At 56.7% G+C, this 115,343-nt stretch carries 111 protein-coding genes and 1 rRNA gene (1 of these 112 running past the window's edge); 61 read left to right on the top strand and 51 right to left on the bottom strand.

Going from position 1 to position 115,343, the window contains the following annotated elements; all coding sequences use genetic code 11:
- The 5 genes from FWJ25_RS00560 to FWJ25_RS00540 form a co-directional block, all read left to right on the top strand.
- Window positions 1-106: the end of a TRAP transporter substrate-binding protein gene (locus tag FWJ25_RS00560; RefSeq protein WP_149598305.1), read on the top strand. Its footprint begins 971 nt before the window's first position; the window shows 106 of its 1,077 coding nt (coding positions 972-1,077); the start codon falls outside the window, past its left edge; it ends in the stop codon at window positions 104-106.
- Between the two features lie 104 nt (window positions 107-210).
- Window positions 211-756, top strand: a complete 546-nt coding sequence (locus FWJ25_RS00555; protein WP_149598304.1) for a TRAP transporter small permease subunit — start codon at window positions 211-213, stop codon at window positions 754-756.
- On the top strand, window positions 753-2,048 hold the full coding sequence (locus tag FWJ25_RS00550; protein ID WP_149598303.1) for a TRAP transporter large permease: 1,296 nt from the start codon (window positions 753-755) through the stop codon (window positions 2,046-2,048). Before FWJ25_RS00555 ends, FWJ25_RS00550 begins: the two co-directional genes overlap by 4 nt.
- Window positions 2,049-2,249: 201 nt before the next feature.
- Complete coding sequence (locus FWJ25_RS00545; protein ID WP_149598302.1) at window positions 2,250-3,554, top strand: SAM-dependent methyltransferase; 1,305 nt, start codon at window positions 2,250-2,252, stop codon at window positions 3,552-3,554.
- An 8-nt stretch (window positions 3,555-3,562) separates the two neighbouring features.
- Window positions 3,563-4,687 (top strand): NAD(P)/FAD-dependent oxidoreductase, encoded by a 1,125-nt coding sequence (locus FWJ25_RS00540; protein WP_149598301.1) that lies wholly within the window; start codon window positions 3,563-3,565, stop codon window positions 4,685-4,687.
- A 54-nt stretch (window positions 4,688-4,741) separates the two neighbouring features.
- Here the strand turns inward: FWJ25_RS00540 and FWJ25_RS00535 are convergent, their stop codons facing one another.
- Both FWJ25_RS00535 and FWJ25_RS00530 read right to left on the bottom strand, forming a co-directional pair.
- The gene (locus tag FWJ25_RS00535) at window positions 4,742-6,421 is read right to left on the bottom strand and encodes a choice-of-anchor I family protein (RefSeq protein WP_149598300.1); all 1,680 of its coding nucleotides are present in this window, start codon (window positions 6,419-6,421) and stop codon (window positions 4,742-4,744) included.
- Window positions 6,422-6,591: 170 nt separating this feature from the next.
- A complete protein-coding gene (locus FWJ25_RS00530; protein WP_149598299.1) occupies window positions 6,592-7,065 on the bottom strand; it encodes a Dps family protein in 474 nt (157 codons plus the stop codon).
- A 228-nt stretch (window positions 7,066-7,293) separates the two neighbouring features.
- Here FWJ25_RS00530 and FWJ25_RS00525 point away from each other — a divergent pair, with 228 nt between their 5' ends.
- Both FWJ25_RS00525 and FWJ25_RS00520 read left to right on the top strand, forming a co-directional pair.
- On the top strand, window positions 7,294-7,554 hold the full coding sequence (locus FWJ25_RS00525) for a DUF2061 domain-containing protein (RefSeq protein ID WP_149598298.1): 261 nt from the start codon (window positions 7,294-7,296) through the stop codon (window positions 7,552-7,554).
- 95 nt (window positions 7,555-7,649) lie between these two features.
- Window positions 7,650-8,321, top strand: coding sequence for a LysE family translocator (locus tag FWJ25_RS00520; RefSeq protein ID WP_149598297.1), 672 nt, complete (start codon window positions 7,650-7,652; stop codon window positions 8,319-8,321).
- Here the strand turns inward: FWJ25_RS00520 and FWJ25_RS00515 are convergent.
- Window positions 8,266-9,315, bottom strand: coding sequence for a 3-deoxy-7-phosphoheptulonate synthase (locus FWJ25_RS00515; protein ID WP_149598296.1), 1,050 nt, complete (start codon window positions 9,313-9,315; stop codon window positions 8,266-8,268). The genes FWJ25_RS00520 and FWJ25_RS00515 overlap by 56 nt on opposite strands.
- A 348-nt stretch (window positions 9,316-9,663) precedes the next feature.
- On the opposite strand from FWJ25_RS00515, the gene FWJ25_RS00510 reads away from it, so the two are divergent.
- Entirely contained in the window at window positions 9,664-10,470 is an 807-nt protein-coding gene (locus FWJ25_RS00510) for a secretin N-terminal domain-containing protein (protein WP_438616547.1), read from the top strand.
- A gap of 3 nt (window positions 10,471-10,473) precedes the next feature.
- Here FWJ25_RS00510 and FWJ25_RS00505 read toward each other — a convergent pair whose 3' ends face one another.
- Window positions 10,474-10,980, bottom strand: coding sequence for a J domain-containing protein (locus FWJ25_RS00505; RefSeq protein ID WP_149598295.1), 507 nt, complete (start codon window positions 10,978-10,980; stop codon window positions 10,474-10,476).
- 322 nt (window positions 10,981-11,302) lie between these two features.
- Between FWJ25_RS00505 and FWJ25_RS00500 the strand changes: the two genes are divergently transcribed.
- Both FWJ25_RS00500 and FWJ25_RS00495 read left to right on the top strand, forming a co-directional pair.
- On the top strand, window positions 11,303-12,406 hold the full coding sequence (locus FWJ25_RS00500; protein ID WP_149598294.1) for an efflux RND transporter periplasmic adaptor subunit: 1,104 nt from the start codon (window positions 11,303-11,305) through the stop codon (window positions 12,404-12,406).
- On the top strand, window positions 12,406-15,444 hold the full coding sequence (locus tag FWJ25_RS00495; RefSeq protein WP_149598293.1) for an efflux RND transporter permease subunit: 3,039 nt from the start codon (window positions 12,406-12,408) through the stop codon (window positions 15,442-15,444). The genes FWJ25_RS00500 and FWJ25_RS00495 overlap by 1 nt, the downstream gene beginning before the upstream one ends.
- 54 nt (window positions 15,445-15,498) lie before the next feature.
- On the opposite strand, the gene FWJ25_RS00490 is transcribed toward FWJ25_RS00495, so the two are convergent.
- A complete protein-coding gene (locus FWJ25_RS00490) occupies window positions 15,499-16,467 on the bottom strand; it encodes a helix-turn-helix domain-containing protein (RefSeq protein ID WP_149598292.1) in 969 nt (322 codons plus the stop codon).
- 283 nt (window positions 16,468-16,750) lie between these two features.
- Here FWJ25_RS00490 and FWJ25_RS00485 point away from each other — a divergent pair, with 283 nt between their 5' ends.
- The 4 genes from FWJ25_RS00485 (at window position 16,751) to FWJ25_RS00470 (ending at window position 20,849) form a co-directional block, all read left to right on the top strand.
- A complete protein-coding gene (locus tag FWJ25_RS00485; RefSeq protein ID WP_149598291.1) occupies window positions 16,751-17,062 on the top strand; it encodes a DUF3301 domain-containing protein in 312 nt (103 codons plus the stop codon).
- A 102-nt stretch (window positions 17,063-17,164) separates the two neighbouring features.
- On the top strand, window positions 17,165-18,514 hold the full coding sequence (locus FWJ25_RS00480) for a substrate-binding domain-containing protein (RefSeq protein ID WP_149598290.1): 1,350 nt from the start codon (window positions 17,165-17,167) through the stop codon (window positions 18,512-18,514).
- Between the two features lie 160 nt (window positions 18,515-18,674).
- Window positions 18,675-19,970, top strand: a complete 1,296-nt coding sequence (locus FWJ25_RS00475; RefSeq protein ID WP_149598289.1) for a pyridoxal phosphate-dependent aminotransferase — start codon at window positions 18,675-18,677, stop codon at window positions 19,968-19,970.
- A gap of 54 nt (window positions 19,971-20,024) precedes the next feature.
- A complete protein-coding gene (locus FWJ25_RS00470) occupies window positions 20,025-20,849 on the top strand; it encodes an inositol monophosphatase family protein (protein ID WP_149598288.1) in 825 nt (274 codons plus the stop codon).
- Window positions 20,850-21,141: 292 nt separating this feature from the next.
- On the opposite strand, the gene slmA is transcribed toward FWJ25_RS00470, so the two are convergent.
- The 9 genes from slmA to FWJ25_RS00425 all read right to left on the bottom strand — a co-directional run bounded on the left by slmA (window position 21,142) and on the right by FWJ25_RS00425 (window position 29,684).
- Complete coding sequence (gene slmA / locus FWJ25_RS00465; RefSeq protein WP_149598287.1) at window positions 21,142-21,729, bottom strand: nucleoid occlusion factor SlmA; 588 nt, start codon at window positions 21,727-21,729, stop codon at window positions 21,142-21,144.
- 88 nt (window positions 21,730-21,817) lie between these two features.
- Window positions 21,818-22,627 (bottom strand): thiazole synthase, encoded by an 810-nt coding sequence (locus FWJ25_RS00460; RefSeq protein WP_149598286.1) that lies wholly within the window; start codon window positions 22,625-22,627, stop codon window positions 21,818-21,820.
- An 82-nt stretch (window positions 22,628-22,709) separates the two neighbouring features.
- Entirely contained in the window at window positions 22,710-22,910 is a 201-nt protein-coding gene (thiS, locus tag FWJ25_RS00455) for a sulfur carrier protein ThiS (RefSeq protein WP_149598285.1), read from the bottom strand.
- 52 nt (window positions 22,911-22,962) lie between these two features.
- Complete coding sequence (locus tag FWJ25_RS00450; protein ID WP_149598284.1) at window positions 22,963-23,331, bottom strand: DUF423 domain-containing protein; 369 nt, start codon at window positions 23,329-23,331, stop codon at window positions 22,963-22,965.
- 7 nt (window positions 23,332-23,338) lie between these two features.
- On the bottom strand, window positions 23,339-24,139 hold the full coding sequence (locus tag FWJ25_RS00445) for a symmetrical bis(5'-nucleosyl)-tetraphosphatase (RefSeq protein ID WP_149598283.1): 801 nt from the start codon (window positions 24,137-24,139) through the stop codon (window positions 23,339-23,341).
- Window positions 24,132-24,965 (bottom strand): 16S rRNA (adenine(1518)-N(6)/adenine(1519)-N(6))-dimethyltransferase RsmA, encoded by an 834-nt coding sequence (gene rsmA, locus FWJ25_RS00440; protein ID WP_149598282.1) that lies wholly within the window; start codon window positions 24,963-24,965, stop codon window positions 24,132-24,134. The genes FWJ25_RS00445 and rsmA overlap by 8 nt, the downstream gene beginning before the upstream one ends.
- Window positions 24,962-25,972 (bottom strand): 4-hydroxythreonine-4-phosphate dehydrogenase PdxA, encoded by a 1,011-nt coding sequence (gene pdxA / locus FWJ25_RS00435; protein WP_149598281.1) that lies wholly within the window; start codon window positions 25,970-25,972, stop codon window positions 24,962-24,964. The genes rsmA and pdxA overlap by 4 nt, the downstream gene beginning before the upstream one ends.
- Window positions 25,969-27,306 (bottom strand): peptidylprolyl isomerase, encoded by a 1,338-nt coding sequence (locus tag FWJ25_RS00430; RefSeq protein WP_149598280.1) that lies wholly within the window; start codon window positions 27,304-27,306, stop codon window positions 25,969-25,971. The genes pdxA and FWJ25_RS00430 overlap by 4 nt, the downstream gene beginning before the upstream one ends.
- Window positions 27,307-27,362: 56 nt before the next feature.
- A complete protein-coding gene (locus tag FWJ25_RS00425) occupies window positions 27,363-29,684 on the bottom strand; it encodes an LPS-assembly protein LptD (protein WP_438616549.1) in 2,322 nt (773 codons plus the stop codon).
- Window positions 29,685-29,896: 212 nt separating this feature from the next.
- Here FWJ25_RS00425 and FWJ25_RS00420 point away from each other — a divergent pair, with 212 nt between their 5' ends.
- The 3 genes from FWJ25_RS00420 to FWJ25_RS00410 are packed head-to-tail and all read left to right on the top strand — an operon-like array spanning window position 29,897 to window position 32,393.
- Window positions 29,897-30,937, top strand: a complete 1,041-nt coding sequence (locus FWJ25_RS00420) for an aminoglycoside phosphotransferase family protein (protein WP_149598278.1) — start codon at window positions 29,897-29,899, stop codon at window positions 30,935-30,937.
- Window positions 30,934-31,635 (top strand): N-acetylmuramate alpha-1-phosphate uridylyltransferase MurU, encoded by a 702-nt coding sequence (gene murU / locus FWJ25_RS00415; RefSeq protein ID WP_149598277.1) that lies wholly within the window; start codon window positions 30,934-30,936, stop codon window positions 31,633-31,635. The genes FWJ25_RS00420 and murU overlap by 4 nt, the downstream gene beginning before the upstream one ends.
- Window positions 31,632-32,393, top strand: coding sequence for a DnaJ domain-containing protein (locus tag FWJ25_RS00410; RefSeq protein WP_246166616.1), 762 nt, complete (start codon window positions 31,632-31,634; stop codon window positions 32,391-32,393). The genes murU and FWJ25_RS00410 overlap by 4 nt, the downstream gene beginning before the upstream one ends.
- Here FWJ25_RS00410 and FWJ25_RS00405 read toward each other — a convergent pair.
- Complete coding sequence (locus FWJ25_RS00405) at window positions 32,390-33,274, bottom strand: DUF3530 family protein (protein ID WP_188093536.1); 885 nt, start codon at window positions 33,272-33,274, stop codon at window positions 32,390-32,392. The genes FWJ25_RS00410 and FWJ25_RS00405 overlap by 4 nt on opposite strands.
- Window positions 33,275-33,509: 235 nt before the next feature.
- On the opposite strand from FWJ25_RS00405, the gene rpe reads away from it, so the two are divergent.
- The 6 genes from rpe (at window position 33,510) to trpC (ending at window position 39,231) form a co-directional block, all read left to right on the top strand.
- Complete coding sequence (rpe, locus tag FWJ25_RS00400; RefSeq protein ID WP_149598275.1) at window positions 33,510-34,196, top strand: ribulose-phosphate 3-epimerase; 687 nt, start codon at window positions 33,510-33,512, stop codon at window positions 34,194-34,196.
- Window positions 34,193-34,882: a phosphoglycolate phosphatase gene (locus tag FWJ25_RS00395; protein ID WP_149598274.1), complete on the top strand. Its 690-nt coding sequence runs from the start codon at window positions 34,193-34,195 to the stop codon at window positions 34,880-34,882. The genes rpe and FWJ25_RS00395 overlap by 4 nt, the downstream gene beginning before the upstream one ends.
- A gap of 240 nt (window positions 34,883-35,122) precedes the next feature.
- Entirely contained in the window at window positions 35,123-36,610 is a 1,488-nt protein-coding gene (gene trpE, locus FWJ25_RS00390) for an anthranilate synthase component I (RefSeq protein WP_149598273.1), read from the top strand.
- Between the two features lie 16 nt (window positions 36,611-36,626).
- Window positions 36,627-37,205 (top strand): aminodeoxychorismate/anthranilate synthase component II, encoded by a 579-nt coding sequence (locus FWJ25_RS00385; protein ID WP_149598272.1) that lies wholly within the window; start codon window positions 36,627-36,629, stop codon window positions 37,203-37,205.
- A 14-nt stretch (window positions 37,206-37,219) separates the two neighbouring features.
- Window positions 37,220-38,248, top strand: a complete 1,029-nt coding sequence (gene trpD, locus FWJ25_RS00380; protein WP_149598271.1) for an anthranilate phosphoribosyltransferase — start codon at window positions 37,220-37,222, stop codon at window positions 38,246-38,248.
- 161 nt (window positions 38,249-38,409) lie between these two features.
- Window positions 38,410-39,231 carry an indole-3-glycerol phosphate synthase TrpC gene (gene trpC, locus FWJ25_RS00375; RefSeq protein ID WP_149598270.1) on the top strand — a complete coding sequence of 274 codons (822 nt, stop codon included), beginning with the start codon at window positions 38,410-38,412 and terminating at the stop codon, window positions 39,229-39,231.
- Here the strand turns inward: trpC and FWJ25_RS00370 are convergent, their stop codons facing one another.
- From FWJ25_RS00370 to FWJ25_RS00350, 5 genes are all read right to left on the bottom strand, one after another.
- Entirely contained in the window at window positions 39,232-39,846 is a 615-nt protein-coding gene (locus tag FWJ25_RS00370; RefSeq protein ID WP_149598269.1) for a DUF4202 domain-containing protein, read from the bottom strand.
- A 52-nt stretch (window positions 39,847-39,898) separates the two neighbouring features.
- On the bottom strand, window positions 39,899-40,564 hold the full coding sequence (locus tag FWJ25_RS00365; protein WP_149598268.1) for a glutathione S-transferase family protein: 666 nt from the start codon (window positions 40,562-40,564) through the stop codon (window positions 39,899-39,901).
- Window positions 40,565-40,603: 39 nt separating this feature from the next.
- The gene (locus FWJ25_RS00360) at window positions 40,604-41,221 is read right to left on the bottom strand and encodes a glutathione S-transferase family protein (RefSeq protein ID WP_149598267.1); all 618 of its coding nucleotides are present in this window, start codon (window positions 41,219-41,221) and stop codon (window positions 40,604-40,606) included.
- Between the two features lie 92 nt (window positions 41,222-41,313).
- On the bottom strand, window positions 41,314-42,051 hold the full coding sequence (locus FWJ25_RS00355; protein WP_149598266.1) for an alpha/beta fold hydrolase: 738 nt from the start codon (window positions 42,049-42,051) through the stop codon (window positions 41,314-41,316).
- A 1-nt stretch (window position 42,052) separates the two neighbouring features.
- Window positions 42,053-43,153 (bottom strand): M14 family zinc carboxypeptidase, encoded by a 1,101-nt coding sequence (locus tag FWJ25_RS00350; protein WP_149598265.1) that lies wholly within the window; start codon window positions 43,151-43,153, stop codon window positions 42,053-42,055.
- 139 nt (window positions 43,154-43,292) lie between these two features.
- On the opposite strand from FWJ25_RS00350, the gene FWJ25_RS00345 reads away from it, so the two are divergent.
- The 7 genes from FWJ25_RS00345 (at window position 43,293) to modC (ending at window position 49,515) form a co-directional block, all read left to right on the top strand.
- Entirely contained in the window at window positions 43,293-44,162 is an 870-nt protein-coding gene (locus FWJ25_RS00345; RefSeq protein WP_149598264.1) for a substrate-binding periplasmic protein, read from the top strand.
- A gap of 36 nt (window positions 44,163-44,198) precedes the next feature.
- The gene (locus FWJ25_RS00340) at window positions 44,199-44,951 is read left to right on the top strand and encodes a glutathione S-transferase family protein (protein WP_149598263.1); all 753 of its coding nucleotides are present in this window, start codon (window positions 44,199-44,201) and stop codon (window positions 44,949-44,951) included.
- 111 nt (window positions 44,952-45,062) lie between these two features.
- Window positions 45,063-46,037: a sterol desaturase family protein gene (locus FWJ25_RS00335; protein ID WP_149598262.1), complete on the top strand. Its 975-nt coding sequence runs from the start codon at window positions 45,063-45,065 to the stop codon at window positions 46,035-46,037.
- On the top strand, window positions 46,003-46,905 hold the full coding sequence (locus FWJ25_RS00330) for an alpha/beta fold hydrolase (protein WP_149598261.1): 903 nt from the start codon (window positions 46,003-46,005) through the stop codon (window positions 46,903-46,905). The genes FWJ25_RS00335 and FWJ25_RS00330 overlap by 35 nt, the downstream gene beginning before the upstream one ends.
- Before the next feature lie 26 nt (window positions 46,906-46,931).
- Complete coding sequence (gene modA, locus FWJ25_RS00325) at window positions 46,932-47,735, top strand: molybdate ABC transporter substrate-binding protein (protein WP_149598260.1); 804 nt, start codon at window positions 46,932-46,934, stop codon at window positions 47,733-47,735.
- A gap of 23 nt (window positions 47,736-47,758) precedes the next feature.
- Entirely contained in the window at window positions 47,759-48,436 is a 678-nt protein-coding gene (gene modB, locus FWJ25_RS00320; protein WP_149598259.1) for a molybdate ABC transporter permease subunit, read from the top strand.
- Entirely contained in the window at window positions 48,433-49,515 is a 1,083-nt protein-coding gene (gene modC, locus FWJ25_RS00315) for a molybdenum ABC transporter ATP-binding protein (RefSeq protein ID WP_149598258.1), read from the top strand. Before modB ends, modC begins: the two co-directional genes overlap by 4 nt.
- Window positions 49,516-49,566: 51 nt before the next feature.
- Here modC and crp read toward each other — a convergent pair whose 3' ends face one another.
- A complete protein-coding gene (crp, locus tag FWJ25_RS00310; RefSeq protein WP_036132755.1) occupies window positions 49,567-50,208 on the bottom strand; it encodes a cAMP-activated global transcriptional regulator CRP in 642 nt (213 codons plus the stop codon).
- Window positions 50,209-50,481: 273 nt separating this feature from the next.
- On the opposite strand from crp, the gene FWJ25_RS00305 reads away from it, so the two are divergent.
- The 4 genes from FWJ25_RS00305 (at window position 50,482) to FWJ25_RS00290 (ending at window position 53,575) form a co-directional block, all read left to right on the top strand.
- On the top strand, window positions 50,482-50,904 hold the full coding sequence (locus FWJ25_RS00305) for an OsmC family protein (RefSeq protein WP_149598257.1): 423 nt from the start codon (window positions 50,482-50,484) through the stop codon (window positions 50,902-50,904).
- A gap of 250 nt (window positions 50,905-51,154) precedes the next feature.
- Window positions 51,155-51,946 (top strand): adenosylmethionine decarboxylase, encoded by a 792-nt coding sequence (gene speD / locus FWJ25_RS00300; RefSeq protein ID WP_149598256.1) that lies wholly within the window; start codon window positions 51,155-51,157, stop codon window positions 51,944-51,946.
- A 143-nt stretch (window positions 51,947-52,089) separates the two neighbouring features.
- The gene (locus FWJ25_RS00295; protein WP_149598255.1) at window positions 52,090-52,692 is read left to right on the top strand and encodes an FMN-dependent NADH-azoreductase; all 603 of its coding nucleotides are present in this window, start codon (window positions 52,090-52,092) and stop codon (window positions 52,690-52,692) included.
- Between the two features lie 37 nt (window positions 52,693-52,729).
- Window positions 52,730-53,575 (top strand): pirin family protein, encoded by an 846-nt coding sequence (locus tag FWJ25_RS00290; RefSeq protein ID WP_149598254.1) that lies wholly within the window; start codon window positions 52,730-52,732, stop codon window positions 53,573-53,575.
- A 10-nt stretch (window positions 53,576-53,585) separates the two neighbouring features.
- On the opposite strand, the gene FWJ25_RS00285 is transcribed toward FWJ25_RS00290, so the two are convergent.
- A complete protein-coding gene (locus FWJ25_RS00285; protein WP_149598253.1) occupies window positions 53,586-54,452 on the bottom strand; it encodes a phosphoribulokinase in 867 nt (288 codons plus the stop codon).
- Between the two features lie 20 nt (window positions 54,453-54,472).
- Complete coding sequence (locus tag FWJ25_RS00280; RefSeq protein WP_149598252.1) at window positions 54,473-58,219, bottom strand: DUF1631 family protein; 3,747 nt, start codon at window positions 58,217-58,219, stop codon at window positions 54,473-54,475.
- Window positions 58,220-58,414: 195 nt separating this feature from the next.
- On the opposite strand from FWJ25_RS00280, the gene FWJ25_RS00275 reads away from it, so the two are divergent.
- The gene (locus FWJ25_RS00275) at window positions 58,415-59,455 is read left to right on the top strand and encodes an aminopeptidase (protein WP_306462850.1); all 1,041 of its coding nucleotides are present in this window, start codon (window positions 58,415-58,417) and stop codon (window positions 59,453-59,455) included.
- Here the strand turns inward: FWJ25_RS00275 and argA are convergent.
- The 7 genes from argA to coaBC all read right to left on the bottom strand — a co-directional run bounded on the left by argA (window position 59,429) and on the right by coaBC (window position 68,546).
- A complete protein-coding gene (argA, locus tag FWJ25_RS00270) occupies window positions 59,429-60,736 on the bottom strand; it encodes an amino-acid N-acetyltransferase (protein ID WP_149598250.1) in 1,308 nt (435 codons plus the stop codon). The two genes, FWJ25_RS00275 and argA, sit on opposite strands and share 27 nt — an antisense overlap.
- Window positions 60,737-60,749: 13 nt before the next feature.
- Entirely contained in the window at window positions 60,750-61,937 is a 1,188-nt protein-coding gene (gene argE / locus FWJ25_RS00265) for an acetylornithine deacetylase (RefSeq protein WP_149598249.1), read from the bottom strand.
- Between the two features lie 25 nt (window positions 61,938-61,962).
- A complete protein-coding gene (locus tag FWJ25_RS00260; protein ID WP_149598248.1) occupies window positions 61,963-63,213 on the bottom strand; it encodes an LSm family protein in 1,251 nt (416 codons plus the stop codon).
- A 23-nt stretch (window positions 63,214-63,236) separates the two neighbouring features.
- Window positions 63,237-64,133, bottom strand: a complete 897-nt coding sequence (gene argB, locus FWJ25_RS00255; RefSeq protein WP_149598247.1) for an acetylglutamate kinase — start codon at window positions 64,131-64,133, stop codon at window positions 63,237-63,239.
- A 46-nt stretch (window positions 64,134-64,179) separates the two neighbouring features.
- Window positions 64,180-66,792: a phosphomannomutase/phosphoglucomutase gene (locus FWJ25_RS19975; protein WP_149598246.1), complete on the bottom strand. Its 2,613-nt coding sequence runs from the start codon at window positions 66,790-66,792 to the stop codon at window positions 64,180-64,182.
- Between the two features lie 95 nt (window positions 66,793-66,887).
- Entirely contained in the window at window positions 66,888-67,349 is a 462-nt protein-coding gene (dut, locus tag FWJ25_RS00245; RefSeq protein WP_149598245.1) for a dUTP diphosphatase, read from the bottom strand.
- A 9-nt stretch (window positions 67,350-67,358) separates the two neighbouring features.
- Window positions 67,359-68,546 carry a bifunctional phosphopantothenoylcysteine decarboxylase/phosphopantothenate--cysteine ligase CoaBC gene (coaBC, locus tag FWJ25_RS00240; RefSeq protein WP_149598244.1) on the bottom strand — a complete coding sequence of 396 codons (1,188 nt, stop codon included), beginning with the start codon at window positions 68,544-68,546 and terminating at the stop codon, window positions 67,359-67,361.
- A 180-nt stretch (window positions 68,547-68,726) separates the two neighbouring features.
- Here coaBC and radC point away from each other — a divergent pair, with 180 nt between their 5' ends.
- The 3 genes from radC to rpmG all read left to right on the top strand — a co-directional run bounded on the left by radC (window position 68,727) and on the right by rpmG (window position 70,046).
- Complete coding sequence (gene radC, locus FWJ25_RS00235; RefSeq protein ID WP_149598243.1) at window positions 68,727-69,401, top strand: RadC family protein; 675 nt, start codon at window positions 68,727-68,729, stop codon at window positions 69,399-69,401.
- Between the two features lie 241 nt (window positions 69,402-69,642).
- Entirely contained in the window at window positions 69,643-69,879 is a 237-nt protein-coding gene (rpmB, locus tag FWJ25_RS00230; RefSeq protein WP_011786975.1) for a 50S ribosomal protein L28, read from the top strand.
- Window positions 69,880-69,890: 11 nt separating this feature from the next.
- Window positions 69,891-70,046: a 50S ribosomal protein L33 gene (gene rpmG, locus FWJ25_RS00225; protein WP_096783935.1), complete on the top strand. Its 156-nt coding sequence runs from the start codon at window positions 69,891-69,893 to the stop codon at window positions 70,044-70,046.
- Window positions 70,047-70,123: 77 nt separating this feature from the next.
- On the opposite strand, the gene FWJ25_RS00220 is transcribed toward rpmG, so the two are convergent.
- The 3 genes from FWJ25_RS00220 to FWJ25_RS00210 all read right to left on the bottom strand — a co-directional run bounded on the left by FWJ25_RS00220 (window position 70,124) and on the right by FWJ25_RS00210 (window position 72,452).
- The gene (locus tag FWJ25_RS00220) at window positions 70,124-70,984 is read right to left on the bottom strand and encodes an endonuclease/exonuclease/phosphatase family protein (RefSeq protein ID WP_149598242.1); all 861 of its coding nucleotides are present in this window, start codon (window positions 70,982-70,984) and stop codon (window positions 70,124-70,126) included.
- Between the two features lie 62 nt (window positions 70,985-71,046).
- Entirely contained in the window at window positions 71,047-71,679 is a 633-nt protein-coding gene (locus FWJ25_RS00215; RefSeq protein ID WP_149598241.1) for a thiol:disulfide interchange protein DsbA/DsbL, read from the bottom strand.
- 164 nt (window positions 71,680-71,843) lie between these two features.
- Window positions 71,844-72,452, bottom strand: coding sequence for a c-type cytochrome (locus FWJ25_RS00210; RefSeq protein ID WP_149598240.1), 609 nt, complete (start codon window positions 72,450-72,452; stop codon window positions 71,844-71,846).
- Window positions 72,453-72,649: 197 nt separating this feature from the next.
- Here FWJ25_RS00210 and yihA point away from each other — a divergent pair, with 197 nt between their 5' ends.
- The gene (gene yihA / locus FWJ25_RS00205; RefSeq protein WP_149598239.1) at window positions 72,650-73,291 is read left to right on the top strand and encodes a ribosome biogenesis GTP-binding protein YihA/YsxC; all 642 of its coding nucleotides are present in this window, start codon (window positions 72,650-72,652) and stop codon (window positions 73,289-73,291) included.
- A gap of 167 nt (window positions 73,292-73,458) precedes the next feature.
- Here the strand turns inward: yihA and FWJ25_RS00200 are convergent, their stop codons facing one another.
- Window positions 73,459-74,142 carry a TetR/AcrR family transcriptional regulator gene (locus tag FWJ25_RS00200; protein WP_149598238.1) on the bottom strand — a complete coding sequence of 228 codons (684 nt, stop codon included), beginning with the start codon at window positions 74,140-74,142 and terminating at the stop codon, window positions 73,459-73,461.
- A gap of 204 nt (window positions 74,143-74,346) precedes the next feature.
- Here FWJ25_RS00200 and FWJ25_RS00195 point away from each other — a divergent pair, with 204 nt between their 5' ends.
- From FWJ25_RS00195 to FWJ25_RS00175, 5 genes are all read left to right on the top strand, one after another.
- Window positions 74,347-75,792 carry a coniferyl aldehyde dehydrogenase gene (locus tag FWJ25_RS00195; protein WP_149598237.1) on the top strand — a complete coding sequence of 482 codons (1,446 nt, stop codon included), beginning with the start codon at window positions 74,347-74,349 and terminating at the stop codon, window positions 75,790-75,792.
- 108 nt (window positions 75,793-75,900) lie between these two features.
- A complete protein-coding gene (locus FWJ25_RS00190; RefSeq protein ID WP_149598236.1) occupies window positions 75,901-76,545 on the top strand; it encodes a hypothetical protein in 645 nt (214 codons plus the stop codon).
- A gap of 25 nt (window positions 76,546-76,570) precedes the next feature.
- Entirely contained in the window at window positions 76,571-78,163 is a 1,593-nt protein-coding gene (locus tag FWJ25_RS00185) for a GMC family oxidoreductase N-terminal domain-containing protein (RefSeq protein ID WP_149598235.1), read from the top strand.
- A 147-nt stretch (window positions 78,164-78,310) separates the two neighbouring features.
- The gene (gene coaD, locus FWJ25_RS00180; RefSeq protein WP_149598234.1) at window positions 78,311-78,787 is read left to right on the top strand and encodes a pantetheine-phosphate adenylyltransferase; all 477 of its coding nucleotides are present in this window, start codon (window positions 78,311-78,313) and stop codon (window positions 78,785-78,787) included.
- Window positions 78,788-78,804: 17 nt separating this feature from the next.
- Window positions 78,805-79,053: a YfhL family 4Fe-4S dicluster ferredoxin gene (locus tag FWJ25_RS00175; protein WP_149598233.1), complete on the top strand. Its 249-nt coding sequence runs from the start codon at window positions 78,805-78,807 to the stop codon at window positions 79,051-79,053.
- A gap of 44 nt (window positions 79,054-79,097) precedes the next feature.
- Here FWJ25_RS00175 and FWJ25_RS00170 read toward each other — a convergent pair whose 3' ends face one another.
- From FWJ25_RS00170 to FWJ25_RS00150, 5 genes are all read right to left on the bottom strand, one after another.
- The gene (locus FWJ25_RS00170; protein ID WP_149598232.1) at window positions 79,098-80,390 is read right to left on the bottom strand and encodes a DUF945 family protein; all 1,293 of its coding nucleotides are present in this window, start codon (window positions 80,388-80,390) and stop codon (window positions 79,098-79,100) included.
- 14 nt (window positions 80,391-80,404) lie between these two features.
- The gene (gene ppk1, locus FWJ25_RS00165; protein WP_149598231.1) at window positions 80,405-82,543 is read right to left on the bottom strand and encodes a polyphosphate kinase 1; all 2,139 of its coding nucleotides are present in this window, start codon (window positions 82,541-82,543) and stop codon (window positions 80,405-80,407) included.
- A gap of 47 nt (window positions 82,544-82,590) precedes the next feature.
- Complete coding sequence (gene hemB / locus FWJ25_RS00160) at window positions 82,591-83,613, bottom strand: porphobilinogen synthase (RefSeq protein ID WP_223163207.1); 1,023 nt, start codon at window positions 83,611-83,613, stop codon at window positions 82,591-82,593.
- Window positions 83,614-83,759: 146 nt separating this feature from the next.
- Window positions 83,760-84,665, bottom strand: a complete 906-nt coding sequence (locus FWJ25_RS00155; RefSeq protein WP_246166615.1) for a lipase secretion chaperone — start codon at window positions 84,663-84,665, stop codon at window positions 83,760-83,762.
- A gap of 303 nt (window positions 84,666-84,968) precedes the next feature.
- The gene (locus tag FWJ25_RS00150) at window positions 84,969-85,184 is read right to left on the bottom strand and encodes a hypothetical protein (RefSeq protein ID WP_149598229.1); all 216 of its coding nucleotides are present in this window, start codon (window positions 85,182-85,184) and stop codon (window positions 84,969-84,971) included.
- 272 nt (window positions 85,185-85,456) lie between these two features.
- Between FWJ25_RS00150 and FWJ25_RS00145 the strand changes: the two genes are divergently transcribed.
- The 4 genes from FWJ25_RS00145 to panP all read left to right on the top strand — a co-directional run bounded on the left by FWJ25_RS00145 (window position 85,457) and on the right by panP (window position 90,218).
- Window positions 85,457-86,077, top strand: a complete 621-nt coding sequence (locus FWJ25_RS00145) for a TetR/AcrR family transcriptional regulator (protein ID WP_149598228.1) — start codon at window positions 85,457-85,459, stop codon at window positions 86,075-86,077.
- 2 nt (window positions 86,078-86,079) lie between these two features.
- Window positions 86,080-87,780: an isovaleryl-CoA dehydrogenase gene (locus FWJ25_RS00140; RefSeq protein WP_149598227.1), complete on the top strand. Its 1,701-nt coding sequence runs from the start codon at window positions 86,080-86,082 to the stop codon at window positions 87,778-87,780.
- A gap of 204 nt (window positions 87,781-87,984) precedes the next feature.
- Window positions 87,985-88,329: a DUF503 domain-containing protein gene (locus tag FWJ25_RS00135; protein ID WP_149598226.1), complete on the top strand. Its 345-nt coding sequence runs from the start codon at window positions 87,985-87,987 to the stop codon at window positions 88,327-88,329.
- A gap of 212 nt (window positions 88,330-88,541) precedes the next feature.
- On the top strand, window positions 88,542-90,218 hold the full coding sequence (gene panP, locus FWJ25_RS00130) for a pyridoxal-dependent aspartate 1-decarboxylase PanP (RefSeq protein WP_149598225.1): 1,677 nt from the start codon (window positions 88,542-88,544) through the stop codon (window positions 90,216-90,218).
- 73 nt (window positions 90,219-90,291) lie between these two features.
- Here the strand turns inward: panP and FWJ25_RS00125 are convergent, their stop codons facing one another.
- Window positions 90,292-90,558: a hypothetical protein gene (locus tag FWJ25_RS00125; RefSeq protein ID WP_149598224.1), complete on the bottom strand. Its 267-nt coding sequence runs from the start codon at window positions 90,556-90,558 to the stop codon at window positions 90,292-90,294.
- 99 nt (window positions 90,559-90,657) lie between these two features.
- Complete coding sequence (locus FWJ25_RS00120; RefSeq protein ID WP_149598223.1) at window positions 90,658-92,217, bottom strand: inorganic phosphate transporter; 1,560 nt, start codon at window positions 92,215-92,217, stop codon at window positions 90,658-90,660.
- A gap of 198 nt (window positions 92,218-92,415) precedes the next feature.
- Here FWJ25_RS00120 and FWJ25_RS00115 point away from each other — a divergent pair, with 198 nt between their 5' ends.
- From FWJ25_RS00115 to FWJ25_RS00105, 3 genes are all read left to right on the top strand, one after another.
- Window positions 92,416-93,516: a GGDEF domain-containing protein gene (locus tag FWJ25_RS00115; protein WP_149598222.1), complete on the top strand. Its 1,101-nt coding sequence runs from the start codon at window positions 92,416-92,418 to the stop codon at window positions 93,514-93,516.
- Between the two features lie 71 nt (window positions 93,517-93,587).
- Entirely contained in the window at window positions 93,588-94,034 is a 447-nt protein-coding gene (locus FWJ25_RS00110; RefSeq protein WP_149598221.1) for a flavodoxin, read from the top strand.
- A 114-nt stretch (window positions 94,035-94,148) separates the two neighbouring features.
- Window positions 94,149-96,701, top strand: coding sequence for an EAL domain-containing protein (locus FWJ25_RS00105; protein ID WP_149598220.1), 2,553 nt, complete (start codon window positions 94,149-94,151; stop codon window positions 96,699-96,701).
- Here FWJ25_RS00105 and tesB read toward each other — a convergent pair whose 3' ends face one another.
- From tesB to FWJ25_RS00090, 3 genes are all read right to left on the bottom strand, one after another.
- Entirely contained in the window at window positions 96,702-97,559 is an 858-nt protein-coding gene (gene tesB / locus FWJ25_RS00100; protein ID WP_149598219.1) for an acyl-CoA thioesterase II, read from the bottom strand. It lies immediately after the preceding gene.
- A 134-nt stretch (window positions 97,560-97,693) separates the two neighbouring features.
- Window positions 97,694-98,848 carry an NAD(P)/FAD-dependent oxidoreductase gene (locus tag FWJ25_RS00095; protein ID WP_149598218.1) on the bottom strand — a complete coding sequence of 385 codons (1,155 nt, stop codon included), beginning with the start codon at window positions 98,846-98,848 and terminating at the stop codon, window positions 97,694-97,696.
- 23 nt (window positions 98,849-98,871) lie between these two features.
- A complete protein-coding gene (locus tag FWJ25_RS00090; protein ID WP_106764696.1) occupies window positions 98,872-99,039 on the bottom strand; it encodes a rubredoxin in 168 nt (55 codons plus the stop codon).
- Between the two features lie 198 nt (window positions 99,040-99,237).
- On the opposite strand from FWJ25_RS00090, the gene FWJ25_RS00085 reads away from it, so the two are divergent.
- The 5 genes from FWJ25_RS00085 (at window position 99,238) to phoR (ending at window position 103,463) form a co-directional block, all read left to right on the top strand.
- The gene (locus tag FWJ25_RS00085) at window positions 99,238-99,795 is read left to right on the top strand and encodes a hypoxanthine-guanine phosphoribosyltransferase (RefSeq protein WP_149598217.1); all 558 of its coding nucleotides are present in this window, start codon (window positions 99,238-99,240) and stop codon (window positions 99,793-99,795) included.
- Window positions 99,776-100,357, top strand: coding sequence for a chorismate--pyruvate lyase family protein (locus FWJ25_RS00080; RefSeq protein WP_149598216.1), 582 nt, complete (start codon window positions 99,776-99,778; stop codon window positions 100,355-100,357). The genes FWJ25_RS00085 and FWJ25_RS00080 overlap by 20 nt, the downstream gene beginning before the upstream one ends.
- 80 nt (window positions 100,358-100,437) lie before the next feature.
- Window positions 100,438-101,325, top strand: a complete 888-nt coding sequence (gene ubiA / locus FWJ25_RS00075; RefSeq protein WP_149598215.1) for a 4-hydroxybenzoate octaprenyltransferase — start codon at window positions 100,438-100,440, stop codon at window positions 101,323-101,325.
- A 76-nt stretch (window positions 101,326-101,401) separates the two neighbouring features.
- The gene (gene phoB, locus FWJ25_RS00070; RefSeq protein WP_149598214.1) at window positions 101,402-102,094 is read left to right on the top strand and encodes a phosphate regulon transcriptional regulator PhoB; all 693 of its coding nucleotides are present in this window, start codon (window positions 101,402-101,404) and stop codon (window positions 102,092-102,094) included.
- A gap of 52 nt (window positions 102,095-102,146) precedes the next feature.
- Entirely contained in the window at window positions 102,147-103,463 is a 1,317-nt protein-coding gene (gene phoR, locus FWJ25_RS00065) for a phosphate regulon sensor histidine kinase PhoR (protein WP_149598213.1), read from the top strand.
- Between the two features lie 9 nt (window positions 103,464-103,472).
- Here the strand turns inward: phoR and FWJ25_RS00060 are convergent, their stop codons facing one another.
- The gene (locus tag FWJ25_RS00060; protein WP_149598212.1) at window positions 103,473-104,357 is read right to left on the bottom strand and encodes a response regulator; all 885 of its coding nucleotides are present in this window, start codon (window positions 104,355-104,357) and stop codon (window positions 103,473-103,475) included.
- Between the two features lie 273 nt (window positions 104,358-104,630).
- Between FWJ25_RS00060 and FWJ25_RS00055 the strand changes: the two genes are divergently transcribed.
- Genes FWJ25_RS00055 through rsuA form a run of 3 tightly spaced genes read left to right on the top strand, consistent with a single transcriptional unit; the run spans window position 104,631 to window position 107,617 of the window.
- Complete coding sequence (locus tag FWJ25_RS00055) at window positions 104,631-105,887, top strand: lytic murein transglycosylase (RefSeq protein ID WP_149599021.1); 1,257 nt, start codon at window positions 104,631-104,633, stop codon at window positions 105,885-105,887.
- A gap of 6 nt (window positions 105,888-105,893) precedes the next feature.
- Window positions 105,894-106,922 (top strand): metal-dependent hydrolase, encoded by a 1,029-nt coding sequence (locus FWJ25_RS00050; protein ID WP_149598211.1) that lies wholly within the window; start codon window positions 105,894-105,896, stop codon window positions 106,920-106,922.
- A gap of 2 nt (window positions 106,923-106,924) precedes the next feature.
- Entirely contained in the window at window positions 106,925-107,617 is a 693-nt protein-coding gene (gene rsuA / locus FWJ25_RS00045) for a 16S rRNA pseudouridine(516) synthase RsuA (protein ID WP_149599020.1), read from the top strand.
- A gap of 3 nt (window positions 107,618-107,620) precedes the next feature.
- Here rsuA and FWJ25_RS00040 read toward each other — a convergent pair whose 3' ends face one another.
- Both FWJ25_RS00040 and pbpG read right to left on the bottom strand, forming a co-directional pair.
- Complete coding sequence (locus FWJ25_RS00040) at window positions 107,621-108,100, bottom strand: asparaginase domain-containing protein (RefSeq protein ID WP_149598210.1); 480 nt, start codon at window positions 108,098-108,100, stop codon at window positions 107,621-107,623.
- 33 nt (window positions 108,101-108,133) lie between these two features.
- A complete protein-coding gene (gene pbpG, locus FWJ25_RS00035) occupies window positions 108,134-109,039 on the bottom strand; it encodes a D-alanyl-D-alanine endopeptidase (protein ID WP_149598209.1) in 906 nt (301 codons plus the stop codon).
- A gap of 209 nt (window positions 109,040-109,248) precedes the next feature.
- On the opposite strand from pbpG, the gene FWJ25_RS00030 reads away from it, so the two are divergent.
- A complete protein-coding gene (locus FWJ25_RS00030; protein WP_149598208.1) occupies window positions 109,249-111,663 on the top strand; it encodes a phosphoketolase family protein in 2,415 nt (804 codons plus the stop codon).
- A gap of 83 nt (window positions 111,664-111,746) precedes the next feature.
- Here FWJ25_RS00030 and FWJ25_RS00025 read toward each other — a convergent pair whose 3' ends face one another.
- The 3 genes from FWJ25_RS00025 to ald form a co-directional block, all read right to left on the bottom strand.
- Complete coding sequence (locus FWJ25_RS00025) at window positions 111,747-112,358, bottom strand: Yip1 family protein (protein WP_149598207.1); 612 nt, start codon at window positions 112,356-112,358, stop codon at window positions 111,747-111,749.
- A gap of 182 nt (window positions 112,359-112,540) precedes the next feature.
- Entirely contained in the window at window positions 112,541-113,113 is a 573-nt protein-coding gene (locus FWJ25_RS00020) for a glutathione S-transferase family protein (protein ID WP_149598206.1), read from the bottom strand.
- The gene (gene ald / locus FWJ25_RS00015) at window positions 113,110-114,231 is read right to left on the bottom strand and encodes an alanine dehydrogenase (protein ID WP_149598205.1); all 1,122 of its coding nucleotides are present in this window, start codon (window positions 114,229-114,231) and stop codon (window positions 113,110-113,112) included. Before ald ends, FWJ25_RS00020 begins: the two co-directional genes overlap by 4 nt.
- A 142-nt stretch (window positions 114,232-114,373) precedes the next feature.
- Here ald and FWJ25_RS00010 point away from each other — a divergent pair, with 142 nt between their 5' ends.
- Window positions 114,374-115,171: a dienelactone hydrolase family protein gene (locus FWJ25_RS00010; RefSeq protein WP_149598204.1), complete on the top strand. Its 798-nt coding sequence runs from the start codon at window positions 114,374-114,376 to the stop codon at window positions 115,169-115,171.
- A gap of 74 nt (window positions 115,172-115,245) precedes the next feature.
- Here FWJ25_RS00010 and rrf read toward each other — a convergent pair.
- Window positions 115,246-115,343: ribosomal RNA gene (rrf, locus tag FWJ25_RS00005) — 5S ribosomal RNA — on the bottom strand; the annotation flags it as partial.

Here is a 115,343-nt window from a genome sequence, read left to right as displayed (position 1 = left end):
GGCCAAGCGTATCGTAGAGTCTCAGGAGTCTTATCTCGAGAAGACCCGGGCCTACACCGACATTTCGGAACGGGCCTATCTAAACACCATGGCCGAAGTCGAGTAACATATCGACTGAGACGGAGCCGGGATCGCTCGTTGAGTGATCCCGGCTTTGTCGTTTATAGCAGCTAAAAAATTCCAACCCGCTTAGCGGAGGTAACAGCACTAATGCGGTGGATTATCAAACTCGACGAGGGCCTTGCCCGACTCTCCACGTTCTGTGGCTGGATCGCCTGTGTCGCAATGATACTGATGACAGCCAACGTTTTTTATGATGTTGTGGCCCGGTACGCTTTCAACTCCGTATCCATTGGCATGCAGGAAATGGAGTGGCATCTGTACTCCGTGGTTTTCCTTCTCGGTATTCCCTACGCCCTGCGTAACGACGCCCATGTCCGTGTTGATGTGTTCTACACCAACTGGAGCAACACAAAGAAAGCCTRGATCAACCTGATCGGCGCTCTCATCTTTGTCATTCCGTTTGCTTACCTGATTGGCATCTACGGTTACAGCTTCGCTCTGGATTCCTACGGCATGGGCGAAGGTAGCGGAGATCCCGGAGGCCTTCCGAACCGGTGGATCATCAAGGCTGTCATTCCTTTCTCCGCTTTCTTTATCGCCACCGCTGGCCTCAATATGGCCACCTTTGCACTCCGCGTGATGTCCGGCGAAAAGACCTATGAAGTGGAGCACAGCGGAGGTGACCTGGCATGATCGGTATCATTATGTTCGGCGTGGCCCTCGTCATGCTGATGCTGGGGTTCCCGGTTGCCTTTACCTTTGGCGGTGTTGCCCTGTTCTTCGGCATATTTGCCGAGGGCATGGACCTGTTTGCCTTCATGCCATTCCGGATCATGAGCGTGATGCAGAACACGGTTATGATGGCCGTGCCACTGTTCATTTTCATGGGCGTGGTTCTGCAGCGAACAAAGCTGGCTGAGCAGTTGCTGACCTCCATGGGGCGGCTCTTTGGCGGCCTGCCTGGCGGCCTTGCAATTTCCACCATCCTGGTAGGCGCGCTGCTCGCGGCCTCCACCGGCGTGGTTGGTGCCAGCGTGGTTGCGATGGGCCTGATTTCACTGCCCGTCATGCTTGCCCATAAATACGACAAGCGACTGAGCACCGGCACCATCTGTGCGTCCGGTACGCTGGGGCAGATCGTTCCTCCGTCCATTATCCTGATCATCCTCGGCGATGTTCTAGGCTTGCCGGTAGGCGACCTTTTCAAGGCGGCTGTCTGGCCAGGCGTCGTACTGATCGGTCTGTATATTGTCTATATCCTGATCCTCACCCGGCTGAAGCCGGAAACAGCACCGGCCATGCCAGAAGATCCGAGCCGCTCTCGCAAGCAAGAGATTGTATCGGCGCTGCTCGCGATCATCCCGCCGCTGGCACTGATTGTTGTGGTTCTGGGCTCAATTTTCTCCGGCATAGCCACGCCCACCGAGTCCTCGGCTCTGGGTGGCGTTGGTGCGATCGTCCTTGCCATTATCTACCGGCAGTTCTCCTTCCGCATGGTATGGGAAGCCGCACGGGATACCGTCAAGGTAACCGCCATGGTATTTGCCATCCTCATTGGTGCCACCGCCTTCTCCATGGTGTTCAGCTACACCGGTGGTGATTACTTGCTGGAAGAGTGGTTGCATATGCTGCCGGGGGATCACTGGGGCTTTATCATTCTCGCCATGGCGGTCATTCTGGTTTTGGGTTTCTTCATCGATTTCGTCGAGATTTCCTTTATCATCGTGCCGATTCTGGCTCCAGTCGCAGAAGCCATGGGCATCAACATGCTGTGGTTCGCTATCCTGATTGCCATGAACCTGCAAACCAGCTTCCTGACCCCACCCTTCGGGTTCGCCCTGTTCTATCTCAAAGGGGTTGCCCCACCAGAAGTGAAAACCGTCGATATCTACAAGGGTATTATTCCGTTCATTGCCATTCAGATACTGGTACTGGCTCTGATCGTGATCTTCCCCGAGTGGTTTGGCATGACGGCTATGTACTGACTGTCCTGATACAAGTAAGCCGGGCCCTGTGCCCGGCTTTTTCATTCTGGCGCCCCCCCGCTCTGAACACCTGTTGCCCCTCCATCGCCGCTACTACACTGCCCCAACCCGATAACCTGACAAAACCTTACGATTCTCTATACTGAACAAAAAACAGCCAATTCATAACTCGGCCATTGGGCAGAAAGGAGTGACGAATCCATGGCTCAAAGTACCGTCCGCAAAAACGATCAGAAGGAGCAGGAACGGCACCCCCACGTGCTGACGTTGCCACTCGACTCTAGCCAGACCGACAGGGAACCCCACAGTTACGAACGCTGGTTGGTGGCAAAACTGATGAGGATGGCAGGGTCACCACCGGTGTGCTTTCAGCTCTGGAATGGCGAGCTCATTGAGCCTGAATCTGACGACGCGCGGTTTACTCTCCACCTGACCGACCCAAAGGCACTCTATTCCCTCGTTGCCAATCCCAATCTCGCATTCGGCGATCTCTACAGTGCCGGGCGACTGGAAGTTGATGGCGACCTGCCGGAACTGCTCGAAGCCCTGTACAGAGCTATCCACAACGCGCGCCGGCAGTGGCCCAGGTGGCTGGATGCGCTGTGGCGCAACCACAACCCCAGGTCGACGGGCATCTCGGAAGCCAAAGAAAACATCCATCACCACTACGATCTCGGCAACCCGTTTTACCAGCTCTGGCTGGATAAGGCGGCCATGCAGTACACCTGCGCCTATTACGAGCGAGCAGACCTGACACTCGAACAGGCTCAGTTGGCAAAACTGGAACACGTTTGCCGAAAACTTCGACTGAAACCAGGGATGAGCGTCGTCGAGGCCGGTTGTGGCTGGGGTGGACTCGCCCGCTACATGGCGCGCCACTATGGCGTTACCGTGCAGTCCTACAACATCTCCCGGGAACAGTTGGCCTACGCCCGTAAAAAAGCCAGCGAAGAGCGGTTGGATCATCTGGTGACCTACATAGAAGATGATTACCGCAATATCGAAGGGCAGTTCGACGCATTCGTTTCTGTCGGCATGCTTGAGCATGTTGGAAAGGAAAACTACCGGGCGTTGTCCGAGCTCATCAAACACTGCCTGAAACCCAACGGTATAGCCCTCATTCACAGCATTGGCCGCAACCACCCCACACTGATGAATGCGTGGATCGAGAAACGGATTTTCCCCGGTGCCTACCCACCCAGTATCGGCGAGCTCATGGAGATCTGTGAACACGGGGAGTTTTCGGTACTGGATGTTGAAAACCTTCGCCTTCACTACGCCCAGACCCTGACACACTGGATGCAGAGGTTTACCGAAAATGAAGAAGAAGTGACAGAGATGTATGACGATCACTTTACCCGAGCCTGGCGTATGTATCTGGCGGGCTCCATTGCTGCCTTCCGGGCCGGCTCCCTCCAACTATTCCAGGTGGTGTTCACCCACGGCGACAATAACCAACTGCCCCAGAGCAGAGCTGATCTTTACTCCTTTCCTGCTGCCCAATAGGAGGACTGATGGACTACTACGATCTGATCATCATTGGCGCGGGCCCCGCAGGTTCCACCCTGGCCCGTGCTCTTCAGGACAGCGGAAAACGTATTCTGATCATTGATAAACAGGCCTTTCCCCGGGACAAGACCTGCGCGGGTTGGGTTACCCCGGCGGTGATGGACGAACTGAAGATCGACCTGGACGATTACAATACAGGGAGAACCCTGCAGCCTATTCGCCGCTTCCGTATCGGCATGATGGGACAGGATGCCGTCGAGAATGATCATGGTGCTATTGTCAGTTTTGGCATTCGTCGCTGTGAGTTTGATGCTTACCTTCTGGATCGCGTGAGCTCACCCAAGGCTCTGGGAACACCGGTCAAAAGCATCGTTCGCAAGGGCGCAAACTGGGTAATCAACGAGACCTGGGAAGCGCCGTTGATCGTTGGTGCAGGAGGCCATTTCTGCCCTGTGGCCCGCCTCCTTGGCGACGGCCCTGGCAGGCACGAGACTGTGGTTGCCGCCAAGGAAGCAGAGTTCGAGATGACAGCCGAACAGGCATCCGTCTGCGAAGCGCGCGGGGACACCCCCGAACTCTGGTTCTGCCGCGATCTTAAAGGCTATGCCTGGGTATTCCGCAAGGGAAACTACCTGAATGTCGGCCTGGGCCGGGAAGACAATCACAAGCTGACCGATCATCTGGAAGCCTTTGTGAAAGAGATGAAAGCCTACGGCCGGATTCCGGACACCGTCCCCGGGCGTTTCAAGGGCCACGCCTACCTTCTCTATGCCCATGCCGAGCGACCGCTGGTGGATGACGGCATTCTGTTGATCGGGGATTCTGCAGGGCTGGCCTACACCCAAAGTGGTGAGGGTATACGCCCGGCGATTGAGTCGGCCTTGATGGCCGCGGATGTTATCCGCAAAGCAGAGGACTGCTCCGCGTCATCCCTGCAGGTATACGGCGATGCCATAGCCGCGCGCTTTGGCAACCGGGCAGCCGAGGATGAGGATGGCTGGCAGGTTCCGGAATGGATGAAACTGGCACTGGCCAGCCCCCTCATGCGCTCCCACTGGTTCACCCGGAAAGTGGTTACCGAGAAGTGGTTTTTACATCAGGGTGTGCCTTTACTGGCCTCTGCGGTCTGACCCCATAAAAAAAAGGTGCCTGAGAAGGCACCTTTCTTGTTCTGCCGGCCGGAATCAGTTGCCGGAAAGCTCAATAACGTCGATGCCGTAGAGCGTCGTCGTTCCGCTGATTTCATTTCCTACCGCCAGCATCGGCTGACCATTCGGGCTGTTATCAGCTGAAATGAAGGCAACACCTTCAGGACCAAGATCACCCGCCATACCCGCTTCAAGATCCGCCTGAGACACAGAGAAATCCCGGTTATTCAGATATTGAACAAACTCCGGGCTCTGGGGATTCGTCACGTCGTAGACCATGATACCGCCCACACGCTCAAGCCCGATAAACGCAAATGTCTGCCCGTTGATTTTACCAACCGTGACCGCCTCAGGCTCCGGCCCCTTGTCGTCAGAGCGGTTGTCGAAGTTGTTCTCATCGTTGGTGGCATTGAAGTTATCGGGCAACAATCTCGCGGTGATGCGTTCGAACTCGCTTCCGCTGTCAAAGACCTGCTGGCCATCCTCAGACCAGATCGAGAAGGAGCGACCACCGTAGGTGTAGATTTCATCATACACGCAGGCAACCTCGACGTCGGTCAGCGGATCGCTGGGATCACAACCATTGCTTACACCCATCGTTGAGGTGACATTGATCCGGCCGAGGTTTTCATCCAACTGCAGAGTGGCCGCATCCGGGAACGCGGTCGCGTCAAGCGTCAGGTCCTTCAGACGGAACTCCTCAGAGAAGCCGTCATAATCCCGGGAGTCACCTTCGTTGGCGGTAATGTAGTAGGTCTTTCCGTTGTAGCTGTAGCTGGAAATGGCATCCGGCATGTACATGCCTTTCACCGGCCAATTACGGATATTGATGCGGTCATCGCGGTTGCTCGCATCCAGTTCATTGCCAATCAGGTTATGGTCTTTGAAGCCCAGAGGAAGGATGTCGGTGATTTCACCGGCTTCAATATCCAGTACGGCGAAGGCATTCGCTTCCTGCAGGGCAATCCACGCCGTCGTGTTGTCCTCAGAAACCGCGATGTACTCAGGCTCAAGGTCCTGAGCGACACTGGCTCCAGGGCCAAACACCCGAACACCGCTGGCTTGCAGGTCTGCCACATTGGCATTAAAGCTTTCAAAGCCCGCAGTAGTCACAGTTGCGCCCGCCACACCAGCGGAAAGATCAACAATGCTGATCGAGCCTACCGGATCAATGCTGTAATCGGCACTCGGCTCACCTTCATTAGCAACCAGAACCTTCTGGCCATCCCGTGTGAAGGTTACCATGTCCGGCAGGGCACCCACTGTGGCTTCACCGACTTTACCCAGGTCTGTCGCGTTATAGAAAACAACCTTGCCCGGGTCCTGTTTCACGTCGGCTTCAATAGCAACTGCCACCAGATCCCCGTAGACAGCAACACTGTTGGCAGAAGCGCCCTCGGCCGTTGCATCAATGGTCTGTAGTAATACCGGCTGGGATGGATCCTGGATATCCAGTACGTCAACGGTAGACGCACCCGCGTTAACAACGAACAGACGCTGATTTGTTGCATCATGGGCAACGATCTCGGCGGCACCGGCGTCAAATACGTCTCCCGGAGCCTGGTAGCTGCCAAGCACACTCAGCTCGATCAGCGTCTTGCTGCTGCCATTAATACCGTCAATGCCATCAACGCCGTTATCACCATCGTCTGTGCAGGCGCTCAGCCCGACTACGGATGAAAGCACGGCAGCGGAAATCAAAGTCTTTCTGAACATCGTTGTTGCCTCGGGAAACGTCAAATGTAGAAATTCCCGACACACGCTAGGCAAGTTTTATGACAAACGGGCTTCAGTTCCGGGTCACCCCAGTGAAAGTTTGATGACCAGAAACAAAGACGGCGACCCTCGGGCCGCCGTCTTCACTACCACCAAATGACAGGCCGGAATTACTGACCCAGGTAGCTACGGTACATCCAGACTGTCTTTTCCTGCTGAGAGATATAGTCGCTCATCAGGGAAACCGTGCCCTCATCTTCCGCATCTCCTGCGAGGCTCAGCAGTTCACGCTGCTTGCCGATGAGCTTGGCAAAACTTTCCACGATGTTAGTCATCGCTTCCTTGCCGTCGGACACGTCTTTGCACTCCTTGACTTCAGAACGCTCAATGTATGAGCTGTAGGAGTGAGTCGGACGATGGCCCAGGGTCAGGACCCGCTCGGCAATTTCATCAACTTTCAGCAGCAGGTCGTTGTAGAGTTCCTCGAACTTCAAATGCAGCTCGAAGAAATCACTACCCTTGATGTTCCAGTGGAACCCGCGAACGTTCATGTAGAAGATCTGGTAGTTCGACAACAGATCATTCAGGGAATCCGCCAACGTTTCCGCTTTCACTGCGTCCAGACCGATGAAGTTCTTGCTCATCAGAAGCCTCCTTGACCGTTAATTAAGTAAATACTGCGTCTAATGTAACCCAGCGCGTCTGCGCCGGAAAGTTTAGATCATTAATACCAGCTATAGCTCAGACCAATATCGAATCCCACCGACTCATAGCTGACAACTATCAAAACCAAGAAATCATTCTATTTAACAACGATTCCTATTTAGCCTTTAATAACAACCATAGACGAACGACGACGGCGGGAGCTGACAATGAGTGCCTTGAAACTGTTTGTGCATAACCACGGAACCCATGGTGACCAGTCGCTGGTAAAAACCATTACTTTCGCTATGACGCACTTTACGGTCGCCTTTACTGTGGCTTACCTGCTGACTGGCGACATCATTGTAGGAAGCCTGATTGCTATGGTGGAGCCCGCCATCAACACCGTGGCCTACTTCTTCCATGAAAGGATCTGGAGTCGACGCCAGCAAAATGCAAGGGCACAACACTCGACGGCTCAGACAATCTGATGGGCACTCAGGTCACCCTCCGTGATCCTCCGTGGGCAACAACGGGGAAATTGTTTTAAACTCTCGGGTCACCGACACTGACCCTGGGGTATCGCATGCAGAACTATTGGCCCGAATTTCTGACCGTGGCACTGGTACATCTTCTCGCCGTCGCCAGCCCCGGTCCGGATTTCGCCGTCATGCTGAAGCAGTCCCTCACCCAGAGCCGCGCCAACGCCCTGCTGACCGCTTGCGGTGTCGGCCTTGCCATTCTTGTACACGTTGGTTACTCCCTCCTTGGTATCGGATTCATCATTCAGCAATCGGTCTGGCTGTTCAGCGTCCTCAAGATCGTGGGTGCGATTTATCTCACCTGGATCGCTTTCCACTGCCTGCGCTCCCGCAGAACGGACATCCATGTAGATGTCACAGCTGACAAAACACAATCTCACTGGGCCGCGTTGCGCCTCGGTTTCCTGACCAATGCCCTGAACCCGAAGGCCACGCTGTTTTTCGTCTCGCTGTTTTCAGTGGTGATCAGCCCTGGCACCCCGATAGCGGTGCAGGCGGGCTACGGTGTTTACATGGCCGTGGCTACCGGGCTGTGGTTCTGCATGGTCGCAACCTTCTTCACTCTGCCCCAGGTCCGCCAGGCCTTTAATCGTTTCGGCCACTGGCTGGACCGCGTCATGGGCGGCATCCTGATTCTCCTGGCCGGACAACTGCTTTTTTCTACAGTGAGCGGATCAGAGACTCCGTCTGTTCCCACCCCAGACACGGATCGGTAATCGAGCAGCCGTAGAGAAGTTCTTCGCCGTCATCCTGCCGACCCGGCTCCAGGAAGCTTTCCAGCATCAGTCCCCGAATGTGGCTGTTGCCGGCCTGACGTTCAGCGACGACTTCCCGCGCGATATCCACCTGCCGATCAGCCACCTTCCGGGCATTGTCGTGGCTGCAATCCACCATGATCGATGGTGACAACCCCGCAGCTGAAAGGCTTTCGGCCGCAGCATTTATGCTGTCAGCGTCGTAGTTTGTGATGCCCCGGCCACCACGAAGTACCAGGTGAGTATCAGGGTTTCCGTTGGTGGTAATCATTACCGGAGCGCCGGAGGCTGACAATCCCATATGGTGATGAGAGTGAGCCGCAGACTTCATGGCATTGATGGCAACGCCGATGCCACCGTCGGTACCGTTTTTGAAACCGGTTGGCATGGGCAGGCCGCTGACCATTTCCCGGTGCACCTGTGACTCAGTAGTGCGGGCGCCAATGGCCGTCCAGCTCACCAGATCACCCAGGTAATCCATCGCCAGCGGACTCAGAGCCTCTGTCGCCAGCGGTAAACCGATACGAGCCAGATTCAGCAGCAACCGTCGTGACCGGACCAGGCCTTCACCCAGGTTTCCAGCACCCGTACGCTCGGGATCGTACAACAGGCCTTTCCAGCCCACAGTGGTCCTGGGCTTTTCCAGGTAGGCACGCATCACTATCAGGAAACGGTCACTGACACTGTCAGCCAGAGCTTTGAGTTTTTCACCGTACTCCAGAGCCGCCACTTCATCATGGACCGAACAGGGGCCTACCACGATAAGCAGTCTGTCATCCTGACCATTAAGAATCCGGCGGATATCCTGTCGCTGCTCCCGGATCTGAAAGCACAAGGCATCATCGATCGGTAGCGTCTGGTGAAGTTCCAGCACCGTAGGCAGAGCAGTCTCCCCACGTTGCGGGCGCTCAGACTCCGGTTGGAGACGTGTTTCTGCTGGTAGAGGCATGTTCATGTCGGTTTTCCATTTTCCCTGTATCAGAATCAAAAAAGCCCCGGCTGGGCTACCAGTCGGGGCTTTTTGAGTCCGGTGGCAGCCTGGGTGTTTCCGGGCTGCCTTCCTCGTATGTTCGGTCGATGAAGATCTATGGGCGGCCCGGGTTCTGGCTAAAATAAAAGCCATAACCAAACCACCAGAAAAACACAGCAGCGACCGCAGCTATCGATTTCTCACCGAAAGCTTGCAGAACATTCAATTGACAGGTCGTGTGTGTCGTCTTCATGCTTTTCAATATATACCTCCGGTTTTCCACTTGGCAACCCGTGATCCGGATTTTTTCCAGGCGCCGTCCCAGGAGTTCACATGTCCCCGCTCTTCCAACGCCCGTTCGCAGCCACCAGATTTCCTCTGTTCATGGGGTTTCTGCTATTCGCAGCCATGCTGATGGTAAGCGCTCAGGCTCTGGCTGAAGCCCGGGTTTATGAGCTCGGCAACCGGTCGGCTGAAGATGTCGCCGACCAGATTCGGCCCCTGTATCAGAGCACCCCCATCACCATCTCTGCACGCGGCCAGCAACTTATTGTCCGGGGCGAGCCCCAGCTGCTGGATGAAATCGGTACATTGGTCGAAACCATGGACGTAGCCCCGGCACAGCTGAGAATTACGGTGCGCTCATCAGAGGATATCGGGGGAAAACGGTCCGGAGCAGGTGTGAGCGGAACGGAGAACCAGATCGGTGTGACCGTAGAACGAAAGGTCATAAGTACCGGTAACCAAAGGCAACGCTCGCTGATCGTGCAGGATGGTCAGTCTGCCCATATTACTTCAGGGAAGATCCGGACATTGCCCCTAGCTGTTCGGGGCGGGCGAAATCCTGCGGCCATTCTTCAACAGGTCGAAACCCGAAGCGGTTTCCTGGTAAGTCCGCAGGTGATATCCAGCCAGACCATAGAACTCAACATCATGTCGTTTGAAGAAGATCCCGCAGCCATGCAGGGATACGAAACCGAGGCGGTCATGACTATTCGCCGGGTGGAGCCAGGGCAGTGGGTGTCCCTGGGCAGTATTTCCAGCCAGTCGAGCCGTCAGCAGTCCGGCATCACCTACAGTATCAACAGCAACCAGCAGAGCAATCGGAGCTTTGACGTTAAGGTGGATATCCTGCCCTGACCTTCAGGACCGGTATTTTCTCAGCAGGATCGCCTTGGCATCATTGATTTTGGCCGCCAGGTAATCGTTACCGCCACGATCCGGGTGCAGTTTCTGGATCAGGCGTCGATGGGCGCTGATGATGTCTGATTCTGAGCATCCCAGCTGCAACCCGAGTATCTCGCAGGCCTCCGCTTCTGACATGGCACCGGAAGGGTTGGCCCCGGCCTGTCGATGATTGTCTCGACCATCTTCGGTTGATCCGCTGTCTGCGCTTCCGAGAAACCGTTTAAAAGCCGGCAGGTGTTCAAGCAGCGATGGCAGCTTTCGTAACAAAGGCAATAATGCAGCAACAGCAGCGGTCAATACGTGCACCCTTCCGGTTAAAACCATAAACAGCAGAAGTGCCCCCCCCACCACCAGCACGGACTTCCAGATCGCCGACTTTTGTTTTTCCGGAGACAGGGCTCCCCACTGTTTCAGGATGAAAAAGACGGCCGCTGCGAGCGCGATACCGAGAATCCACTGCATGAACTGATCCTTGAATCATTACCGGTCGTTATTCTGTCACTGACCCCGGGGACAATACCAGCATCAGCTGAATAGTCCTTATGGAAGAGATTAAAGCCGCACCAATCCAGAGTTGGCCAGGAAATTTAACCGGAAATGCTGACAAACCGGTGACAAGCATCCTGCTAGTTTTATAGGATGCTAGGTTTTATGACAGTCAATTAATCCAAAGTGGACTCAATATCAAAGAAGTCCATGACCGATCGGCCAGGGAAAGGCGATCCTCATCGCCCCGCCCAGCCGCTCAGCACCAGACACAATACCGATTTCCAGGACCTGAATTATGCGTACTGCTTCCCGCTTCGTAATCGTCATCATACTGCTTGGCGTAGTGCTCGGTGGAATCTTTGGCTACAAGATCTACCAGTTCGGTCAATTCCAGCAAATGATGGGCAAACCCCAGCCTCCCCTGGAAATTTCCGCAACCCAGGCCACCGTTGAGAAGTGGACACCCGCCATTAAAGCGGTTGGCAGCGTTGAGGCAGTCAATGGCATTGAAGTGGCGAACGAAGTGGCCGGTGTCATTGAGAAGATCAATTTCGAATCCGGCGATCAGGTTAAACAGGGAGATGTCCTGATCCGGATCGACTCTGCCATTGATGACGCAGCGCTGCGCACCCGTCGCGCGGAGGCCCAGCTCGCCGAGCAGGAGTTCAAGCGGGTTTCGGATCTTCTACCCAAGCGCGCGGTATCCCAGTCCCAATACGACGAAGCCAAGGCAAATTATGATGCAGCCCGCGCTCGGGTAAACGAGGCCGAGGCGGAGCTCAGCAAGAAGATTATCCGTGCCCCGTTCGACGGGACGCTGGGTATTCGTATGGTTGACCAGGGCGAATACATCGCAACCGGCACACCGATCGTCGAGATCAACATGCTTGACCCAATCTACGTCGACTACACGTTGTCAGAGAAGAACCTGCCAAACGTCGCGACCGGTTACCCGGTTGCCGTGTCCGTTGCAGCCATACCCAACGAAAAGTTTGAGGGCAAAGTCAGCGCCATCAACACATCAGTCAATCCGGAAACGCGGACTGTCCGCATTCGCGCCACCCTGGACAACCCGGGCGGCCTTCTGCGACCGGGTATGTTTGCCACCGTTCAGACTCAGCAACCGAATGACAATGAGGTGATCACGGTGCCTCGTACAGCCATTTCCTTTAATACCTACGGAGATTTCGTGTTCGTTGTCGCCGAGAACGATGACGGACAACTGGTGGTTAACCGGCGCACCATCCAGTCCGGCGAGACCCGGGATGGCCGTGCATCCGTTGTTAGTGGGCTTGAGGCCGGAGAAACGGTCGTCGCCAAGGGGCTCCTTCGTCTGAGAGCAGGCCAGAGCGTGGTCATCCAGGACGAGGCCGAGCAGCCAGAGGGAGCAGCTGAATAATGCGTTTCACCGACATTTTCATCCACCGTCCGGTACTCGCGACGGTGGTCAGCCTCCTTATCCTGCTGCTCGGTGCCCGGGCCGCCATGGAAATGGAGATTCGCCAGTATCCGGAACTGGAAAGCACGACCGTAACGGTCACCACAGCTTATCCAGGTGCCAGTTCAGACCTGATCAAGGGATTTATTACCACACCGCTGCAGCAGGCCATTGCGGAAGCCAGTGGTATCGATTACCTGACCTCCACCAGCTCCCAGGGCCAGTCCACCATTGAAGCCAAGATGGTGCTGAACTATGACGCCAACGCGGCATTGGCAGAAATCCAGGCCAAGGTCGCAAGTCAGCGCAACGTGCTGCCGTCCGAAGCTCAGGATCCCGTCATCAGTTCGACGACCGGTGACTCTACTGCGCTGATGTACATTGCCTTTTACAGCAACGAATTGGCCGTACCGCAGATTACCGACTACCTGACCCGAGTGGTTCAGCCCAAGCTGCAGGCGCTGTCAGGCGTTGGTAAAGCCGAACTGTTGGGCCGCAAATTCGCGCTCAGGGTATGGCTTGATCCGGAGCGTCTCGCCGCCGTCGACATGACACCCACAGAAGTGGTCGCCAAGCTAAGGGCCAACAACTACCAGGCCGCAGTTGGTAACACCAAGGGCCGGTATACCGAAATCAGCATGACCAGCGATACCGACGTGGCCGACCCGGACGAATTCCGGAACCTCGTTGTAAAGCAGGCCAACGGAACCCAGATCCGGCTACAGGACATCGCCCGCGTGGAGCTGGGCTCGGAGAGCTATGACCAGTTGGCGCTCTACAAGGGCCAACCGGCGACCTATGTGGCCATTGAGCTGGCCCCGGGGGCCAACCCGTTGACCGTAGCGGATCTGGTCAAAGACGAACTTCCGGACATTCAGTCCCAGCTACCATCAGGTCTGGATGTCCGACTCGCCTACGACGCCTCGGACTTTATCGAGGACTCCATCAACGAAGTGATCAGCACGCTTATCGAAGCGTTGATCATCGTACTGGTGGTGGTTTTCCTGTGCCTTGGCTCTATTCGGGCATCTGTGGTTCCCTCCGTTGCCGTGCCCTTGTCACTGATTGGTGGCGCATTCATCATGCTGATGTTCGGTTTTTCCCTGAACCTGCTGACCCTGCTCTCCATGGTGCTCGCTATCGGCCTGGTGGTGGATGACGCCATCATCATGGTGGAGAACGTCCACCGACACATCGAACAGGGCGAATCCCGCTTCGATGCCGCCATCAACGGCGCCCGGGAAATGGCAGTCCCAATCATCGCGATGACCACCACACTGGTTGCGGTCTACGCTCCGATCGGTTTCATGGGTGGCCTTGTCGGCTCCCTGTTTACCGAGTTTGCCTTCACTCTTGCAGGCACCGTGGTGATTTCGGGGATTGTGGCGCTGACGCTGTCGCCCATGCTTTCCGGCAAGATCCTCAAGCCTCATGGTGATCCGGGCAAATTCGAGCAACTGGTGGAGAAGACCTTCAGTGGTCTCGCCAACGGATACAAGTCGGCACTGAGTTCACTGATGGAAACCAAGTCCGTCGTGGTCTTTTTTGCCCTCGTGGTACTGGCTTCCATCTACTTCATGCTGATGATGAGCCAGAACGAACTGGCGCCTACAGAAGATCAGGGCATCCTGTTCTATCAGGGGCTCGGCCCCCAGACATCCACCCTGGACTATCTGCGGGAACACGGTGACGAGGTACAGCAGCGAATGTCGACGGTTCCAGGCTATAACGAGGATTTCATGATTCTCGGCATTACCAGCCCGAACGCCGTCTTCGGCGGCTTCAAGCTGGCGCCCTGGAGCCAGCGGGACATCAGCCAGTTCGAGGTACAGCCATTACTCGACGCCGAGCTTAAAAAGGTTACCGGGCTGCAAACCGCCGTATTCCCTCGCCCCTCATTACCTGGCTCAGGTGGTGGTCTGCCATTCCAGTTCGTCATCACCACCGGTAGCGGCTATGAGCAACTGGATCAGGTCGCGGATGAATTGCTTGGCCGGGCCATGGCCAGCGGCAACTTCATGTTCTTGCAGAAGTCCATCAACTTCGACAGGCCGGTTACCCGCATCAACGTGGATCGGGACCGGGTCGCTGATCTCGGGCTTTCAATGCAGGACGTTGGTCAGTCTCTCTCCAGTATGCTGGGCGGCGGTTATATCAACCGGTTCAGCATGGAAGGCCGTTCCTACCAGGTGATCCCCCAGGTTGATCAGAATTTCCGCCTGGACGAACAGGCGCTGAATGATTACTACATTCGCGCAGATACCGGTGACCTGATCCCGCTCAGCAGCGTGGTGAGCTTCAGCCACGATATCGAGCCCTCCAACAGAACCCAGTTCAACCAGCAGAACTCTCTGACACTCCAGGGCGTTGTCATGCCGGGTGTTGCAGCGGGCACTGCCATGGACTTTATGGAGCAGACCGCCGCGGAGGTATTCCCCCAGGGATTCTCCTACGATTACACCGGCCAGAGCAGGCAACTGGCCACGCAGGGCAGTGCGCTGGTGGTTACATTCTTCCTGTCACTGCTGGTTATTTATCTGGTGCTGGCCGCTCAGTTTGAAAGCTGGCGGGACCCGCTCATCATCCTGGTCTCGGTGCCCATGTCAGTCGCCGGTGCGATGGCCTTCATTGTGCTCGGATTCACAACCGTCAACATCTATACCCAGGTTGGTCTGATCACGCTGATTGGGGTTGTGTCAAAGAACGGCATCCTGATTGTGGAGTTTGCCAACCAGTTACAGGTCGAGAAAGGCATGAACAAGGTCAAGGCCGTCATCGAGGCAGCGGCGATCCGGCTGCGACCGATCATCATGACGTCACTGGCGCTGATCTTTGCCATGGTTCCCCTGCTCATAGCTATCGGAGCGGGCGCAGAAAGCCGCTTTGCCATCGGCCTGACCATCAGTGCCGGCCTGGGCATCGGCACGCTGTTCACGCTGTTTGTGCTACCGGCGTTCTATATCCTGCTGGCACGGGATCACAACAGAACAACCCACTAGAGCTGCAGTAACACAAGCCCGGCCGCGACAAAGCGACCGGGCTTTTTTTTTTGTTCAGGCAAGGTGCCGGAGATGGGCAGCAGGCGCGTCAGATCTCACCAGCTTGCGCCGCCACTGAACGGTTTCGCGGGGCAATTCACCAAAGTGTTCACGGTACAGAGCCGCGAACCGCCCAAGGTGAGTAAAGCCTTCGTCGGCGGCATACCAAGAGATATGGGGCACATCACACTGACAATCCACGAGACGTCGTCTTACCCGGGTTAGTCTGCTGCGCTGGAAATACCGATAGGGCGTCATACCCGTCTGGCGTTTCATCAGATAGTAGAGATTGCGTTCGCTGACACCGGAGTGGAGAGCCAGCTCCTTGAGGTCAAATTCCCAATCAGCCTGCTGGTCAATTTTTTCGATTACCCGAAGAACTCGCCGGTCGTCCACCAGAGGGAGGGGAACAACCTTCGGGGCTGCGCCGCTCATCACATCCACCAGTGCGTTCAGGACAATGCCAGTCTGGACTTCCGCGTGCTGATGATCCCGGAAAAAGCGGACCTGCTGAAGGTATTGTGCAAGCAGTCGCGAAAGTTCGTTTAAACCTTCCTCACTCGGATTGACCGGGCTGCCAGCAAGTAGCTCTGGCTCAGGCTTCACGATAAGTAACTGGCTACCGGCGCTCATCCGGACACGTGCCCGTGCCGTTGGCGGCAGAATCGCCAGCCCGTCGAGCGCTTGCCACTCTCCCCCTGGCACTGAAAATCCAATGGCGCCGCTGACGGGAACCACCACCTTCAGGCACCGGTTCCGGTTCACGGAAAAATCGAACCCGCTCGCGCCATGCAGAACCACCACGCTACCGTTTTCGACCTCAAGCGCAGCAATAGCACCAATCATGGACTGGTTACCAGAACACCTGCACTGAAGCTCTTCACCGGCAAACAGCGCGCGCGCAGCAGCCAGCCACTCCTCCGGTGATGCGCGATTCAGCTTCAGGTAAGACGCCAGTTCAAGGGTGGGACATTCATTCGGCATATCAGTACAGCAAATCCAAAATTTCCTAATACTCGTCCACTATACGGGTTACACCTAGCCATATATTGCAAAGCCTGAACCTACCTGCACCTTTTCCTCCCGGCTTTGATCCTGGTCAATCAACAGCACTGCCTGCTCACCAGCCATTTTCTCCAGATGCTGTGTGACAAACCGATTTCCATCGCCGGAAGCAGCGGGGATGGCAAGCAGCAATTCCCCGAACCGGCACAATAGGGTAGTCTGGCGGTCTATTCTGGCTTTGACGCAAAAGACAACCAACACCGTGACACTTGGAACTTTATTCTGGCTGTTTCTGGCCGCGACCGTCGTCTGGTACTGGTGGCGGGCCAAGGCTATCAAGGACTTCGTCCTCCAGGCCGCAAGGCAGTACTGTAAAAGCATGGACGTGATGTTGCTGGACGACGCCGTGTATCTGCGCGGCGTTTGGTTCAAGCGGGACCAGGACGGAAAAATTCGGGTATGGCGACGCTTTCTGTTTGATTTCACCTCAACCGGTGAAGAGCGTTATACCGGCCGCGTCATCATGCTGGGCCAGCGTATTCTGCATATGGAGCTGGCCCCTCATCGTTTCTGAACCCCCGCCCCGAAACAATCAGTTACAGGGCTGAAACCTGTTTGTCACAATTCTGTAGCATTCTGACCTCCTTCCAGATTCACCCGGAAATAAGGACTCCGAATGCTGACCCTCCTGTCTCACCTGCGCCTCTCCGCAAGACGCCTGGCATTGCCGCTACTGAGCCCGTTGATACTGGCTTTACCGCTGAGCGCCCAGGCAAATGACCTAGAAATTCACGGTTCCAACACCATTGGTGCCAGACTGGCCCCCATGCTGATGACGGCTTACCTTCAGCAATCCGCGACGGGCAAAGTCACCGAACGCCCGAATGGCAAAGAAAACGAAAAGCTCCTGCTGGCGAACGCCAACGGCAAGCCGGTACGGGTCCTGGTAGCCGCACACGGCTCAAGTACCGGGTACAAGGCATTGGCCGCAAACCGCGCCGACATCTGGGCATCATCCCGACCTGCCAAAGACTCCGAGATCGGAGCCTTGAAATCTCGGGCGGATCTTACCGCGCCGGACAGCGAACACGTTATTGCTATTGACGGCCTTGCCGTACTGGTTCATCCCGCCAACCCGGTGAACGAACTGAGCATTGATACCCTGGGCAAGATCTTTGCCGGCGAGATTCGCAACTGGTCGGAGATAGGCGGTTCCGACAGTCCGATTCACCTCTACGCCCGTGATGATCGCTCCGGCACCTGGGACACCTTCAAGAGCCTTGTGCTGGGCAAAACCTACAAGCTGGATGCATCAGCAAAGCGTTTTGAATCCAATGACCAACTGTCTGACAGCGTCAGCCAGGACGCTTCCGCCATCGGTTTTGCCGGCCTGGCCTCGGTCCGCGACAGCAAGGTGCTGGCTATCTCCGACGGAAATGCACCGGCCCTCAAACCCACACAGTTGACCGTTGCCAGTGAAGACTACCCACTGGCCCGGCGTTTGTTCATGTACAGCCCCGGCCAGAAAACCCAAAAGATGGCCGCCGACTTCCTGGAATTTGCGCAAAGCGAAGAGGGGCAGGCCATTGTCTCCCGGTCCGGCTTCATTTCTCAGAATCCAATGGCCGTCAAACCCAACTTCGACGATTCCGTCCCCGCGTCCTTCCAGCGACTTACCGCAAACTACAGCCGCCTGACGGTCAATTTCCGCTTCTCGAAAGGGCGAACCAAGCTCGACAACAAGGCCCAACGGGACTTGAAGCGGGTGGCGGACTACCTCTCAAGGGAGCACCTGACCGCCGGTGAGCTGCTATTGATCGGCTTTGCCGACCAGCAGAGCAACGAACTCCGTGCCCAGATGATTTCCGAGCTTCGGGCACTGTCTGTCAGCAAAGCCCTTAAAGATCACGGCATTCCCGAAGCGGCCTATACCGGCTACGGCCAGTACATGCCCGTAGGAACCGCCGGCGGAAACTCCGGGCAACAACGTAACGGCCGGGTCGAGGTGTGGGTACGTAACCACTGACTCCGTTGCGCCAGGCCACCGCGCGGAAAATGCCATGGCCTGGCGCCCTTCCACTAAAGTCGACCGGAAATATTCGGCAATCCCCTATCCCCCACCCCGTCACAGATATGTTTGGGTTCCCTATACTGATGGAGTCACATCCAACCAACAGACAGGGACAATGGACATACATTCCGATCATCGATACGCGATCAACCTGAACGTGCGGGGCATCCTGCCCTCTTCCACACTGCGCATCAACGAGTTGAGCAACCAGCTCAAATCTGAAGGCAAAGACATCATCAAACTCGGCCTCGGGCAGTCGCCATTCCCGGTGCCCGACCGTGTTGTCGAAGCGCTGAAGAGTCATGCCCATGAAAAAGACTACCTGCCGGTAAAAGGCCTGAAAGGGCTCCGCGAGTCTATTGCAGGCTACATCAACCGCAGTCAGCGTATCCGCTGCACCTGGGAGGATGTACTGATCGGCCCCGGTTCCAAGGAGCTTCTGTTTATCCTCCAGCTCGCCTACTACGGCGACCTGCTGATCCCCCGACCGAGCTGGGTTTCCTACGCACCACAAGCCAGGATCATCGGCCGTTCCGTGCACTGGTTGCCCACCCACGCTGCGAACAACTGGCAACTCACAGCGGAAGAGCTGGACATTATCTGCCGGGACGACCCAACCCGCCCGCGCATCCTGATTCTGAACTACCCGTCCAACCCGACCGGTTGCACCTACACCGACGATCAGCTGCTGGCCATTGCCAACGTGGCCCGCAAGTACAAACTGATCCTGCTGTCGGATGAGATTTATGGCGAAGTACACTTTGAGGGCCAGCATAAATCCATCGCCCGCTATTACCCGGAAGGCACAATCATCAGCACCGGCCTCAGCAAATGGGCCGGCGCCGGAGGCTGGCGTCTGGGTTCGTTCATTTTCCCACCGGAACTGCGGCCACTGCTGGATGCGATGGCAATCATCGCCAGTGAGACCTTCACGTCCACCAGCGCCCCGATCCAGTATGCGGCGATTTCAGCGTTCAACGGCGGCGAGGATATTGACGATTACCTGATTCATTCACGGCGGGTACTCAAGGTCATTGGTGAATATATCCATCGCCGTCTTGGCGAGATGGGCGCGGTTGTCCAGAAGCCCCAGGGCGCGTTCTACCTGTTCCCGGATTTCTCGGCATTTCGTGACCGCCTGGACCGTAAAGACATCAAGACCAGCCAGGCGTTCTGTCAGGCTCTGCTTGAAAACACCGGCGTTGCCATCCTGCCGGCCAGCGATTTCGGCTTCGTACCGGATCACCTTGCCGCACGTCTGGCATTTGTGGACTTCGACGGCACCGAAGCGCTGAAACTGTCCGCCGGTGAATATGCAGCGCAGGATCTGGGCGATGAATTCGTGATCCAGGCCTGTCCGCGACTGGTGAAAGCCATGGACAAGATGGAGCACTGGCTGAACAGCCTCTGACACCATCGTGCTAGACTGGCGTCCTCACTCATTTCTCGAGACTTTGGGGGCGCCATGTCTGATTCTGTTTCTCTCGCCGACATTACCGACTTTGCCGAATCCCTGGCCCATGAAGCCGGCGAGTTGATTCGCCTGGAGCGCGAACAGAACACTCTTCGCACCGATTACAAGAAACAGACTGAGTTGGTCACCCACGCAGACGTGATGGCTGACGAATTCATCACTGGAGCTATCCGCCAGCGCTTCCCCGGGCACCGCATCCTGTCAGAGGAAACCATGCCGGATCTCAGCCAGGCCGAGAATCTGGATACGCCTCTGTGGATTGTTGATCCCATTGATGGCACCGTTAACTATGCCTACGGACACCCTGCGGTCGCGGTTTCCATTGCCTATGCCGAGAAAGGCCGCGTGCAGGCCGGGGTGGTTCACGCCCCCTTCCCCGGCGAAACGTTCCGGGCAACCCGCGGCGAAGGCGCAACCCTCAATGGCGAAGTGATCAAACACAGTGGCGCAACCGTGCCCCGCGAGTCCCTGTTCGCCACCGGCTTTCCCTATACAAAGGACAATCTGGAGCCGCTGGTCAGCCGCCTGGATGCAATGATTCACCAGTGCCGGGATCTGAGGCGCATCGGCTCTGCCGCACTGGATATATGCTGGGTTGCCTGCGGTCGCCTGGATATCTACTACGAAAATGTCAGCCCCTGGGACTTCGCAGCCGCCAGGTTGATTGCCCTGGAGGCCGGCGCCACAGCAGGGCATTTCGGCGAAGTGCCCGAAGGCTATCCGGCCGATCTATGGGGACGGGACATCTTGATTTCAGCACCGGCTATCTGGGAGCCCATCCGCTCAATTCTGCGGTCCGCGTCCGGGTATAAGTAAATCTCCGAGTTGCCGGTTAGGTTCCTGTCCCAAGCCCTTAAGTTGTGGGGGCTGCAACAGGCCGCTGAATTGAACCATCCGAATCGGGAAGTTTGTTTGGAATTCTTTTTTGCTAGCGAATATCGAGAAGCTGGAAAGGCTGTGTCGGGAAGGGCTTTTCCGGAATGTCGGAGGCCAGGGATGGCCGGAGCCAAGCGCACATGGACGTGCTTGTAGCGGTTCCGGAAAAGTCCTTTCCGACACAGCCAAACTCCGGCAGTGTCAGGCTAGAATCCGAGGTAAACTACCTGATTCAACCCCAAACAGCCTCAGCAACCAGCCCCCAGCTTTCGTCAAACTCCGAAGACGGCAAACGGGAGAACGACGAACGGACAAATCGCTGAATACGCCCCTCGACGAACACCATTACGAAGTCAGAACCCCGCGCGGCACTGGTTCGGGGACGTAAGCCCTGGCGTATTTCGCCTTCTTTCAAAGTTTGGCGGATCTGGGTTTCCAGGCGCTCGAAGAACTGGGACGCCCGCTTTCGCAGGGCTTCGTTCTCACCCATCAACGCGTCGCCGGTCAACACACAACACAAACCGGGATTACGCTCGGAGAACACCAATACCAGATTGACGAGTTGCTGCAGGCGGGTACGAACGTCTTCCTGCTCCTGCAGGATGACCTGGCAGCGGGTGAACACCGCATCTTCCGCAAATTCGATAAGAGCTTCGAACATTTTCCGCTTACTGGGAAAATGCCGATACAGGGCAGCTTCGGTAACGCCAACGGATCTGGCCAGGCCAGCCGTAGTGATTCGGGCACCGGGGTCCTGCTCCAGCAGGGCCACCAAAGCATGGAGAATCGCCTCACGGCGACTGGGTTTCTGGTCGGTCATGGTGGAAGTACAGCGCTGATTAGTCGTTATCGGGGCCAGTCATTTGGTGCCGGCCCTCGCTTATTGCTTCCCGGGATTGTGCCCGAGATCAGAAAAAGGTGCCATCAATGGGAGAAGAGGCGCTGGCGTAGAGTTTCTTCGGCATACGGCCCGCAAGATAGGACTCACGGCCTGCTTCGATACCCAGACGCATGGCGTTGGCCATCCGGATGGGATCTTTAGCCTGGGCAATAGCTGTGTTCATCAACACGCCGTCACACCCCAGTTCCATCGCAATGGTGGCGTCGGAGGCGGTACCCACTCCGGCATCAACCAGAACCGGTACGTTAGCATTCTCCACGATCAGGCGAATGTTATAACGGTTCTGGATACCAAGACCGGAACCAATTGGCGCGCCCAGCGGCATGATCGCAACACATCCCATTTCTTCCAGGCGTTTAGCGAGCAGAGGATCATCCGAGCAGTACACCATGATCTTGAAGCCGTCCTTGATCAACTCTTCCGCAGCCGCAAGGGTTTCCGTCATGTTCGGATACAGGGTCTTCTCTTCTCCGAGAACTTCCAGTTTCACCAGGTCGTGACCGTCCAGCAGTTCCCGGGCCAGCCTGCAGGTGCGCACGGCATCTTTCGCGGTGTAGCAGCCGGCGGTATTGGGCAGGATGGTGTATGTTTCAGGAGAGATCACGTCCAGCAGGTTCGGCTCGTCCGGATTCTGCCCCAGGTTCGTTCTGCGCACCGCAACCGTCACGATTTCCGCGCCACTGGCCTCAATGGCATGACCGGTCTCCATCATGTCACGGTACTTTCCGGTGCCGACCAATAGCCGCGACTGATAAACGCGGCCAGCAATTTCGAGGGGTTTGTCTACGGGAAGCTGGATCTCGGAAGTCTCGCTCATGTCTTTCCTGAAGTTAAGTTGAATCGATGTGTTGAAAAGTTGCGATGGATGTATGGGTGCCGGGGTTTATTGCCGGATGGGATCAACCGCCACCAATGGCATGTACGACTTCCACCCGATCGCCCTCATTCAGCGCGAATCCCGGATGTTGGCTGCGCGGAACAATATCTTCGTTTACTTCGACTGCCAGTCGTTTGCCCGCCAGGGCCATCTGGTCGATCAGTGTGGTCACGGTCGCTCCGGAAGGTAGCTCCATGGCCTCACCATTTACCTGAACCTGCATTTACGTTTACACCTCTTGATATCGAATTGCCGTGACCCGCTCTTGCCACAGATCAACGGCGCAGGGCGGCCACCGCTACAAGTACCCACCCAACCATAAAGCACAATCCACCCAGAGGGGTTACCGGACCAACCCACCGGATGTCGGTAAGTACGAGCAGGTAGAGACTACCTGAAAACAGGACAATTCCTGCCAGGAAAAATCCCGCTGCCATACTCAGTATCCGACGGCGCAACCCGACTGCCGAGAGAATCCCGAGCAGAATCAAGCCGATGGCGTGATACATCTGATAAGTGACGGCGGTCTGAAACACCTCCAGCCCACGGCTATCCACGACCTGCCGTAAACCATGGGCCCCGAATGCACCTGCCATCACCGCCAGCAAACCCAGAACGGCGCCGGCAACGATTGGCCAGCGCATAGAACCTTCAGCAGTCACAGTGAATCTTTTCCCCGGTATCCAGGTTCATGATGGTCAATGCACCACCCCAGACGCAGCCGGTATCGAGGCCGATGAACTGATCGTCCCCGGTCTGGCCTTCCAGCGCCGCCCAATGGCCGAAGATAACCCGGGTATCGTCGCGTCTCGGGAACTCGAACCAGGGCGCAAAACCGCCCGGAGCGTGCGCAGCCGCCTCCTTGGTCGCCAGCTCAAGAGTGCCGTTCTCTGCAATGAACCGCATACGGGTGAAATAGTTGGTGATGATCCGCCACCGATCCATTCCCGATAGACTATCATCCCAGCAGGGTGGCTCGTTACCGTACATTTGGGTGAAGTACTCTTCCGCATGCTCACCACGGATGACCGCCTCAACCTCTCGCGCACAGGCAACCGCCTGCTCGATACCCCAGATATGAGGCACACCCGCATGGGCCATCACCAGATTGCGATCACTATCGTGAACACACAGATTTTGCTGGCGAAGCCAGTCGATCAACTGATTATGGTCCGGCGCGTCGAGTATTTCCGAAAGGGTATCTTTCTTGCGCGGCTGGTGACCGCCCAGCGCTACTGCCAGCAGGTGCAGATCGTGATTCCCAAGAACGACCACCGCAGAACTGCCAAGCCCTGAAAGGTAACGCAGGGTCTCCAGCGACGATGGCCCACGGTTAATCAGATCACCAGCCACCCAGAGCCGGTCCCGGGACGGTGAAAAAGCGACCCGGTGCAGAACCTCCCGCAAACGATCGTAACAACCCTGAATATCGCCAATGGCGTAGTCAGTCATCACTTACCTCTTGCCCACTCTGCTCTGCAGGCTTACTGTCAAAAACGAGATCTGCGATCTGCACAAACTCCGCCAGGCTGAGATTTTCCGGGCGCAGACCATCATTGATCCCCAGGGACTGCAGCTGTTCTACGCTGACCATGCCGGCCAAAGCCTTGCGCAGGGTTTTTCTCCGGGCATTGAAGGCTGTTCTCACCACGGCCTGCAACGTGCCCAGATCCTTGGCAGGATACGGCAGCGTTTCATGGGGTACCAGGCGAACAATCGCTGAGTCCACTTTGGGGGCAGGCCTGAAAGCACCGGGACCGACTTCGAACAACGGTTGAACCTTGCAGAAGTACTGGGCCATGATACCAAGGCGGCCATAATGGTTATCGCCGGCAACCGCCGCCAGCCTCTGTACCACTTCTTTTTGCAGCATGAAATGCATGTCTTTCACCACCCCGGCCTGTTCGAGCAGGTGAAAGATCAGCGGTGTCGAGATGTTGTAAGGCAGGTTACCGATGATTCTCAGCGGCTTGCCGTTCTGAACCAGACTGGCGAAATCGAACTTGAGAGCGTCAGCCTCGTGAATCTCGAACTCCGGATAGTTGAAGAACTTGGTTCGCAACACCGGGATTAGGTCCCGGTCCAGTTCGACCACCTGCAATCGGGGGTTAACCGCCAGAATTTCTTCCGTCAGAGCGCCAAGCCCCGGACCGATCTCAACGATGGTCTCGTCCGGCTTAGGGTTAATAGATCGAACGATTTTTTCGATAACACCCGGATCGTGCAGGAAGTTCTGGCCGAAACGCTTTCTGGCCTGATGTCCGTGTTTGTTACTCACAGCTGATTCTCTTTAATAGCGGCTTTCCCGCACCGGGCCATGCTGGCACCAACGCGGATCGCAGTATGCAGGCTGCCGGCATCGGCCTTGCCGGTTCCGGCCAGATCCAGTGCGGTCCCGTGATCCACGGATGTGCGCACGATCGGCAGGCCAAGGGTAATGTTGACTGCGCGGCCAAAGCCCTGAAATTTCAATACTGGCAGCCCCTGGTCATGGTACATCGCCAGTGCAGCATCGGCCTGATCCAGCCAGTGTGGCGTAAACAGGGTATCCGCCGGTAGCGGGCCGATAAGGCTTAGCCCTTCGCTCCGGAGTTTCTCGAGGGCAGGCTCAATCACCTCAATCTCTTCCCGGCCCAGATGTCCACCTTCGCCGGCATGGGGATTCAGACCAGCCACCAGTATCCGGGGCTGTTCAATGCCAAAGAAGGTTTTCAGATCGGCATCCAGAATACGACTGACCTGCGAGAGCCGTTCTGACGTAATCGCCGCAGACACGTCTTTCAACGGTAAGTGAGTAGTCACCAGGGCAACCCGGAGTTCTTCCGTGGCCAGCATCATCACAACCCGCTCCACACCACACAATTCCTGCAGGAACTCCGTGTGCCCACTGAAAGCAATGCCGGCGTCATTGATGATGCCCTTGTGGACAGGCGCGGTAACCATGCCATCAAAATCCCCGGCCAGGCAGCCCCGGGCTGCCACGGTCAGGGTATCCAGCACATAGGCGCTGTTCTGGGCATCCAGAACACCCGCATGGTAGCTGGCGCAGCCGTCCACATGAAGAACACTGAGCTGCCTCTTCCCGGTTGCCACCGGTTGCCCCGGCGCCCAGTCACTCAGAGCCACATCCAGCTTCAACTGATCGGCACGAGCCTGCAGAAGGGCCTTGCTGGCTACCACGACAACGCCCACGCCCCGGTCTTCCTGCGCTAACTGCAGGCACAGTTCCGGCCCGATACCGGCAGGCTCACCGGCCGTCAGCGCGAGAATGACCGACTCATTCATGAACTTTGGTCCTCGACCTCCGGATCAGGCACGTAGTCTCCCTTGAATTCCACGAAGGCTTCGTCACGGATTTCCTGCAGCCAGTTCTGAAGCTCGACCTCAAACTTGCGTCGATAGATACTCTGACGCGCTTCGGCTTCTTTCACTTCGCCACTGATATCTCTCTGGCGACGCTCCTCTACCTGAAGAATATGCCAGCCAAACTGGGAGCGGAAAGGACCTTTGAGTTCACCGATATCAGCATCCAACATCGCCTGTTCGAATGCCGGCACCATCTGCCCCTTGCTAACCCAGTCCAGGTTACCGCCGTCAGACCCGGAAACAGGATCGTCCGAGTACTCGCGGGCCACTTCGGCAAAATCGGCTCCGTTTTGCAGTTGTCGATAGATATCGCGGATTTTCGCCTCAGCCTGAGCTTCAGTCACTGCCTCGGATGGGCGAATCAGGATATGGCGAACCTTGTGCTGCTGGATGACCTGCTTCTGCTCACCACCGCGCTTGTCCATAACCATCACCATATGGAAACCACTGGTGTTTTCCAACACCTGAGATGGTTTACCCACTTCCAGGTCCGGGACAATCGGCGCCACCAGCGATGGCAACTGACTCTCGCTGCGCCAGCCCATATCGCCACCCTCAAGCGCATTCGCGGCATCAGACTCGGCCACCGCCACTTCGCGGAAATCGCGACCGCTCAGAATCTGCTCACGAAGCGTGCGAGCCTTGTCGCGAGCTTCCGCAACAGCGGCTTCGTTGCTGGCATCATCCACCGCTACATAGATGTAGGCCAACCGGTACTCAGCGGTGTTACCGCCCCGGTCCTCAAGAGCCTGCAGGTAGTTTTCTACTTCCCGGTCGGTGACCCGGACCCGGTTCCCCACCCGACGTTGCTGGACCCGGCTGGTCAGCATCTCATGGCGTATCTGCTCCCGGGCCTGACGATAAGTCACCCCCTCTGCCGCGAGCTGCTGTTCAAATTCCGCCATGGTCATGCCATTACGATCGGCAATGTTGATCATGGTTTCGTTCAGCTCGTTATCGCTGACCCGCATACCCAGTTTTTCGGCCCGTTGGAGTTGGATCGATTCGTTGATCAGCTGTTCAAGCACCCGTTGCTCTAGCAGGGCCCGGGGCGGCAATGCGGTGCCCTGGGCACCCAAGCGACTGGAAATGGTGCTGATTCTGGCATCCAGCTCGGTTTGCAGGATTACATCGTCATCAACAATGGCAACGACCTGGTCCAGCAGTTTGCGCTCGGCCTGGACCGTTGTTGCGATGGAGACTGCCATCAACATCAGCAGTACCTTTACACCCTGGCGAAGAGTCGCCTTCATATACACCTCTTGATCAAAGTAAGCTGGCACAATTGCGCGGTTAGTCATCGACTCCGTCACGGAGTTCCGAACCGACGTTCCTCGCGCTCTTCAAAGCCGTAGATGGCATCGGAGATCCGGGACGAGCCCCCACTCCCTCCAAGACCTTTGAGTTGAATCTGGAACAGCACACGACTGTCCAGCTCCTCGTCGTCAGTCAGGTAGTTCTGATGCACCACCTGAACGCTCCAGCAGCAGTTGTTATATTCCAGACCGGCCAACGACCCTACCGTCCGGTCCAGAATGGAATCATGTACCCAACGGCCGATCAGGCTGATGCTGTCGGTGACAGGAAAGACCGCTGCCACATCTGACTGCTCCAGTTCGCCACGACTGTAGGTATGGCCTAGACTGGCCAGGTATTGATAATCCTCGGAATGGAACACCAGCTGGCTCCGGCCTTCCTCGGTGTCACCGGTTTCCGGATCCCAGAGACCGGATGAACGGATTTCCAGGGTATCCAGTGGATGAAGCACAACCTCGCCCGCCAACGGCGACCGGCTGCGTGTACCCGCCCCTTCTCCGAACAGTGTGACCTCGCGGTCGTCGAAATACTGAACCTGACCGATGCTGAAGCGAGCCCGTTCTGCGCCGGTCACCAGATCATTGAAACGACTGGTCAGGGCAACGGTCAACTGATTGGCATCACCCACCCGGTCTCCGCCGGAAAAGCGGTCCCGCTGGAAAAGCTGATCAAACTGGAAGGTTTTAAGGCCGGAATCAAAGTCGGGAATATAATTCTGATCCGCTTCGGCGTCAGCCCATGCGTAATAGAGTCTCGGTTCAAGCGTCTGGTTGTAGGGGATATCAAACAGGGACGACTGTCGATCAAAATAAAGCCCATTGTCCCACTCGAAAACCGGCACCGTCCGATCGAAGCTGCCATCCCCGAGGCTGTAATCATCCAGCTCGTACCGGGTATAGTCGACACTCACCGATGGGCGACTGAATCCCCAGAGCGACCGCAGCGGCAATGCCAATTCCGGGATGGCTCGCAAACGCTGGCCCTTAGCCTTGTCCAGGCCGGTGAGCGTTTCATTATCCCGGTCAAACCAGGTGTACTGGCTTTCCAGGCTGGCCTCAAACCAGCCCGCATTCGCCTGACCACCGTAAATCACTTCCGGAAGCTGAGCGTAGGGTTTATTCACTTCGGTAATCCGGTCAACGATGGTCTGGTAGTCGTTGAGATACATATCGAAGTACTGGGCATCACTGCGGTACCTGAAGCCACCCTTGCGCTGAAGATGGGTGGCAGTATTGATGTCGAGCGTACGGTTCAGATCGCCCAGATAATCTTCATCGCTGACCACAGAGAAGTCACCGTAGCCTGTCCAGCCATAGCCGAAGCTGGCCCGGGTGGTTGCGTCCAGCGCCCAACGCTCGCCATCCTCTCCCGGGTTCTCATCTTTGTACGCCGAGTCATTGCCGATATAGCCCAGTTGCAGAGTGGTTTCGCCGAAACTGCTCAGGTACCGCCCTTCAAGTTCGGTGAACAATCCGCGGCCGTGGTGGTATTGCGGCGTCAGCGTTGCATCGTAATGAGGCGCCAGGTTCAGGTAGTACGGAACCGCCAGGAAAGCGCCACTGTCAGCACTGGACGATCCGAATTCCGGATACAGGAACCCGGTCTTGCGACGGTCGTCAATCGGGAAGCTGGCCCAGGGCCAGTAGAAAACAGGGACATCCAGCACTTCAAGGCGAACATGTTTCGCGGTACCAAACCCTTCTTCCCGATTCAGTTCAATCTCCGAGGCAACCACGGCCCAGTCATTCTGCTGCGGGCCACACGTCGTCAGCAGGCCATCGCGAATTTCCACCCGGTCACTGGCGAGGCGAGTCAGGCTGGCAGCACTGCCCCGTATCTCCGGGCCATGCAACAGGTAGGTTGCAGTGTTGATGTCAAAGCGACCGGTATCGACCTGATAGTCGGCACTGTCTCCGGTCAGCAGAAATCCTTCACCGCGACTGACCAGCGGGCCGGCAATGGAAACCGTTCCCTGTTCCTGACTGTAGCGTGCCGATGAGCCGTTGACCTGAAACGCCCCCTGACGCAGCCGGACATCGCCATCAAGGTACAGGGAACGATCGATTTCATATCGGGCATTCAGGCCACTGGCATGAAGCGGCGCATTGCCACCAACAGCATTACCGAAGGCCACGCCATCTTCCGAAGTCGAGGGCAGGTAGCCGCCGTCACAGAATGCAGGCAACTGATCCCGGACGGATGCTGGGAGCTCATCTTTCGCCCGCCAATCGATTTCAGCCGCACTCTTCGGAGGCTCCGCCAGCGCCTGCGTGCCTGCAAGGCCTGCCGTCAACAGCCCGACAATCCGGCACAGCGGCTTCAGCTTGAGGCGTTCGGAGGTTGGCACAGTTGCGGATTCCTGTTGCGGATGAGTATGGGCTCAGACATTTTAACAGCCGCCTAGTTTACACGTGCCCCTGTGGCTTGTTAACGGAAACTCCGCTGCAAAACCGTTTTACCCACTTTATACTCCTCTGCTAACTTTCGCAGACAGAACCAACCACTTTCAGGAAGCCCGATCAGACCATGGACACACGCCTGCAGGAGCTGACCGAGTGGGTCAGACAGTTCCCCGGTTTTGAACAGAGCACCGCTGAGCCGGTCTCCGGCGACGCCAGTTTCCGTCGTTATTTTCGGGTGTGGCAGTCCGGTCCGTCCGCCAGGCCCGCGATCGTGATGGACGCGCCACCGGAGCACGAGGATTGCGTGCCCTTTGTCGCCATCGCCAGACACTGGCATAAACAGGGCATCGCGGTGCCCGAGATTCTGCAGGCTGACCTCACACTGGGTTTTCTTCTATTGCAGGATCTTGGCGACAATCTGATGCTTGGCCAATTGAACAGTGACTCCGCGGATACACTTTATCGCGGAGCGCTTGATGAGCTGATCACCATCCAGAAAACCGCTCCCCCTTCCGAGCATCCGCTGCCACCTTATGATGCCGCCCTGCTTGACCGTGAAATGGCCCTGTTCCCGGACTGGCTGCTGGAAAAAATACTGGAGATGGAGCTGAGCAACGGCGAACGCTGCCTGCTCGAGACCGCCTTCGCCTTTCTCCGGGAAAGTGCACTGGCACAACCTGAAGTCACGGTACACCGCGACTACCATTCCAGGAATCTGCTGATTCAGCCTGACACCAGCCGCCCCGGAGTCATTGACTTCCAGGACGCGGTCACCGGCCCGGTTACGTATGACGCCGTTTCGCTGCTGAAGGACTGCTATGTCCAGTGGCCAGAAGAGAAAGTGACCGAGTGGCTGGAGTACTATCGCCAGGGCAGCCTGGATGCCGGTTTGCACCGGGCAGACACTGAAACCTTCCGTCAGTGGTTCGAGTTGATGGGCATGCAGCGCCATCTCAAGGCAGCCGGCATTTTCGCGCGACTGTCAATCCGCGACGGGAAGGACGGTTATCTGGGAGACATTCCCCGCACCGTTGGCTACCTGATTACCGCAAGTAGCCGACAGCCGGCTCTCCGGCATTTCCACGAATGGCTCATTGAAGGCGTGATGCCGGTCATTGAACAAAAGCTCAGACCTGACGCCAGTGCGGAGACCGATAGCCAGTGAAAGCCATGATTCTGGCCGCCGGAAAAGGCGAGCGCATGAGGCCGCTCACGCTCAGCACTCCCAAACCCCTGCTGGAGGCCGGAGGCAAACCTCTGATTGTTCACCAGCTGGAGAACCTGAAGCAGGCGGGGTTCGGGCAGATTGTCATCAATCACGCCTGGCTCGGCGAGCAGATCGAGTCTGCTCTCGGCACCGGAGATCGGTTTGGCGTCAGCATTCAGTATTCGCGGGAAGGAGAGCCTCTGGAAACCGCAGGCGGCATCGTCAGGGCATTGCACACCCTGACCGAGAACGGTTCCGACTGGTTCCTGGTGATCAACGGCGATATCTGGAGTGACTTTGACCTCTCGCAACTGACCCCGCCCCAGGACCACGATGCCCTGCTGGTGCTGACAGATAACCCCGCCCACCACCCTGAAGGCGATTTCTGCCTGACTCCCGACGGCTCGTTGGCAGAACAGGGAAGCGAAAGCCTGACCTTCACCGGCATCAGCCTGCTGAATCGGAGACTGTTTGAGGGGCTGGACGATCAGGCTGGAAAGCTCGGACCAGTATTACGCCGGGCCATCTCGCGGGGGCGCGTGGCTGGCATTCACCACACCGGCAAGTGGGTGGATGTGGGGACGCCGGAGCGCTTGCGGCAGCTTGATCACGCACTCACCACAGGAGAGCATGCTTCACGGAGTGACGGACAGTGAGCGCTCAGCCACGGCAACCAACGCTTCCCGCACGGCTGGAAGCCGAATTTTCAAGTCTGCTCAAGGAACTGTCGGCATGCGGCCATCAGGCGTCGGCACTGATTGAGCGTACCCGACTGCCACGCTGGTGCCGGCACCCCCTGTTTTTCTTTCTCGGTTACATTGCCAAGGCCGAGGGGCGGGTTACCGAGGCGGATATTCGCAATGCTGAAGGGCTGATGAAGGCGCTCAAGTTGTCCCAGCGGCAGCGCCGGCGCGCTATTCAGTGGTTCCAGCAGGGTAAATCCGCCAGCGAATTGCCCTGGTTCCGTGGATTGAGCATTCGCATGACTCGCCCTGTCTGGCCTGCACCCGCACTACAGGTTGCCATCTGCCTCTGCCATGCATCGCAACTCAAAGGGCGCCCGGCCAAACCGCAACAATACCGTTGCGAGGACGCCATTGACCAGATAGGCCTCCCGATCGCAGTCAGTGACGATATCTATGAAAGTTATGCCAGCAAGATCTGGCGGCAACAGGTAGAAAAATCTTCAGAACCGAGTACTTACGAGCAGGCCTGCCAGCTTCTGGGTGTCACCCGGCGGGAGACCCTCGCGGACATCAAAAAAGCCTATCGCCGAAAGGTATCCGAGTGCCATCCGGACAAACTGGCCCAGCAGCAGGTAGACAGCTTTGAGCAGAAGGCCGCCAAGGAACGGCTGCTCCGCTATCAACAGGCCTGGGAGCTGATAAAGCGGCGCCACCGGGTAACAGGCTAGTCAGCATCAGAAACAGGGTTCAGCCACGCACTGATGCGGCTTGCGATTGTTTCACCATCCAGCCCCTGAGGTGGATGTGAGGCAGCAACTCGCTGCCGCTCATACCCGGAGAACCCCGCCTGCGCCAGGTCTGCCTGGCGGCCCGGCCCCGCTGAGGCAGCGTCACTTGTCAAAATCTCGAGTTCCAGAACCCGCACACCTTCCGCAGCCATCAGGCGGTCAACTAAAGCGTCTGACTCGGCGGGGTAAAAAGCCGGATCAATCCAGACTACCGCAACGGATTCGCTACCATTTCGATCCAGTTCAAGCAGGTAGTTGCAGGCCGTGCCAACCCCAACCACGGCAACCCGCTCGTACCCCATCCCCTTCAGTTCCCCGACGCCAGCACCCAGCACGTCGCGCAGATGGGATTTGTAGCGACTGACGGGGTCATCTTCGTCACTCTCGGTTGCCGCCACATCGATCATGACTGACGTATCATTCGGGGCGCTGTCACCCTCATCCTCGGTTGAGGATGCCGACGAAGGTCGCTCAAGTAATCGCTGAAGACCCGGGCCGGGGCGCTCCAGACCAAGTGTCAGGACGGCCCAGCCCCGCCTGGCGAGGCTTGCCGCCAACGTACCGTTAACCCCTGAAACGGCTGTCTCTCCGGCGTCATTCAGCAACAAAACCGCCCCTTTGGCCGGCTCCTTCAGTGTCGGGAAGAATACCCCCAGCACCCGCCGATCATCATTCAGCGTCAACCACCTGACCGCATCTGGATAAGCCTTCGCCAGGGCCTGTTGGCCTGTGCCGGTATAAACGGTTGCACGAGCCGGCTCATTTTCATCGGCAAGCGCAAACAGCCCTGCCCCCGGCAGCACGGGCGCCAGCAACGCCAAAACACACAAGACTCTGGTGAAAAGCCGGAGATTGAATCCAGCTCCGGTTTCTGTTCCCGAACAAACCACAGGCGATGACCTTTTGACTGCGAAAAAATCGTCCAAACTGTTAGACTAGCACTCGTTTTATTGTGAGGCAGGAAACCGCTTCCCTGCCATTGAGATCCACTCGCACGCAACATAATGGTGTGGTGTCGTTGCCCGCAGACACCGCATAAACATTGAGAGAGCTGCCATGAATCCCTATCTGATTGCCCCTTCCATTCTTTCTGCCGATTTTGCCCGTCTCGGAGAGGAAGTCGACAATGTTCTGGCCGCCGGTGCAGACGTAGTGCATTTCGACGTGATGGACAATCACTACGTGCCCAACCTCACCATTGGCCCAATGGTGTGTGAGGCACTGCGTAAACACGGTGTGACCGCCCCCATCGACGTCCACCTGATGGTATCCCCGGTGGATGACCTGATCCGCATGTTTATCGATGCAGGCGCCAGCTACATCACCTTTCACCCGGAAGCCAGCAGCCACATCGACCGTTCGCTGCAACTGATCCGCGACGGCGGCTGCAAAGCGGGCCTGGTATTCAATCCGGCGACGCCTCTGAGCTACATGGACTATGTCATGGACAAACTCGACATGGTACTGCTGATGTCCGTGAACCCGGGGTTCGGCGGGCAGAAGTTCATCCCCGGCACACTCGACAAACTGCGGGAGGCCCGCAAGCGCATCGATGCCAGCAACTACAACATTCGCCTGGAAATCGACGGTGGTGTGAAGACCGATAATATCCGGGAAATTGCAGAAGCAGGCGCTGACACCTTCGTTGCCGGTTCAGCCATTTTCAACACCGACAACTACAAGAGCACCATCGACGCCATGCGCGCAGAACTCGAACAGGCCCGAAAGGCCATTGGTCAATGAGCCTTGCCGGGCTGTTCAATAACCGCTGGCCGGGCGTCGCCCTGTTCGATCTCGACGGCACTCTGGTCGACAGCGCACCGGACCTGGCCGCGGCCGTGGATCAGATGCTGGAGCACCTGGGCAGGACACCCGCAGGCTTAGACAAAGTACGCAACTGGGTGGGCAATGGCTCAGCCGTGCTGGTGCGCAGGGCTCTGGCGGGCAGGATCGACTGGGAACCGGCGGAGGCAAAGGACGATGCCCTGTTCAACGACGCCATGGCCATTTTCTATCACTGCTACGGCCAGCATAACGGTCGTCACGCCCGGGTTTTTGACGGCGTAGAAGAATGCCTGGAGCATCTGAAAGGGTTGGGATGCCGACTGGCCATTGTCACCAATAAACCGGATCAGTTCGTTGCTCCGTTGCTGGAACAGACCGGCCTGGACAAGTGGTTCGAGCTGGCGGTCGGTGGCGACACCCTGCCGGTAAAAAAACCTGACCCCGCGCCGTTGCTCCATGCCATGGAAAAACTGGGGGGAACACCAGGCACCACCGTCATGGTGGGTGATTCAGCCGCCGACGTGAATGCCGCTCTTGCCGCCAGCATTCCCTGTGTTGCGGTAAGGTACGGATACAACTTTGGTGGTTCCGTGGACAGCCTCGGTGCGGACGCAGTTGTTGATTCGCTGGCCGAGCTTTTGTAATCTCACAGGACGTTTTCATTGAATACTTCAATTCTTCGGGAGATTCCTGCCGTGCAGGGACTGAATCTAACTGCAGCGCGAGGCATTCTCACAACCCGCGCAACACGATGGTGGCGATGGCGCACCGGCTGAGCAAGCCCGGCGGCTGACTGGCGCACGCCTGTCGAGACCGCACCACCAGCGGAAAGCGAACTACAGCAGCTCTCCGCCAACGCAGATCAGATTTCAGGAAACCGAGACATGACACCCGAGCAATTCTCCGAGCTCGCACAAGCCGGCTATAACCGTATTCCCGTATTCCGCGACGTCCTCGCTGACCTCGACACACCACTGAGCACGTACCTGAAACTGGCCAGCGGCCCTTATTCCTACCTGTTCGAATCCGTACAGGGTGGCGAAAAGTGGGGCCGCTATTCAATCATCGGCCTGCCGAGCCGGGAAGTTCTCAAGGTTTTCGATCACCACATAGAAGTCAGCCGGAACGGCAAGGTAGTTGAGCAAGCCGAGGTGGATGATCCTCTGGCCTTTGTTGAAGAGTACCAACAGCGCTTCCATGCCCCGGATCTGCCGGAACTGCCTCGCTTCAACGGAGGCCTGGTAGGGTATTTTGGTTATGACACTGTGCGCTATATCGAAAAACGTCTGCGTCAGAGCTGCCCACCAGACAAGATCGGAACCCCCGACATTCTGCTGATGGTGTCAGATGAAATCATCGTATTCGACAATTTGCGCGGAAAGTTCCACCTGATCGTCCATGTAGACCCGACAACTGAGGGAGCCTTCGAGCACGCACAGGCCCGGATCGATGAACTCGAAGCCCGCCTGCACAGGCAAACCTCCGATGCCCCACGAACACCGGAGCACCTGCGTGGCAAGGTCGTCGACGAAAGCGATTTCGTCTCCGGCTTTACTCAGGAGAAATTCGAGGCTGCGGTCGACAAAATCAAGGAATACGTGCTTGACGGGGACGTCATGCAGACGGTGATATCCCAGCGTATGTCCATTCCGTTTGAGGCGCCACCGCTGAACCTCTATCGATCGCTGCGGGTGCTCAATCCATCGCCCTACATGTACTTCCTTGATCTTGAAGATTTCCACATTGTTGGCTCATCTCCGGAAATCCTCGCCCGCGTCGAGGATGAGGAAGTCACCGTCCGCCCCATCGCTGGTACCCGCAAACGCGGTGCTACCGATGCGGAAGACAAGGCCCTGGAAAACGAACTGCTGGCCGACCCCAAGGAAATTGCCGAGCACCTGATGCTGATCGACCTGGGCCGCAACGACGCCGGCCGGGTCTCGGAAACCGGGACCGTAAAGCTGACCGACAAGATGATTGTGGAACGCTATTCCCACGTCATGCACATCGTCTCCAACGTCACCGGTCGCCTGAAAGAGAACACCAGTTGCCTGGATGTACTGAGAGCCACCCTGCCCGCCGGTACCCTGAGCGGAGCACCAAAGATCCGCGCCATGGAAATTATCGATGAGCTGGAGCCGGTCAAGCGCGGCGTCTACGGTGGTGCCGTGGGATATCTCTCTTTCAACGGCAATATGGATACCGCCATTGCCATCCGCACCGCTGTGATCAAGGACAAGACCCTTCACATCCAGGCCGGTGCAGGCGTAGTCGCAGATTCCATTCCCCGTCTCGAGTGGAAAGAAACCATGAACAAGGGCCGTGCCATTTTCAGGGCCGTGGCCATGACCTACAACGACTACGACCACTGAGGCGGAGGAACGAATTATGTTACTGATGATCGACAACTACGATTCCTTTACCTACAACGTGGTCCAGTACCTGGCCGAGCTGGGCGCCGATGTGCAGGTGTACCGGAATGACGAGATTACTGTTGAGCAGATCGAAGCCCTGAAACCGGAACGACTGGTGGTGTCGCCTGGGCCCTGCACTCCGAACGAAGCGGGCATCTCGATGGAGGCCATCCGTCACTTCGCTGGCAAACTACCCATTCTCGGTATCTGCCTCGGGCACCAATCCATTGGACAAGTCTTCGGAGGAGACATCATCCGCGCAGGCCAGGTCATGCATGGCAAGGTTTCTCCGGTGTATCACAACGATCTCGGTGTTTTCCGGGGCCTGAACAACCCCCTTCAGGCCACTCGCTACCACAGCCTGGTAATCGACAAGAACACCCTGCCCGATTGCCTGGAAGTCACCGCCTGGACCCGCAACGACGATGGCTCTGTAGAAGAAATCATGGGTGTTCGTCATAAGACCCTGCCCATTGAAGGCGTTCAGTTCCACCCGGAATCCATCATGACCGAACAGGGCCATGAACTGCTGCGCAACTTCCTGAGAACATAACAAGAGGCCGACACATGGACATGAAAGACGCTCTCAACCGCATTGCCTCCAACCTGGATCTGTCCCGGGAGGAAATGAAAGACGTGATGCGCATCGTCATGAATGGCGAAGCCACCGACGCACAGATCGGTGCATTTCTCATGGGACTGCGCCTGAAAAGTGAAACCATCGACGAGATCACCGGCGCCACGGAAGTCATGCGCGAACTGGCCACTGGCGTCACCGTTCAGGCGTCACCACTGGTCGACATAGTCGGTACCGGTGGCGACGGCGCCAACCTGTTTAACGTATCCTCGGCGGCATCATTTGTGGTCGCGGCGGCCGGCGGCTTCGTGGCCAAACATGGCAACCGTGGCGTGTCATCCAAGAGCGGCAGTGCCGACCTGATCGAAAAGGCCGGCATCAATCTGAACATGACACCGGAGCAAGTCGCCCGCTGCGTGGAACAGATCGGCGTCGGTTTCATGTTCGCTCCAGCCCATCACGGTGCCATGAAACACGCTATTGGCCCGCGTCGGGAACTCGGCTGCCGCACCATTTTTAACATTCTCGGGCCCATGACCAATCCTGCCGGAGTGAAACGGCAACTGATCGGCGTGTTTACCAGGGAACTATGCCGTCCCATGGCAGAGGTTTTATCCCGACTGGGCGCCGAACACATCATGGTGGTTTGTTCAAAAGACGGACTGGACGAAATCAGCCTGGCCACCAGCACTCATGTGGCAGAGCTCAAAGACGGCAAGATCACCGAATACGACCTGACTCCGGAAGAACTGGGCATCAGGAGCCAGTCACTGGTCGGGCTTTCTGTGGATTCTTCTGACGAATCCCTGAAACTGATCAAGGCTGCATTTGGCCGTAATCACGACGAAATCACCGAGAAAGCACGGGATATGATCGCCCTGAACGCCGGTGCAGCCATCTATGTCGCTGGTCTGGCGGACAATGCCAAAGCAGGCGTAGATATGGCGCTGGATGCCATGGGTTCTGGCCTGGCAGCGGGCAAAATGTCCGAGCTGGCTGATTTCTCTCAATGTTTTTGATCTTTGCCTGCTGAATTGCAGGCAGGCGAGCCAGTGGGGCAAGCCTTCCGAAACCCGCCCGTGAATACGTCCCTGTAGGGCTTGACTGCAGCCATCCATGGCTGCAGACAGTTTCGGAAGGCTTGCCCCACTGGCTCTCGCAAACTATTTACGGGCCTGATATGACAACTCGACACCTGGATAAAACACCTACCATCCTGCGGAAAATCGTTGACCGCAAGTGGGAGGAAATCGATGAGCGGAAACGGACGACTTCTGTTGATGATCTGAAAGCGATGGCGGGTGATCAACCAGAAGCTCGTGGCTTTGCTAACGCGCTCCGATCGCATATTGCACAGCAAACCCCCGCCGTTATTGCTGAGATCAAGAAAGCATCGCCAAGCAAAGGCATTCTTCGAGATCCATTTGAGCCAGCCCTCATTGCCGAAAGCTACGAAAAAGGTGGAGCCGCTTGCCTGTCAGTGCTGACTGACAAAGACTTTTTCCAGGGCCATGAGGACTATCTGAAAGCTGCCCGCGCGGCCTGCAGCCTGCCGGTGATCCGAAAGGACTTCATGGTAGCTCCGTACCAGGTATACGAGAGTCGGGCCATCGGCGCGGATTGCATTCTGCTGATCGCGGCCTGCCTGACCAAAGATCAGATGCAGGAACTGGAAGGTATTGCCCACGAAATCGGCATGGACGTACTGGTGGAAGTACACGACGGCGAGGAAATGGACGACGCCCTCACCCTCAGCACGCCGCTGGTAGGCATAAATAACCGCAACCTGCATACCTTCGATGTATCACTGGACACCACCTTCAGCCTGCACGAACGAATCAGCGCCGATCGACTGACCGTTACCGAAAGCGGGATTATGACCCGGGAGGATGTGGAAGCCATGACCAGCCGGGGCATCTACGGCTTTCTGGTGGGCGAATCCTTCATGCGTGCCCCGGAGCCCGGTCAAAAACTGCAGGAACTGTTTTTCCCGGAAGGCTGATCAGCCTTCCGGTTCTGCCAGCGCCTCCTGCAACAATGCCAGCAGATGCGCTGGCATACCCTCCGCCAACTTCAGTGCCGCCTCGTGCCCCCGGGGTGTCATCTTGCCCCAGGTGCGGCGCACTATACGTAACCACTTTTCCCGGTCATAGTCTGGGTTATCTTCAAAGAACCCGGCAAAGTACCGCTCCAGAAACACCATGCAGGCCACATCTTCAAGTAGCTGGGTGTCTTCATCCTCACGCAATTTGCGCTTGGTCAGAATGGTCTCCACCCGTTCACATTCATCCTGTGGATAACCGCAGTCGGCCATGACTTCAGAGGCTCGCTGACCGTGCATCCGGCCACAGGCCTGACGCCACTCGTAATAACCCTTGCGGCCTTCAGGATAGTCCCCCCGAGCCAGAGTCCAGCGCTCAATATGCTGAGCCCGGCAGGCAATCTGCATCCGTTCGGACGGCGCAGATTCCAGCGCGTGCAGCCAACGGGTCATATGCAGACTGTAGGCATACTCCCTGGGCAGTGATTCGCCTTCGACGGTCTCTCTGTTCGGGTCGTTCCGGTTGGCCTGGTCAATCTTGTCCAGGGCGCACTGCAAGGCATCCGATGTGCTCATGGTTGGTCCTGTCATTGTGAGAAATCACCGTTCCGGGAGCCGGTGCGGGCTCCTAGCGGGTTACCATAGTCTGGGCATTTCTGACTAACTGTTCTGCATCACGGGGGCGTTCCGGCTTGTGAATGCCAGCCTGGCAACCGGGACGAGCATACAGTTCGTTCACCCAGCGTTCCAGATGTTCCAGGCCATCCATTGCGACACCAGACCAGTTGTAGGTCCTCACCCAACACCAGTTGGCAAAGTCCGCGATGGTGATTTCCTCTCCGGCCAGATAAGGAGATTCTGCCAGTCTTGCATTGAGAACCTCGAACAGGCGGCGGCATTCGTGCTGGTATCGATCAATGGCAGGTTGAATTTTTTCGGGGAAATAGCGATAGAACACATTGGCCTGCCCCATCATCGGGCCAACCCCGCCCATCTGAAACATCAGCCACTGCTGGGCCCTTGACCGGACTTTCGGGTCAGCAGGGTAAAACTGACCGTATTTCTCGGCCAGGTAGATCATGATCGCTCCGGACTCGAACACCACGAAATTGTCGTTATCGCGATCAACAATGACCGGAATGCGGCCATTGGGATTCATGGCCAGAAACGCCGGCATTTTCTGTTCATTTTTTGACAGATCTACGGGTATCAGGTTGTACTCGACACCCATTTCTTCGAGCAGCACAGATACCTTGTGCCCGTTCGGGGTCGGAGAGGTATACAGGTCTATCACATCGGCCTCCAGGCAAATTGCGAGCAATAAAACCCAGGATTACACCTGGGCAGAAGGCCGAGCCTTCATCCGATCGTACCAGGCCTGAAGGTTACTCTGTTCCGGCTTGATGCGGATATTCACGACCCGTGCAAAGGCAGCCGTGGTAAACGCGTTGATATCCACAGCCGTCAATCGGTCACAACAGATGTATTCTTTGCCTTCCAGGTGCTTGTCGAGGAAATGCATGAACTTCTCGACATTCTTTCCGCAGTCCTCACCCCACTCTTTGATCGGGTTCATTCGATCCTTGAAGTATCCACTGGTGTGCTGAAAGCACATTCCGGTCGGCAGGAAAAAGAATAGCTCTACCCAGCGCATCCACTGCTCAATCTGAGCCTTTTCCAATGGCGTATCTCCCATCAGGCGGGGTGTGTCAGGGTAGCTTTCTTCAAAGTAGCGGCAAATTGCCATGGTTTCGGCAATGCAGGTGCCATCATCCAGCTCCATGACAGGCACTTTCTTCATCGGGTTACGGGCGACAAATTCAGGGGTAAGGTTCTCCCCTTTCTGAAGATCAATCTCGACGAACTCGGCCTTGTCCAGCAGCCCTTTTTCCGCCATAAACATGCGTACTCGACGGGGGTTAGGGGCAGTTTTGGTTTCGAAGATTTTCATTATTGTTGGCTCCTCTCCGGGATAGGTTGTTTTTGGACGGTGGACAATTCACCCCAGAGCCTGACCGGAAAAAAGAGTTGCGTCAAGCAACCTTACCAACGGGACAACCACTCCGACATCTGCCGAATAATCCAGTCCGGATCATCCAGCGGCAGGTCATGCCCGGCATCCGGATGAAGCTTTAACGACCATAACCAACGCTGCTCAAGCTGTGCACTGCAACGCCAGTTCACCAGCCGATCACCCTGACTGGCCAAGAGAAGCGCTTCGGGCATCGGCCGTTTTTCGCCGGGCGTGTAACGGGCCGCCGCCGATAGCTGGCGAAATGCATTGCGCGGGCTAACCGGCCTCTGACGCTGAATCCGATACCACTGTTTGACCAGTTCGAGGTCCGGTTCGCGGCTTGATGTCAGTCGGAGGATATCCCTCTCCCGGTCAAACAACTCCCGGCGCCCCATCAACCTGATCACTCTCGGCCACACTCCGGGACGCATCCGCTGCCACGGCGGGCTGAATCCTGAGCTGGTATTAATCAGAATCAGATTCTGAATCTCTCCCCGCGGTGCCTGCTGAGCCCAGTCCAGGGCAACCATACCCCCCATGGACAGGGCCAGAATGCTGAATGGCCTGGGTATATGGCTCACCTGATGGCAAACCGCCTCCCGGATAGCAGGGATATTATCCGGGCTGGGATCATGGAAATGAACTCCGGTCCCGGGCAGGTCCACAGTATGAAAGCGATGGTCGGGAAAAGCCTGTCTCAACCGTTCGGGAAATGGCCCCCAGTGAGCCTGCTCCCGTGTCAAACCACGCAGGAGAATCCAGTGCATATTATTGTTGATCCCGGTACCAGTGCATGATGGCTGCCTCCCTCAGCATGGACTCCTCTTCCCGGGCCGGCAACCAGTTTTCGTGGCTGGCAGCCGCATGAAGGAGGAAATCGATCCATGTCAGGTGGGTTCTCAGCACACGTTTATGCCGATGAGGTACCAGTGGGTTAAAAAAGCCCTGCAGGCGGAGCAATTGTCTTGGGCGCTTGCGGATCCAGCGCCAGGAACCCATTTCCAGGGTCAGGGGCAGGAAAACACCAGCATTGTCGCGGTTGATCTGCTTATAAAAGTAATCCCAGAGATCGCCGTGGGTCAGGTAATGACGGGACTGGGGCTCAAACTGGTAATCGTGATTGGGATACGCCTGCTCCCAAATCAGTTTGAGCGCCATCACTGACGCAATTCGACGCATCGGGCGGCGACGGTATGCATAGGGAAACCAGATCTGATCCTGCCAACCAAAGCCGGAATGACAATCCAGGGCAAGACTGAACGGGCGTCCGGGGAGCAAGCCCCGGATCACTGATTCCAGCGCCTGGTTCTCCAGCTCCATACCCTGCTCCGGATCTCCGGTATACCAGGGCAGTCGTGGAGATAAACGCTGCCCCCCCAAAAGGAATGCACTGCGGTCCTGTGCGGTAATCGGCGCGTTGCGCATCAGGTCCACACCGTTGGGGTTGCTGCGCTGATTCAGGTACATTCCGCCCGGGTTCAGGATCGGTAGCACTGTTATTCTGACTTTCTCCAACAACTGTCGGAAACCGTCATCCCAGCGCAGCCGGGCCAGAGCCGACCCAAGCCATGCCATCACCACCTGACTGCCTATCCGTTCCAGCCCATGCACACCACCCACCAGCAGGATCACCGGGGCATCCGGCCGTTCACTCCCCAGATCTGCACGATAGATCGGCAGGGTCAGATCCCTGAGGGAAATACGGTCGACAACAGAGGTGGTCACCAGCTCGGGCGCTTCTGCAAGGATTCGCTCAAGTTGCACCAGTTCCGGCAGAAACGACCGGAGTATACGACGCTGTCGGCTATCACGGGTTGCTTGTTCCACCGGAATGGCCGCATGGGGTGTGATTGCTCGCAATTCAGTCATGCAGAACTCCTCCCTAAACGGTCGGAGTTTAATAGGTGAATACTACAAACCGTTGACGGCCTTAAGGGTTACAAATCCATGACCAGTGTCTATCATTACTGGAACATTCGCTCCGCGGTAAACTATTGAATTGGTTACCATGCCCAAACTACTCGTTATTCTTTCCCTGCTGTTCCTGATGGCCTGTTCTCCTTCGGACGACAATCAGACAACGGGTAGCAAAGCCCCTCCGGCTCCTGCGAATGGCGAAGAGCATTCGGCAAGTAACGGCGACATCGCGACTTCCTCCCCAATGCCAGGAACATCCCGGTCCATCGTTCTGGCCGCAGACCCCTGGTGCCCGCACAACTGCGAAGCAGGAAGTTCACAGGAAGGCTACATGATTGAGGTCGCCCGGGCGGCGTTTGCCATGGCCGGTATTGAAGTGATCTACCAGAATGTGAGTTGGGCACGGGCGCTGAAGCAGGTTCACGAGGGCCACATTGACGGGGTAGTTGGCGCGCTGGCCGGTGAAGGCGGAGACCTGATCTTTCCGGAGGAGCCGATCGGCTACTCCCGAACGGTCCTGTTCACTCATCCAGACAGCACCTGGGTATGGAATGGCCTTGCCTCATTAGCGAACCAGAGTCTGCTGGCCATCAACGGATACTCCTATTCCCCCGAACTGGATGACTACATCCGGGAGAATCAGGATAAGCCGGAACAGGTCTGGATCATCTCAGGGCCATCACCACTGCTCAGAGCCATAGAACTACTGGAGCAACGCCGATTCGACGTATTCCCCGAAGACCTCGCCGTTATGGAATGGACTCTGCACAACAAAACGACCGGAATCCACCCCCGAAATGCCGGGCAGATTTACCAATCGCCCGCCTATATCGCATTCTCGCCCGCGAAGGCCAATGCGCCAGAACTGGCAGATACACTGTCAGACGGTATAAGGGCACTCCGGAGCTCTGGCCAACTGGCAAAAATTCTGGACCGCTACGGTGTACACAAAGCAGACTAGGTAACGCTCAGCTAACCATCAGGAGATCCGCTCATCATGGCCATCAAGCTCTACCAGTTCGCCATTTCCCACTATTGCGAAAAGGTTCGCTGGGCGCTGGATTACAAGAAGATAAATTACGAGGCCGTGACCCTTCTGCCCGGCCAACACGTAAACGTGATCCGGCAACTGACCGGTTCAGACACCTCTGTACCGGTGCTGGATCACGATGGCCATATCGTTCAGGGATCGGCGCAGATCCTGGATTATCTGGACGAAACTTTTCCGGAAAACCCGCTCACCCCCAGTGATCCGGAAATCCGGGAACAGGCACTGTCCTGGGAAAAACGCCTGGACGACGAAGCCGGCCCCGCCGTGCGCTGTTATTCCTACCATCACTTTCTCAAGCGTCCCAAGGCAGTCGTTCCTCTGCTCACCGCAGGCACACCATTTTATAACCGGTTCCTTGTCAGCCTGGCCTTCAGCCGGGTTGATGAAGTTATGCGCAAATGGATGAACATCAACGACAAAACAGCGGACAAGTCCCGTAAGGTCATGGAGGATATGCTGACGGAACTGGCCGATGCCTACGGGAAGCAGCCATTCCTTGCCGGCGACCGGTTCTCCCGGGCCGATCTGACTGCAGCGGCGCTGTTTGCACCAATGTTCCAGCCAGAGGCCTACCCCGTGCCCTGGCCGAAGGAAAGACAAATCCCGAAAGAGATCCGGGCATGGCTGGAACAGTGGAACGACCACATCGGCATACTGGCAGATAAGTACGAACAACACCGATCTGGCACAACTCAATAACCCGGAGGTGGCGGAAAAGGCCACTCCTGGTGACGGAAAGGGACAAAGCCTGCAAACCCCACTCATGCCACAATGAGACAAATACAATAACGATACCTGCAGGTGGCATTCATGGTTCTGACCGACATGATCCTGGCCGTCGTCGAAGACAGCGGCCTTAAAACACTCTGGGAAACCGCTGCGCCCTGGCTGGCACTGGATGAGCGCCAGCTGATTTTCGTGATTGCCACACCAGTGTTCGTGGCGGTCACGGTCTGGGAATATCTGAAAATCCGCCATGACCCGAAGCTCATGGACCTTCGGGAAGCCTTTCGGAATTTCGCCCTTGGCGCCGGTTACCAGATCACCGAACTGCTGTTTGCCGGCCTCATCGCCTTCCCGGTTTACGCATTCTGTTACCACCACCGCTTGTTCGATCTGGAGCTCAACTGGCTGACAGGCACCCTGACGTTTATCGGTGTCGATCTCTGTTTCTACTGGATGCACCGGGCCAGCCACCGGATGCGCTGGTTCTGGGCGGCACACGTTGTACACCACTCATCCGAGCGGATGAATTTTTCAACGGCCATGCGCCAGAACGCCACCAACATATTCAACGGCAACTGGGTGTTCTATCTGCCGCTGGCACTCATCGGCTTTAACCCGGTATGGATTGGTATCGCCTATGCGTTGTCCCTGGTGTATCAGTTCTTCATCCATACCACCCTGGTCAGGCAGCTTCCGGCCTGGATCGAGTTCGTGTTCAACACCCCCAGCCATCACCGGGTTCACCACGGCCGCAACCCCCGCTACATTGACCGGAACTACGCCGGCATACTGATCATATGGGATCGAATCTTCGGCACCTTCGAACCGGAAGATGCCCAAACCCCCCCGGAATACGGCATTACCCGCCCGGTACCATCCAACAACCTGCTGGTACTCTGGACTCACGAATACGTGGATCTGTTCCGCGACATGGCACGCCCCGGCAGATTATTGTCTCGTCTCAAACATCTATGGAAGCCGCCAGCGTGGGAACGCCCGGCATCAATAACCCCGGAAAAGCAACATGCAGGAATCTCTGCTCACACTAAGCAGCCGTGACGAGCACCGGATAACCGGAACCCTCTATAGCCCTGACACCCCCTCTGCCGTGCTGGTGATCGCCCACGGCATGGCAGAGCACGCGGGCCGTTATGCGGGCTTTGCCCGCTGGCTGTCCGGTCATCACATCGCCGTCATCACCTTTAATCACCGGGGGCACGGTCCGGACTCCACCGGAGAGCAGGTCGGCCATTACCACGACCAAAGTGGCTGGCTGAGCGTCACCGACGATCTGTACCGGGTATTATTGGAGTCCAGAACCCAGTTTCCCGGCCTCCCGGTCTACCTGCTGGGACACAGCATGGGGTCATTTATTGCCCAGAGCTGCGTTCAACAACACCCGGATGCCGCGGACAGCCTGATTCTGAGCGCGACCAATCGAATAAACCGGCCGGAGCTTCTGGCGTCCCGACTGCTGATCGGGCTCATTCGGGCCTTCTATGGCAAACGCCACCGAAGCCGGCTGATTGCCGGCCTGACCTTTGGCAAGTTCAACAGGCAGTTCCGCCCAAACAGGACAACCTGCGACTGGCTGAGCCGGGACGCCCATCAGGTCGATCTCTACATCAATGACCCGCTGTGCGGTTTCGAGTGCACCACCGGGCTATGGTATGACTTTATCGGAGGAATGCTGAGTATCGACCCCAGTCAATGGCCCAGGGGGTTACCTGTACACCTGCTTGCTGGCAGCGAAGATCCGGTCGGGGAAAGGGGTAATGGCGTCAAACGTCACTTCCAGGCCATAAGGAACGCCGGAGTCGATCAGGTTACGCTAAGGCTCTTTGATGGCGGCCGGCACGAGATGCTCAACGAAACCAATGCCGACGAAGTATGGAGCTATGTTCTGTCCCTGTTAGAATCAGGCTAACTATCCACCCAACCGGAAATTTCCTGATGCCCGCTTTGTCGAAAACATGTCGACACTTCCTGCTGTGTTCAGGTGTCGCTCGCAGCCCAGCCATTATCCTGTCAATCGCTCTGGCCAGTTTCGCCAACCTGGCCTACGGAGCTGAAGTCCGGATTGCTGTTGCAGCCAACTTCACGGACACCACCCGCGAGCTTATCAGTGCCTTTGAGGAAACCAGCCGTCACCGGGTTACCGCCAGCTACGGCTCGACTGGAAAGCTCTATGCTCAGATCGAACACGGGGCCCCCTTTGATGTGTTTCTGGCTGCGGATAGCCGACGCCCCAGACTGCTGGAGGAAAATGGCCAGGGCGTTGCTGGAACTCGTTTTACCTACGCGAAGGGGAAACTGGCGCTGTGGAGTCCGGTAACGGAGCTTTTCGATGACGCTCCCACCTGGCTTTCCTCTGGCGACTTCAGAAAACTGGCAATCGCCAATCCCAAAACAGCACCCTATGGCGCCGCTGCAGAACAAGTACTGAACAGTCTGGGCCTGTGGACAAGCCTGCAGCCTAAACTGGTACGCGGTGACTCCATAGCCCAGACCTTCCAGTTTGTGGCCACCGATAACGCCGAGGCGGGATTCGTGGCGCTGTCACAGGTCAGAGCCTGGGAGAATCAGGACGGAACACTCTGGCCGGTTCCACAGGATTACTACGCCCCCATCGAGCAACAGGCCATCCTGCTCACCACGGGAGCCGGGAACCCCGCGGCCAAAGACTGGCTGACGTTTCTCCACAGCGAGGCGGCCAGGGCGATCATTGAAGGGTTCGGCTACGATACCCAATCCTGAACCACGGACCGCAGACTGACCCTATGGACCCATACTGGCAACCAATCTGGCTGACCATCAAACTGGCCGGATCCACTACGCTGCTACTGCTGATCATAGGCACCCCGATTGCCTGGTGGCTGGCAAGAAGCCGTCATTGGCTACGCCAGCCCATTGCCGCTGTCGTGGCGTTGCCACTGGTTCTGCCACCGACGGTTCTTGGTTTTTACCTGCTGATCCTGCTAGGCCCAAACGGCCCGATTGGCGGTGCCACAGAATCTCTGGGACTGGGCTTGCTGCCCTTTACCTTTGAAGGCCTGGTGGTGGCCTCCATCCTTTATTCACTGCCGTTCACAGTCCAGCCTCTGCAAAATGCCTTTCAGGCGATCGAGGGCCGTTATCTGGAAGCGGCCGCCACCCTGAGTGCGTCACCGATTGACCGATTCTTTTCGATAGTGATCCCCATGGCCCGCCCCGGCTTCCTCAGCGCTGCCGTTCTCACCTTCGCCCATACCGTCGGCGAGTTTGGTGTGGTGCTGATGATCGGCGGCAACATCCCTGGCGAAACCAAGGTCCTGTCTGTAGCCATCTACGATCACGTGGAATCCCTGGAATACGCCCAGGCCCACTGGCTCTCGGCGGGGATGGTGGTGTTTTCCTTCGTGGTGCTCGTCACCCTGTACTCCCTGAATGGACGCCCTGGCTCGGGATTGGTCAAATGAACGATAAGCGCGGCATCACAGCCTGTTTCCGTTGCAGCTACCCGGGCTTCGAACTGGATGTAAACCTGCAGCTTCCCGGCCAGGGTGTGACAGCCCTGTTCGGCCACTCTGGCTGCGGCAAAACCACGCTGCTGCGTTGCATGGCAGGGCTGCAATCAGCCGACGGGGTGATGTCAGTCAACGGGGACATTTGGCAGGACGAAAAAACCTGCGTACCGGTTCATCGACGCCCGCTGGCTTATGTATTCCAGGACGCCAGCTTATTCCCCCACCTGTCCGTGCGAAAAAACCTGCTCTATGGCTATCGCCGAACACCCGGGCAGCAACGAAAAATCCATCCGGAACAGGTGGAACAGTGGCTTGGGCTATCCCACCTCATGAATCGTATGCCGGACAGACTATCCGGTGGAGAGCGCCAACGGGTTGCTATCGCAAGAGCCTTGCTGACAAGTCCGGGAGTTTTGCTGATGGACGAACCCTTGTCGGCGCTGGACCAGAACAGCAAACAGGACATCATGCCCTATCTGGAAACACTCCGTGACAGTCTCTCCATGCCCATTCTCTATGTCTCCCACTCAGCGGCGGAAGTCGCTCGACTGGCTGACTACATCGTGATGATGGACAACGGCCGGGTGACCGCCGAAGGCCCGTTGCAGGAGACTCTGGCCCGCACCGATCAACCCTTCGGACTGGAAGATGACGCCGGTGTGATCATCAACACAACCATCGGAGTCATTGAGGAACAGTGGCACCTTGCTCGGGGGGATTTCGATAGCGGGCACCTCTGGATACGTAGCAACGGAAATCTCACCAAGGGGCAATCCGTCCGGGTCCAGGTGCTGGCCCGCGACATCAGCATTGCCCTTAATCCTCACCCGGACCAGAGCATACAGAACCTGATTCCAGCACGAATTGATCAGATTGCCGATGACATCAGCCCGGGTATCGCCCTGACCAGACTCGTAGCGGGCACAACGCCCTTCGTGGCAAGGCTGACAACGCGATCTGTAGAAACCCTGGCGCTCAAAGAAGGCCAACAGGTATGGATGCAGGTGAAATCAGTCGCCATTGTGGACTGAAATACCGGGACCGGCAGCAACCGATCCCGCAAGGATGAGGAACGAACCTGGTTAACGGGTACCGTAAACCACCATGGTCTTGCCTTTGACCCGGACCAGCCCCTGGTCCTCCAGAGTCTTCAGTACCCGACCCACCATTTCCCGGGAGCAGCCAACAATCCGGCCAATCTCCTGACGAGTGATTTTGATTTGCATCCCGTCCGGATGGGTCATGGCATCCGGCTCCTTACACAGATCCAGCAGAGTGCGGGCAACGCGACCGGTTACATCAAGGAACGCCAGGTCCCCCACCTTGCGCGTCGTCTGACGCAGACGGGACGCCATCTGCTCTCCGATGAAGTAAAGAACGCGAGGATCCTGCTGGGCAATTTCCCGGAATTTGGTGTATGAGATCTCTGCCACTTCGCACTCGGACTTCGCCTTAACCCAGGCGCTACGGGAGTCCATGTTGTCGAACAGCCCCATTTCACCAAAAAAGTCGCCGGCGTTGAGGTACGCCATGATCATCTCACGACCATCGTCGTCCTCAATGATGACCGTTACCGAGCCTTTGACGATGTAGAACAGCGAATCACTCTTGTCGCCTGCGTAGATAATCGTGCTCTTGGCGGGATAGCGCCGACGATGGCACTGGGATAGGAAATAGTCGAGATGTTTGGTCTTCTGCTCAACTGGCTTGACGATTGTGGCCATAATGCGAGTCGTGCCTCCTCAATACGGGCGGGTCCCAATGGTTGTTATGCACCCGGCTTTCCCTGCGGGTTCGTTCATTTTTAATTAAAATCAGCGCAACTTATAACAAGAAGGCCTGATTTGGGCAACCGGAATCAGGATACACAATGTATCCATATAACGTCTGTGAAGCTGCCCGTAATTGAGGACTGTGCTAGCATCCGGCAACCAACACTGACACCCGGCGCGGGCATCGTCCGGCGCCCGATTTGAATCAAATGGAGATCAGGCTCTATGAAAGCAACCGTCGACTGGACCGGCAACGCCAGCTTCAAAGCCACCAGTGGCAGCGGCCACAGCGTTCAGCTGGACGGCCCCCCGGATCATGGTGGTGAAAACCTGGGGCCACGCCCGATGGAAATGCTGTTGATGGGACTCGGCGGATGCTCTTCTTTTGATGTCATGAGCATTCTGAAAAAGAGCCGTCAGGATGTCACGGCCTGCCACGCAGAACTGGAAGCCGAACGGGCCGATGCGGTTCCTTCGGTGTTCACCAAAATCCACCTGCATTTTGTGGTGACCGGCAACAACCTGAAAGAGAATCAGGTAAAGCGGGCCGTCAGCCTGTCTGCAGAGAAATACTGTTCAGCGTCCATCATGCTGGAAAAAGCCGGTGTGGAAATCAGCCACAGCTACGAAATCAGAGACGCGGAGTAATACGGCTCGAGCCCTTGCAGACAAGGCCAGAACGCGGGTTTCAACAGGCGTCGGAGAGTTGTGCTGATTACGGATGCTAAAATGTGATTTCACGTACTATCCAAGGTCACATCCGGTGTGCATAATACGCACCCTCTCCGCCGGTCTGCGCAAAAGGTGAACAACCTGGTCAGTAGTCGGTGGCGGCCTCGGCAGGGCGGTCATTAACCGTCCTGCAGTCATTCATCTCCATCATCCGGAGGGGCTGAGCATGGAAACCAAACTCCAGCTACACGGTTTCAACAACCTGACCAAATCCCTGAGTTTCAACATCTACGATATCTGTTACGCGCAGACCGAAGAGCAACGCGAAGCGTACATCGATTATATTGATGAAATGTACAACGCCGAGCGCCTGACCCAGATCCTGACCGATGTCGTCAAGATCATCGGCGCCAACGTGCTCAACATTGCCCGTCAGGACTACGAACCACACGGCGCTTCAGTCACCATGCTCATCGCCGAGCATGAACTGAACGATGGCGAGGCCAACAATGAAGAATCTCCGGGCCCTCTGCCGGATACCATTGTGGCTCACCTGGACAAGAGCCACGTGACTGTACACACCTACCCGGAAAGCCACCCTCACGATGGTGTGAGCACCTTCAGGGCGGATATCGATGTATCCACCTGTGGCCTGATCTCACCGCTGAAGGTTCTGAACTACCTTATCCACAGCTTCGACTCCGATGTGGTCACCGTGGACTATCGGGTACGCGGCTTTACCCGCGACGTGGATGGCACCAAGCACTACATCGACCACGACATCAACTCGATCCAGAACTATCTGACCGAAGATACCCAGAACGCCTATCAGATGATTGACGTGAATGTGTATCAGGAGAACCTGTTCCACACCAAGATGATGCTCAAGGAATTCAACCTGAACAATTACGTGTTCGGTGTGAATGCCAGCGATCTGGACCCTGCAGATGCACAGTCCATTGAAGACCGCCTGCGTCGTGAAATGCTGGAAATTTTCTATTCCCGCAACGTGGAATAATGGCTCTGTGGCGCGCCCTCTGCGGCGCGCCAGACTTCCATCAGTTTTTCTGAACAAAGCCTCCAAGATTCTCCGATTTCATCTTTTCCCGTCCCGCAGTTCAATAGCCTCATCACATTCCAGTCCCATTGGAGGCTATGAACATGAAGAACATCCTCGTTATCACTGCAAGCATCTTCGGCAAAGACGGTCAATCATCCCAGTTGGTCAACATGACACTGGAGCAATTGAAAGAGACCCACGGAGAAATCCATACCACCTGGCGTGACCTGGCTGCCGAGCCGGTTCCCCACCTGGACGCAACCCGTTTTGGCGCTTTCCTGACTGCTCAGGATGATCGCGACAACAGCCAGCAACAGGTCGTTGATTATTCAGATGCCCTGATCCAGGAAATCCAGAATGCTGACATCGTGGTACTGGGTGTACCGATGTACAACTTCGGCATCCCTTCCGCCCTGAAAGCTTACTTCGACCATATTGCCCGTGCCGGTGTGACCTTCCGCTACACTGAAAACGGCCCTGTCGGTCTTCTGGAAGATCGTCCGGTTTACATTCTGGCCGCTCGTGGCGGTATCTATGCGGGCACTCCCAACGACTCCCAGACACCTTACATCCGTTCATTCCTGGGATTCATCGGGCTGAAAGATCTTCACTTCGTCTATGCGGAAGGTCTGAACATGGGTGACGAGCAAAAGCAGAACGCCCTCGACGAAGCCGGTCGCAATATCGAAACCCTGACGGCGTAAGCCGTCAGTCGCCAGGCCTTGAGCCAGGAGGTCAACCATGACTGAGCGTACACTCAAACAGATCATTCCAGGCGCCGAAACGTCCGATGGTGCCGGCGTTCGCATCAAGCGTTCCCTGGGCCAGAGCCAGTCCATTCGGCTGGATCCGTTTCTGATGTTGGACGAGTTCGGGTCGGAAGACGCCGCCGATTACATTGCCGGCTTCCCGTCCCATCCCCATCGCGGCTTCGAGACCGTGACCTACATGATCGACGGCCACATGCTGCATGAAGACCATTTGGGAAACAGAGGGGATCTGCGCACGGGTGGCGTCCAGTGGATGACGGCCGGACGAGGCATTATCCATTCGGAGATGCCGCAGCAGACCGAGGGGCTGATGCGGGGGTTCCAGCTCTGGCTCAATCTGCCGGCCGCTGAAAAAATGACCGAAGCCGGTTATCAGGACATTCAGCCGGAAGACATTCCCAGGTTTTCGTTTTCAGGCGGCGAGCTGAGTCTGATCGCCGGAAGCCTGGAACTGGCAGGAAAAACCTGCAAAGGCGTCATCACCGATCGCAGCACTCAGCCAATTTATGCCGACATCCGGCTGGCCCCGGAGGGGCTGCTTAGCGTCTCACTGCCGGAAAGTCACAATGCCATGCTGTACCTGTATGAGGGCGAAGCCAGTCTGGGTGATACGCCCCTGCGGCTGAGCGCTGCCAGCGTCCTGAGCGAAGGCGACAGCGTTACCGTACGCGGCGGCTCTGACGGCGCCCGATTGCTGCTTATCGCAGGCAAACCCATTGGTGAGCCGGTGGTCCAGTACGGGCCATTCGTGATGAATACCCGGGAAGAAATCGAACAGACATTGCAGGACTACCGGGACGGACGCCTTACCGCCTGAGCCAGCAACTTCAGGCGAAGGGCTTCCGGGCAATCAGTTTCTGGACCATGGGCCTCACCAGCAGGTCCATGGCCAGGGCCATTTTGGTTCCGGGAATCACCAAGGTGTCACGTCGTGAGAGGCTGCTGCCAGCAATCACCTGCAGCAGGTAGGGAAAATCCACTTCGGCCGGATCCCGGAACCGAATCACCAGCATGCTCTCATCTTCTGTGGGCACATCCCTCACCACAAACGGGTTGGACGTATCAACCAGCGGTATCCGCTGAAAGTTGATGTCGGTGTGGGAAAACTGCGGCACGATGTCATGCACGTAGTCGTCCATCCGGTTAATGATGGTTTCAACCACTGCTTCCTGGCTGTATCCCCGTTTATGAGTATCACGATGGATTTTCTGGATCCATTCCAGGTTTACAATCGGCACCACACCGATCAGCAGATCGACATACTGAGCGATGTTGTAGGCCTCGCTGACCACGCCACCGTGCAGTCCTTCATAGAACAGTAAGTCTGTATCAGCGGGCAATGACTTCCAGGGTGTAAAGGTCCCGGGCTTGTGGCCGGCCGCGATCAGGAGCCGATCCTCGTCATGGACATACTGCCGGTATCGTCCGTTACCGGTATGGCTGTAGTCGTAAAACAATGCTTCCAGCTTGTCGATATGATTCGCCGCCAGAGCGAAATGGTTACGCTCACCAAACTGTCCCTTGGCTGCCAGCCGAGCCATCTGCTCACGGGTATAGCGATGAAAGCTGTCACCACTGACCATGGCAGCATTCAGCCCCTTACTGGCGAACATTCGGCTGAAAATCTGCCCCGTGGTCGTCGTGCCGGCTCCGGAAGAGCCAGTCACAGCAATAATGGGATGACGTTTCGACATAACCGGAAAAGTCCTGGAATTCAGGTGAGCGTATCGAGCAACCTCGGTTTCTCGACAACAAAGCCCTGAGCATAATCCACGCCCAGCTGTCTCAGCATATCCAGAATATCCCGGGATTCAACCTGTGAGGCGATGACCTCCCTCTTCATATAGTGAGCCATGTCCACAATGGACCTCACCATCGCCCGGTCCGCTTCACTGGTCGTGAGCTGTCCAATGAAGGCACTATCGATCTTGATCAGGTCCACCGGAAGCGAGCGCATGAACTGAAATGAGCTGGGACCACTGCCAAAGTTACCCAGACAGAAACGACAACCCAGCTCTTTCATTTCCTCGATGAATTCGGCGATGGCCGCCACATCGTTGATGGCAGAAGCCTCAGTCAACTCGAACCAAAGTCGCTCGATGGGCGCGTCCTTCTCGCTCAGTTTTTCGTAGATAAACTCCAGCAGCGACTGGTCGTTCAGCGAATAGCCGGACAAATTGATACAGATACCGCCCAGATGCCGGGGGTCTGGTGCTTTGTCCCGTAGCCAGTCGAGCATGTGCCCAACCACCCACCGGTCCACGGCCTGCATACGATCGTAGCGCTCAGCCATACGTACGAAATCGTGGCCCGTTATGAGATTACCGGCATTGTCGTACATGCTGATCAACACTTCGTACTGAGCAGCCATGGACGCCTTGGCATGGAGCGGAATAATCTTCTGGCAGCGCAACAGCATTCGTTCTTCGTTCAGATCGCTCAGGCTCGCCACCTTGGCGGCGATCTGCTCCTGCCGGGCCTGCTCGGAGGCGTCCGCCAGATATTCAGCCACCTTCCCGTGCCCCAGCTGTTTGGCCGAGGCCAGCGCCTGCTCAGAGGCCCGTAGCCAGCGCTCGGCACTAACCAGCGTTTCCAGCTGAGGGACGATACCGGCACTGGCCGATAGCTGATAACTCCGTCCGTCAAAGCTGAACTCAGCACTTTCCACAGAGGCCACCAGGGCCTGCGCCGACTCCATGGCGGTCTCCGCCGGCACCAGCAATGCAAACTCATTGCCCGCCAGACGAGCCAGTGGCATGCCATCTGCCACCTGACGACCAAGCAGGTCTGCAACTTTTTTCAAAGTTTCATCGCCCGCCTGATAGCCTGCAGTGTCGTTTAATAACCGGAACCGCCGGAGGTCGATGCGAACCAGAGCCCTTTCATCTTCGCGACGGGCCAATTGCTGATCCAGCATCCGTTCAAACTCGCGGCGCCCGAGCAAGCCGGTCAACTCATCGTGGGTGCTGGCCCGGGAAAGCTGGTCATAGACATTGCGAACCATGCGATCAATGCTTTCATCCACCAGCGGACGTTCGTACTGGTTATCCGGAACAATGATCCCCTTGCGCATCTGTCGGGCGAGAGCTTCCAGTTCGAGCTCGACCACACGCATACCCTGATGATTCACAAACACAAACCGACTGAACCCGCGGGCAATCCAGACCAGACGGATATACTGCGGCTCTTCCGGCTTATCCTGATCCCGAAGCCAGTCACCGGTACGTAACTGCTGGGCGCGACTAATCCAGCGCTGAAGGCTCCGCTGCTCCCGCTCTGACAGCACCTCCCGGCCTTTTTCCGGATTATGCACCGCCGGCACTTCAACCATATCCGGGGCCTTGTCGGGGCTACGGACCAGAAACTGCTTGAGTTCATCCCGGATCTGGGAGGATGGCATGTGGTTGCTGGAAATGGACGCCAGACCATCCTGAATCACCCGCAACAGTTCCGGCAGATTGACCGCATTTTCGGCGTCATTGGCGAACGCCAGCAGTGAATCAACGACAGAGAGATAATCCTGCCAGAGCTGGCTGTCCGGCCCCTGACGAATCCAGGTCAACGACAACAAATCCCGCCAGCCTCCATCCAGCAGGCTGAGCAGTGCTTTTGGAACCTTGCGTCCCGCCAGTTTCTGGTTCAACACATCGGAAACTGCGGTTTTGGAATCGGCGACTTTCTGAGCCCCTTCCGCGGCAGCTGTCACCCGTTCCACATTGCGCCGGTATACCAGGTTCTGCCGATCAATCAGAGTGTCCAGCTCCTGGACCGTTTGCTCGAATACCCCGGTATCCTGCTCGAAATCGGTGGTAATGCGATGCACCAACTCGTCCATCCGTCGCTGCACCACAGGGTTAATCCGTCCGCCTTTCACCCCAAGCTGCGCAAGGCGGTTGAGGACACCGCGCACCGGGCTGTCCTGATCATCAAAGAAATCGGGGTCTCTCATAACCACTTTGAGAACCGGCACTTCCAGCTTACGCATACGAGCCTGGGCATGATCGCTGAGCTTGGGACTGTCCACCACAGACCTGAAGAACCGGTCCACAACATCAACGGTTGACTGCTGATCGTCATTCAACCGGTTATCGCCACTTTCCCGGACTTTCTGAACCACGCGTTCCCTGAGAGGCACCTGTTCTGCCTGCAGATCCTGGGCCTCGACCTGCAACTGTTGCAGCTCCCGTTGCAACTCGCCGGAGGACAGCGGTCGGGCATTGGGAGGAAATGGCAATGGCTCGGAATCGCCCCGGGCGGCCCGACTTGCGTTCAGGGTACTGAGCAGATTTCTGACCGTAGCAAAGGCCGTCTGCGCTGCCTGCGCGTAACCACGAAACTCGCCACTAATACGGCTTCCGGATTGCTCAGCCGCTACCGGCGAAGCCTTCGGCGCCGATGCGGCGGACATCGTCTCCGGTATTTTTTCCGGCTCCGGCTTGAGCTCGGCGGCCGTATCCCGAGGCTTCGTCGTCTTGTCGCTGAGGTATTTGGTCAGATCCAGATCCGGGAGGACCCCGTGGCGGATAAGGATATTATTGAGTTCTTTGTACAACGGCCCGAGATGTTGCAGAACCGACTGTTCAAAGACTTTCAGACAAACCTTTTCCACCTCTCTTGAAGCCTTGAGGTGGCTCAGACCGGCATGAAAGGCTTCACACACCAGTGACGGCCCAAGCGGGTTGTGGTGGCCGGTGGCATTGGCAATGCCCAGCTTGTCTAGGCGAAGTTTAAGCTGGAGCAGATCTCCCCGATAGAGGGTATCGGCTTTGGTGACCATTACCCGTATCGTCAGCCAGTCTTCAAACTCCCCCTTATCGACCACGGACAATTCAGACCCCGGAAACCCTTTGAGGGAGGGTTTCAGAGGAGATTCGAGACTCCTGGCCATCTGGTGCCAGATCACACGTTGCCGGGCCTGTATCAGGCCTGATGAGTCCATGTACTCGTTAGCCATCTGGTCGCTGGCTGCCTTGTGCGCAGCGGCCTTGAGGCCTGCCACCATTTGCACAAAACAGGCATCCATTAACGGTTCGATATACTGAACCACCGCCTTGGCTGACTGATGAAGGACAAACTGGACCCGGTCACTTGGTGCCCTGAGGGAGGAGCGTTGCTGGTCGCTCGACCCGCCACACTGCTGCAGCATGGCGGCAACCGCGTCGGGATTGGGGCGGGTGAAACAGACACCCATGGCCCGATCAATACGGCGCACAACATTGACGTGAAGTTCGTACCGGCTGCGCCCATCAGCACCCCTGAAACGTACAACCACTTCGGAAGGGGTCCCACTGGCCAGTGCCTGATCCAGCTTGCGAGATGTATCACCGGAATAGCGGACAAACAGCCCCTCTGCACAAAAGTCCGCAATCTGACAGGGCCAGGCCTCCCCCCCTCCCAGATCAATCTGGGCCGCTAGCTTGATGGGTTGCCTGGGACTGCTACGACGCTCTCTCGGATCCATGAACTACCTGATATTTCGACGAGACACACCTACAGGATAGTTTGCCCGGTGCAACTCGCGTCCCTGAAAACGATGGCTGATGCCACCTGCTACTTTGGGAATCTTGTCTGTAATATAGATGTCTGACTCCATCAGACAACTGTCCCAATTATAACATCCTGATCAATGAAACAGCTTAGCCAGATATATCTTCTTTTGCTACTGGTAACAGGCCTCACGGGCTGTACGACCATTGGCTACTACACCCAGGCCGTAAGTGGACATCTGTCACTGATGGTATCCGGCGAGCCGGTGGATTCGCTGTTGGCGAGCGGAGAGATCTCGCCCGAACTTGCAAACCGCCTGGCCGTATCCCAACAAGCCCGCCAGTTTGCAGAAAACAGATTGAGCCTGCCGGTTGGGGATGCGTTCACCGATTATGTCGAACTGAGCCGTCCCTGGGTGGTGGTCAATCTGGTGGCAGTCCCGGAATTTTCCCTTGAACCCCATCGCTGGTGTTATCCAGTGCTGGGCTGCCAGGCATACCGGGGATACTTTGACCTTGGCGACGCACGAGAGGAGCAAGCCCACTTCGATGCTGAAGGTTACGACACGCTGATTGGCGGGGTAACAGCCTATTCGACACTCGGCTGGTTTGATGACCCCCTGCACTCCGGTTTTACCCGACTGAGTGAAGATCGCATGGTGGCGTTGATGTTTCATGAACTGGCGCATCGGGTGGTTTACGTGGACGAGGACACATCATTCAATGAAAGCTTCGCCACCGCTGTGGAGCTTGAGGGCCTGAAAGCATGGCTGACCGAAACGGGCAAGCCGGACGTTTTCCAGCAGGCTCTGGAGCGTCTGTCCCAGCGCAACCAAACGCTTGATCTGGTCTCCGCCAGTACCGCCAGACTGGACGCGCTATACCAGCAAAAAGGGCAACTGGGGGAAAGTGAGCTACGTCAGCGCAAGGCCAGTATTATCGCGGAGTTGCTGGCATCCTATAACCAGCTTGAGCGCACCTGGTCACAGCCCGGACCTTTCGGCGCCCGGCCGGAAAAACTGAACAACGCCAATCTGGCGCTGTTCCGCCAGTACAACGAATACGTACCTGGCTTCCGCCAGCTACTCAGAGAACTGAACTACGATTTTCAGGTTTTCTATGATGAGGTAATGCAATTGTCGGAGCAGCCGAACGATGAGCGTTCGGCTGCCCTCGCCCGACTATCAGAGCGATTTGCAGAAGACCTTTGAATTACGCTGCGTGTTGTAGGACGCCAGCTTGGGCCCCGGCAACGACTGCACAGTGGTGGGCTGGAACCCGCGCTCCCGGAACCAGTGTTCTGTCTGGGTTGTGAGCACGAAGAGCTTGCCCAGCCCCTGACCACGGGCCAACTTCTCGACCATCGCCAGTATTTCATCGCCACGCCCCGAGCGGCGGTAGGATGGGTCCACGGCAAAACAGGATAGCTCGCCGGCACTTTCATCCGGATAGGGATACAGCGCGGCACAACCGACAATGGTGCCATCCCGCTCAGCCACGACAAAGCGATCGACTTCTGTTTCAAGCATTTCCCGGGAACGCCTGACCAGAACCCCTTGTTCTTCCAGAGGCTGGATCAGTTCCAGGATTCCGCCGATATCTTCGACCCGGGCCTGACGCATTTGCTCGTAATGATCGCCACTGACCAGGGTACCCGAACCGTCCCGGGTAAACATTTCTTCCAACAATGCACCATCGTTGATGTAGCTGATGATGTGGGCCCGGCGAACACCTTTGACGCAGGCATCGCAAGCAGCTTTCAGCAGGTCCGCATCGTGGCCGGTGACCGATCCCGCAGCGAGCTTTTCCGAGGCCTGCCGGGCAGAGAGCTCACGAATCAGGCTGCCGTCTTCGTCGAGCAGACCCGCATCGTCGATAAACACCAGCAGTTTTTCCGCTTGCAGAGCGGCCGCGACCTGACTTCCGACATCTTCGTAGGAGAGGTTGAATGCATCACCCGTGGGCGAATAACCCAACGGCGGCAACAGCACGATATGCCCGAGCTCCAGCAGTTTTTCGATGCCAGCCACGTCCACCCGCCGAACCCGTCCCGTGTAACCAAAATCAACCCCATCAAGCACACCGACAGGCTTGGCAGTCACATAGTTGCCGCTGCTTACCCTGATCCGGGCATTGTGCATGGGCGAATTCACCAGCCCCATGGATAACTGGCTTTCCAGATAGGCTCTTAATCCACCAATGGCTTCCATCACCAGCGGCAGGTGGCTATCGGGAGTAACCCGGAGATTGCGGGCGAGGAAGGACTCAAGGCCGGCGCTGTCGAGCCGTGCCTGGATCTGCGGGCGGGCGCCAAACGCCACCACCAGCCTGACACCGAGACTACTGAGCAGTGCGATGTCGTGAATGATGTTGATAAAGTTCTGGTGCGCAATTGCATCCCCCGGAATCGTCAGTACCACCGTACGTCCACGATGGGCGTTGATGTAAGGGGAGGAATGCCGGAACCCATGCAGCCAGTCGTTCGAATTCAATCCAGTCTCCATATCACCCAACTGTACTGGCCTGGAGGCAGAATTGCCGGATCAGGCCTTTGAGAATATTCACCGTCGGCTCCAGCTCTGACAATGCCAGATACTCGTCCGGCTGATGGGCCTGGTCAATGGAGCCAGGGCCCATCACCAGAGTTTCCAGACCCAGTTTCTGTAACCAGGGCGCTTCCGTGGCAAAAGCCACTGCGTGAGCCGTATGCCCGGTCAATGCCTCACAGGCTTTGACCAGCCGGGCATCAGCAGCTGTTTCAAACGGCGGCACACCGTCGAACAACGGTTCAAAAATGAGCCCCAACTCGCGACGTTCTGCCACCGGCTGAACCCGGCTGACGATGGCCTGGCGCAACGTCTCCATATCCATACCTGGCAGAGGCCGAAGATCGAAATGCAGTTCGCAACGGGCACAGATGCGGTTCGGGTTGTCGCCCCCGTGGATACAGCCCAGATTCAGGGTTGGTACCTGTACTTCAAACGCCGGGTTCTGATAGCGGGCCTGCCATTGCTGGCGCAGCGCCAACAATTCACCCATGGCCTCGTGCATACCCTCCATCGCATTGCGACCCAGCGCCGGGTTGGATGAGTGCCCTGATTGCCCTTCAAAGGCCAGCCGCTCCATCATGATACCCTTATGCATCCGTACCGGTCGCAACCCGGTAGGCTCGCCAATAACGGCATACCGGGCCTTGGGCTTGCCGGCTTCGGCCAGGGCCCGGGCGCCATTCATGGAGCTTTCCTCATCCGCCGTAGCGAGGATAATCAGCGGCTCTTTCAAAGGTTGCTCAGCAAACTCCCTCGCCGCCTCAATGGCCAGCGCGAAGAACCCTTTCATATCGCAGGTGCCCAGGCCATACCACTTGCCATCCCGCTCGGTCAGGGTAAACGGATCGCTCTGCCAGCGCTTGTCATCGAACGGCACCGTATCCGTATGGCCGGAAAGCACCAGCCCACCGGGTCCCGTTCCCAACGTGGCAATCAGATTGAACTTTCCGGGCATACCCGGCACATCGAGAATCTCGACTGAAAACCCGAGGGGTTTGAGCCATTCCGCCAGAGTATTGATGACAGCTTCGTTGCTGTGATCCCACTCCGAAGAGGCACTACTGATGGACGGCAGCGAAATGAGGCGGGCCAGCATCTCCTTGATGGCCGGCACCGCAGCGGTGTTGACTGGGGACTGTGACATAGATTCCTCTCAAGCCCCGCCCGGGTTACTCTCCACGGCCAAGGCGCCAGACTTCAAAGCCAACAATGGCACGAACCTGCATGGGATAGGCGACCTCTCCACCGGCGACGACCCGGGCGACTTCAAGCTCACGATCCGTCACACCCACCAACCGGCCCTCCACCACATTATCATTATTCAGGGTTACCCGGACCTGCCGACCCACCCAATTTCCGGCATTCTCAACCAAGTCCCGGTGCCAGCCCGGCTCACCGGGCTGAAGCTCTTCACCCTCGTCGCCAGGCCCGGCAGGCACCTCGACAACGGGCGGGGCAGGCTGTTCCTGAAGATAGACATCAGGCACCTCAGCTCCGTTATAGAACACGGACCAACCTGTCAGCTTGCCACTATCCGCCTCACCGTGCACAGGAATACCCAGGAAGGGCTGGGCCGGATCCAGTTTCACAGTCAGTTCGCCACCTTCCATCAGCCACTGCCTGTATAGCGCAACCAACTGATCACTGGCCACCAGACCGCGGGCCTGGAAACCCCGCTGCAATGCCTGCGCTGCCTGACCGGCCCACTGCGGCGGTTGCAGTCCGTTTTCACGGGCACAGTAAGCCGCAACCTTGCGCATCAGCCCGCCATCGCGAATGGTAACATTCATTGGCCCCGGCGAATTGGCTAACAGTCTATCGGGCGCCGTCAGGTCCAGCCGCGCTCCCGGCCAATCCACATCAATACTACCCGTACCCGCAGTGCTCAACTCGCCATGCAATCCGTCTGGCGTCTGCTTCAACAATGCTTCGCCGCTGATTCCCGTAATGCCCATCCGCATCAGGTCTCCGCTCCCCAACTGCTGACGGGAGTCCGGTGCACAGGACAAGACAAACAATGCCAGCTCACCCTCCCCGGTTTGGCCCTCCGCGGTCACCCAGTTTCGAAACATGGTGGCTTCGAGCATCAGGCCAAGCCTTTCTGCCTGCAAGGTCCAGCGGGCAGGCATTGAGTCGGGATCAACCAGAGCGGTGATCAGGTTCAGCGGGGAACCTGCATCGAATTCCAGCTTTCCGACTTCCAGCGGGCGGGTAAGGCGGAAATCCTGCCAACTGCTGTCCGACAGGAATAATCGCCCGTCAAGGCCGGAACCAATCGTGCCCCGATCAAGCACTCCCCAGGCTTCCAGCCCGGTGCGGGCTTCGGCCATACGCTCGTTGGCAAACCACCATACGGCGGCTTTGAAGCCGGCAACAATGACCAGGGCAATGACGATCAGAAATGTGAGCAGGCGCTTCATCCGGGAGCTCCTTATTCAGACCGTCAGTTACGGGAGATCAGGGTGCCGACACCTTCGTCGGTGAAGATTTCCAGCAGGCAGGCATGGGCCACCCGACCATCAATAATGTGGGACGTACGAACCCCGTTTTCCACAGCATTAAGGGCGCAGCGGATTTTCGGAAGCATGCCCCCATAGATGGTTCCGTCATCAATCAGATCGTTGACCTGCTGTGCGGTGAGACCCGTCAGCACCTTGTCATCCTTGCTCTTGAGACCAGACACGTTGGTCAGCAGAATCAGCTTTTCTGCTTTCATCGCTTCGGCAACCTTGCCCGCCACAAGATCTGCATTGATGTTGTAGGACGCACCATCCGGACCAACACCAATGGGAGCGATAACCGGGATCACGTTACTCCGGGTCAGCATGTCGATGACGTCGACATTAACGCTTGCCACCTCACCCACGTGGCCGATATCAATAATTTCCGGTTTTTCCAGCTCTTCAGAACGATTCACCACTTCCAGCTTGCGCGCACGGATCAGGTTGGCATCCTTACCCGTCAGCCCTACCGCGGTACCGCCGTGGGAATTGATCAGGGAAACGATTTCTTTATTAACTTGCCCACCGAGGACCATTTCCACCACGTCCATGGTTTCTGCGTCTGTTACCCGCATCCCGTTGACGAACCGGGACTGGATGTTCAGCCGTTCGAGCAGTTCGCCGATTTGCGGGCCACCGCCGTGAACAACGATCGGGTTCAGACCAACGAGCTTCATCAACACCACGTCGCGGGCGAAACTGCTCTTAAGATCTTCATTCTCCATGGCGTTACCGCCGTACTTGATAACGACGGTTTTTCCGGTAAACCGTTGAATGTAAGGCAGCCCCTTACTCAGGACGGAAGCTACCTGCATTGCTGTTTCACGATCCAACGCCATGATTTCGCCTTAATAATCTGAATCTGTTTCTTTAAATGTTCAGAGCCTAGAACTCTGCAATGACATCCGGAGCCGCCTTTTTCAACTGCTCCCGGAACACCCCTTTAATCCGTTCCAGCGCCTCTTCATTCTCCGCTTCGAAGCGCAGTACCAGTACCGGCGTGGTATTTGATGCCCGGCACAGGCCCCAGCCGTCGCTGTAGTCGACACGAATACCGTCAATGGTACTTATGCTGCCATCGCCAAAGTCACCGACGTCACCCAGGCGATCAATGATCGCGAATTTGTTCTCTTCGGTCACCTCGACATTCAGCTCAGGAGTACTGAGGTCCTCGGGAAAATCCTCGAATACGTCTTCGCTGTGACGATCTTCAATACCAAGAATCTCCAGCAAACGGGCCGCTGAATAGAGACCGTCATCAAAACCAAACCAACGCTCACCGAAGAAAATATGGCCGCTCATTTCACCCGCCAGCAGCGCCCCGGTCTCCTTCATCTTGGCCTTCATGAGCGAATGACCGGTTTTCCACATGATGGGCCGACCACCAGCCTCGGAGATCACCCCGGCCAGCCGGCGACTGCATTTCACATCGTAAAGTACGTCGGACCCCGGGTTTCGGGAAACCACATCCCGGGCAAACAGCATCAACAAGCGATCCGGCCAGATAATCTTGCCAGTATTGGTGACCACGCCCAAACGATCACCGTCACCATCGAAAGCCAGACCGATATCGGCGCCTTCCCCCTTCACCCGGGCAATCAGGTCGGCAAGGTTTGCCGGCTTGCCAGGATCGGGATGATGATTCGGGAAGTCTCCGTCAACATCGCAATACAACGGAACCACCTCACAACCGAGTTCCTCCACCAGTATCGGTGCCAGCTCGCCCGCTATGCCATTACCTGCGTCGACAACCACTTTCAGCGGGGCAGCAACCGCAATGTCGCCAATAATGCGATCCAGATAAGCCCTACGGATATCCTGTGGATTCTGGCTACCCTGGCCCTGGGCGAAGTCTCCGGTGACCGTGCGCTGATACAGCTTCTGAATAGCGTCACCAGACAAGGTTTCACCACCAAGCATGATTTTCAGGCCGTTATAGTTGGCCGGATTATGACTGCCGGTTACCATCACACCGGAACCGGTACCCAGCTCATGGGTAGCAAAATACAGAACCGGCGTCGGCACGGCACCGACCGGAATAACATTACATCCTGTCGCCATAATGCCGTTCGCCAGCGCATCGGCAAGCTCAGGGCTGGAGTGGCGCCCGTCATAGCCAATACAGATCGCTTCAACACCACGCTGGATCGCTTCCGAACCAATGGCCTGCCCGATCACTCTCACAACGTCCGCCGACAGCGTATCGCCAACTATTCCGCGAATATCATAGGCCCGGAATATTTCCGGAGACAGTTCGACCTGCGACTGTTCTGCCTGCTGAACAGCGGGAATGTCATCACTGCCAAAACCGAGCAGATCCTCGTCGCCGTCCAGCATATCGATGTCGAGTACGTCAGATTCCTGGAACAGAGGTTCCTCATCGGATGGTGTTCCGGCCTGCCCCCCCGACTTTGGCTTTTCCGTCTCGGTTGCTTTGGCAACACGCTTCTCCACACTCTGGGCCAATCGGAAAAACACTTCTCCAGCGGACGCTACCATGTCCCAGCGATAATCCGGCATTTTCGACCTCTCCCCGCCAAATGCCTTATGGGACCACTGCACCAGGGCCGCCAGATCCTGACGCAAGCCCTTTTGGGCTCCTGACAGCAAAACCCAGCAGACAATCGCGGCAATCAGGGCCGGCAACGCCGTCAACAAACCGATCATGACGATATCGACCGGGGCGGAAGCGGCCTTCGCGGGCCGATACACAACGGACCAGTCCGGGTTGACCAGTGGCCGGGCTACCTCTGCCTGCGAGCCATTGCCACTGCTGACCACCACACGGGAACCACCGGATACAGTCTGCATCAAAGCCAACTGGCCGCCGAGGCCGCCATTCACTACCTGCAACAACGGTTTCAGCGGTGCTGTATCGAAGATGACCAGTACGCTTCCCAGCACGGCATTGCTGGCCGGGTTGCGCACGGGCGACGCCATCTGGAAGTACCACTTGTTGTCTTTCGGGAAAGCATCCGGAAGCATCGGACGCGCAAGCTCGGCTTTGCGGGCAAGCTCGAGGCCGGTGAATCCCAGCAAACCATCGCCATTCGCCGCACCCGGCACATCCCGGTACGGGAAAATATGAACTTCCCGGACACCCGGCAAGGCGGCGCCCAACCGCGCCTCGACATCCGCGATACCGGACGTTCCGGTGACGGCATTGATCACATCTACCCTGGAAGCCAGGCCATTGACGCTGCTCTGGAGCAAGGCGAGGTACTGATTGAGTCGCAAAGCAGCAGACTCTACCTCAGCAGTCGCCTCCAACTGCTGGCGTTTCTCTGCTGAAGGCTGCACCACGAGAAATTGGATCAGTACAGCGGCGAGGATACCTGCAAGAACCACCACCGCAGCCTGACTGAAAGCTACCGGGCCCAGTTTCCGGTGTTTCGGTCCTTGAGTGGCCTTTTTCTTTTCAGCCTTTGCGGCTTTTTTGGCGTGTTTATCTTCAACCGGAGCGTCGGAATCGGAACTCTTCTTCTTACCCAGCTTCATAATTCATCCTGCAGTTTTATTATTCCATCCTGGCCAAGCATATATCCGCACAAGTATAGACCCCGGCAACCGTTTATGCGTTACCGGACAGCACGTTACCGGGTGCCGGTGGACCCGAATCCACCTTCGCCCCGGGTACTGGCATCAAATTCACTGACCACTTCAAAGTCAGCCTGCACAACAGGAACCAGCACCAGCTGCGCAATACGCTCACCGACATCGATGGTGAACGTGGTCTGTCCGCGGTTCCAGCAAGACACCATCAACTCACCCTGGTAATCGGAATCGATCAGACCCACCAGATTACCCAGCACAATACCGTGTTTGTGGCCAAGACCACTGCGCGGCAGGATCATCGCTGCCAGGGACGGATCGGCGATATGCAGAGAAAGTCCGGTCGGAATCAGTTGAGTCTGTCCGGGTTCCAGCGTCAGCGGCTCGGGCAGGCATGCCCTGAGATCAAGCCCCGCAGACCCTTCAGTGGCATATTCCGGAAACGGGATCTGATGGCCAATGCGTTTATCCAGCACCCGTACCTGAAAAGTTTGTCTGGTCATGGAAAGTCCTTAAATATGCGTGGAGATCAGGTCGATCAGTTCGTCGGCAATCTGCTGCTTACTGTCGGGGCCGATAGACACCTGGCCATCCGGCCAGAACACAGTAACCGCGTTATTTTCACTGTTGAAACCCAGGCCGGGAACAGACACATCATTGGCCACGATCATCCTGAGCTTCTTTCGTTGCATTTTGTCGGTGGCGTATTTAGCGACATCCGTTGTTTCAGCAGCAAACCCAACGGTAAAGGGGGCGTCTACACGGCCCGCTATGGTTGCCAGAGTGTCCGGATTGCGCACCAGCGACAGCAGCATTTCTTCACTGGATTTCTTGATCTTGTCCTCCGCGCAGATCTGGGGCCGGTAATCCGCAACAGCTGCACTTGCTATAAACAGGTCACAACCTTCGTCGACGGCAACCGAAGCGACCCGAAGCATGTCCTCTGCCGTTATCACGTTGCGAACTTCAACGCCGGGCGGTGGCGCTATGGAGACAGGTCCGCTGATCAGAGTAACCTGAGCACCTGCGTCACGAGCCGCGGCTGCCAGGGCATAGCCCATTTTCCCGGAACTGTGATTGGTAATATACCGCACCGGATCAATAGGCTCGCGGGTAGGCCCGGCCGTGATCACCACCCTTTTGTCCGCCAGGGCACCAGCAGAACGGCTGCCTTCAATTTTTTCAAACAATGCCTGAGGCTCCAGCATCCGCCCCGGCCCGGTATCGCCACAGGCCTGCTGGCCCTGATCGGGGCCCCATAGTCGAATCTGGGCATCATCCTCCAGCAGACGGACATTGCGCTGGGTCCGGTGATTCCGCCACATCGCCTGATTCATGGCGGGCGCCAGTGCGATGGGTGCCTCGGTTGCCGAGCATACGGTAGCAAGCAGGTCGTCAGCCATGCCCTGCGCCAGACGAGCCATGAAATCCGCAGAGGCCGGTGCGACCACGACCAGTTCGGCCCATTTCGCCAGCTCGATATGCCCCATGCCGGATTCCGCTTCAGGGTCCAGCAGCGAGGTCCGCACCGGTTCACCACTCAGCGCCTGAAAGGTCAGAGGCGTTACAAATGCTTCGGCACCCCGGGTCATCACCACCCGCACACTGTGCCCGGCTTTCTTCAGCAGGCGCACAAGCTCAGCACTTTTATAGGCAGCAATACCGCCGGTGACACCCAGCAGGATTCTTTTGGCAGCCATAGGGCTCCGTATCCTCATAAAAATAAAGGTTTATAAGATAGCACGGTCTGTCGGCACAGACAGCCCGCCCGCTCACGGGAACACTTATCAATTCTTGTGTTTTGACGTAGTCTTCGGTATTTCCTGAGAACATATTCCGGTGCAGGAAGCGCCAGAACCCCATAATCCAAGGAACAGGATATGTCCGATACTCCCTGGCCCACCGATGAGCGGCCCCGCGAGCGGCTGCTGCGTCACGGCGCCGACACCCTTTCTGATGCTGAGCTGCTGGCCATTTTTCTGCGCACGGGCACCGCAGGCGTTCCGGTGATGACCATGGCGCGACGGCTCATCGACAATTTTGGTGGCCTTCGGGGCCTCATGACCGCCTCTCAACGCCAGTTCTGTGAGGTTCGCGGTCTGGGCAACGCAAAATATGCCCAAGTTCAGGCCGCCATGGAGATGGCCAGACGGGTCATGGATGAACCCTTGCGCCAGGGCGATCCGTTACGATCCCCCGAAGACACCCGACGTTTTCTGACCAGCCGGCTTGGCACCTACCCCCATGAAGTCTTTGCAGGGCTGTTTCTGGACAACCGTCACAGGGTCATCCAGTACCGGGAACTTTTTCGCGGCACCATTGACGGCGCCGCGGTGTACCCGCGAGAAGTTGTGCGCCAGGCACTGGAGGATAACGCTGCGGCGGTAATATTTGCCCACAATCACCCATCAGGCGTGGCCGAACCCAGCCAGGCGGACATTTCCCTCACCAAACGATTGAAAGAAGCCCTTTCTCTGGTCGACATCAGGGTTCTTGACCATATGGTTGTCGGGCACGGTGAGGTAATATCACTTGCTGAACGGGGTTTGATGTAACCCGAACGACGCCAGGAACGAAAAACTGGCCAAATTCCCAACAATTTTTTGCGTTGGGGGGCTGGTTCTGGTATAAAAGCGTCCCTTTCTGGCGGCGTCTGGCAGGCAGCGTTCCGTTTTAGCAGTCATCAGGCTAAAACTAATAGGCGCAAACTGGGAGCAAGCGGGCTCCCCGGCAACCAGAGACGCATTAAAAACGAATTTGTATTGATTTAGACCACTGCTCAGGTCGGAGGCATGTATGTCCAGAGTTTGTCAGGTTACCGGTAAGCGTCCGGTTACCGGTAACAATGTATCCCACGCGATGAACCACACTCGTCGTCGTTTTCTGCCGAATCTGCAGAACCACCGTTTCTGGGTTGAGTCCGAGAAGCGTTTTGTAAAGCTGCGCGTATCCACCAAGGGCATGCGCATCATCGACAAAAAAGGCATTGACGCTGTGCTGGCCGATCTTCGTGCCCGCGGCGAGAAAGTTTAAGGAGCCGCATCATGCGCGAGAAAATCAAGCTGGTATCATCAGCAGGCACTGGTCACTTCTACACGACCATCAAGAACAAGCGTAACACCCCGGAAAAAATCGAGATCAAAAAGTACGATCCGGTTGTCCGTAAGCACGTTGCGTACAAGGAAGCCAAGATCAAGTAATCTTGATCTTGCATCCACAAAAAACCCGGCTCTCGCCGGGTTTTTTGTTTTCGGAATCCACGGCCTCAACCCAGCCCCTAGAACGTCTCCAGGTATCCCTTGGGCAGCGCCACATCCATTGCAATCGGCAAATGATCCGACACCGGATAGCTCACCACTTCGGACCGACGAATTTCCAGCGACGGACTCACCAGAATATGATCCAGCGCCTTTTCCGGCCTCCAACTGGGAAAGCTGTGAGCAGAAGCCGGCAAAGGTACCAGATCCGTCTCTTTCAATGGCGTTTGCGTAAGCAACTCTTCCGCATGATTGTTCATGTCTCCCATCAGCACCACATGCTTATAGTCCGCAATCTGCTCCCGGATATACCCAAGCTGTCGCTGCTGACCAGCCTTACTCAGAGAAAGATGCATCAAGACGAGAACCAGTGGATCTTCCTCTGAACCGTAACGCGCGATGATGGCGCCCCGCCCGGGAATCAGCCCCGGCAACTTGTGCTCAGTCACATCCAGGGGGCGGTAGCGACTCAGCAACCCGTTACTGTGCTGTGCAATCTGACCAAGATTCCGATTCAACTGCTGATACCAGTAGGGAATTCCGGCCGCTTCCGCCAGATACTGCACCTGATTTATGTAACCACTGCGCAGACTGCCTCCATCGCATTCCTGCAACGCAACCACATCGTACTGACTGATCAGACGGGCAATATGGTCCAGGTTTTCAATTCTGCGGCGATGGGGCAACAGATGTTGCCAGCTGCGGGTCACATAATGGTGGTAGGAGGAGGTATTAATACCAACCTGAATATTAAAGGTCAGCAGACGGAGATGGCGATGAGGCTCAAACTCCGGTACATGCTCCATACCAGAGCAGTTGCCTCGCGGCACGCGCTCTGGCTTCAGGATAGTATCGATCTGTTTTCGCAGTCGCTTATACATAGGTCGGCGATCTCACCCTGCCCCCAGCCCCGGCACGGGCCCTGAGGGCGGCGTGCCGATTATTATTCAGCGGCGTGTTCCTTTTCCACCAGATAATCCACGACTCTCAATACGGCTTCGTGACCACCCGCCATGGAAGCTGTCACAATATACTTCCCATTCACCAGCATAGTCGGTGTGCCGGTAACACGCGCTCCCCTGACTTTAGCCTGGGCCTGCTGCATCCGGGCATTCACTCCGAAGCTGTTATAGTTCTTCAGGAAAACCTCCGGATCAACACCATAACCCGCAACGAAGTCAGCCAGCGCAGGACCATCATTCAGCGGACGGTGTTCCCCTGCGAGCGCATCAAACAGCGCATCGTGAACAACGTCGAGCTTGCCCATGGCCTCCAGCGCATAAAACGCCTTTGCATGGGGCTCCCAGGAACGCCCAAGCGCTGCCGGAATGCGCACGTAATTTACATAGTCTGGCGCCTTTGCTTCCCATGCCTCAGACAACGGCTTGAAGTTGTAGCAGTGCGGACAGCCATACCAGAAAATCTCCGCGACCTCGACACCCTTATCACTTTCGGTATGCACCGGGGTGTCCAGTTTCCGGTAGTGAGTACCTTCTTCCCAGGTTTCTGCGCTGGCGATGCCACTAAAGATTGCAGCTACTGCAAACAAAGCTGCCACGGCAAATGTTCTGATCATTCGATGTCTCCGATTTCCCGAATTCAGTTTTGGGGGATAGTGTTTGGAGGATTATGACCCAGGCATTGTAAAAAGTTCCATAAAGCCCGGGATATCAGCCATTACAGGATGGTAAGCCGGCAACAAAAAACCCCGCCGTAGCGGGGTTTTTTGAGGAATACCGATCAGTGCAGGCCAGACACGTAGTTGGCAACTGCTTCGATCTCAGCATCCGTCAGCTTGGCAGCCACATCCATCATGATGGCAGAGTTGCTGTCGGTTGCCCGGGTACCGTCACGGTAGGCATTCAACTGCTTGATCACATAGTCAGCATTCTGACCACCCAGCATCGGATAACCACCCGGCTCGTTGCCCTGACCCTGCGGGTTATGGCAGCCTGCACAGGCAGGAACACCGGAAGCCATGTTACCACCACGGTACAGGGCTGCACCCTGCGCGATGGTGTCCGGCTTGGCCTGGTTAACAATCATGTCGTTGCTATCGAAGTAAGCTGCCAGGTCCTGCAGGTCCTGGTCAGACTTGCCGGTCAGCAGGCCGGTCATCTCCGGTACTGCGCGCTTGCCGGACTGGATAGCGACCAACTGTTTGTGAAGATAGGTTTCACCCAGACCTGACAATTTCGGGTAGTTGCCCATAATGGGCTTCTGACCACCCTGGCCGTGACAACCGGCACATACCGCTGCGTTCTGTTCACCCGCTTGAGGATCTCCAGCCCCGTGAGCCATCGCTGTGAGGCTAACGCCGAGAACAACTCCTGCGATCAGTTTTTTCATGCTCGCTCCGCTTCTCTCATCTTTAAAGGTATTCTTCGTTATGCAGCCGGCAGCGCACTGCCCAGGCCGGCGCAAGGCCTTACCAGACAGGCTCAAAACCGGGGCTGACAGCGGTGGTGCAAAGCGCACCGCCCGGAATTGGTGTAGCATTATACATTAATCCCCGATAACTGAAATCCGAAGGAAACCCAACCGCCGTGGACTCTGATCTGACTCAAAAAAGCATCTCTTTTAACAGCGCACGTTTCCTGATCAGCGCTTCACGGCTGGACGAATGCCCTCCCGACATCGGAGCCGAAGTGGCGTTTGCCGGTCGCTCCAATGCTGGCAAGTCAAGCGCCCTTAACACGATCACCGTCAATGGCAAACTGGCCCGCACCAGTAAAACTCCGGGGCGCACCCGCCTGATCAACTTTTTCTCACTGAACCGCGAAGGCTGTCGCCTGGTGGATCTCCCTGGCTATGGGTACGCCAAGGTGTCCCGGGACATGAAGGATGACTGGCAGCAACACCTCGGCCACTACCTGAACGAGCGACGCTGCCTGAAGGGACTGGTATTGGTGATGGACATCCGCCACCCGCTGACTGAGTTTGACCAGATGATGGTTGACTGGTGCGAACACAATCATCTGCCCCTGATGATACTGGCCACCAAGGCTGACAAGCTGAAATTCGGCCAGGCTAAAACAGCCATGCTAGGAATTGCCAAAAAGCTCAAGCCTTTCAAATGCGTAGAACACCTGATCATGTTCTCCGCCACGTCAAAACGCGGGCTTGAGGAATGCCAGGCGGCACTCACGGACTGGCTGGAAGCTGCAGAAACAGCAGAAAACGACTGACCTTGAAAAGAAAAAACCGGCCTGCCAACAGCAGACCGGTAAAACGTCAGGGTTTGCGACGTGCTAAAACCTGAGAACTCGCTCAGGAGACGCAAGGAATGTCCGAATTCCCAACGTCATGACCTATGACAAGCCTGTTCGACTAAAGTTTCATCACTGCCTGTTTTTTAACCAACCTTTTCACGTCCCACCAGTTCGCATGACTGCGGCAGGGACGGCCGGTACCTTTCTCTCAGGGCAACCACCTGCTCCCGGTATTCCGGGGTCAGGTACGGCAACTGAATAGTGAGCACCTGATAAATACCCTGCTTGAGCTCGGTTAACGTCAGACTCGCAGGCTCATCTCCTGCATGGGCTGTCTTCAGGAACGCCATCCAGTTGGTCACCACCAGCCATACGTTGAGTGAAACCGCCGATCGCAGATCCTCTGACGTCAACTCGATTATGCCCGCCTCGGTCAGCTTCCAGAAAATCTCCTGAATCGCTGCCAGACATCGGTTGGTGAACTCCCGGTAGTCCTTCCTCAGGCGAGGATCCGTATCGAGCAGGTACTCAAGATCGCGGTGAAAGAAGCGATAGCTCCAGAGACCGTCAAACACCGATTCAAGATAGAACGTCAGATCATCCAGAGTCAGAGCCCTGTCCTGGGGAATCGTCAGGTAGTAATCCACCAGCTTTTCATATTCCAGAAATATCTCGTAAATGATGTCTGACTTGTTCCGGAAGTGGTAATACAGATTACCCGGCGAGATCGCCAGGTGTGCGGCGATATGGTTGGTAGTGACGTTACGTTCACCGCGCTCGTTAAATAACTCCAGACTGGATAACAGGATCTTGTCTCTGGTTTTCATAGACTCGTCAGCAATTGTTGTTATCTGGCTCCAACCAAACGCCATGCTGATGGCCCAATCGGCCACAGGCGCTTGCTTGACTCACTAGAGTATATACTCTAATAATACCCATCAGTGCAAACTGAACCGAGATTCAATACCCAAGAACAACAGGCTTCCATGGGTCTCACACCAAGACAAGGGAGCCACAGAGGGGAGAACACCATGGGAGCCACTGTCGTCCAGCTGACCGAGAGCAAAAAGCAGATCCAGCACACGCATCGGGTATTCAGCGATCAGAAAAACGCCTTCCGCCATAACCCAATGCCGTCCTTGACCGAGCGTCAGGAAAATCTGAAACGTCTGAAACGCGCACTGCTGGCAAACCAGGATCGGATACTGGACGCCATTGACCGGGATTTCAGCTGTCGTTCCCGGGATGAATCCCTCATCGCCGAAGTCATGCCTTCCATTCAGGGCATCAACTACACCCTGAAGAATCTGGGCGAATGGATCAAACCCTCCAAACGCCATGTTTCCGTTCTGTTCCAGCCTGCCAGTAACAAGGTGCATTACCAGCCGAAAGGTGTTGTTGGGGTGATCGTTCCATGGAACTACCCGCTCTACCTGGCGGTTGGTCCCCTGGTCGCTTCGTTGGCTGCGGGTAACCGCACCATGATCAAAATGTCCGAATTCACGCCCCATACCTCCGCATTGTTCAAGGAACTCATCGAAGCAGCCTTCCCGGAAGATCTGGTATGTGTGATCACCGGCGAGGCTGATGTGGCCGCCGACTTCTCCTCCCGCCCCTTCGATCACCTGCTATTCACCGGCTCAACGTCGGTGGGCAAGATTGTCATGCGCGCCGCGGCAGAAAATCTGACCCCGGTAACACTGGAACTCGGCGGCAAGTCACCGGCCATCATCTCCCCCGATGTACCCATGGCGGATGCGGCCCAGCGCCTCGCGTTCGGCAAAGCTTTCAACGCCGGCCAGACCTGCGTCGCTCCGGACTACGTTCTCTGCCCGGCCGACCGGGTGCAGGCCTTTGTGGATGAATTCCGCACGCAGTTTGCTGAAATGTATCCGAGTCTGCGAGACAACGATGACTACACCGCCATCATCAACGAGCGCCAGTACGATCGGCTTCAGGGATACATCGAAGATGCCCGGGCAAAGGGCGCAGAAATCATCGAGATCAATCCGTCCCGGGAAAACCTTCACGACGGAACCCGGAAGATTCCACTGACCTTACTACTAAACACCACTCCGGATATGAAGGTCATGCAGGATGAGATTTTCGGTCCTCTTTTGCCCATCGTCAGCTACCACGGACTGGACGAGGCCATTCACTACATCAATGATCGACCTCGCCCGCTGGCCCTGTATTTCTTTGGCTACGACCGGGACCAGCAGCAACATGTGGTTCATAACACCCATTCCGGCGGGATGTGCATCAACGATTCGCTCATGCATGTCGCTCAGGATGACCTGCCCTTTGGCGGTGTGGGTGATTCAGGCATGGGACACTACCATGGCAAGGAAGGCTTCCTGACCTTCTCCCACCACCGTGCCATTTTCACCAAGCAGAAGTTCAACAGCGGCAAGTTTGTATACGCCCCCCACGGCACCGCGGCCCACAGAATGGTTTACAAGCTGTTTATCCGCTAACGGGCAACACGCGTTTCAGTCAGGTTCCGGAACCCGGAGCCTGATTCTTACGTTTGCCTGACTGAAGCGACAGGAAACAGCCGAACACAACAATAAAGAGACCTGATAATGACCAGTCGAACTGACGAAACCCTGCATCAGAGTGATGCCAACGGGTTAGACCGTCGAAGTTTCCTTAAAGCCGGCCTCGGAGGCACGCTGCTTCTCGGAACGGTGAGCATGACTGTCGGTCTGACGGGTTGCGCCACCCAGCCCGCCGGCATGGTTGGCGACACCAGCAGCCCGGCATCAAACTACCAGTTCCGGTTTCTGACTGCCGACGATATAGCCCTGTTCGAATCGCTTGTTCCCGCGATCGCAGGCCCGGGCCTGCCAGAACAGCCTGAAGCCCGACGTGCCGCCATTGCAGGCACTATTGAGCGCATCGACAGCGGCATCCACAAATTCGGCCCAGCCAACCAGAAGGAACTACGCAGACTCTTCGACCTGCTTAACTTTGGCCTCACCCGGGTCACCATCGCCCGGGTCTGGTCCAGCTGGCCTAACGTTACAACCGACGAAGCCCACGCCTTCCTGGAACGCTGGCGCACCAGCAGTATTGGCCTGTTCAACAACGGTTACATCGCCCTGACCAAGATCAGCAACGTGGCATTTTATGGCTACGAGGAAAACTGGCATCTGTCTGGCTACCCGGGACCACCCCAGTATGCCGTGGACGCATTGCCCCAGTTCAAGCAAACCCGAAGTGCCTGACACCAGCTGATCGACGGAGTTACCCATGCAGTTAAAAGACCGTATTGCCCAGGGCTATGAATCCGGCTGGAACGTCACAGACGGAGCCACGCTGACAGAAAACCAGATCTACGAAGCCGATGTCGTAATTATCGGCACTGGTGCTGGTGGGGGCACAACCGCTGAAATCCTGGCCCAGAGCGGCTTGTCCGTGATCCTCGTTGAAGAGGGCCGGCTGTATTACCAGAAAGATTTCAAGATGGACGAACTGGCGTCCTATGCCAACCTCTACCAGGAAGGCATGAGCCGCGTCACCAAAGACGGAGCCATCGCCATCCTCCAGGGCCGCTGTGTCGGGGGCTCAACCACAGTCAACTGGACCAGTAGCTTCCGGACCCCTGAAGAAACACTGAACCACTGGGCGGACCGGTTCGGCCTGGACAGCCTGACGCCGGACGCAATGGCCCCGTGGTTCGATGGCAGGGAACAACGGCTCAACATCGAACCCTGGACGGTAGACCCCAACCCTAACAACGACGTATTGCGTCAGGGCTGTGAGAAACTCGGCTACAGCTGGAAAGTCATCCCCCGTAACGTCAAAGGCTGCTGGAACCTGGGCTATTGCGGCGTAGGTTGCCCTACCAATGCCAAACAGGGTTCCCTGATCACCACCGTACCCGGCGCACTGGAGAACAACGCACACCTCTTCCACGGCCTGAGAGCTGAAAAGCTGATTTTCAACCAGGACCGTATTGAGCACCTGGAGGCTTCCGCCATGTCAGCGGACGGCGTCACTCCCTCCGGAGTCACCGTCACCCTGAAAGCCCGCCACTTTGTTGCCGCCGCCAGCGCCATCGGAAGCCCAGGACTGCTGCTCCGCTCAGACATTCCCGACCCGTACGACCGAATCGGCAAACGTTCCTTTATACACCCGGTGAACGTCACAGTGGCTGAAATGCCAGAGAAAGTGGACCCGTTCTACGGCGCACCGCAATCCATCTACTCCGACCACTTCAATTTTAGCGGCGGAGTGGATGGTCCCGCAGGTTACAAACTTGAAGTCCCCCCCATGCACCCAGCCATGGCCGCCGGCGTGATACCCAATCATGGCAAGGCCCAGGCAGAAAGCCTTGCCGGGTTACCGTGGACCAATGCTGTACTGGCACTGATCCGTGACGGTTTCCATCCGGAGAGTCAGGGCGGCACCATAGGCCTGAGAGATGACGGCAGCCCCTACCTGGACTACCCGGTAACAGACTACCTTTGGGAAGGCCTGCGCCGGGCCTTCCATACCATGGCCGAAGTCCAGTTCGCCGCCGGCGCCAAGCGGGTACGCCTGATGCACCTGGATTCTGACTGGTACACCAGCCTGGCCGACTGCAAAGCTGCCATCGACAAAGTCCCCATGGAGCTTCATCGAGTCCGGCTGTTCACCGCACACCAGATGGGCGGCTGCGGAATGGGCGCCAAACCCGAAGAGTCCGTGGTCAACGCCTTCGGCGAACACCATCACATCAGTAACCTGAGCGTCCACGATGCATCGATCTTCCCGACCAGCATCGGCGCAAACCCCCAGCTGTCGGTTTACGCCCTGGCCGCAAGGAACAGTGCAAGATTGGCCAATAAGCTGAAGGGATAAATTCAACCCGGCATGATGCCCTATGGTCTGCAGGGCGAGCCGTTGCGGAAATGTAGGAAGCCATGGATGGCGAAGCCCAAGCGCATATCTACAGAACCCCAGAAATTATTGCTATGATGGCGCCCAGCACAAAAAGGAGCTGTTCGCATGCCGAAAGTCATCTACCCGGGCACCTTTGACCCCATCACCAACGGCCACACCGATCTGATTGAACGCGCAGGTCGCATGTTCGATGAAATTGTTGTTGCGGTCGCCTACAACCCGAAAAAGCAGCCGCTACTGAACCTGGAAGAGCGCTGCGAACTGGTCCGGAAGGCAACAGCCCACATTCCTAACGTCACGGTCACTGGCTTCAGCAACCTCCTTGCTGAATTCGTGAAGGAGCAGAACGCCACCGTTATTCTCCGCGGCTTACGCGCTGTATCCGACTTCGAATACGAATTCCAGCTGGCAGACATGAACCGACGGCTGGCTCCGGACGTTGAAAGTGTATTTCTGACCCCAGCGAACCACCTGTCCTACATTTCCTCCACCCTGATCAGGGAAATAGCCTCCCTGGGCGGCGATGTATCAGAGTTTGTCGACCCGGCAGTCGAAGCCGCCATGAAAAAGAAGTTTAACTAAGCCAGAGGTAGACGCAGATGGCCCTGATGATTACTGACGAATGCATCAACTGCGACGTCTGTGAACCGGAATGCCCGAACGAAGCCATCGCACCGGGCGATGAAATTTATGTCATCGATCCGAACAAATGCACGGAATGTGTCGGCCACTACGACGAGCCACAGTGCCAGCAGGTATGCCCCGTAGACTGCATCCCGCTGGACCCGCGCCACAAGGAAAGCGAAGAGCAACTGATGGAAAAATACCATCAGCTAACCGGAAACTGAAAAAAGCCCCGTTCGGGGCTTTTTTTATGGAACGGACTCTCACATCAGAACAAAGGCGGAAGCGGAAACTCCTGGCCGTTTACATTGACCATCAGGTCCTTCATCGTCGCCTTGACCGCCAGCCGATCGCCCTCCTGCACTAATACTCCCTGCTTGATCAGCGGCGCCACCTGCATACGAATATCCGGATAGTCCTCAGCCAGCGCCATCGGCATACTCAGGTTCAGCTCGCCGGTCAGCTGATGCATCACCATGAGCATATTCGCCTTTTCCTGCTCTGACAGTTCAGGGTGCCGAATCTCCATGTGCCCGCTGATTTCACCCTCAGGTGTAGCAACTTCAAGGGTCGAAATCCCGATAGAGAAACCCGACGCCGCCAGATTCCGCATAGCGGTGCTGATTTGCTGCATCACCATCATCTGTTGTTCAAACTGTGCCTGGGGTGATGCGTACTGATCACCTGCAAGGTTTTGAAGCCCGGACATGGTTTTACCGAAGGCATTCCAGCTATCCGCTTCCAGATTATCAAGAGACACCACCAGCTTATGGGGACCATAGGACTCTCCCAGAACACCAACAGAGTCGATACCCAGATCCAGTCTTGAGTTGATTCTGGAGCCATCATCATTCGCGGTGGTGGCCGCTTCCATATTGAGCTCCTTCACCGCCAACTCGCCACCACTCGGGAGCGTCAGCGAGAGCGCCTCCATTCCCATATCACCGCTCCCGGTCCAGATATCACCGACCAGGTGGTCCATACGTTGTTCCAGGTGGATACCTGATACCTTTAATACTCCTTTCGGACCTGTTGCCACCAAAGAGGGCCAGTCTACCTGCGCTTCGGCATGGTTCCCTGCATCCGAGAGTTCAACGGTGACGTGGCCGCCACTGGTTTTGAGGGTTTCTTCAGTATCCGGGCTGGCTACATCCATTTCCGGCACTTCCAGGCGTATGGTTGCGGTCCCCCACAAGCGGGTTTCCACCGTCAGGCTTGGATGGCGGGCATCCGAAAACCAGGCAGCACCTTCCGGCTGCCAGCCATCGGCCGGCTCCAGATCCACCAGACTCCCGGTCACCCCATGGGTAACATTCCCACGATAACCAACAACCTCGGATTCACCGGTGTCCGGGTTGGTGATGGTGATCAGACCGTGAAACCGGGAATTGAGATAACCCCGCTGATACTCATCGGTTGCCAGTTGAAACAGAGGCTGCCTCTGATTCACTTCCTGTGTTACCAGTTGCCACTGTTGCTCGGTCGCATAGCCCACAACCCAGGGCATGGCACCTGCCGCAACCAGCACGACGGCGCCGGCAATCATCCATTTTTTCTGCAAGAACTTTCTCCGTCTCAGGGTTTTCCGGTCAACCGGTCCAGCAAGACCAGTTGCGATGCCAACCGTTCTTCATCCTCCGCTGGCTGGCTCTGGACATAGCTACCGTCCGACTGAAGCAGCCACGACTGGCAATTGTCTGCAAGATAAGTGTCCAGATCCTCGCGTACGCGAGCCGCCAGTGAAGCATCGTCAAGCGGGAATGCCGTTTCCACCCGGTTCATCAGATTTCGCTCCATACCATCTGCACTGGAGCAGTAAACATCCGGACGGCCATTATTTCCGAAATAGTATACCCGGGTATGCTCCAGGAAACGGCCAATGATGGATCGGACCTGAATATTCTCAGAGAGCCCGGGCACGCCCGGCCGCAGGCAACAGATGCCACGGATAATCAGATCGATCTTCACGCCGGCCTGGGACGCACTGTAAAGCGCCTTGATCAGCTTGGGTTCCGTCAGAGCGTTGAACTTGAAGATGATTCGCCCCTCCTCACCTAACGCCGCTTCCCGCTCAATAAGACTGAGAATTCGGCTGTGCAAAGTAAACGGCGCATGGAACAATTTCTTGATCTTCAGAGCCTTTCCCATTCCCGTCAGCTGCTGGAACAGCTTGTTGACGTCATCACCTATGGACTCATCGCAGGTCATGAAACTGTAATCGGTATACAGACGGGCGTTGCCAGCGTGATAGTTACCGGTACCCAGATGCACGTAACGACGCAGTTTGCCCTCTTCCCTGCGTACAATCAGGATCATCTTGGCGTGGGTTTTGTAACCCACCACGCCGTATACCACGATCACCCCCGCTTCCTGCAGGCGGCTTGCCAGCTCCAGGTTTTCGGCTTCGCTGAACCGCGCCCGCAGCTCAATGACTGCCGTCACTTCCTTACCGCGACGCGCTGCGTCGGCCAGAGCTTCCACAATTTCTGAATCAACCCCGGTACGGTAAAGTGTCTGGCGAATCGCCAGCACCTGCGGATCTTTCGCTGCCTGGCGTAGCAGATCCACCACCGGGCTGAAGTTTTCATAAGGGTGCAGTAACAGAATCGGCTGTTTGCGGATAGCGTCAAACATCGAGTCTTTACTGCGAATCTGTTTCGGAATCGACGGTGAAAAACCGGAATAGGTCAGGTCTGGCCGGTCCACCAGGCCGCTAACGGCCATCAGGCGCGTCAGGTTTACCGGGCCATGCACCTGATAGAGATCCCTTTCAGTCAGCCCGAACTCCGCCAGCAGGAACTGCACCAGCTCCTCCGGGCAGTTATCCGCCACTTCCAGCCGCACACCATCACCAAAGCGCCGGCTCAACAGCTCGCCACGCAGGGCTGATGCCAGATCTTCCAGATCGTCCTCCAGCTCCAGGTCAGCGTTACGGGTCAGGCGGAACTGGTAACAACCTTTGACCTCCATGCCTGGGAACAGCTCATCGGCATGGGCGTGAATCATTGACGACAGGAAGACCAGATTATCGCCGCCATCGCAGACCTCATCCGGCAGCCGCACCAGGCGCGGTAACGACCGTGGTGCTGGCACAATAGCCATGCCGGTTTCCCGGCCGAACGCATCTTTACCATCAAGCTCAACGATGAAGTTGAGGCTTTTATTCACCAGCCGCGGGAACGGGTGTGACGGATCCAGACCGATGGGGCTGACAACCGGCAGAATTTCATCCTCGAAATAGTTACGAACCCACTCAGCCTGCGCGGGGGTCCACTCCCGACGACGAACAAAGTGAATGTTCTCCCTCTCCATCTCCGGGATAAGGACATTGTTCAGGATGTCGTATTGTTCACGGATGTAGTCATGTGCCACCCGGCTGATTTCCGCCAGCACCTCATCCGGCATCATGCCGTCAACACCGACCGCTTCCCTGCCATACTTCATCTGCTGGCGCAGACCCGCCACCCGGATCTCAAAGAACTCATCCATGTTGCTGCTGAAAATACAGCAGAAAATCAGACGGTTGATGAGTGGATGCGTGGTATCCAGCGCCTGCTTCAGCACCCGGTAGTTGAACTGAAGCTGGCTCAACTCCCGGTTGAAGTAGTTTTCGCTGGCATCCAGATTAATCTCCTCCCCTGCAGGCAGATCTACCGGGGCAGGAACAGTCTGGCTATCCTCTGCATTCAGATTCTTCACCGATTCCGTCGTCATGATTCCTCAGTCCAGTCTAGCGGGCGTCAGATGCCGCCCAGGGGTTGTCAGGTTGAAACCTGATGCTCCCGCATCAGGCGGGCGGCTCGCACCGCAAAGTAGGTCAGGATTCCATCAGCACCGGCACGGCGCATAGCCATCAGGCTTTCCATCATCACCGCATCGCCGTCCAGCCAGCCGTTCTGCGCCGCAGCCATGTGCATGGCGTACTCGCCGCTGACCTGGTACACGAAAGTCGGGACCTGAAGTTCGTTTTTAACCCGATAGACAATATCCAGATAAGGCATGCCGGGCTTGACCATCACCATGTCAGCACCTTCGGACAAATCCATCGCGACTTCATGCAGGGCTTCATTGCTGTTGGCCGGATCCATCTGGTACGTCGCCTTGTTACCCTTGCCGAGGTTGCCGGCAGAGCCGACCGCGTCCCGGAAAGGCCCGTAGTAGCTGGAGGCATACTTCGCAGAATAGGCCATGATGCGAGTGTTCACATACCCGGCCTCTTCGAGAGCCTCACGGATCGCAGCAATCCGGCCGTCCATCATGTCAGACGGAGCCACCACGTCAGCACCGGCATCAGCATGAGAAAGAGCCTGATTCACCAAAGCTTCCACGGTTACGTCATTCAGCACGTATCCATCATTGTCGATGATGCCGTCCTGGCCATGAGTGGTGAACGGGTCCAGGGCCACATCGGTGATAACACCCAGCTCAGGGTGAGCTTTTTTCAAGGCTCGTACCGCTCGCTGGGCCAGGCCGTCCGAGTCCCAGGCACCGGAACCTGAGAGGTTTTTCTTCTCAACAGGAACAACCGGGAACAGGGCAATGGCCGGGATTCCCAACGCCACAAGTTCAGCAGCCTGCTCTACCAGCAAATCAATGCTGAGACGGTCAACACCTGGCATCGACGGTACCGACTCGCGCTGCCCCTCACCTTCCAGGACAAACACCGGGTAAATCAGGTTATCCGGCGTCAACTGATGTTCACGCACCAGACGGCGTGAAAAATCATTGGCGCGGTTACGACGCAGACGAGTAGCAGGGAAAGAACGGGGAGTCGGACGCGACACGGCAAACCTCCTGAGTGGCATGGCAGGGAATTCTGCGGATGCAGACAACGCCTTAACAGCGCTGGCTTTCTGCCCACATCATACACGGCCCGGGCCGACGGGTGCAGACTCCTGCACAAGGCTAAGGATGATTTGTGACAATCAGGTTACCGAATGGAATCGAGAGCTTCTGCACGAACAAGTTCAGACTCACTGAAGTAATCACTCCGGAGGCGCTCCACAGCCCGTTCAAGTTCCGGGGCCGCCAGTCCGGATGAGTCCAGCAACGCTTCCCGGGCCTCTGAGTAGGTCTGCCAGCGCCGGTCCCAGTCTTTCTGAGACTGCTCAAGCTCTGCCAACCGTGCCGCAGCCTCCGTACCAAAGGTTTCGGTACGCCACGCCGACAATGCCTCGGGGTCGTTCGCGAGGGACTGTTGAACCTGCTCATATTGCTCGAACCGCCGACTTTCCCTGCGCGCTGTCCTGATGGGATCAGGCAATGCCTGCTCCGCCCTGGCCAGAGCCTCTGCTCGCTGGCTATCCGTCAAGGAGTTATCCCGGGCGATCTGTTGCTGGGCGACCTGAAACCGGTCAACGGCCTCATCGTTGAAGAAAAAAGCTTCGACGGTTGCGCCATCCATCCAGGTCCGACGAAGTGCGTGTACCTCCTGCATGAGCTGCATCGAGGTAGCAGAATCAGATGGAGCAAGATCACCGTAGCTGGCCTCCAGTTCGGCTACCGCCAGCTTATAATCCAGATAGGCTCCCAGAGTATCCAGAGCCTCCGAACGGGCAGGCTCCTGCAAACGGGCAAGGGCCTGCTGAATCCTGGCAACCAGCTGGGGCATCGACTCCTCACCCAGGGCCGAAAGATAATACTCGAACAATTGACGCAAAGCGGGGGTGGGGATCAACGATCCGGACGCATCCACACGCGCCCAACCAGAGGGTACAGACGTACCGGATAAAGAGGCAGGCGGTTCGTCTGGCAGACTGCTTACCAGCGGCTGGCCAACCAGAAGGGACGGCATGGCTGGCGGCTGACCCTGTACTTCGCGATCTACTATCGCCACGTTGCCGCCCCGATCATCTCCTGAAATATCAGGCGCGGCTGAGCGCTCCGGAGTAAAGCCCGAATACGCCCCGGAGATTACAATAGTTGCTATAACAATAGATGCTATGATCGCTGACAGAGTCGCCAACAATCTGAACCGAATAATTCTGCTCACGAGCCACCCGGAAATTGGTGTATCTGACGCCGGATCACACATCGGATCCCTGGCCTGTCGCAGCAGAATAGTCCACAGTAGCGGGCACTACCGAGAACGAGATCAAAAACAGACCAGGACATCCCGACCCTGGCCTGATGACAACATTCAGAGGGAGCGGTTATTGAAACCCACGTCCACCTTGCGAGGTGCATCAGCGCGGAACGCCGTATCCACTTCTTCAATTTTCCCGCCCCGGTTAAGAAAGGCATCAATGTCGGCCTGCAATTGCGCCCGAACACGAGCCCGACCCGCTACGGAATGGTTATCGTCGCCGTCCCAGTTTCCGGACGGCTCCACGTTGCTTTCGTCGAACTCACTCATGGTTTTATCTCCATCAACGAAAACAGAAATACGAGTGCGCTCCAATAACAGGCAACCACACCCTGTCTCGACGAAGATCCACCTGCGGCATCGTCTTGGCGTCTTTATAATCCGGTTTTTAAAGTGACGCCATTTCCCCGCAACGACTTTTTTGTAAGTTTTTGTAACGCAAAATAGGCGTATGATTTTTAAGAAAAATATAGAAGCTCTCACCAATAGCCTCGAATTGACACAAAAAGTGAATGATGATTCACTGTTTATAAGGGACAAGCATGGCCTATCGCGAAACAGAGAAAATGCGCAAACGGAAAGCCGAAGCGCGCCAACGGATTATTGATTGCACCTACGAGTGCGTCACCGAAGGCGGCTTCCGCAGCGCACGGATTACCCGCATTGCGGGACTGGCCGAAGTTGCCACAGGCACCATCTACCGGCACTTCGAATCCAGAGAAGACCTGTTTGCTGAAGTCTTCCGGCTAGCCACCGAAAAAGAGATCACCAAGGTCACCGAAGCCCTGAACACGCCAGGTAACGCTGCAGAGCGCCTGGAAGCCGCTCTTCGCCAGTTCTCAGAACGAGCCCTGCGAGGACCGGTCATGGCGTGGTCGCTGCTCGCCGAGCCGGTGGACCCGAAAGTGGAAGAAGAAAGGCTGGCGTACCGAAAGGCCTACGCTGACCTGTTTGAAAAGACGATTCGCCATGGCATCGAGGAAGGATGCATTCCGGAGCAAAACGCACGCCAGAGCAGCACCTGCCTGGTTGGCGCGATAGCTGAAAGCCTGGTGGGACCTCTGTCACCGACACATACCAACCAGACAACCAACAAAAATGACCCGCTGGTCGACGCCATCATCCGATTCTGCATGCAGGGGTTGACCGGCACCAGGAGATAGCCATGAACGCACGGCAGCACCACCCTGAGACTCCGGTTCAATCCGCCGATGATCGCTACCTGTCGAACACCCACGAAGTGATCAACCAGCCACCGGCACTGGAAGACTACAACCTGTTTGAACAGGACGTTGCCTTGCGTGAAGCGGCACAGAGAGAGGGCGCCGGAACGGCCGCAGCCGAGCTACACCACTTCGGGGCCCTGGCAGGCGCGGCCGAAACCATCGAACTGGGCTTCCGTGCCAATGCGAACAAACCAGTGTTCAACACCCATGACCGTTTCGGCCATCGCATTGACGAAGTGGACTTCCACCCGGCCTACCACGATCTGATGCGCATCGCCCTGGAAAATGGCCTGCACAGCAGCCCCTGGAGTAACCCCGGAAAGGGCGCCCATGTCACCCGGGCCGCCAAGTATTACATGCACTCACAGGTTGAGGCTGCACATTGTTGCCCGGTCACCATGACCTTCGCTGCCATTCCCTCCATTCGCAAGCAGCCAGAGCTGGCTAAAGACTGGGAACAGCGAATTCTGGCCAACAGCTACGACCCCCGCAACCTTCCTGACGGCCAGAAAAACTCCGTCACCATCGGCATGGCGATGACCGAAAAACAGGGGGGCAGCGATGTCAGGGCGAACAGCACCCGAGCCTATGCGATTGGCGCCGAAGGCCCAGGCCAGGCTTACGAACTGGTCGGCCACAAATGGTTCGTCTCCGCGCCAATGTGCGATGCCTTCCTGGTACTGGCCCAGGCCAAAGGTGGTCTGTCCTGCTTCCTGATGCCGCGCTGGCGCCCGGACGGAACCAAAAACCCGTGGCAGATCCAGCGCCTGAAAAACAAGATGGGTAATGTTGCCAACGCCTCCAGCGAAGCTGAACTGCGCGGCGCTATGGCCTGGATGATCGGCGAAGAAGGCCGCGGCGTGCCCACCATCATTGAAATGGTCTCAATGACACGGTTCGACTGCATGATCGGCAGCTCCGCCGGCATGCGACAGGCGATTGCCCAGGCCAGCCACCACTGCCGCCATCGCAGCGCCTTCGGCAACCGACTGATCGACCAGCCCCTGATGCAGAACGTACTTGCCGACCTTGCACTGGAAAGCGAAGCCGCCCTCGCCTATACCATGCGAATTGCCCGGGCTCAGGACAACCAGGATCAGGAACACGAACGCCTGCTGGCCCGCCTGGCCACGCCGGTCGGCAAATACTGGATCTGCAAGCGCACCCCCAACCACGCCTATGAAGCCATGGAATGCATCGGCGGAAGCGGTGTTATGGAAGACTGCATCATGCCACGACTGTTCCGCGAATCCCCGGTGAACGCCATCTGGGAAGGCAGCGGCAACGTCCAGTGCCTCGACACCCTGCGTGCACTACAAAAAGAACCGGACACCCTCGACGCTTTCTTCAAAGAAGTCGCTGAAGCGAAAGGAACCGACAACCGCTTCGATCAGTTCCTGGGCAAACTCCAGAACGACTTCAGCAACGTCAGCGATTTCCAGTACCAGGCCCGCAACCTGGTGGACCGCATGGCATTGGCCCTGCAAGGCTCACTGTTGCTACGCCACTCAGACAAAGCCGTCGCAGACGCCTTCTGTGCATCCCGCCTGGAATCCAACGGCGGCATGAACTACGGAAACCTCCCGACAGGCACCAACGCAGCAGCCATTATCAAACGGGCGACGCCTGTAGTAGGCTGAGATTCGCGCAACCAGAACCGGCTTTGGCAAACACAAGGCCGGTACATGCGCGTGGGAAGCCACTGAGAATTTAAAGAGCCGGTGGGATTCTGTCTTCCAAAAATGTGCGGAGCCATGGATGGCGCAGCCCAAGCGCCCCACGGATGGGCCGAAGGAGCGTTTTTTGGAAGACGGAATCCCACCGGCTCCAGCACGGAACCAGCCATGTCTGAAGCACTGAGAAAACTCCTCAAGGAAGGCAATGCCAACCAACCCACCGTCATCACCCCCCACGTAGGCCTGCTCACCCTGCACTTCCAGCTCTACGGTTGTGACGATCTCAAAGCCAAACGCAAAGTCTTCACCACCCTCCGCGCCGTGTGGGGCAAAGAACCAGATCTGGCCGTATCGGAAACAGCCGATCACGATGCCCTGGACTGCGCTACCTGGACAATCGCCGCCCTTGGTACCTCATCCCAGCTGATCACTCAGCGCCTGGACCAGATTGAGAAAGCTATCGAAGAACGCGTGGATGCTGCCATACTGGACATACACCGGGAAATTCTCTGAGCATACAGAATGCCAGAACGGGGGCTTAAGGAGGCCAGAATGGGGCCTTCTGGCGTAACGTCTCACCACGCCTTATACTACGGCCCCTCAGGGACACCAGTAGCCTGCTAACAGCAGGTGGCCACTAACCGCTGCCGGGTGACAATACCGGCTCTATCTGTTGGGCTTCCGGACACTGCCCAGCCGATAACCGCTCAATGCGTGTGGTATCTATGACCGGAAAGAAAAAAGCCGCCCAGGCCTCCGTCGAGGCAATGTATCGCGTATTCACCGTGCCCGAGGCACCGGAGTCTACGCTGAGCCGCATCGACCAGGACATTTCCCGCAACATGGCCGGGTTCCTGCAGGAACACATCGTTGCGATCGAAAAAGATCTCGCAGATCTCGTAAAAGACTTTTCCGATTACAGCATCCCGGAAAAGCCTGTATTCGTATCCGAACAGGCCCAGTTCCTGTTGGACAAGCTGGTGGCCAACTCCGTTCACACTGCGTCGCCGGCCTTCATTGGCCACATGACATCGGCCCTGCCTTACTTCATGCTGCCGCTGTCAAAAATCATGATTGCCCTGAACCAGAACCTGGTTAAGACCGAAACTTCCAAGGCTTTCACGCCCATGGAACGTCAGGTCCTCGGGATGATTCACCGGTTGGTCTACGAGGAAGACGGGGCGTTTTACCGGAAATGGATGCACGATCCCCGCTATGCCCTCGGCGCCATGTGCTCCGGAGGCACAGTTGCCAACCTCACAGCCCTCTGGGTTGCCAGAAACCGTGCGTTCCCGGCCGAAGGCAGCTTCCGGGGACTCCACGAGGAAGGTCTGTTCAGAGCCCTGAGATACTATGGCTACGAAGGTGCCGCCATCGTTGTATCCCGTCGAGGCCATTACTCGTTGCGCAAAGCCGCTGATGTTCTCGGCCTGGGAAGGGAAGCGCTGGTTCCGGTCGATACCGACGATGACAATCGTATCCAGGTAGATGCCCTGCGGGACAAATGCCTGGAATTACAACGGCAGAAAATCAAGGTTATGGCCATTTGCGGCGTGGCCGGCACCACAGAAACCGGCAACGTGGATCCTCTGGATGCAATGGCCGACATCGCCCAGGAGTTCGGGGCCCATTTCCACGTGGATGCGGCCTGGGGTGGTCCCACTCTGTTCTCGCGAACCTATAAACAGTTGCTGCGCGGCATCGAGAAAGCCGATTCGGTAACCTTCGATGCTCACAAACAGCTTTACGTACCGATGGGCGTTGGGCTGGTCGTGTTCAAGGACCCGAGTCTGGCCAGTGCAGTTGAGCACCATGCCCAGTACATTATCCGTAAGGGTTCACGAGATCTCGGCACCACCACTCTGGAAGGCTCCCGGCCCGGCATGTCGATGCTGATTCATTCTGGTCTGAAAATCCTTGCCCGGGAAGGCTATGAGATTCTGATTGATCAGGGTATCGAAAAGGCCCGAACCTTCGCCGATATGATTGACGCCGCCGCGGATTTCGAGCTGGTTACCAAACCCGAGCTGAACATCCTGACCTACCGGTATTGCCCTGAGGTGGTGCAACAAGCCCTGGCTATGGCGAATCCTCTACAGGCCGAAAAACTCAACACCTGCCTGAACCGGATCACCAAGTTCATTCAGAAGACCCAGCGTGAACGCGGCAAGGCTTTTGTGTCCCGAACCCGACTGGAACCGGCTCATTACTTCCGCTTCCCGTGTATTGTGTTCCGGGTAGTGCTGGCAAACCCGCTGACAACGCCGGAGATTCTTGCGGATATTCTTGAGGAGCAGCGGGAGCTGTCCGGTGACGAGGGTATTCAGGATGAGATGACTATCCTGAACCAGATGGCAGAGGCGGTTCTCAAGCAGGCCAACCCTCAGGCGAGGCTTGGGTAAGCGCCTTCAGGACGGCGATAAAGGGAAGCTTCTCTTCCCTTTATCGCTACGATCCTGATCTCAAAAGTCCGTCTTAATAGAGCGCCTCTTCATCCTCAAGAACATCATGGATGATCTCCAGAAACATCTTGTCCGCCTCACTCCAGTTCTCCGGGATACGGATCGTGGTGTTTGCGCTGATTTCCCGGGCAATAAGTTCGTTTGCGTTGGGTTCTGACCGGTACTGGCGGGCAATTTCCATGGATTTCACCGCGATGGTGGGATCACTCAGCACCTTCTTGATGAACACACGCAACTCATCAATCATCTTGGCCTGACGGCTTTCAATCGGTGTACTCATACTTCACTCCCCGGACAATTGGATGCTCGGGGGTGGTCACACCCCCTCGTTCATCATCATAGTATGGTCAAACGGGCCGGTTGCAACCAGCCCCGGATATCAGATCAGTAACCCACGAAGGGTGAAGAACAGAATGGCAGCCATGATGGCAGAGGCGGGAACGGTAATGATCCAGGCGGCCGCGATTTTGGTCAGATGGGAACGCTTTACCATTTCTTCCTTGTAAATCTTCTTCAGACGTTTGCGCTCGGATTTGGACAGAGGCACCTGCTTCTTTTTCTTCGCCTGCTGCAGCAACCTTTCCATTTCCTCTACGGACGCATTCCGGAAGTCATTCAGGAATGGACGCAAACGTTCCTGCTCTGCCGCATCATGGTGTTCCATAATGGTGTGCAACTGAGAGGCATAATTGGACTTGAGGTATTCCCGCAGGAAACCAACGCCGAAGACACCACCAATAGCAATGTGGGTCGAACTCACAGGCAGCCCGAGCTGGGATGCAAGGATAACCGTCAGCGCTGCCGAGAGAGCCACACAGAAGGCACGGGTCTTGTCCAGTTCGGTGATTTCACTGCCAACAGTTTTGATCAGACGCGGCCCGAAGAGCATCAAGCCAACGGCAAGCCCGAAGGCACCCACCATCATTACCCAGAGAGGGATACTGGCTGATGTCACCACGCCGCCGGAGGACAGTGCATCGTTGATCGCCGCCAGCGGGCCGATGGCGTTTGCAACGTCATTGGCACCGTGGGCAAAGCTCAGCAGTGCGGCGGCGAAAATCAGCGGCCAGGTAAACAGGCCACTGACACCTCGAGGGCTGTTCTCCATGGTCGACGCCATGCGCTTGACCATCGTGCGAACCGCAAAGAACACAATAACGGCAGCCAGAAGGCCAATCAGGGCCGCATCAACAAAATCGACTTTTACGATTTTCTTGACGCCTTTAATCATCAGATAGGTACCAAAAGCCCAGGCCATAATAGCCACCAGCCAGGGCACAAAGGTGCGGGCTGCAGGCACCACATCCTTCCGGTACAGCACGGCTTTTTTGATCAGATAGAGGAACAGGGCCGCCAGAGCGCCACCCAGCACAGGAGAGATTACCCAGCTGGCCGCAATCTTGCCCATAACGGCCCAGTCCGCGATCCCCCAGCCGCCAGCGGCAATGCCGGCACCAAGAACACCACCAACGATGGAATGGGTAGTCGAGACGGGGGCACCCATCCACGTCGCCAGGTTCAGCCACAGGGCGCCCGCCAGCAGAGCAGCGGTCATCAGCCACACGAATGCCCGTTCGTCAGACAAAGTGGAAGGATCGATAATCCCACCCTTGATGGTGGAAACCACGTCACCGCCAGCGATGAGAGCACCACCCGCCTCAAAAACCGCGGCAATGAGAACGGCAGCGCCCAGCGACAGGGCGCCAGAACCTACGGCAGGGCCAACGTTATTGGCTACATCATTAGCCCCTATGTTGATGGCCATGTAGCCACCAATGACTGCTGCTGCCATCAGCAGCATACTGTTTGGCATATCCTTGCTCAGTGCGCCAACGCCCAGCCAGATGATCAGCAGGAATAGAAGGCTTATACCGACCCTGTATCGTTCCGTGGTTGGGCTGGTGAGGAGGGAATCCAGGAATCCGCTTGAACGGGCCATATCAGGGGTAATCTCACTTGGTCTGAATGGGAATCTGTATCGTGCGCCGCAACTATAGTTTTTTTGCCATCATATTGAAACAAAGCGGTCATAATCCGATCAAGTCACATCTGCCAACTCCTGGGCTCCCAAGTTGCGCAAATTTGACTCATAATTCCGAAAAAAAGCGTCAAAAATAAAAACATAACCGGAACAGTCATGAGCAGAGCCAGGAAACACAACACCACGCCCGATGGTGAAAGCGAGGAAACACAGGTTTCCCGATTGCTTATCTGGCTGTCTGCGATGGCCATCGCCTTCCTGCTTGCGATCGGCACCAAGGCCTGGTACGCAGGCCACAGCACTCACGGCTACACACTGTGGACATTTTCTGTGCTCGTGGCATTGAACATGCTGCTGTTTGCCTTCACCGGAAACCGGGTTGTCCAGAAACGCGCCTTGCTGGTGATCGTTGGCCTGCTGTTTACCTACCTGATCGCGTCCGGCGGCGAGAGCAATACCGGACCGCTGTGGTTCTATGTGTTCCCTCCATTGCTTTTTTATCTGACTGATCTAAAAGCAGGTACGGCGATGCTACTGTTCTGCTTTCTGCTTGCGGCAGTGGTTTTCCAGTTTCCACAACTCCCGATGGTTACCGCTGAGTATGACACTGATTTCAAGATCCGCTTCTTCGCCACCCTGACCTTCGAGTCGATTTTCTGCTTTGTTCTGGAAGCCAGCCGCCTCCGGGCCCGCAATCGCCTGATCGACCTGGCCCGAAGCCACGAACACGCGGCCCGGACTGATGAACTCACCGGTCTCTCGAATCGCCGAGACATGCAAAACAAACTCAGTGCGGAATTTTCCCGTTATCAGCGTTCAGGGCGCTACTTTTCCATAGCACTGATTGACCTGGATCTGTTCAAAAACATCAATGACCGGTTTGGCCATGATGCAGGCGATGCCGTGCTCCGCACCTTCTCAGCACTGATGGAAACTATCATTCGCCAGACAGATATCGCGGCACGCTGGGGCGGAGAGGAGTTTCTCGTGCTACTACCAGACACCTCACTGCTCCAGGCCCTGACCCTCGCAGAACGCCTACGGGCCGGCGTTGCCGCAACCCGATTCGAATTTGATGGTAAGCAACTCCCGGTTACCATCAGCGCCGGTGTCTGCTCCATTGCGAACGCCTCCACACTGGATAATCTGCTCAAACAGGCTGACATCCATCTTTATAACGCGAAGGAAGCCGGCCGAAACCAGATCGCACCGCGAGTCCGCAGCCAGGACGACATGGAAGCACAGCGATCGACTTGAGCCGGCCCTGAACGGTCAGTATTATCTGGCGCTCAATGCTTTTCCGGGTAACCCCGACATCAGGAACAACTATGACAGCCATCCGCATTCTGGTGGGTACGGTATACGGCGGCGCTCTCCTTACCGCCCGCGAGATCAAGACACAGCTGGAGGCCGACGGCCATCAGGTGACGGTACTTGAAAACCCCACCGTGGCAGATATCACCAGCAACGATGATGCTTTGCTGGTCTGCACCTCAACGACCGGTCAGGGCGAAGTGCCCGACAACCTGCTCCCATTCTATGCTGAGCTGCGGGATACGTTGCCGCAGCAGCCCGGTCGCCCCTTCGGCATCATCGTTCTGGGTGACAGCTCCTATGGTGACACCTTCTGTGGCGCCGGAGGACTGATGGAAGAAGCACTATACGAAACCGCAGCGCGAAAAGTCGGTGACACTCTCTGTATAGACGCTCTGGAAACCACCGAGCCGGAAAGTGAGGCCTTGCCATGGGTCAAGGCCTGGGCTCAGCAAATTTAATTATGATTAACTGAACCGGTTCATACATAGGGAAATACAAGCACCTCCAACCCTTGAGCCGCCGGTAGCGACACGCCATACTCTGGCCAATAATGACAACAATACGGTAACACCGTGGCACAACACCCTTGGTTGCGATTACTGGCGGCAATAGCCCTGCTGTCTCTCCTGACTGCTCCAGCTGCTGGGGTAGCAGGCTCCTATATACCTGAGGTTGACTATCTGAAGGTGCCTCCGGGCCAGTCGTTGACAGCGGAACAGGCGCTGTACAGCAACCAATGGCAGCGCCTTGACGATAGTAGCCCCAACTTCGGCTATATCCGGGATACCGTCTGGCTCAAAATCTCAGCCGGAGCCCCCGAGACCGTTGATCTACTCGAAGTCCAGTACCCGCAACTGGATCACCTGGAGTTCTTTCTTTTCCGGAATGGCCAGCAACTCAGACACCAGGTAACAGGTGATCGGGTGCCGTTCAGCCAACGGCCTGTGCGTGACCGGCATTTCCTGTTCCCCATCGAACAGACATCCGATGCGGACTACGACATCCTGCTCAAGGTGGAAACCCAGGGTGCCATGCAAGTACCCCTGGAGCTCTGGAATTCCCGGGAGTTTTACGAAACCTCGTCCGTAGAAGCCCAGATTCATGCGGTTTACTACGGTATTCTGATTACCGTTATCTTCTTCAACCTGTTTATCTTCTCGGTGCTCAGAGAGCCCGTCTATCTGGTCTACGTGCTGTCGACCCTATGCTACCTGCTGCTGATCGCAAGCCTGAACGGCACAACCTTCCAGATGCTATGGCCGGCCTATCCCTCCATCCAGAACCAGGCGATGCTGCTGGTTGTGCCACTGGCGGTGGTATGCACACTGCAGTTTTCAAGACTGTTCCTGAAGCTGAAGCAGACGGCCCCGGCCTGGGACCGGCTTGTCCGGTTTGCGATCTGGGTAAACCTGCTGGTCGCTGCCTATACCTTCATGACGGATTACAGCATAGGCAGCCGGCTTACCGTTGCACTTGCCATACCCAGCTGCCTGCTGCTGACCATCCTGGGCCCTTATCAATGGTACAGAGGTAACCCTCAGGCAGTGTTCTACACCATCGCCTGGGGTGCATTAACCCTTGGCAGTGCAGCAACGGGCGCCAACAAATACGGCCTGCTTCCCAACAACTTTCTCACCGCCTACAGCATGCAGATCGGATCAGCGCTTGAGGCGATCCTGCTGACTCTGGCCCTCGCTGCACGCCTCTACCAGGAAAGGCAGGACAAAGTCGTCGCCCGGGAAGCCGAACTCAAAGCCATGGCTGCCCGACGGGCTGCCGAACTCAGGCTGATGGACCACGCCCTCCATAATCCGGTCACCGGCTTCCCCAATCGAAGCAGCTTCGAGATGACACTGAACGATCTGATGACCCGGGCTGCCGAACACCGGTACGGGGTTGTCGTCATTCGTCTCAACAACCTGGATTCTGTCACCAAGACCTTGGGCCACCGCAACAGCGACCGTATCCTGGAGCTGGCATCAAAACACTACAATGCGGCCATCAAGGATCTTCCAGGCGTCCTGCCCGTTGAGCAGACCGACGCCCACACCTATTTCCTGGCCGCGCTCGACCCTCAGACATTCGCCTTTGTGGTGAACGCAGATCAGGCTGAGGCAGCCCCAAGAGCCGTCATTTCCATGCTTGAGGTACTGCGTTTCCCGATAGACTACCTCGGCATGCAGATACCCATGGAGGTGAGACTCGGTGTGGCCATATTCCCCGAACACGGGAAGGACGCCAACACTCTGATCCGCAGGGCAATCATCGCTGAAGGTTCAGAAAGAGCAGCAGAACGCGGCCTGGCCTACTATAAGCCCTCACGGGACTCCTTCAGCGCAGACAGGCTGACGATGGTGTCCGAACTGCGCCAGGCGCTGATCACCAACCAGCTGTCACTATATCTGCAACCCAAGATGTCCCTTGCGACGGACAACATAGTCGGCATGGAAGCTCTGATCCGCTGGCCGGAGAAGCAGGACTCTGTCCGCCCCGACGAGATCATCGAGCTGGCGGAACAGACCGGTCTGATTAAACCACTGACGCGCTGGGTGCTCGAACAGGCACTGATCATGCGGTCTCAACTGCTTGAGCAGGGCCGGGACCTCGGTATATCGATCAACATCTCTCCCAACAACCTTCGCGAACCTGATTTTCCGATGTTCGTCCAGAAGCTGATGAGCAGTTATAAGGGTGTTCAGGGCGGCATCACTTTTGAAGTGACCGAAACATCCATGATGCAGGACCCCGCAAACTCGCTGCGAACCCTGCAATCACTGAATGCCACCGGCATTCCGGTATCCATCGACGACTTTGGTTCCGGATACTCGTCGCTTTCCTACATCAAGCAGTTGCCCGCAAGCGAGGTGAAGATAGACCGCTCCCTGGTCACAGACCTGGCAACCCAGTCCGAGGACAGGGTGATCGTTCAGACCACCATCGACATGTGCCACAGTCTGGGTTACCAGGTGGTCGCCGAAGGCGTGGAAGACGAGGTCACAGCCACAATACTCAGAAGCATGGGCTGCGATATGATCCAGGGCTTCATGCTGACACCGCCACTGCCTTTCGGCGACGCCCTGGCCTGGCTTGGTGCTATCGACACCCAACGGCGGGTGACGGGGTAATTAGCCGCGTTGGCGAATCAGTGCTTCCTGGGTTGTCGAGGCGACCAGCACGCCATCCTGATTGAAAAAATTACCGCGATTGAAGCCCCGGCCTGCCGATGCGCTCGGGCTGTCCTTGTCATAAAGCAACCACTCATCCATGCGGAAATCCCGGTGGAACCAGATGGCGTGATCCAGACTCGCCACCTGCATGTTCTTGCTCATGAAGGTTACGCCGTGGGGGTTCAGTGATGTTCCCAGGAATTGGAAATCGGAAGCGTAGGTCAGCAGGCAACGGTGCAGTACCGGATCGTCCGGCAATTGCCCCTGAGCCTTGAACCAGCTCTGTTTGTAAGGTGGCTGCTTCTCGGGCTTGAACGGATTGACAGGGTCCACTGGGCGAATTTCGATGGGCCGGTCCCGGGTCAGTGAATCCCGCATTTTCTCGGGAACGTGGGGCGCAATCAGCTTACCCCATTCATGCTCCGACTTCAGGGTCTCAGGATCAGGTGCCTCGGGCATATCCAGCTGATGTTCGAACCCCTCTTCCGCTACCTGAAACGACATCGAGCCGGTCAGAATCTCCTTGCCGCCCTGCCGTGCGATAACCCTGCGCACGGAAAAGCTGCCGCCGTCCCGAACCCTTTGCACTTCGTAATCGATCGGCATGCTGTGATTGCCTGGGCGGAGGAAATAGGCGTGCAATGAATGGCAAAGGCGGTCTTCAACGGTGCGACTGGCCGCCATCAATGCCTGCCCGAGTACCTGCCCGCCGAACACGTTCGGGAAACCCAGATCTTCGCTATCGCCCTGAAAATGGTCATCCCCAATCGGAGAAAGATCCAGCAGTTCCACCAGTTTTTTTGTTACTTCAAGCATGCCTGCTCCTGTCAACTCGTTAGCACACGAAGGAGTTTTCTACCCCAAGCCCTTTATTTTGGCAACGAAAAGCGGAGCAGTACAGAGGATGTTTCGGTCCAGGCACAGCCCGGACCGAAGAGCGAAACAGCGTATCAGCCGTGAATAGGGGGAACTTCTTTTGACAATGCCTGCTTTTCAACCGCATAACTGCCGGTCAGGGCAAACCCCAGAGTTTGCCCATCAGAGCTCTTGTAAAGTGCCCTGACGCTGGAGCCCTCCTGTTCCACCTGCCATTCTCCGCCAGCATCGGCAGGAGGTGGGCAGACAGCCGTCGGACAGCAGGGCGTTTTAATCATTACCGGCATGGTTCCGTAGCTAACCTCGGTGCGTTCCCCGGTCAGTGTCTTTGCCAACGCCCTGGCGCTCGCCATCAGAGGCAACACATACAACAGAACATGGCCGTCGACTTCAGCACAGTCACCCAGGGCATAAATGTCAGCGACCGAGGTTTCAAGCGCCCGATTCACCACAATGCCACGCCCGGTTTTCAGCCCGGTCGATTCTGCAATACTCACCCGGGGACGCAGCCCAACGGCGGAAACAACCAGGTCTGCATCAATCTGCTCACCATTGGCCAGCGCCACTCGGACGCCGCCACCCTGATGGTCGATGCGATCGACGACAGTCTCCAGGTGAAAACGGACGCCTATCGCTTCCAGTTCCTGCTGCACAGCACCAGCCGCCTCAGCAGGCAAAAGGCCCGGCATTACCGCATCCGAGGGAGCAATCACGTCGACCTCATAGTCACCGTTACGCAGATCATTGGCGAACTCACAACCGATCAGTCCTGCACCCATGATGGCCACCCGCTTACCGCCCTCAAGCGCCAGCCGGAAAGCACGGTAGTCCATCAGATCATTGATGGAGAACACACGGTCCTGACCATCACCGGCAATACTCAGGCGAATCACATCCGCCCCCCAGGCCAATACGAGCTTGCTGTAGGTCAACCGCTGGTCGCCCAGAACCAGCTCATGGGCATCGGCATCAATCCCGGTGACGGTGGAAAACGTCCGTAGCTCGATATTCAGTTGCTCGGCCATCGCATCCACGGAAGCCTGGGCAAGCCCGTCTGCGTCTTTCCCCTTGGTGAAACCCGTGGACAACATGGGCTTGGAGTAGCTCACGCCGTCATCAGCTGTCACCATGACTATCGGGGTTTCTTTGTCCAGCTTGCGGATTTCCCGCGCCAGTGAATAGCCGGACAAACCTGTGCCGACAATAACTATAGGGGCCTGCTCAGTCATAACCTTGCTCCGTGGATCTGTAATCAGCCGATCTCGATCATTTCAAAATCTTCTTTGCCAACGCCGCAATCCGGGCACTCCCAGTCTTCCGGCACATCTTCCCACTTTGTTCCCGGCTCAATACCGTCTTCCGGCCAACCTTCCGCTTCGTCATAGATCAGGCCACATACTACGCACTGCCATTTCTTCATTGGTTCTCTCCCAGTTACCCCAATCAGGTCAGGCCATGATACCCATCAGCCGGCCATTGACCAATGCCGCTGACGACGCAGCATCCGGTGGATTCCTGCCAATAGCCACAAATACGAACTCGTTCGCTCCCGGCTGCCCCTCCCTTCCTGCCGTCCTCTCCGGTATAATCGCCCGTTTTACGACAGGATCCGACCGTTATGACCGATACCGTCGCCGAAATGAACAAGGTAATGGATGAAGCTGATTGCCTGGTTAATGAACAACAGGTACAGGCCGCCATCAGCAACCTGGCTGACGACATCACGAGCCGTCTCCGGGACAGTAACCCCCTGCTGTTCTGCGTCATGAATGGAGGTCTTATTCTTACCGGCCAACTGCTGACTCAGCTGAAGTTCCCGGTACAGGCCGAATACCTGCATGCTACCCGCTACCGCCAGGAAACTACCGGTGGCATTCTGGAATGGAAACTTCAGCCGGAAGCCGACATGAACGGCCGCACCGTCCTGATTGTTGATGACATTCTGGACGAAGGCACCACCCTGTGCGCCATCGCAGATTACTGCAAGGCCCATGGTGCCACAGAGGTACTGACTGCCGTGCTGGTTGACAAGAAGCATGACCGCAAGGCAAAGCCGGGGCTCAAAGCTGACTTTACCGGCCTGGAAGTGGAAGACCGTTTCCTCTTCGGCTTCGGTATGGACTACAAAGGTTACTGGCGGAACGCCCCCGGTATCTATGCCGTCAAGGGGCTCTGACATCAACCTCAACGTACCTGAGCCCAGCGCAGATCCGCGAAGCCTGAACATTCCCCGCACTGAATGGTATCAGTCTCTCGCCGCTGCCGGTCTCAGGAACGATGATGTTCATGGCCCGGCGCGTTACTGGCTCCAGGTAGAAGGGTCGTTTACCCAGGCCCTTCGCCACGAATGCCGGCACTCCTTCCACGTCGAGATCCATCACGAAGGCTTCGCCCAGCCCTCTCCGGAGGAAGCTCGCCATCTTGGCATTCCCTGGCGCCAGAATGCCTGGGTCCGCGAAGTCCGGCTGTGTGGCGATGGTGAGCCCTGGGTACTGGCCCGCACCATCATCCCCCTGAAGTGCCTGGAGGGAGAAGGCCGACGTCTGCGTCGACTCGGCAACCGCCCACTGGGTGCCTACCTGTTCAGCAGCCCACGCTGGCAACGGGGCCCGATCGAAACCGGGCTGTGCACGACCGAAGTAACAGGGCAACCGGAAATTGCCCGGCGCTCGCTGTTCAGTAATGGCAACAAATCGCTCCTGGTGGGCGAATATCTGTTACCCGCACTTTACCGTTGATATCGATCCTTTAACCGGAATGTCTCAGCTGGCTATAATCTCCGCAGCCAGACCACTCGCAGACCCGACGGATGCCATCTATGCTGCTCAACGCCATGCCTGAAAACCTCCGGAGTCGACTCACCGACTATGCAAGACTGTTGAGAATTGACCGTCCTATCGGTTCTCTGTTGCTACTCTGGCCCACCTACTGGGCGCTGTGGCTGGCCGGCGACGGCCGCCCCGGACTGGATAACATCATCATCTTTACCCTCGGGGTCTTTTTCATGCGTGCCGCCGGTTGCGCTATCAACGACTTCGCCGACAGGGACTGGGACAAACACGTCAAACGGACTCAGGACCGCCCGCTGACTGCCGGCAGGATTCAGTCCTGGGAAGCGGTTGCGTTGTTCCTCGGCCTGTGCCTGGTGTCGTTCCTGATGGTGGTTCTGTTCACCAATACCCTGACCCTTTACCTGTCCTTTGGCGGCGCTTTGCTGGCCTTCATCTACCCCTTTATGAAGCGCTACACCCATCTGCCACAACTCTTCCTTGGAGCGGCTTTCTCCTGGGCGATCCCGATGGCCTGGGCAGCCGAGTCCAATGATCTGAGCCAGATCACCTGGCTGCTATTTACCGCCAATGTACTGTGGACCGTGGCCTACGACACCCTCTACGCCATGGTCGACCGGGATGATGATCTCAAGGTCGGCATCAAGTCCACCGCGATTCTGTTTGGCGATGCCGACAAGGCCATCATTGGCGTTCTCCAGACTCTGGTGCTGATTATCCTGATCATTGTCGGGGTCCGTTCCGGGCTCGGAGCTTTCTACTATCTGGGCCTCGCCGGGATGGCCGCCCTGTTTGTCTATCACCAGTATCTGGCGCGCAATCGCGAGCGAGCAGGCTGCTTCAAAGCGTTCCTGAACAACAACTGGGCGGGCCTGTCGGTGTTTGCCGGATTATTTATCGACCTAATGATTCGCTGATACTGTCATATACTTGTCATACTTGAACGTTGTAATGAGGCAGCAACATTTCTAGGTCTGACACAGGTTATCTCTTATGTCTGGAAAAACTGTCCTGATCGTCGATGACGAGGCACCCATCCGGGAAATGATCGCCGTCGCTCTCGAGATGGCGGACTACGACTACATCGAGGCAGAGGACGCCCGGGAAGCCCATGCCCTGATTGTCGACAAACACCCGGATCTGATTCTCCTCGACTGGATGCTGCCGGGAACCAGCGGCGTCGAACTGGCTCGCCGCCTCAAGAAAGAAGAATCGACCGCGGATATTCCCATTATCATGCTCACGGCCAAGGTCGAGGAAGACAACAAGATCCAGGGCCTGGAGGTTGGTGCCGACGATTACATCACCAAACCGTTCAGCCCACGGGAACTGGTTGCCCGCCTGAAAGCGGTGCTGCGCCGAGCCACCCCTCCGGGCGTTGACAGCCCCATCGAAGTAGATGGCCTGACTCTTGACCCCGTCGGTCACCGGGTCACCACCACCGATGGCGCTTTGAACATGGGCCCGACCGAGTACCGGCTGCTCCAGTTCTTCATGACCCACCAAGAAAGGGTATACACACGCTCCCAGTTGCTGGATCAGGTATGGGGAGGCAACGTGTACGTAGAGGAGCGTACCGTTGATGTCCACATTCGCCGACTGCGCAAGGCGCTGGGCGACGACCATGACCATCTGATCCAGACTGTCAGGGGTACCGGCTACCGCTTCTCCACGAAAGCGGCTTAAGGTCCGGGCTTTATCGGGCCCGGCAACATCGGAAGACACAAGGCAGCGCTCGATGCAGCACAACTGGTCGCGATACCTTCGGATCATCCTCAGCCTGCTGGCTGGGACAACACTGGTAGGCTGGATCTTCGGCTACCCCCTGTACGGGCTGGCAATCGGATTGGTGATCTACCTGTGGTGGACACTGATCCAGGCCCGCCGGCTCTATCAGTGGCTGGCGAATCCCAGCGCTGCTGAGGAAGCCCCCCAGAGCGTCGGTCTCTGGGGAGACATCTTCGACAACCTGAACAAACTTCACCAGAACCACTTGCGGGCACAGGACCGCCTGAGAGCCCAGATCAACCGGGTGCAGGAATCCACCAACGCTATGCGGGACGGTGTCATCATGACCAACTCCCAGGGCACCATGGAGTGGTGGAACGGTTCGGCAGAGTACCTGCTCGGCTTCCGCCGGAATACTGACCAGGGCCAGTATATCCACAACCTTATCCGGACACCGGCCTTTAAAGCCTATTTCGATTCCCGGGATTACCGGGAACCACTGGAACTCAATTCTCCGTCCAAGCCCCATATTCACCTGCAGATCCAGATCAGCCTGTTCGGCGATGATGACCGCCTGATCGTCGCCAAAGATGTAACCCGACTGTACCAGCTCGAACAGATGCGACGGGATTTCGTGGGCAACGTATCCCACGAGATGCGCACACCACTGACCGTGATCAGCGGGTACCTGGAGACTCTGGTGGACAATGCCGACGATCTGCCGCCGAAGTGGCGTCGTGCCATCAACACCATGTCGAGCCAGGCATCCCGGATGGAAGCCCTTATTACCGACCTAATCCTGTTGTCAAAGATTGAAACCGGCGAGCAGACCGTCCACGACACGCTGACGGCAGTCGACACCATGATCGAACAGATCTGTCACGACGCCCGGGCGCTTAGCGGCGAGCAGAAGCATGAGTTTACCGTCGACGTCACCGACCACCGATTGCTGAGAGGGGATGAAAGCCAGCTACGGAGTGCGTTTTCCAACCTGATTTTCAATGCGGTGAAATACACTCCAGCCGGCGGGCACATAACCGTCACCTGGAACACCAATCGGGAAGGCGCCCACCTGTCAGTCAAGGACACGGGTATTGGCATTGATCCGGTTCATATCCCGAGACTGACCGAACGCTTTTACCGCGCCGATCCCAGCCGCCATAAAGACACCGGTGGTACCGGGCTGGGCCTGGCGATCGTCAAACATGTGTTACTCAACCACGACGGCAACCTCGAAATACGCAGCGAGATCGGCGATGGCAGCGAGTTCATCTGCCACTTTCCCCGGGAGCGGCTGGTAGAGCGGGTACCGGAAAAAGAAGCGTAAAAGCTGCTTTTAGCGCTTACCCGCACGAAAACGGGCAATAAACCGGGACAGGTCTTCCAGTTTTTTCGGGTCTTCATCGACAAAACGGATGGTAACACTGACAAAATCCGTGTCCTGGCGCTTATCAACCGCCTGTAGCTGGTGGACGTATCCATTCAGTCGCGCCATCTGGCCCTCGCTCATATCGATATCCACCACTGCCTGCTCGAGGATACCGGGGAACGACTGGTCCCGCTTGGCGATGACCTTCACTTCCGTCAGGTTGATGTCCTTGACCACCGACTTCAATGCGCTGTCGGCAAACCTGACCGATGCGAGACTCATGGCGGACTTGCCCGTTCCGGGCTTCTTTTCAGCACTGCTCGCGTTGGGCTGTGGCGCCAGAACAGCCGGCTCGGGGTTTGGCCTGGCAGGAGCGGGCGCTTCGCGCTTCTGGGTCAGCAACGCTGCAGACTCTTTAAACGCATCAGCGGGGCCTGCCATGGACTTACCACTATGGTCCATCGCCTCCTTCAGGCTCCGCCCCATTACCTTGATGATTTTCTTACTCAGCCCTTCCGGACTGAATGGCTTGCCAAGGTATTCCGATACCCCCTTCTGAACCGCCTCTATCACATGATCCTTATCGCCACGGCTAGTGATCATGATAAACGGCACGGTTTTGTACTGTGGCTGCTCCCGCATCCATTGCAGCAACTCCAGCCCTGACATTTCCGGCATTTCCCAGTCGCACAGTACAAGATCAAAGGTACTCCTCGACATCAGTGACTGCGCACGTTTGCCATTCTGGGCATCAGTGGTCTCTATGACAGGGAAGCGCTGACGTATCGTTCGCTTGACCAGATCCCGGACAAAACTGGCGTCATCAACCACCAGAGCCTTCAACATTGCCATTATTCCAACCTTCCGTTAGCGGTGCCCGATATATACCAGCAACAGCGGCACTTTCTGTATTGTTCAACTATAGATCAAAGGCCCAGACCGGGAACCCCGGCGCAACAAAAAGACGACATAACCGCACCCAACGCAAATTCATGAAACCCGGACGTTAAACAATTGTCACAACCGCTGGCCCGAATCAGTGTTTTCAAGGCGTGGAAACGCGCTACCATGGGCTTCAGAGTTTCTACAACACCCTTACCCTGACCGAGGTTCTGTGTGCTGACTATGTTTGCAAGGATTCTTCCCCACCGGAGCACTCTGCTTCGCGTATCGTTCGCTGGCTGTCTGACCACATTAACCTGGCCGGTGCTGGCACAACAGGAGCAGGAAGCCAACAATACAGAAGTGCAGGCCGCAGCGTTCGACGAATGCAAGATACGCCTTGAAGACCAGGCCATCGCCGCGGGAGTCAGTGCCCAAACCGTTCGTGAGGTGATGGCGAATGTCAGCCACCTGGACAGAGTCATCGAACTGGACCGGCGCCAGCCCGAATTCACCACAACCTTCGCCGACTACCTCAACCGCCGGGTTAACGACACCCGGGTCAGCAAAGGCCGGGAAATGCTCGCGGAACACCATGACCTGCTGGAACGAGTTACCGCCGAAACTGGCGTTCCGGGGCCTTATCTCGTGGCGTTCTGGGGGCTGGAAACCAACTTCGGGAGCTATTTCGGCAAAATGTCGGTGCCCAGCGCGCTATCAACACTGGCCTGCGATGCGCGACGCAGCAGCTTCTTCACCACCCAGTTAATCGCTGCTCTGCGCATTATTGACGAAGGCGCGATTGCCGCTGACCAGATGGAAGGCTCCTGGGCCGGTGCCATGGGCCACGTACAGTTCATGCCAACCGTATTCCTGAAACACGCGGTGGATGCCGATGGCGATGGCAAGCGGGATCTCTGGAACAGCATCCCGGATGCCATGATGTCTGCCGGACGCTTCCTGGAGTCTATGGACTGGGACGGCGACTACCGCTGGGGCCGCGAAGTCATACTGCCACATAATTTCGATTATTCCCTGGCGGATGGCCGGCGCCTGCCGCTCAGTCAATGGCGGGATATGGGCATGACAGATGCCTTCGGTCGCGCCCTCCCGATGGAAGACATTCAGGCCTCGCTGGTGGTACCCTCCGGTCATCAAGGCCCGGCCTTTCTCGCCTATCACAACTTTCGGGTCATCATGGGCTGGAACCGCTCGGAATTCTACGCTATCGCCGTCGGACACCTGGCAGACCGCATAGCGGGCGCTGGCAAACTTCAGAACCCGCCACCGGAGGACCTTCCAGCACTGTCCCGGGCGTCCATCCTTGAGCTTCAGGAACACCTGAACAACAAGGGCTTCGACAGCGGCAAGCCGGACGGCATCATGGGGCCCGGCACCCGCTCTGCCATTCGCCGATTCCAGGCCTCTGAGGGTCTCGTTGCGGACGGCTATCCCGGCGATACCGTACTCCGGAAACTGGATATCTCGGCAGAGCGGTAACCAGACATGGATTCGATCACGCAAGTCGCTCTGGGCTCAAGCCTTGCAGGTGCTGTCGCAGGCCGTACCCTGGGTCGGTCAGCGCTGCTGGTCGGCGCCGTCCTGGGGACATTGCCCGATCTGGACGTTGTGATTGATTACGGTTCGGCGATTGCAAACTTCACCTACCATCGCGGTTTCAGCCACTCGCTGTTGGTGCTAGCCCCATTGGCCCTGCTGCTCGCCTGGGCAGGGTGGCGATGGAAACCCGAACTATCATTCCCACGATGGCTCACCCTGACGGCTCTGGTACTCATTACCCACCCTCTGCTTGATGCCTTTACTACCTACGGAACCCAGCTTTTCTGGCCCTTTGGTTCTCCAGTGGCAGTCAACAGTATTTTTATCATCGACCCGATGTATACCCTGCCCTTGATTGTGGGCTGCCTGGCGTTTCTTATCCGGCCGCCTGCGAAAACCGCCCTCACCGCAGGGCTTGCCCTATCCAGTCTTTACCTCGGATGGACCGTTGTCGCACAACAGATCATCACCGACCGAGTGCAACCAGTACTGGCTGATACCGGCATGGCAACAGCCGACGTACTGGTCCAGCCCATGCCATTCAATACGCTACTCTGGCGGGTGACGGCGATAACTGAGTCCCGGCGCAGTGAAATTGTCACCGGTTTTCTCGACGGCGGCACCCGCCCTGTTCCAGAGTTCTTTGAACGTCGTCCGGATCTGGCAAATATGGTTGCCGGTTTCCCGGAAGCTCAGCGGCTTGAATGGTTTACCCGTGGCTTCCTTGCCTATTCTGAAGTCGGTGATCAGATCACAGCAACCGATATCCGGCTAGGGCTTCCCGGTGCCCACCCGTTTACCTTCGTACTGGCGAGATACTCCGGCGATCAGCTGGAAGCAGTGATCAGCAGCCAATTGCCTCGGCCCGCCGTGGCCCCCGAAACACTGAGTGTGCTCTGGTCCCGCATTACCGGGGAGACCCCGGTTCTTTGCCTCGCCAGCCTGTCGCCACCCGTTCAGGGCCAGACGTGCTGACCATGAGACTGGACCAGTACATCGCCAGCTGCTCGGGGCTGTCCCGGAAAGATGCAAAGCGGGCAATCGGTACCGGCCGGGTATCGGTTGACGGAGACATTGCGAAATCCGCCAACCTGAAAGTCGCTACAGGCAGCAGAATCACCCTCGATGACCAGATCTGCCAGTTGCCCGGCGAACGATATCTGATGCTGAACAAACCTGCCGGAGTGGTTAGCGCTACGAAGGATAGCGATCACCCAACGGTCCTGGACCTGCTGCCCCGGGAATCGGGCAAAGACCTTCATATAGCAGGCCGCCTCGACGCCGATACCACCGGGCTGGTGTTGCTTACGTCAGACGGGCAATGGTCTCACCGCGTAACCTCCCCACGGCGCCACTGCGAAAAAACCTATCGGGTGACCCTGGCTGACACACTCTCCGCAGAGGCGATCCAGATGTTGGAACAGGGAGTGGAACTGCGAAATGACCCTCAGCCCACAAAACCTGCTCAAGTGCGGGTACTGAGTGAACGGGTGATAGAACTGGCGATTACAGAAGGCCGCTATCACCAGGTAAAACGAATGCTGGCCGCCGTCGGCAATCATGTGGAAGGACTACACCGTGAAAGCATCGGGGCCATTTCCCTGGACCCGGCACTCGCACCGGGCCAATACCGCGAGTTGACAGCGGACGAGATCAGCAGCGTAGAGTAAACTTCAGGCTCGCTCGAACCTCTGGGCCTTGAGATTCTTGCGTACGGAACCAGCCTCGAACACCTCGCCATTCATCGCAATATAGACACCTGGCGGCAACAGCTGCACCGATGACCATGCAAACCCGATATTGAATACTGCATCGGTTCGACGCATTCGGGCCGGCTGCATAGCCCCGGTGAGGACTATCGTCTTGTCCGGCACCTGGGTAAGGACAGCCGCGGTTTCCGCCATGGTATCGGTACCATGGGTAATGACAACACGCTCACTATCGCAAGCTTTCACCGCCTCAAGAATCTGCTGACGGTCGGTTTCATCCATTTCCAGGCTGTCTTTTCGCAGCAGCTCCCGTATCCGGTAGCCTTCATGGATATTGGACTCCGACAACAGTTCCGGCAGGATGGAATGGCCCACCTCGAATTCGCTGTTGGCGTCATAATAGACTTTGTCGATGGTACCACCAGTGCTAAATATCTGGATCATCCGGGCGTTTCCTCTACGTTGCCATCTTTACACTCAGTGGACTGCAGCCATCCCGTTGTCGGCAGAGGCGTAGGCGGCGTTTCTTTCCTGCTCATAGCGACGGGCAGCTTTGGCGACCTTGCCGCTGGCACCTGTTTTGAGCCATGTTTTGATTCGGCCAGCATCTCCCATGGGAGAGCGGGTACCCAATGAATCCAGCAGAACTGTGATCACTTTTCTGCCGTTCATAGTGGATATCATAACCAGGCACCGCCCGGCTTCGGACAGGTAGCCTGTCTTGCTCAACCCGACCCCCCAACTCTCTCGGTGGACCAGCGCGTTGGTGTTTCCAAACGACAGGCTGTAGCGGGGATTCCGGAAGTGCCCCCGATAATACCCCGTTGTGGTGTATTCCCGAATTTCAGGATGTTTGTATGCTGCATTAACCAGGCGCACAAGGTCTGCCGCGGAAGAACGGTTGTCCGCAGACAGGCCGGTAGGATCGACAAACCGTGTTTGGGTCATCCCCAGTTCCTGCGCCTTTGTGTTCATCTTCTCGATAAACGCATCGAACCCTCCAGGCTGACTGCGGGCCAGTGTATAAGCCGCAAAGTTTTCCGACGACATAAGTGCAATCCGGATAACATCAGAACGGCGCATACGGGAATCCACGCGGATCCGGGTATAGGCGTTGGCAGCCGCAGGGGTATGTCGTTCCCGGAATGTCAGCCACTCATCGAGCGGCACACCAGAATCGAGAACAACCAACGCAGTCATCAGCTTGGTAATAGACGCAACGGGCACCGAACGGTCCTGATTCTTGCCAAACACCAGATCTTCGTCACCCACCCAGGCCACCGCGGCATTCACTGAGGCGAGATTCGGCCCTTCAGCCGCCTGTAGTGCGGGTATAAAACATGCCCATAACGCCACAACCTGCAGCAGGCTTCGCAATTTCATTTGCCCGGTTCCCATTCGATCACTGGTTCATAAAAACATAGCTAACTATACCAGTGACAACCGGGCATATTCATTGCCCTGAAGTTACTTTCCCATCACGACCGCGCCACTTCCGATGGATAGATGCGGTTCCGAATGACCTGCATCAAGAGCTGCCCCTCAGCCAACTCATAGAATCATAAACATGATTGCATCCATGGAGCTCCGCCATGCCCACTCCAGTGACCACTGATTCGCTGCCCAGCACAGGGTCGACCTGCCCCGAGTATGAACTCTGGCGCCGGGGATTTGGCGTCATTACGCACTCCGACGCCACCAGCCATCACGTTTGCGCACTGGCTGAACGTCTGGTCAATGCAGGATTACAGCCAGACCAGGCCACTGTATTCAGGAAACTGAGAGCACTGGACATGCTCTGCAATGCGGGTATGTGGCTGGTCGTCCACATGACCTACACCCAACGTGTTGACCCCTCCGGTCACCCCCTGTCAGCCCAGGACTTCAAGGCAACCCCTGAAGGCCATACCGGCGGCGCATTCAACATGGTTCCCGCCTACAGCGCTTATCTCACGTTGAACAACCTCACCGGCACTACCCGCAGCTGGCTGATGGGCCAGGGGCATTGTGTTGCAGCGGTGGAAGCCCTGAACGTACTCACTGGCAACCTCCACCCGGAGCAGCAGGATCGCTACCTGTCTCCCGAGGGGTTATCGCGGCTGGTTTCCGACTTTTACAGCTACCGTCAGAAGCCCGACGGCACTGTCGATGCGCCTTTGGGAAGCCACGTGAATCCCCACACTGCGGGCGGCATTCTTGAAGGCGGCTATCTCGGCTTCGCCGAACTCCAATACGCCCACATGCCATTACCCGGAGAATCTCTGGTGGCCTTCCTCTCCGATGGCGCGGCTGAAGAACAGCGCGGCAGTGACTGGGTCCCGCGATGGTGGCGAGCGGAAGATTCCGGGCTCATTCTGCCCGTCATGATTGCCAACGGCCGACGTATTGAGCAGCGCACGGAACTGGGCACCCGTGCCGGGCTTGAGCGCTTTGAATCCCATCTTGCTGAGCGGGGCTTTGACCCCTGGAAGTTCGACGGCAGGGATCCTGCTGCCTTCGTTTGTGCACTCTTTGAAATGGAACGCGCACTCAAACAGAATGCAGACAGCGCCTTCCGCGGCGAGCACCCATACCCTGTGAGGATTCCCTTCGGTATCGCCGAAACGGTTAAAGGCTTCGGCTTCTACGGTGCAGGCAGTAATGCAGCCCACAACCTGCCCTTGCCCGGTAACCCAAGGCTTGATGCTCGTGCGCGGGAACTGTTCAACGAATACAGCCAGCAGCTTTGGGTTGCCCCCCCGCAGCTGGCGGATGCCGTCGACTGCCTCTGCGAGCACTCTCTTCATGGTCGCCCCCTGGAGCGGGATCATCCCCTGGCCTGTCGAAATCCGCCGGAGCCGACAATGCCTTCCCTACCAACAACCGCATCCGGCATGTCACCCATGCGGGCTGTGGATGACTTTTTCCGGGCGCTAGTCGCTGAAAACCGCCACCTCAGGGTCCGAGTTGGCAATCCGGATGAACTCGCCAGTAACCGACTGACCGGAATCCTCAGTGACCTCAAGCACAGGGTGACCGATCCGGAGAACGATCAGGAATCCATCGGCGGTAGCGTCATTACAGCCCTGAACGAAGAAGCCGTAGTCTCGGCCTGTCTGGCCAACAAGGCAGGTCTGAACCTTGTTGCCAGCTACGAGGCATTCTGCGTCAAAATGCTTGGGGCAATACGGCAGGAGCTGATTTTCGCACGTCACCAAAAAGATATTGGGCGGCCTGCACGCTGGCTGGGGTTCCCGGTGATTGCCACCTCTCACACCTGGGAGAATGGCAAGAACGAACAATCCCATCAGGATACGACATTCTGTGAAAGCCTGCTTGGCGAAATGAACGATGTTTCCCGAGTCTTGTTCCCCGCCGATTACAACAGCACTCTGGCTGCCTTGCCCGGCGTATTCTCAGATCGCGGTCGTATCACTTGCATGGTCATCCCAAAACGGGAGCGGCCTTGTATATTTGATCGTCAGGAATCCGAAACCCTTGCACGAGATGGTGCACTGGTGGTTGACGAAGACATCTCGGAAGGTGAACCCCTGTTGCTGATCGCCTGCGGCTCCTATCAACTCTCCGAAGCCATGAAGGCTTGTGAACGCTTGCGGGAAACCGGCACGCCATTCAGGCTTGTTTACCTTCAGGAACCTGGACGGCTCAGGCAGCCACGAGATACCACAGAGGCAGCAACCTGCCTGACCGAACTGGAGCGCGAACGACTGTTCCCAAAACGCCTCAAGCGACGCGTTGCATTAACCCACATGCGCCCGGAGGTCTTTCTCGGCCATACGTTTCCACTATTCCCTTCGCCTTCAACCACAAGGGTGCTCGGCTACATTAATCGCGGCGGAACACTCAATGAAGCAGGCATGCTGTTTGCCAACCAGTGCTCTTGGGGACACACACTGGTAGCCTGCGCGGATGTACTGGACAAGCCACCGGGAGAATGGCTTTCCAGCGCCGAACTGGCGGCCGTCGAAGGGCGGGGAGATCCGGTAGTCATTACCCGAGGGCACTAGCGTTAATCGCAGCCACAAAAAAGGGAGCTCGCAGGCTCCCTTTTACTCATAGTTTCTACTGAATTCTAACGCAACTCTCTACGTCAACCGCTGACAAAAACCGGACCGATTCCAAAATTCCACAAAATCACAGATCCGACACGTGTGGAGACGAGAATAACCAGCGCCACTGTCAGCAGCGCGCCACCGTACATCACTGCCCGCTCCTTCTCGATACCCATGACAATGGGAAGGCCATCAAACATGAGCCATGCGCCGTAACAGGCTGCAACCAGAAATACCAGGGCGTTAAACCATGGCACCGGATACAGCAGCGCGAAACCAGCCAGGAACAAGGGGGTGCAGGAGTAGGCCGCCAACGCAATGCCGTTGGAGGGAACGTGTTCTTCCTTGGCGCCATAGGTTCTTGCCATCCAGTTAATGGCATAACCCAGGGCAAATACACCCACCAGCATTGAAATATAAGTCAGGACGCTCAGTTGCAGTGCACTGATTTCTGTCAATTTTATCAGCCGATCATTTCCGATCGTCCAGCCGAAATAGGCCGTGGAGATGTACGCGCATACCGGCGCAATTGCGGCCAGCAGCACCACATAGGCGACGTAAAGCCTTCGAGGATTTTCGTGTTCTTTCCGAATGGAAGCCCACTCTTCATCAGGATGGGTGAAGAGACCGAACGCGTGTGACAGGAGCATGGATAACCCCCTTGCTTTGCTGTTGTTGGTATAGTGAGGTACGTGCTGACCGCCACTTCAGATCAACAGAGGTGCCTTTACTTAACTATAGTCAAGAACCGCAAAGGGGAAAGAAAACTGACGGAAAAATGTGCAGGGAGAATCCCGAAAAACAGGGCCGCCCTCCCGGACGGCCCACTGCATCACGCCTGACGTGGGTCTGTGGACTCAACCCAGGGCTTGTCTTTATGACTATCCCGGAACGACAACAGGCTTTCCACGCCGCTCCAGTCCACCAGGTCCCGGAAATCCAGCCAATCTACCATGCAATACAGGCAAATCGCCGGATAATTCCATTCCTCAAACTGACCGTCGTCAACCAGAGCCGCAAGGGTGCGCAGCGTCATCATGATGCGCTCGCGCTGGATGTTCCAGAACATCAAGTCCTGATCAACATCAATTCCAGAACGTTTGGACAGCAGCAGCGTCACCGCTGAATCATTGGCCCCGTCAATCAGGGTCATCTGGTTTTGCTGGTCCCAGGTCAACGGGTCCCGTCCCTGTTTGGCACTGACATAACGCGCAATGATGCGAGAATCATAAATTTCCTGCCCGTTCTCCTCCAGTACAGGAATTTTCAGGGCTGGATTGTTCTGTCTCAGTTCATCCCGCCCGTCACCGTAGATGTCCAGATTGATGAACTCGTAGGGCTCTTCATCCAACAGAATCCGGATACGGCGAACATAAGGGGAGGTAGTGGATCCAATCAGCTTCATGGGGTCTCCAACAAGGATTCAGGGTCTGTAAAGGCATACCCGGTAGCATCTGCAACCTCCCTGTACGTCACTTTGCCCCGGTAAACGTTCAGGCCCGCCCGCAAATGGGGGTCATCCCTCATTGCCTCAACAGGGCCTTTGTCTGCCAGTGAAACGATAAATGACAGCGTGGCATTGTTGAGCGCCAGCGTCGAAGTCCGGGCAACGGCTCCAGGCATATTTGCCACGCAGTAATGTACCACACCATCCACAACATACGTCGGGTCATCGTGGGTGGTCGGGCGGGATGTTTCTGCGCAGCCACCCTGGTCGATAGCCACATCCACGATAACGCTGCCTTCCAGCATCCTTCCGACCAACTCTGCGGTGATCAGCTTAGGGGCCGAAGCCCCCGGAATCAGGACACTGCCAATCACCAGATCAGACTCAAGGATTGCTTGTTCCAGTGTATGCGCGGTCGAATAGAGGGTTGTTATACGATTACCGTAGAGGTGATCCAGGTTTCTGAGTACCTCCATGTTGCGGTCCAGCACCGTCACGTGGGCACCCATTCCGATGGCCATCACAGCAGCGTTCTGTCCCACCACACCACCACCCACGATGGTTACTCGTGCCGGACTGACTCCCGGGACCCCACCCAGCAAAACCCCGCGACCACCAAGGGCTTTCTCGAGACAATGGGCTCCCGCCTGAATCGACATTCTGCCAGCCACTTCCGACATTGGCGCCAACAAGGGTAGATGGCCATGGACATCAGTCACTGTCTCATAGGCTATACAGGTCGCACCGGACGTTACAAGATCATCGGTCTGGGGTTTGTCCGGTGCCAGGTGAAGGTAGGTAAACAGTGTGTGATGATCCGTCAGCATGGCTCGTTCTTCTGGCTGGGGTTCCTTGACCTTGACAATCAGCTCAGCGGTCTCAAAAACCTCTCGGGCAGTTTCAATCACTTGCGCACCCGCATCGCGATAGTCCATGTCCGTAAAACCAATAGCCAACCCGGCAGAGGCTTCGACAAACAGTTCATGGCCGTGACGACAAAGCTCATGAACCGCCGCAGGCGTCATCCCGACACGATACTCCCTGTTTTTGATTTCCTTTGGCACACCAATTTTCATGGACCACCTCCTACCGCCGTGAGTCTTTGCTCCAAGTGTAGTAAAAAGAAGGGATACCGGCGGACGCCATTGGAGGCATCGGTTTTCCGGTTACCGGCGTAAATTCCGGTCAACATCCGACCCAGAAGGAGCAGGAACCACTATGAAAACGCTAACCTGTGCTGTCACGGCAGCACTGATCACCCTTACAAGCACACAGGTAATTGCGGAAATGCAGACTCAAACCATCGAATACAAGGTCGGCAACCAGGCATTCACCGGATACCTTGCGTGGGATGATGAGAACGACGCTCCACGACCCGGCGTACTGGTCGTCCATGAGTGGTGGGGGCACAACGACTTCGCAAGGGAACAGGCTGAGAAGCTGGCTGCCGCCGGGTACACCGCGTTCGCATTGGACATGTATGGGAGCGGCAAACTTGCAGACCACCCTGACAACGCGAAAAAGTTCATGGAAGAGGCAACCAAGGATTCGGAACAGATCAAAGAGCGGTTTACTGCCGCTATGGATATCCTGCAGAAACACCAGAGTGTCGACCCCGAGAAAATTGCCGCTCAGGGCTACTGCTTCGGTGGCGCTGTGGTACTGAATATGGCGAGGCTTGGCGTTGACCTGGATGGCGTGGTCAGTTACCACGGCGCCCTGGCCAGCCCGATCAAGGCCGAACCCGGGCAGGTAAAAGCTAAAGTTCAGGTCTACACCGGAGGTGCGGACAAAATGGTTCCATCTACTCAGGTAGCGGGACTGGTTGAAGAAATGCAGGATGCGGGCGTAGACCTGACTCTCGTCTCCTTCCCTGGCGTTATGCATTCGTTCACCAACCCAGGCGCGGACCAATTCGCAGAGAAATACGGTATGCCTGTGGCTTATAACGAAGAGGCCGCCGCGCGCTCCTGGAAAGGAACACTGCAGTTTTACCGGGAGATATTTGGGGAGTAACCTCCCCTTCCCAGGTTTTCCTTGGGGCAATAAAAAACCCCAGCATCAAGGATGCTGGGGTTTAGGTATTAAGCGCCTGACGATGACCTACTCTCACATGGGCAACGCCACACTACCATCGGCGCAGGACTGTTTCACTTCTGAGTTCGGGATGGGATCAGGTGGTTCCAGA

It is taken from the genome of Marinobacter salinexigens (assembly GCF_008370345.1).
Lineage (GTDB): Bacteria > Pseudomonadota > Gammaproteobacteria > Pseudomonadales > Oleiphilaceae > Marinobacter > Marinobacter salinexigens.
Note: the sequence above shows the minus strand (reverse complement) of the source record. Positions and strands in the feature narration are given on the sequence as shown.

Coding starts and splice junctions, on each gene's coding strand:
- FWJ25_RS00030 (WP_149598208.1), top strand. CDS start 109,249: ATGCCCACTCCAGTGACCACTGATTCGCTGCCCAGCACAGGGTCGACC.
- FWJ25_RS00295 (WP_149598255.1), top strand. CDS start 52,090: ATGAAGAACATCCTCGTTATCACTGCAAGCATCTTCGGCAAAGACGGT.
- ald (WP_149598205.1), bottom strand. CDS start 114,231: ATGAAAATTGGTGTGCCAAAGGAAATCAAAAACAGGGAGTATCGTGTC.
- argE (WP_149598249.1), bottom strand. CDS start 61,937: ATGTCACAGTCCCCAGTCAACACCGCTGCGGTGCCGGCCATCAAGGAG.
- modB (WP_149598259.1), top strand. CDS start 47,759: ATGGACCCATACTGGCAACCAATCTGGCTGACCATCAAACTGGCCGGA.
- pdxA (WP_149598281.1), bottom strand. CDS start 25,972: ATGAATGAGTCGGTCATTCTCGCGCTGACGGCCGGTGAGCCTGCCGGT.
- FWJ25_RS00080 (WP_149598216.1), top strand. CDS start 99,776: ATGCCGTCAAGGGGCTCTGACATCAACCTCAACGTACCTGAGCCCAGC.
- FWJ25_RS00450 (WP_149598284.1), bottom strand. CDS start 23,331: ATGCGCTGGCCAATCGTTGCCGGCGCCGTTCTGGGTTTGCTGGCGGTG.
- FWJ25_RS00260 (WP_149598248.1), bottom strand. CDS start 63,213: ATGAAGCGCCTGCTCACATTTCTGATCGTCATTGCCCTGGTCATTGTT.
- rpmB (WP_011786975.1), top strand. CDS start 69,643: ATGTCCAGAGTTTGTCAGGTTACCGGTAAGCGTCCGGTTACCGGTAAC.
- argB (WP_149598247.1), bottom strand. CDS start 64,133: ATGGCGTTGGATCGTGAAACAGCAATGCAGGTAGCTTCCGTCCTGAGT.
- crp (WP_036132755.1), bottom strand. CDS start 50,208: ATGGCCACAATCGTCAAGCCAGTTGAGCAGAAGACCAAACATCTCGAC.
- FWJ25_RS00395 (WP_149598274.1), top strand. CDS start 34,193: ATGAGCCTTGCCGGGCTGTTCAATAACCGCTGGCCGGGCGTCGCCCTG.
- coaBC (WP_149598244.1), bottom strand. CDS start 68,546: ATGGCTGCCAAAAGAATCCTGCTGGGTGTCACCGGCGGTATTGCTGCC.
- rpmG (WP_096783935.1), top strand. CDS start 69,891: ATGCGCGAGAAAATCAAGCTGGTATCATCAGCAGGCACTGGTCACTTC.
- FWJ25_RS00545 (WP_149598302.1), top strand. CDS start 2,250: ATGGCTCAAAGTACCGTCCGCAAAAACGATCAGAAGGAGCAGGAACGG.
- FWJ25_RS00535 (WP_149598300.1), bottom strand. CDS start 6,421: ATGTTCAGAAAGACTTTGATTTCCGCTGCCGTGCTTTCATCCGTAGTC.
- FWJ25_RS00385 (WP_149598272.1), top strand. CDS start 36,627: ATGTTACTGATGATCGACAACTACGATTCCTTTACCTACAACGTGGTC.
- FWJ25_RS00490 (WP_149598292.1), bottom strand. CDS start 16,467: ATGCCGAATGAATGTCCCACCCTTGAACTGGCGTCTTACCTGAAGCTG.
- FWJ25_RS00020 (WP_149598206.1), bottom strand. CDS start 113,113: ATGAAGCTGATTGGATCCACTACCTCCCCTTATGTTCGCCGTATCCGG.
- trpC (WP_149598270.1), top strand. CDS start 38,410: ATGACAACTCGACACCTGGATAAAACACCTACCATCCTGCGGAAAATC.
- FWJ25_RS00290 (WP_149598254.1), top strand. CDS start 52,730: ATGACTGAGCGTACACTCAAACAGATCATTCCAGGCGCCGAAACGTCC.
- FWJ25_RS00550 (WP_149598303.1), top strand. CDS start 753: ATGATCGGTATCATTATGTTCGGCGTGGCCCTCGTCATGCTGATGCTG.
- FWJ25_RS00420 (WP_149598278.1), top strand. CDS start 29,897: ATGGACACACGCCTGCAGGAGCTGACCGAGTGGGTCAGACAGTTCCCC.
- thiS (WP_149598285.1), bottom strand. CDS start 22,910: ATGCAGGTTCAGGTAAATGGTGAGGCCATGGAGCTACCTTCCGGAGCG.
- FWJ25_RS00500 (WP_149598294.1), top strand. CDS start 11,303: ATGCGTACTGCTTCCCGCTTCGTAATCGTCATCATACTGCTTGGCGTA.
- FWJ25_RS00305 (WP_149598257.1), top strand. CDS start 50,482: ATGAAAGCAACCGTCGACTGGACCGGCAACGCCAGCTTCAAAGCCACC.
- FWJ25_RS00110 (WP_149598221.1), top strand. CDS start 93,588: ATGACAGCCATCCGCATTCTGGTGGGTACGGTATACGGCGGCGCTCTC.
- FWJ25_RS00060 (WP_149598212.1), bottom strand. CDS start 104,357: ATGGCAATGTTGAAGGCTCTGGTGGTTGATGACGCCAGTTTTGTCCGG.
- FWJ25_RS00040 (WP_149598210.1), bottom strand. CDS start 108,100: ATGATCCAGATATTTAGCACTGGTGGTACCATCGACAAAGTCTATTAT.
- FWJ25_RS00505 (WP_149598295.1), bottom strand. CDS start 10,980: ATGCAGTGGATTCTCGGTATCGCGCTCGCAGCGGCCGTCTTTTTCATC.
- FWJ25_RS00530 (WP_149598299.1), bottom strand. CDS start 7,065: ATGAGCAAGAACTTCATCGGTCTGGACGCAGTGAAAGCGGAAACGTTG.
- FWJ25_RS00525 (WP_149598298.1), top strand. CDS start 7,294: ATGAGTGCCTTGAAACTGTTTGTGCATAACCACGGAACCCATGGTGAC.
- modC (WP_149598258.1), top strand. CDS start 48,433: ATGAACGATAAGCGCGGCATCACAGCCTGTTTCCGTTGCAGCTACCCG.
- trpD (WP_149598271.1), top strand. CDS start 37,220: ATGGACATGAAAGACGCTCTCAACCGCATTGCCTCCAACCTGGATCTG.
- FWJ25_RS00025 (WP_149598207.1), bottom strand. CDS start 112,358: ATGCTCCTGTCACACGCGTTCGGTCTCTTCACCCATCCTGATGAAGAG.
- tesB (WP_149598219.1), bottom strand. CDS start 97,559: ATGCTTGAAGTAACAAAAAAACTGGTGGAACTGCTGGATCTTTCTCCG.
- FWJ25_RS00085 (WP_149598217.1), top strand. CDS start 99,238: ATGACCGATACCGTCGCCGAAATGAACAAGGTAATGGATGAAGCTGAT.
- trpE (WP_149598273.1), top strand. CDS start 35,123: ATGACACCCGAGCAATTCTCCGAGCTCGCACAAGCCGGCTATAACCGT.
- ppk1 (WP_149598231.1), bottom strand. CDS start 82,543: ATGACGACGGAATCGGTGAAGAATCTGAATGCAGAGGATAGCCAGACT.
- FWJ25_RS00520 (WP_149598297.1), top strand. CDS start 7,650: ATGCAGAACTATTGGCCCGAATTTCTGACCGTGGCACTGGTACATCTT.
- FWJ25_RS00125 (WP_149598224.1), bottom strand. CDS start 90,558: ATGAGTACACCGATTGAAAGCCGTCAGGCCAAGATGATTGATGAGTTG.
- FWJ25_RS00345 (WP_149598264.1), top strand. CDS start 43,293: ATGCCCAAACTACTCGTTATTCTTTCCCTGCTGTTCCTGATGGCCTGT.
- slmA (WP_149598287.1), bottom strand. CDS start 21,729: ATGACCGACCAGAAACCCAGTCGCCGTGAGGCGATTCTCCATGCTTTG.
- FWJ25_RS00115 (WP_149598222.1), top strand. CDS start 92,416: ATGAGCAGAGCCAGGAAACACAACACCACGCCCGATGGTGAAAGCGAG.
- FWJ25_RS00360 (WP_149598267.1), bottom strand. CDS start 41,221: ATGAAAATCTTCGAAACCAAAACTGCCCCTAACCCCCGTCGAGTACGC.
- FWJ25_RS00090 (WP_106764696.1), bottom strand. CDS start 99,039: ATGAAGAAATGGCAGTGCGTAGTATGTGGCCTGATCTATGACGAAGCG.
- modA (WP_149598260.1), top strand. CDS start 46,932: ATGCCCGCTTTGTCGAAAACATGTCGACACTTCCTGCTGTGTTCAGGT.
- FWJ25_RS00470 (WP_149598288.1), top strand. CDS start 20,025: ATGTCTGATTCTGTTTCTCTCGCCGACATTACCGACTTTGCCGAATCC.
- FWJ25_RS00145 (WP_149598228.1), top strand. CDS start 85,457: ATGGCCTATCGCGAAACAGAGAAAATGCGCAAACGGAAAGCCGAAGCG.
- FWJ25_RS00220 (WP_149598242.1), bottom strand. CDS start 70,984: ATGTATAAGCGACTGCGAAAACAGATCGATACTATCCTGAAGCCAGAG.
- phoB (WP_149598214.1), top strand. CDS start 101,402: ATGTCTGGAAAAACTGTCCTGATCGTCGATGACGAGGCACCCATCCGG.
- FWJ25_RS00185 (WP_149598235.1), top strand. CDS start 76,571: ATGCAGTTAAAAGACCGTATTGCCCAGGGCTATGAATCCGGCTGGAAC.
- FWJ25_RS00120 (WP_149598223.1), bottom strand. CDS start 92,217: ATGGCCCGTTCAAGCGGATTCCTGGATTCCCTCCTCACCAGCCCAACC.
- radC (WP_149598243.1), top strand. CDS start 68,727: ATGTCCGATACTCCCTGGCCCACCGATGAGCGGCCCCGCGAGCGGCTG.
- dut (WP_149598245.1), bottom strand. CDS start 67,349: ATGACCAGACAAACTTTTCAGGTACGGGTGCTGGATAAACGCATTGGC.
- FWJ25_RS00175 (WP_149598233.1), top strand. CDS start 78,805: ATGGCCCTGATGATTACTGACGAATGCATCAACTGCGACGTCTGTGAA.
- FWJ25_RS00195 (WP_149598237.1), top strand. CDS start 74,347: ATGGGAGCCACTGTCGTCCAGCTGACCGAGAGCAAAAAGCAGATCCAG.
- FWJ25_RS00140 (WP_149598227.1), top strand. CDS start 86,080: ATGAACGCACGGCAGCACCACCCTGAGACTCCGGTTCAATCCGCCGAT.
- FWJ25_RS00460 (WP_149598286.1), bottom strand. CDS start 22,627: ATGAGCGAGACTTCCGAGATCCAGCTTCCCGTAGACAAACCCCTCGAA.
- FWJ25_RS00510 (WP_438616547.1), top strand. CDS start 9,664: ATGTCCCCGCTCTTCCAACGCCCGTTCGCAGCCACCAGATTTCCTCTG.
- FWJ25_RS19975 (WP_149598246.1), bottom strand. CDS start 66,792: ATGAAGCTGGGTAAGAAGAAGAGTTCCGATTCCGACGCTCCGGTTGAA.
- phoR (WP_149598213.1), top strand. CDS start 102,147: ATGCAGCACAACTGGTCGCGATACCTTCGGATCATCCTCAGCCTGCTG.
- FWJ25_RS00515 (WP_149598296.1), bottom strand. CDS start 9,315: ATGAACATGCCTCTACCAGCAGAAACACGTCTCCAACCGGAGTCTGAG.
- FWJ25_RS00050 (WP_149598211.1), top strand. CDS start 105,894: ATGGATTCGATCACGCAAGTCGCTCTGGGCTCAAGCCTTGCAGGTGCT.
- FWJ25_RS00200 (WP_149598238.1), bottom strand. CDS start 74,142: ATGAAAACCAGAGACAAGATCCTGTTATCCAGTCTGGAGTTATTTAAC.
- FWJ25_RS00475 (WP_149598289.1), top strand. CDS start 18,675: ATGGACATACATTCCGATCATCGATACGCGATCAACCTGAACGTGCGG.
- FWJ25_RS00150 (WP_149598229.1), bottom strand. CDS start 85,184: ATGAGTGAGTTCGACGAAAGCAACGTGGAGCCGTCCGGAAACTGGGAC.
- pbpG (WP_149598209.1), bottom strand. CDS start 109,039: ATGAAATTGCGAAGCCTGCTGCAGGTTGTGGCGTTATGGGCATGTTTT.
- FWJ25_RS00330 (WP_149598261.1), top strand. CDS start 46,003: ATGCAGGAATCTCTGCTCACACTAAGCAGCCGTGACGAGCACCGGATA.
- FWJ25_RS00285 (WP_149598253.1), bottom strand. CDS start 54,452: ATGTCGAAACGTCATCCCATTATTGCTGTGACTGGCTCTTCCGGAGCC.
- FWJ25_RS00135 (WP_149598226.1), top strand. CDS start 87,985: ATGTCTGAAGCACTGAGAAAACTCCTCAAGGAAGGCAATGCCAACCAA.
- FWJ25_RS00340 (WP_149598263.1), top strand. CDS start 44,199: ATGGCCATCAAGCTCTACCAGTTCGCCATTTCCCACTATTGCGAAAAG.
- FWJ25_RS00540 (WP_149598301.1), top strand. CDS start 3,563: ATGGACTACTACGATCTGATCATCATTGGCGCGGGCCCCGCAGGTTCC.
- FWJ25_RS00480 (WP_149598290.1), top strand. CDS start 17,165: ATGCTGACCCTCCTGTCTCACCTGCGCCTCTCCGCAAGACGCCTGGCA.
- speD (WP_149598256.1), top strand. CDS start 51,155: ATGGAAACCAAACTCCAGCTACACGGTTTCAACAACCTGACCAAATCC.
- panP (WP_149598225.1), top strand. CDS start 88,542: ATGACCGGAAAGAAAAAAGCCGCCCAGGCCTCCGTCGAGGCAATGTAT.
- FWJ25_RS00055 (WP_149599021.1), top strand. CDS start 104,631: ATGTTTGCAAGGATTCTTCCCCACCGGAGCACTCTGCTTCGCGTATCG.
- FWJ25_RS00355 (WP_149598266.1), bottom strand. CDS start 42,051: ATGCACTGGATTCTCCTGCGTGGTTTGACACGGGAGCAGGCTCACTGG.
- ubiA (WP_149598215.1), top strand. CDS start 100,438: ATGCTGCTCAACGCCATGCCTGAAAACCTCCGGAGTCGACTCACCGAC.
- FWJ25_RS00370 (WP_149598269.1), bottom strand. CDS start 39,846: ATGAGCACATCGGATGCCTTGCAGTGCGCCCTGGACAAGATTGACCAG.
- rpe (WP_149598275.1), top strand. CDS start 33,510: ATGAATCCCTATCTGATTGCCCCTTCCATTCTTTCTGCCGATTTTGCC.
- FWJ25_RS00445 (WP_149598283.1), bottom strand. CDS start 24,139: ATGACTGACTACGCCATTGGCGATATTCAGGGTTGTTACGATCGTTTG.
- FWJ25_RS00190 (WP_149598236.1), top strand. CDS start 75,901: ATGACCAGTCGAACTGACGAAACCCTGCATCAGAGTGATGCCAACGGG.
- FWJ25_RS00430 (WP_149598280.1), bottom strand. CDS start 27,306: ATGAAGGCGACTCTTCGCCAGGGTGTAAAGGTACTGCTGATGTTGATG.
- coaD (WP_149598234.1), top strand. CDS start 78,311: ATGCCGAAAGTCATCTACCCGGGCACCTTTGACCCCATCACCAACGGC.
- FWJ25_RS00335 (WP_149598262.1), top strand. CDS start 45,063: ATGGTTCTGACCGACATGATCCTGGCCGTCGTCGAAGACAGCGGCCTT.
- FWJ25_RS00350 (WP_149598265.1), bottom strand. CDS start 43,153: ATGACTGAATTGCGAGCAATCACACCCCATGCGGCCATTCCGGTGGAA.
- FWJ25_RS00210 (WP_149598240.1), bottom strand. CDS start 72,452: ATGAAAAAACTGATCGCAGGAGTTGTTCTCGGCGTTAGCCTCACAGCG.
- FWJ25_RS00215 (WP_149598241.1), bottom strand. CDS start 71,679: ATGATCAGAACATTTGCCGTGGCAGCTTTGTTTGCAGTAGCTGCAATC.
- rsuA (WP_149599020.1), top strand. CDS start 106,925: ATGAGACTGGACCAGTACATCGCCAGCTGCTCGGGGCTGTCCCGGAAA.
- FWJ25_RS00010 (WP_149598204.1), top strand. CDS start 114,374: ATGAAAACGCTAACCTGTGCTGTCACGGCAGCACTGATCACCCTTACA.
- FWJ25_RS00280 (WP_149598252.1), bottom strand. CDS start 58,219: ATGGATCCGAGAGAGCGTCGTAGCAGTCCCAGGCAACCCATCAAGCTA.
- FWJ25_RS00095 (WP_149598218.1), bottom strand. CDS start 98,848: ATGACTGAGCAGGCCCCTATAGTTATTGTCGGCACAGGTTTGTCCGGC.
- FWJ25_RS00495 (WP_149598293.1), top strand. CDS start 12,406: ATGCGTTTCACCGACATTTTCATCCACCGTCCGGTACTCGCGACGGTG.